102 protein-coding genes, 3 tRNA genes and 1 pseudogene (2 of these 106 only partly in view) are annotated in these 115,027 nt (G+C 68.8%); 68 read left to right on the forward strand and 38 right to left on the reverse strand.

Annotation, left to right across the window (positions count from 1 at the left end):
- Window positions 1–631, forward strand: the 3' portion of a protein-coding gene (locus MO1_RS06060) for a hypothetical protein (RefSeq protein WP_060915516.1). The gene continues 158 nt to the left of window position 1, outside the view; the window shows 631 of its 789 coding nt (coding positions 159–789); its start codon lies off the left edge, out of view; its stop codon occupies window positions 629–631.
- Window positions 632–774: 143 nt separating this feature from the next.
- Here the strand turns inward: MO1_RS06060 and MO1_RS14460 are convergent, their stop codons facing one another.
- Window positions 775–1,335 carry an RNA polymerase sigma factor gene (locus tag MO1_RS14460; protein WP_167542025.1) on the reverse strand — a complete coding sequence of 187 codons (561 nt, stop codon included), beginning with the start codon at window positions 1,333–1,335 and terminating at the stop codon, window positions 775–777.
- Window positions 1,332–1,775 carry a hypothetical protein gene (locus MO1_RS14735; protein WP_060915517.1) on the reverse strand — a complete coding sequence of 148 codons (444 nt, stop codon included), beginning with the start codon at window positions 1,773–1,775 and terminating at the stop codon, window positions 1,332–1,334. Before MO1_RS14735 ends, MO1_RS14460 begins: the two co-directional genes overlap by 4 nt.
- Before the next feature lie 522 nt (window positions 1,776–2,297).
- Here MO1_RS14735 and MO1_RS06070 point away from each other — a divergent pair.
- The 3 genes from MO1_RS06070 (at window position 2,298) to MO1_RS06080 (ending at window position 6,812) form a co-directional block, all read left to right on the forward strand.
- Window positions 2,298–4,484: a hypothetical protein gene (locus tag MO1_RS06070; RefSeq protein WP_157526374.1), complete on the forward strand. Its 2,187-nt coding sequence runs from the start codon at window positions 2,298–2,300 to the stop codon at window positions 4,482–4,484.
- Between the two features lie 343 nt (window positions 4,485–4,827).
- Window positions 4,828–5,691 (forward strand): sunset domain-containing protein, encoded by an 864-nt coding sequence (locus tag MO1_RS06075; RefSeq protein WP_157526376.1) that lies wholly within the window; start codon window positions 4,828–4,830, stop codon window positions 5,689–5,691.
- A 152-nt stretch (window positions 5,692–5,843) separates the two neighbouring features.
- Complete coding sequence (locus MO1_RS06080) at window positions 5,844–6,812, forward strand: hypothetical protein (RefSeq protein ID WP_174520553.1); 969 nt, start codon at window positions 5,844–5,846, stop codon at window positions 6,810–6,812.
- A gap of 12 nt (window positions 6,813–6,824) precedes the next feature.
- On the opposite strand, the gene MO1_RS06085 is transcribed toward MO1_RS06080, so the two are convergent.
- Entirely contained in the window at window positions 6,825–8,390 is a 1,566-nt protein-coding gene (locus MO1_RS06085) for a phytoene desaturase family protein (protein WP_060915520.1), read from the reverse strand.
- Between the two features lie 31 nt (window positions 8,391–8,421).
- On the opposite strand from MO1_RS06085, the gene MO1_RS06090 reads away from it, so the two are divergent.
- The 6 genes from MO1_RS06090 (at window position 8,422) to MO1_RS06115 (ending at window position 11,657) form a co-directional block, all read left to right on the forward strand.
- Window positions 8,422–9,210, forward strand: a complete 789-nt coding sequence (locus MO1_RS06090) for an inositol monophosphatase family protein (RefSeq protein WP_060915521.1) — start codon at window positions 8,422–8,424, stop codon at window positions 9,208–9,210.
- An 82-nt stretch (window positions 9,211–9,292) separates the two neighbouring features.
- Window positions 9,293–10,699 (forward strand): M23 family metallopeptidase, encoded by a 1,407-nt coding sequence (locus MO1_RS06095; protein WP_082724380.1) that lies wholly within the window; start codon window positions 9,293–9,295, stop codon window positions 10,697–10,699.
- A 64-nt stretch (window positions 10,700–10,763) separates the two neighbouring features.
- Window positions 10,764–10,835 (forward strand) — tRNA-Thr (locus MO1_RS06100).
- A gap of 24 nt (window positions 10,836–10,859) precedes the next feature.
- Window positions 10,860–10,933 (forward strand) — tRNA-Met (locus MO1_RS06105).
- 147 nt (window positions 10,934–11,080) lie between these two features.
- Entirely contained in the window at window positions 11,081–11,269 is a 189-nt protein-coding gene (locus tag MO1_RS06110; RefSeq protein ID WP_060915522.1) for a hypothetical protein, read from the forward strand.
- A 13-nt stretch (window positions 11,270–11,282) separates the two neighbouring features.
- Window positions 11,283–11,657: a hypothetical protein gene (locus MO1_RS06115; protein ID WP_060915523.1), complete on the forward strand. Its 375-nt coding sequence runs from the start codon at window positions 11,283–11,285 to the stop codon at window positions 11,655–11,657.
- 199 nt (window positions 11,658–11,856) lie between these two features.
- On the opposite strand, the gene MO1_RS06120 is transcribed toward MO1_RS06115, so the two are convergent.
- Window positions 11,857–12,369: a hypothetical protein gene (locus MO1_RS06120; protein WP_060915524.1), complete on the reverse strand. Its 513-nt coding sequence runs from the start codon at window positions 12,367–12,369 to the stop codon at window positions 11,857–11,859.
- Window positions 12,370–12,699: 330 nt separating this feature from the next.
- On the opposite strand from MO1_RS06120, the gene MO1_RS06125 reads away from it, so the two are divergent.
- Together MO1_RS06125 and MO1_RS14465 are read left to right on the forward strand one after the other, a co-directional pair.
- On the forward strand, window positions 12,700–14,145 hold the full coding sequence (locus MO1_RS06125) for an SPFH domain-containing protein (protein WP_036310095.1): 1,446 nt from the start codon (window positions 12,700–12,702) through the stop codon (window positions 14,143–14,145).
- Window positions 14,146–14,224: 79 nt separating this feature from the next.
- Window positions 14,225–15,119, forward strand: a pseudogene (locus tag MO1_RS14465) (IS5 family transposase).
- Here the strand turns inward: MO1_RS14465 and MO1_RS06140 are convergent.
- Window positions 15,091–15,780, reverse strand: coding sequence for a CatA-like O-acetyltransferase (locus tag MO1_RS06140; RefSeq protein WP_060915526.1), 690 nt, complete (start codon window positions 15,778–15,780; stop codon window positions 15,091–15,093). The pseudogene MO1_RS14465 and the gene MO1_RS06140 sit on opposite strands and share 29 nt — an antisense overlap.
- A 114-nt stretch (window positions 15,781–15,894) precedes the next feature.
- A complete protein-coding gene (locus tag MO1_RS06145) occupies window positions 15,895–16,146 on the reverse strand; it encodes a hypothetical protein (protein ID WP_036310094.1) in 252 nt (83 codons plus the stop codon).
- 115 nt (window positions 16,147–16,261) lie between these two features.
- On the opposite strand from MO1_RS06145, the gene MO1_RS06150 reads away from it, so the two are divergent.
- Complete coding sequence (locus MO1_RS06150) at window positions 16,262–16,756, forward strand: metallophosphoesterase family protein (RefSeq protein ID WP_036310092.1); 495 nt, start codon at window positions 16,262–16,264, stop codon at window positions 16,754–16,756.
- A gap of 67 nt (window positions 16,757–16,823) precedes the next feature.
- Window positions 16,824–18,440: a DHA2 family efflux MFS transporter permease subunit gene (locus MO1_RS06155; protein ID WP_060915527.1), complete on the forward strand. Its 1,617-nt coding sequence runs from the start codon at window positions 16,824–16,826 to the stop codon at window positions 18,438–18,440.
- Here the strand turns inward: MO1_RS06155 and ligD are convergent.
- A complete protein-coding gene (gene ligD, locus MO1_RS06160) occupies window positions 18,401–19,633 on the reverse strand; it encodes a non-homologous end-joining DNA ligase (RefSeq protein ID WP_060915528.1) in 1,233 nt (410 codons plus the stop codon). The genes MO1_RS06155 and ligD overlap by 40 nt on opposite strands.
- A gap of 106 nt (window positions 19,634–19,739) precedes the next feature.
- On the opposite strand from ligD, the gene MO1_RS06165 reads away from it, so the two are divergent.
- Window positions 19,740–21,035, forward strand: coding sequence for a M18 family aminopeptidase (locus MO1_RS06165; protein WP_060915529.1), 1,296 nt, complete (start codon window positions 19,740–19,742; stop codon window positions 21,033–21,035).
- An 88-nt stretch (window positions 21,036–21,123) separates the two neighbouring features.
- Here MO1_RS06165 and MO1_RS06170 read toward each other — a convergent pair whose 3' ends face one another.
- Window positions 21,124–22,161, reverse strand: coding sequence for an aggregation-promoting factor C-terminal-like domain-containing protein (locus tag MO1_RS06170; RefSeq protein ID WP_060915530.1), 1,038 nt, complete (start codon window positions 22,159–22,161; stop codon window positions 21,124–21,126).
- Window positions 22,162–22,405: 244 nt separating this feature from the next.
- Between MO1_RS06170 and MO1_RS06175 the strand changes: the two genes are divergently transcribed.
- From MO1_RS06175 to MO1_RS06185, 3 genes are all read left to right on the forward strand, one after another.
- Entirely contained in the window at window positions 22,406–23,014 is a 609-nt protein-coding gene (locus MO1_RS06175; RefSeq protein ID WP_036310083.1) for a PadR family transcriptional regulator, read from the forward strand.
- Between the two features lie 5 nt (window positions 23,015–23,019).
- A complete protein-coding gene (locus tag MO1_RS06180) occupies window positions 23,020–24,747 on the forward strand; it encodes an ABC1 kinase family protein (protein WP_060915531.1) in 1,728 nt (575 codons plus the stop codon).
- 81 nt (window positions 24,748–24,828) lie between these two features.
- Window positions 24,829–25,386, forward strand: coding sequence for an NYN domain-containing protein (locus tag MO1_RS06185; protein ID WP_060915532.1), 558 nt, complete (start codon window positions 24,829–24,831; stop codon window positions 25,384–25,386).
- A gap of 6 nt (window positions 25,387–25,392) precedes the next feature.
- Here the strand turns inward: MO1_RS06185 and MO1_RS06190 are convergent, their stop codons facing one another.
- Complete coding sequence (locus tag MO1_RS06190) at window positions 25,393–26,427, reverse strand: lactonase family protein (RefSeq protein WP_060915533.1); 1,035 nt, start codon at window positions 26,425–26,427, stop codon at window positions 25,393–25,395.
- 88 nt (window positions 26,428–26,515) lie between these two features.
- Between MO1_RS06190 and MO1_RS06195 the strand changes: the two genes are divergently transcribed.
- Genes MO1_RS06195 through MO1_RS06210 form a run of 4 tightly spaced genes read left to right on the forward strand, consistent with a single transcriptional unit; the run spans window position 26,516 to window position 29,337 of the window.
- A complete protein-coding gene (locus tag MO1_RS06195) occupies window positions 26,516–27,313 on the forward strand; it encodes a sulfite exporter TauE/SafE family protein (protein ID WP_060915534.1) in 798 nt (265 codons plus the stop codon).
- Between the two features lie 37 nt (window positions 27,314–27,350).
- Window positions 27,351–27,797: an FAS1-like dehydratase domain-containing protein gene (locus MO1_RS06200; protein ID WP_036310077.1), complete on the forward strand. Its 447-nt coding sequence runs from the start codon at window positions 27,351–27,353 to the stop codon at window positions 27,795–27,797.
- Window positions 27,794–28,201 (forward strand): MaoC/PaaZ C-terminal domain-containing protein, encoded by a 408-nt coding sequence (locus MO1_RS06205; RefSeq protein ID WP_060915535.1) that lies wholly within the window; start codon window positions 27,794–27,796, stop codon window positions 28,199–28,201. Before MO1_RS06200 ends, MO1_RS06205 begins: the two co-directional genes overlap by 4 nt.
- The gene (locus MO1_RS06210) at window positions 28,201–29,337 is read left to right on the forward strand and encodes a UDP-N-acetylmuramate dehydrogenase (protein WP_060915536.1); all 1,137 of its coding nucleotides are present in this window, start codon (window positions 28,201–28,203) and stop codon (window positions 29,335–29,337) included. Before MO1_RS06205 ends, MO1_RS06210 begins: the two co-directional genes overlap by 1 nt.
- A 98-nt stretch (window positions 29,338–29,435) precedes the next feature.
- Here MO1_RS06210 and MO1_RS06215 read toward each other — a convergent pair whose 3' ends face one another.
- The 5 genes from MO1_RS06215 to MO1_RS06235 are packed head-to-tail and all read right to left on the reverse strand — an operon-like array spanning window position 29,436 to window position 35,769.
- Window positions 29,436–30,635 (reverse strand): pyridoxal phosphate-dependent aminotransferase, encoded by a 1,200-nt coding sequence (locus tag MO1_RS06215; protein WP_060915537.1) that lies wholly within the window; start codon window positions 30,633–30,635, stop codon window positions 29,436–29,438.
- A gap of 50 nt (window positions 30,636–30,685) precedes the next feature.
- Window positions 30,686–32,602, reverse strand: coding sequence for a glycoside hydrolase family 127 protein (locus MO1_RS06220; RefSeq protein ID WP_370670637.1), 1,917 nt, complete (start codon window positions 32,600–32,602; stop codon window positions 30,686–30,688).
- A gap of 2 nt (window positions 32,603–32,604) precedes the next feature.
- Window positions 32,605–33,492, reverse strand: coding sequence for a carbohydrate ABC transporter permease (locus tag MO1_RS06225; RefSeq protein ID WP_026302866.1), 888 nt, complete (start codon window positions 33,490–33,492; stop codon window positions 32,605–32,607).
- 10 nt (window positions 33,493–33,502) lie between these two features.
- Entirely contained in the window at window positions 33,503–34,474 is a 972-nt protein-coding gene (locus MO1_RS06230) for a carbohydrate ABC transporter permease (protein ID WP_200870177.1), read from the reverse strand.
- The gene (locus MO1_RS06235) at window positions 34,471–35,769 is read right to left on the reverse strand and encodes an ABC transporter substrate-binding protein (RefSeq protein WP_060915539.1); all 1,299 of its coding nucleotides are present in this window, start codon (window positions 35,767–35,769) and stop codon (window positions 34,471–34,473) included. Before MO1_RS06235 ends, MO1_RS06230 begins: the two co-directional genes overlap by 4 nt.
- 164 nt (window positions 35,770–35,933) lie before the next feature.
- Here MO1_RS06235 and MO1_RS06240 point away from each other — a divergent pair, with 164 nt between their 5' ends.
- Complete coding sequence (locus tag MO1_RS06240; protein ID WP_018186928.1) at window positions 35,934–36,959, forward strand: LacI family DNA-binding transcriptional regulator; 1,026 nt, start codon at window positions 35,934–35,936, stop codon at window positions 36,957–36,959.
- A gap of 3 nt (window positions 36,960–36,962) precedes the next feature.
- Here the strand turns inward: MO1_RS06240 and map are convergent, their stop codons facing one another.
- Window positions 36,963–37,736, reverse strand: coding sequence for a type I methionyl aminopeptidase (map, locus tag MO1_RS06245; RefSeq protein ID WP_060915540.1), 774 nt, complete (start codon window positions 37,734–37,736; stop codon window positions 36,963–36,965).
- A 97-nt stretch (window positions 37,737–37,833) separates the two neighbouring features.
- Here map and pnuC point away from each other — a divergent pair, with 97 nt between their 5' ends.
- From pnuC to MO1_RS06285, 8 genes are read left to right on the forward strand one after another with little or no spacing between them, the layout of a single operon-like run.
- Window positions 37,834–38,439: a nicotinamide riboside transporter PnuC gene (gene pnuC, locus MO1_RS06250; RefSeq protein WP_060915541.1), complete on the forward strand. Its 606-nt coding sequence runs from the start codon at window positions 37,834–37,836 to the stop codon at window positions 38,437–38,439.
- On the forward strand, window positions 38,432–39,514 hold the full coding sequence (locus tag MO1_RS06255) for an AAA family ATPase (protein ID WP_060915542.1): 1,083 nt from the start codon (window positions 38,432–38,434) through the stop codon (window positions 39,512–39,514). Before pnuC ends, MO1_RS06255 begins: the two co-directional genes overlap by 8 nt.
- A 9-nt stretch (window positions 39,515–39,523) precedes the next feature.
- Window positions 39,524–41,095 carry an AAA family ATPase gene (locus MO1_RS06260; RefSeq protein WP_060915543.1) on the forward strand — a complete coding sequence of 524 codons (1,572 nt, stop codon included), beginning with the start codon at window positions 39,524–39,526 and terminating at the stop codon, window positions 41,093–41,095.
- Window positions 41,092–41,730, forward strand: a complete 639-nt coding sequence (locus MO1_RS06265) for a hypothetical protein (protein WP_060915623.1) — start codon at window positions 41,092–41,094, stop codon at window positions 41,728–41,730. The genes MO1_RS06260 and MO1_RS06265 overlap by 4 nt, the downstream gene beginning before the upstream one ends.
- Window positions 41,727–43,568, forward strand: coding sequence for a vWA domain-containing protein (locus tag MO1_RS06270; protein ID WP_060915544.1), 1,842 nt, complete (start codon window positions 41,727–41,729; stop codon window positions 43,566–43,568). The genes MO1_RS06265 and MO1_RS06270 overlap by 4 nt, the downstream gene beginning before the upstream one ends.
- On the forward strand, window positions 43,561–44,172 hold the full coding sequence (locus MO1_RS06275; protein WP_036310062.1) for a hypothetical protein: 612 nt from the start codon (window positions 43,561–43,563) through the stop codon (window positions 44,170–44,172). Before MO1_RS06270 ends, MO1_RS06275 begins: the two co-directional genes overlap by 8 nt.
- Window positions 44,165–45,514 (forward strand): phenylacetate--CoA ligase family protein, encoded by a 1,350-nt coding sequence (locus tag MO1_RS06280; RefSeq protein ID WP_060915545.1) that lies wholly within the window; start codon window positions 44,165–44,167, stop codon window positions 45,512–45,514. Before MO1_RS06275 ends, MO1_RS06280 begins: the two co-directional genes overlap by 8 nt.
- Before the next feature lie 42 nt (window positions 45,515–45,556).
- A complete protein-coding gene (locus MO1_RS06285) occupies window positions 45,557–47,356 on the forward strand; it encodes a DEAD/DEAH box helicase (RefSeq protein WP_036310058.1) in 1,800 nt (599 codons plus the stop codon).
- Window positions 47,357–47,625: 269 nt separating this feature from the next.
- On the opposite strand, the gene MO1_RS06290 is transcribed toward MO1_RS06285, so the two are convergent.
- Together MO1_RS06290 and MO1_RS06295 are read right to left on the reverse strand one after the other, a co-directional pair.
- Window positions 47,626–49,437: a glycoside hydrolase family 2 protein gene (locus MO1_RS06290; protein WP_174520554.1), complete on the reverse strand. Its 1,812-nt coding sequence runs from the start codon at window positions 49,435–49,437 to the stop codon at window positions 47,626–47,628.
- A 50-nt stretch (window positions 49,438–49,487) separates the two neighbouring features.
- On the reverse strand, window positions 49,488–50,507 hold the full coding sequence (locus MO1_RS06295) for a LacI family DNA-binding transcriptional regulator (RefSeq protein ID WP_076708962.1): 1,020 nt from the start codon (window positions 50,505–50,507) through the stop codon (window positions 49,488–49,490).
- 161 nt (window positions 50,508–50,668) lie between these two features.
- On the opposite strand from MO1_RS06295, the gene MO1_RS06300 reads away from it, so the two are divergent.
- Genes MO1_RS06300 through MO1_RS06315 form a run of 4 tightly spaced genes read left to right on the forward strand, consistent with a single transcriptional unit; the run spans window position 50,669 to window position 54,789 of the window.
- Window positions 50,669–51,970, forward strand: coding sequence for an ABC transporter substrate-binding protein (locus MO1_RS06300; protein WP_036310056.1), 1,302 nt, complete (start codon window positions 50,669–50,671; stop codon window positions 51,968–51,970).
- Complete coding sequence (locus MO1_RS06305) at window positions 51,960–52,937, forward strand: carbohydrate ABC transporter permease (RefSeq protein WP_036310055.1); 978 nt, start codon at window positions 51,960–51,962, stop codon at window positions 52,935–52,937. Before MO1_RS06300 ends, MO1_RS06305 begins: the two co-directional genes overlap by 11 nt.
- Entirely contained in the window at window positions 52,934–53,815 is an 882-nt protein-coding gene (locus MO1_RS06310; RefSeq protein ID WP_036310053.1) for a carbohydrate ABC transporter permease, read from the forward strand. Before MO1_RS06305 ends, MO1_RS06310 begins: the two co-directional genes overlap by 4 nt.
- 11 nt (window positions 53,816–53,826) lie before the next feature.
- Window positions 53,827–54,789 carry a glycoside hydrolase family 43 protein gene (locus tag MO1_RS06315; RefSeq protein WP_255209234.1) on the forward strand — a complete coding sequence of 321 codons (963 nt, stop codon included), beginning with the start codon at window positions 53,827–53,829 and terminating at the stop codon, window positions 54,787–54,789.
- 104 nt (window positions 54,790–54,893) lie between these two features.
- Here MO1_RS06315 and MO1_RS06320 read toward each other — a convergent pair whose 3' ends face one another.
- Window positions 54,894–56,423, reverse strand: a complete 1,530-nt coding sequence (locus tag MO1_RS06320; protein ID WP_060915547.1) for a PucR family transcriptional regulator — start codon at window positions 56,421–56,423, stop codon at window positions 54,894–54,896.
- Between the two features lie 96 nt (window positions 56,424–56,519).
- Here MO1_RS06320 and gabT point away from each other — a divergent pair, with 96 nt between their 5' ends.
- Genes gabT through MO1_RS06355 form a run of 7 tightly spaced genes read left to right on the forward strand, consistent with a single transcriptional unit; the run spans window position 56,520 to window position 66,020 of the window.
- On the forward strand, window positions 56,520–57,878 hold the full coding sequence (gene gabT, locus MO1_RS06325) for a 4-aminobutyrate--2-oxoglutarate transaminase (RefSeq protein WP_174520555.1): 1,359 nt from the start codon (window positions 56,520–56,522) through the stop codon (window positions 57,876–57,878).
- 2 nt (window positions 57,879–57,880) lie between these two features.
- The gene (locus MO1_RS06330; protein WP_036310048.1) at window positions 57,881–59,362 is read left to right on the forward strand and encodes an amino acid permease; all 1,482 of its coding nucleotides are present in this window, start codon (window positions 57,881–57,883) and stop codon (window positions 59,360–59,362) included.
- The gene (locus MO1_RS06335; RefSeq protein ID WP_036310046.1) at window positions 59,355–60,713 is read left to right on the forward strand and encodes a flavin monoamine oxidase family protein; all 1,359 of its coding nucleotides are present in this window, start codon (window positions 59,355–59,357) and stop codon (window positions 60,711–60,713) included. The genes MO1_RS06330 and MO1_RS06335 overlap by 8 nt, the downstream gene beginning before the upstream one ends.
- Window positions 60,710–61,594, forward strand: coding sequence for a universal stress protein (locus MO1_RS06340; protein WP_060915548.1), 885 nt, complete (start codon window positions 60,710–60,712; stop codon window positions 61,592–61,594). The genes MO1_RS06335 and MO1_RS06340 overlap by 4 nt, the downstream gene beginning before the upstream one ends.
- A 17-nt stretch (window positions 61,595–61,611) precedes the next feature.
- On the forward strand, window positions 61,612–63,177 hold the full coding sequence (locus MO1_RS06345) for an APC family permease (protein ID WP_036310042.1): 1,566 nt from the start codon (window positions 61,612–61,614) through the stop codon (window positions 63,175–63,177).
- Window positions 63,174–64,634, forward strand: a complete 1,461-nt coding sequence (locus tag MO1_RS06350; protein WP_060915549.1) for an NAD-dependent succinate-semialdehyde dehydrogenase — start codon at window positions 63,174–63,176, stop codon at window positions 64,632–64,634. The genes MO1_RS06345 and MO1_RS06350 overlap by 4 nt, the downstream gene beginning before the upstream one ends.
- 21 nt (window positions 64,635–64,655) lie before the next feature.
- Window positions 64,656–66,020, forward strand: a complete 1,365-nt coding sequence (locus tag MO1_RS06355; protein WP_036310039.1) for an NAD-dependent succinate-semialdehyde dehydrogenase — start codon at window positions 64,656–64,658, stop codon at window positions 66,018–66,020.
- A 52-nt stretch (window positions 66,021–66,072) separates the two neighbouring features.
- On the opposite strand, the gene MO1_RS06360 is transcribed toward MO1_RS06355, so the two are convergent.
- Entirely contained in the window at window positions 66,073–68,865 is a 2,793-nt protein-coding gene (locus tag MO1_RS06360) for a pentatricopeptide repeat-containing protein (RefSeq protein WP_060915550.1), read from the reverse strand.
- Window positions 68,862–70,679, reverse strand: coding sequence for an HSP90 family protein (locus tag MO1_RS06365; RefSeq protein ID WP_060915551.1), 1,818 nt, complete (start codon window positions 70,677–70,679; stop codon window positions 68,862–68,864). Before MO1_RS06365 ends, MO1_RS06360 begins: the two co-directional genes overlap by 4 nt.
- A 218-nt stretch (window positions 70,680–70,897) precedes the next feature.
- On the opposite strand from MO1_RS06365, the gene MO1_RS06370 reads away from it, so the two are divergent.
- From MO1_RS06370 to MO1_RS06410, 9 genes are all read left to right on the forward strand, one after another.
- Window positions 70,898–70,970 (forward strand) — tRNA-Trp (locus MO1_RS06370).
- A 44-nt stretch (window positions 70,971–71,014) separates the two neighbouring features.
- Window positions 71,015–71,281 carry a preprotein translocase subunit SecE gene (gene secE, locus MO1_RS06375; RefSeq protein ID WP_036310034.1) on the forward strand — a complete coding sequence of 89 codons (267 nt, stop codon included), beginning with the start codon at window positions 71,015–71,017 and terminating at the stop codon, window positions 71,279–71,281.
- A gap of 108 nt (window positions 71,282–71,389) precedes the next feature.
- The gene (nusG, locus tag MO1_RS06380; RefSeq protein ID WP_174520556.1) at window positions 71,390–72,397 is read left to right on the forward strand and encodes a transcription termination/antitermination protein NusG; all 1,008 of its coding nucleotides are present in this window, start codon (window positions 71,390–71,392) and stop codon (window positions 72,395–72,397) included.
- Window positions 72,398–72,581: 184 nt separating this feature from the next.
- Window positions 72,582–73,013 carry a 50S ribosomal protein L11 gene (gene rplK / locus MO1_RS06385; RefSeq protein ID WP_036310030.1) on the forward strand — a complete coding sequence of 144 codons (432 nt, stop codon included), beginning with the start codon at window positions 72,582–72,584 and terminating at the stop codon, window positions 73,011–73,013.
- A 13-nt stretch (window positions 73,014–73,026) separates the two neighbouring features.
- The gene (rplA, locus tag MO1_RS06390) at window positions 73,027–73,716 is read left to right on the forward strand and encodes a 50S ribosomal protein L1 (RefSeq protein WP_036310028.1); all 690 of its coding nucleotides are present in this window, start codon (window positions 73,027–73,029) and stop codon (window positions 73,714–73,716) included.
- Window positions 73,717–73,789: 73 nt separating this feature from the next.
- The gene (locus MO1_RS06395) at window positions 73,790–74,842 is read left to right on the forward strand and encodes an NAD(P)H-dependent flavin oxidoreductase (protein ID WP_036310026.1); all 1,053 of its coding nucleotides are present in this window, start codon (window positions 73,790–73,792) and stop codon (window positions 74,840–74,842) included.
- A 108-nt stretch (window positions 74,843–74,950) separates the two neighbouring features.
- Window positions 74,951–75,745 (forward strand): transporter substrate-binding domain-containing protein, encoded by a 795-nt coding sequence (locus tag MO1_RS06400; RefSeq protein ID WP_036310024.1) that lies wholly within the window; start codon window positions 74,951–74,953, stop codon window positions 75,743–75,745.
- Window positions 75,746–75,815: 70 nt separating this feature from the next.
- Window positions 75,816–76,490, forward strand: a complete 675-nt coding sequence (locus MO1_RS06405; RefSeq protein WP_174520557.1) for an amino acid ABC transporter permease — start codon at window positions 75,816–75,818, stop codon at window positions 76,488–76,490.
- On the forward strand, window positions 76,477–77,262 hold the full coding sequence (locus MO1_RS06410; RefSeq protein WP_060915553.1) for an amino acid ABC transporter ATP-binding protein: 786 nt from the start codon (window positions 76,477–76,479) through the stop codon (window positions 77,260–77,262). Before MO1_RS06405 ends, MO1_RS06410 begins: the two co-directional genes overlap by 14 nt.
- Window positions 77,263–77,266: 4 nt before the next feature.
- Here MO1_RS06410 and MO1_RS06415 read toward each other — a convergent pair whose 3' ends face one another.
- The 8 genes from MO1_RS06415 to MO1_RS06450 all read right to left on the reverse strand — a co-directional run bounded on the left by MO1_RS06415 (window position 77,267) and on the right by MO1_RS06450 (window position 85,593).
- Window positions 77,267–77,545, reverse strand: coding sequence for an acylphosphatase (locus tag MO1_RS06415; protein WP_060915554.1), 279 nt, complete (start codon window positions 77,543–77,545; stop codon window positions 77,267–77,269).
- Window positions 77,545–78,576, reverse strand: a complete 1,032-nt coding sequence (locus MO1_RS06420) for an NADP-dependent oxidoreductase (protein ID WP_060915555.1) — start codon at window positions 78,574–78,576, stop codon at window positions 77,545–77,547. The genes MO1_RS06415 and MO1_RS06420 overlap by 1 nt, the downstream gene beginning before the upstream one ends.
- 139 nt (window positions 78,577–78,715) lie before the next feature.
- Entirely contained in the window at window positions 78,716–79,201 is a 486-nt protein-coding gene (locus MO1_RS06425; protein ID WP_036310015.1) for a MarR family winged helix-turn-helix transcriptional regulator, read from the reverse strand.
- Window position 79,202: 1 nt separating this feature from the next.
- On the reverse strand, window positions 79,203–80,879 hold the full coding sequence (locus MO1_RS06430) for an MDR family MFS transporter (protein ID WP_036310013.1): 1,677 nt from the start codon (window positions 80,877–80,879) through the stop codon (window positions 79,203–79,205).
- Window positions 80,880–81,011: 132 nt separating this feature from the next.
- Window positions 81,012–81,689, reverse strand: a complete 678-nt coding sequence (locus tag MO1_RS06435; RefSeq protein ID WP_060915556.1) for a YqaJ viral recombinase family protein — start codon at window positions 81,687–81,689, stop codon at window positions 81,012–81,014.
- Between the two features lie 64 nt (window positions 81,690–81,753).
- Window positions 81,754–82,932, reverse strand: coding sequence for an ROK family transcriptional regulator (locus MO1_RS06440; protein WP_036310010.1), 1,179 nt, complete (start codon window positions 82,930–82,932; stop codon window positions 81,754–81,756).
- A gap of 121 nt (window positions 82,933–83,053) precedes the next feature.
- Window positions 83,054–84,121, reverse strand: coding sequence for an ABC transporter permease (locus tag MO1_RS06445; RefSeq protein WP_036310008.1), 1,068 nt, complete (start codon window positions 84,119–84,121; stop codon window positions 83,054–83,056).
- The gene (locus tag MO1_RS06450) at window positions 84,118–85,593 is read right to left on the reverse strand and encodes a sugar ABC transporter ATP-binding protein (RefSeq protein ID WP_036310689.1); all 1,476 of its coding nucleotides are present in this window, start codon (window positions 85,591–85,593) and stop codon (window positions 84,118–84,120) included. The genes MO1_RS06445 and MO1_RS06450 overlap by 4 nt, the downstream gene beginning before the upstream one ends.
- Before the next feature lie 315 nt (window positions 85,594–85,908).
- Between MO1_RS06450 and MO1_RS06455 the strand changes: the two genes are divergently transcribed.
- From MO1_RS06455 to rplL, 5 genes are all read left to right on the forward strand, one after another.
- Window positions 85,909–86,955 carry a substrate-binding domain-containing protein gene (locus MO1_RS06455; RefSeq protein ID WP_036310006.1) on the forward strand — a complete coding sequence of 349 codons (1,047 nt, stop codon included), beginning with the start codon at window positions 85,909–85,911 and terminating at the stop codon, window positions 86,953–86,955.
- A gap of 82 nt (window positions 86,956–87,037) precedes the next feature.
- Window positions 87,038–88,183: a Gfo/Idh/MocA family protein gene (locus tag MO1_RS06460; protein ID WP_036310688.1), complete on the forward strand. Its 1,146-nt coding sequence runs from the start codon at window positions 87,038–87,040 to the stop codon at window positions 88,181–88,183.
- 35 nt (window positions 88,184–88,218) lie between these two features.
- On the forward strand, window positions 88,219–89,223 hold the full coding sequence (locus MO1_RS06465; protein WP_060915557.1) for a sugar phosphate isomerase/epimerase family protein: 1,005 nt from the start codon (window positions 88,219–88,221) through the stop codon (window positions 89,221–89,223).
- Between the two features lie 342 nt (window positions 89,224–89,565).
- Window positions 89,566–90,054, forward strand: coding sequence for a 50S ribosomal protein L10 (gene rplJ / locus MO1_RS06470; RefSeq protein WP_036310001.1), 489 nt, complete (start codon window positions 89,566–89,568; stop codon window positions 90,052–90,054).
- A 51-nt stretch (window positions 90,055–90,105) separates the two neighbouring features.
- Window positions 90,106–90,486 (forward strand): 50S ribosomal protein L7/L12, encoded by a 381-nt coding sequence (gene rplL, locus MO1_RS06475; RefSeq protein WP_018186979.1) that lies wholly within the window; start codon window positions 90,106–90,108, stop codon window positions 90,484–90,486.
- A 79-nt stretch (window positions 90,487–90,565) separates the two neighbouring features.
- Here the strand turns inward: rplL and MO1_RS06480 are convergent, their stop codons facing one another.
- The gene (locus MO1_RS06480) at window positions 90,566–91,624 is read right to left on the reverse strand and encodes a LacI family DNA-binding transcriptional regulator (RefSeq protein WP_060915558.1); all 1,059 of its coding nucleotides are present in this window, start codon (window positions 91,622–91,624) and stop codon (window positions 90,566–90,568) included.
- 266 nt (window positions 91,625–91,890) lie between these two features.
- Between MO1_RS06480 and MO1_RS06485 the strand changes: the two genes are divergently transcribed.
- From MO1_RS06485 to MO1_RS06495, 3 genes are all read left to right on the forward strand, one after another.
- On the forward strand, window positions 91,891–93,219 hold the full coding sequence (locus tag MO1_RS06485; RefSeq protein WP_174520558.1) for an ABC transporter substrate-binding protein: 1,329 nt from the start codon (window positions 91,891–91,893) through the stop codon (window positions 93,217–93,219).
- Between the two features lie 110 nt (window positions 93,220–93,329).
- Window positions 93,330–94,667, forward strand: coding sequence for a carbohydrate ABC transporter permease (locus tag MO1_RS06490; RefSeq protein WP_081416942.1), 1,338 nt, complete (start codon window positions 93,330–93,332; stop codon window positions 94,665–94,667).
- A complete protein-coding gene (locus MO1_RS06495; RefSeq protein WP_036309995.1) occupies window positions 94,667–95,638 on the forward strand; it encodes a carbohydrate ABC transporter permease in 972 nt (323 codons plus the stop codon). Before MO1_RS06490 ends, MO1_RS06495 begins: the two co-directional genes overlap by 1 nt.
- A 67-nt stretch (window positions 95,639–95,705) precedes the next feature.
- Here MO1_RS06495 and MO1_RS06500 read toward each other — a convergent pair whose 3' ends face one another.
- Both MO1_RS06500 and MO1_RS06505 read right to left on the reverse strand, forming a co-directional pair.
- Window positions 95,706–96,389 carry a DUF305 domain-containing protein gene (locus MO1_RS06500; protein ID WP_060915559.1) on the reverse strand — a complete coding sequence of 228 codons (684 nt, stop codon included), beginning with the start codon at window positions 96,387–96,389 and terminating at the stop codon, window positions 95,706–95,708.
- On the reverse strand, window positions 96,386–97,096 hold the full coding sequence (locus MO1_RS06505; RefSeq protein ID WP_060915560.1) for a thioredoxin-like domain-containing protein: 711 nt from the start codon (window positions 97,094–97,096) through the stop codon (window positions 96,386–96,388). The genes MO1_RS06500 and MO1_RS06505 overlap by 4 nt, the downstream gene beginning before the upstream one ends.
- A gap of 184 nt (window positions 97,097–97,280) precedes the next feature.
- Here MO1_RS06505 and MO1_RS06510 point away from each other — a divergent pair, with 184 nt between their 5' ends.
- Genes MO1_RS06510 through MO1_RS06520 form a run of 3 tightly spaced genes read left to right on the forward strand, consistent with a single transcriptional unit; the run spans window position 97,281 to window position 100,415 of the window.
- Window positions 97,281–97,934, forward strand: coding sequence for a phosphatase PAP2 family protein (locus MO1_RS06510; RefSeq protein WP_036309991.1), 654 nt, complete (start codon window positions 97,281–97,283; stop codon window positions 97,932–97,934).
- Window positions 97,935–97,938: 4 nt separating this feature from the next.
- Window positions 97,939–99,816, forward strand: coding sequence for a helicase HerA-like domain-containing protein (locus MO1_RS06515; RefSeq protein WP_060915561.1), 1,878 nt, complete (start codon window positions 97,939–97,941; stop codon window positions 99,814–99,816).
- The gene (locus MO1_RS06520) at window positions 99,813–100,415 is read left to right on the forward strand and encodes a GNAT family N-acetyltransferase (RefSeq protein WP_036309988.1); all 603 of its coding nucleotides are present in this window, start codon (window positions 99,813–99,815) and stop codon (window positions 100,413–100,415) included. The genes MO1_RS06515 and MO1_RS06520 overlap by 4 nt, the downstream gene beginning before the upstream one ends.
- Here MO1_RS06520 and MO1_RS06525 read toward each other — a convergent pair.
- Complete coding sequence (locus tag MO1_RS06525) at window positions 100,410–101,918, reverse strand: MFS transporter (protein ID WP_255209235.1); 1,509 nt, start codon at window positions 101,916–101,918, stop codon at window positions 100,410–100,412. The two genes, MO1_RS06520 and MO1_RS06525, sit on opposite strands and share 6 nt — an antisense overlap.
- Before the next feature lie 113 nt (window positions 101,919–102,031).
- On the opposite strand from MO1_RS06525, the gene MO1_RS06530 reads away from it, so the two are divergent.
- Complete coding sequence (locus MO1_RS06530) at window positions 102,032–103,570, forward strand: SDR family oxidoreductase (RefSeq protein ID WP_060915562.1); 1,539 nt, start codon at window positions 102,032–102,034, stop codon at window positions 103,568–103,570.
- A gap of 9 nt (window positions 103,571–103,579) precedes the next feature.
- On the opposite strand, the gene cydC is transcribed toward MO1_RS06530, so the two are convergent.
- From cydC to MO1_RS06555, 5 genes are all read right to left on the reverse strand, one after another.
- Window positions 103,580–105,247, reverse strand: a complete 1,668-nt coding sequence (gene cydC, locus MO1_RS06535; protein WP_060915563.1) for a thiol reductant ABC exporter subunit CydC — start codon at window positions 105,245–105,247, stop codon at window positions 103,580–103,582.
- On the reverse strand, window positions 105,244–106,884 hold the full coding sequence (gene cydD / locus MO1_RS06540; RefSeq protein WP_060915564.1) for a thiol reductant ABC exporter subunit CydD: 1,641 nt from the start codon (window positions 106,882–106,884) through the stop codon (window positions 105,244–105,246). Before cydD ends, cydC begins: the two co-directional genes overlap by 4 nt.
- Before the next feature lie 22 nt (window positions 106,885–106,906).
- On the reverse strand, window positions 106,907–107,941 hold the full coding sequence (gene cydB / locus MO1_RS06545) for a cytochrome d ubiquinol oxidase subunit II (RefSeq protein WP_060915565.1): 1,035 nt from the start codon (window positions 107,939–107,941) through the stop codon (window positions 106,907–106,909).
- 9 nt (window positions 107,942–107,950) lie between these two features.
- Window positions 107,951–109,378 (reverse strand): cytochrome ubiquinol oxidase subunit I, encoded by a 1,428-nt coding sequence (locus MO1_RS06550; protein ID WP_060915566.1) that lies wholly within the window; start codon window positions 109,376–109,378, stop codon window positions 107,951–107,953.
- A gap of 137 nt (window positions 109,379–109,515) precedes the next feature.
- Entirely contained in the window at window positions 109,516–110,139 is a 624-nt protein-coding gene (locus MO1_RS06555; protein ID WP_036309977.1) for a helix-turn-helix transcriptional regulator, read from the reverse strand.
- Between the two features lie 73 nt (window positions 110,140–110,212).
- Between MO1_RS06555 and MO1_RS06560 the strand changes: the two genes are divergently transcribed.
- Window positions 110,213–110,710: a DUF427 domain-containing protein gene (locus MO1_RS06560; protein WP_036309975.1), complete on the forward strand. Its 498-nt coding sequence runs from the start codon at window positions 110,213–110,215 to the stop codon at window positions 110,708–110,710.
- A gap of 39 nt (window positions 110,711–110,749) precedes the next feature.
- Here MO1_RS06560 and MO1_RS06565 read toward each other — a convergent pair whose 3' ends face one another.
- Window positions 110,750–111,574: an HAD-IIA family hydrolase gene (locus tag MO1_RS06565; RefSeq protein WP_036309973.1), complete on the reverse strand. Its 825-nt coding sequence runs from the start codon at window positions 111,572–111,574 to the stop codon at window positions 110,750–110,752.
- A 108-nt stretch (window positions 111,575–111,682) separates the two neighbouring features.
- Here MO1_RS06565 and MO1_RS06570 point away from each other — a divergent pair, with 108 nt between their 5' ends.
- The 4 genes in view from MO1_RS06570 to MO1_RS06585 are tightly spaced (at most 5 nt apart) and all read left to right on the forward strand, a layout consistent with a single transcriptional unit that may run on beyond the window.
- Complete coding sequence (locus tag MO1_RS06570; protein WP_060915567.1) at window positions 111,683–112,600, forward strand: ABC transporter substrate-binding protein; 918 nt, start codon at window positions 111,683–111,685, stop codon at window positions 112,598–112,600.
- Window positions 112,597–113,601 (forward strand): FecCD family ABC transporter permease, encoded by a 1,005-nt coding sequence (locus MO1_RS06575; protein WP_081416941.1) that lies wholly within the window; start codon window positions 112,597–112,599, stop codon window positions 113,599–113,601. Before MO1_RS06570 ends, MO1_RS06575 begins: the two co-directional genes overlap by 4 nt.
- Before the next feature lie 5 nt (window positions 113,602–113,606).
- Window positions 113,607–114,650 carry a FecCD family ABC transporter permease gene (locus tag MO1_RS06580; RefSeq protein ID WP_174520559.1) on the forward strand — a complete coding sequence of 348 codons (1,044 nt, stop codon included), beginning with the start codon at window positions 113,607–113,609 and terminating at the stop codon, window positions 114,648–114,650.
- Window positions 114,643–115,027, forward strand: partial view of an ABC transporter ATP-binding protein gene (locus tag MO1_RS06585; RefSeq protein WP_060915569.1) — the start only. 431 nt of this gene lie beyond the right edge of the window; only the first 385 of its 816 coding nucleotides appear in the window; its start codon is at window positions 114,643–114,645; its stop codon lies beyond the right edge, outside the window. The genes MO1_RS06580 and MO1_RS06585 overlap by 8 nt, the downstream gene beginning before the upstream one ends.

Below are 115,027 nucleotides of genomic sequence, written 5' to 3' on the forward strand. Positions count from 1 at the left end.
CCGCCGCAGCGTCGAGGTGGTGTGGGCCACGACGTGGCAAGACCACGCCAACACCTACTTCAGTCCCATCCTCGGGTTCCCAAAACTGCCCGTCGCGATCGTCGACAACGGTTCTTCCTTCCGCGACCCGTCGGAATGGAAAATCGCGCAACTCGGCGAGGATCCGCGCTGGGCAGGACGCCCGCTGGCATGGGTGGACGACGATATCCCGCCCGGCTGGGACCTAGAACGCACCCGCTGCCCCAGGGACAAGGCCATCACGCTGTCGCACCGCGTCGCGTCATCCTGGCGCGGACTCGTACAGCGGGACGTCGACCACCTCGACGCTTGGCTCGCCCTTGCGTCTACGCCCGACGGGCAGGCGGAGCTCCGCCGCCGTCGCAGGGCAGAGCTACAGCTCGCTGCCACTCGCCGGAGACGCCAACGTCAACGTGCCGACAGAGCGGAACGCTGCGAAGCCGCACTCAACCTCCTCCTCCCGGAGCACCCCGAGCTCGCGAGGGTGCTCGCGAGGTTCGCCGGCAGACCATCGGCAGAGACGATCACGAGGATCACTGCCAAACACGACCTCGACGAGTTAGCCGTCCGCAGCATCATGGTGATCCTGACTTCCTTCGAGACGATCGAATGACTGGCAAACCAAAAGGCGGGCCGCACGAGGCCGAGCCTCTTGGCGATACGGGTGGGCCCCTGCTGAAGGGAGCGTGATCTGGTCGGGCAGGTCACGCGGTCGGCGGCTCCGCAGGGAGAACGTCAGGGCACCTTCTTGTCAGACTACGTTTCGACATCGGCCCGGGCTTTCGGAGCGTTTGGCGGTTTGAGAGCGCCATACTCGGCGAGCTGAGAGGCAAGGAGTTGTTTTGCTCGGCTGTAGCGGGTTCGGGCGGTCGAGGGGTTCAATTTCAAAAGCGTGGCGGCATCGCTAACGGTAAATCCGTCCCAGTGCACCAAGACCACCAGCTCGCGATCGGCAGGGCGCAGAGCGCGCAGAGCCTGATGGACTCGCCTTACTCGTTCACTCAGTTCCACCGAGTGCTCAGGATCGGCCGAAGCGGTGTCCGTGCCGTCAATCTCGAGACGGATCGCCTCAAGAAGGCGCTTTTGCTGGGTCAGGCGCCGCCGATGCTGCCGCAGGACATTTCGGGCCACTCCGAACGACCACATCCTTGCCTCCACCGGATTCGCCGGAACCGCGCTGCGACGCTCCCAGATGATCGAGAGTGTTTCGTTCAGCAACTCTGCCCGCTCGGTCGCGGAGCGCCTTGAGATGTAACGCAAGAGATCAGCGCCGTTGCTCTCGACGACGGTGGTGGCCCAATCTTCAGGATTGCTCACCGAAAAGGTCCTGAGCACGTGTCGGTGCTGCGCCACTGCTCAGCGACTCCTTGGAGATCAGCGGGCAGCCGGCGCTCGACTATTGGAACGATCGCTAGTTGGAATGACATGATGTCGCGGGCGCGTTGAGAACGGTCTTCCCAAGTCTCGCCCGCGCGAGGCTCGCGAGGGTTCGCCATGGCGTAATCGTAGATCTCTTGGCCGATACCGTCCCATATGGTCGAGGCGAGTGCGTCCGCAACCCGCACTACCGATCCGGAGCGCTCGGCTGGCCCAACGTAGAGGCTGTACGTGCATTCCACGAGTTCCCCTGACAACGTTTCGTAGACGATCGGGATCTGTGCGTCGGGTTGGACGGAGGTTCGTTCCTCTCCGAGGCCCAGGAAGAACGGGGTCGCGGCCGCTGCGCCGGTGGTGGCGATCGCGACGGCAATGCCCACCGGCAAGAGGATCCGGCGCCGAGCTCGTCGAGGACGCCGAACACCAGAATTGGATCGTTCCTGCGCTCTCTCCCACATAGCTCGGGCCACTGGAGTGAGTGTCGTAGTGTCGAGGCCGCGCGCCGGGTCGGCTGCTTTCAGCGTTTCGTCAAAGTTCTCCACGATACGGTCCTCTCAAAATGCCGCGTTCGCACGCTCCTACCCCTTACATGCCGTCTGGCTACGAAGTGTCCCAAATTCGTTGGTTCAAGGCGGACATCCCGCACCCGTCGATGCGACGCTCGCGCATGAGTTGGCAGTGGATTGGAGGCTGGAGTGTCAGACGAACTCGAGATCAGCGGCTGAACTCGAGACGGCATTTCGGCTACCAGCGCATTCTTCTACCTCGGGCAGGACCGTTTCAGCTTCGCGCTGGGGAACGCAGAAGCACGCGAGCTCCGTTCCGCTCTCGCGAACAACCAGTCTGCTGTCCTTGCCGATCTCGCCGACGCGGCCCACTCAGCCGGCGCCGAGGCAGTCGCGTTGTTCCGAGAGCTTTTGATATCGGTCCTACGTGAACTCGAAGACCCCGAGATCGCAAACGCCGCATCGGCCGTTATCCAGGCCGCACCATCCACTAAGGCACTTCAGGACCAGGATGTCGCCCGCGCGGTGGCTGCCGCCGCTAACCGACGGCCCGAGGCTGTTGCTGATGTCGCTGGTGCCCTCGTGCTTGCCGAGTCCGCTGTTGCGGAGGATTCGAGGATCCTGGCCCGACTCGTCTTGGAAGTCTCCGAGCGCGACGACGAGGCAATTCTGTGGGCCGCTCGTGCGCAGATCCGCGCCGTGCTCGGCGACGAGGCATTCTCATCCTGGGCGCAAGGGCGAATCGCGCAGGTGGAATCTTGGAGCGACATCGACCGCTGGACCCGGGCTGATCTAGGTGATGCCTTTGCCGTAGGCCTTCTCGGACGCGCCGTTGAGCTGGCTGCAAACCCAGGTGAGACCGCTGTGGCGAACGAAGACGACTTCGCGAATGTGTTTGCGATCACTTCCCAGGTGTCGGAACCGGTCCCGGTGCCCGACATGAAGGCACTCCGCGCTGCGATTGAAGTAGGGGCGGACACTCTCGAATCGGCGATCGCGCTTGAATGTGCTCGCGCATACACGTTCACGGATGAGCAGCTCGCTGACCTCCTGCAATCGGCAACCACTGCTCAGAAGTCACTCGATGACGATGCGGAGCCCGCACGCGAGATGCAGGACGGCCTCGCGGCGGTCACGATCCGGATGGCCTCCCAGAATCCGAAGTTCGGATATTGGAAGGGTACCTCCACCCCTCATTCTGCTGCCAGCGTCGGATCGTCTTTGATTGCTGGGTGGGTGGATTCCGACGCGTATCCAGCATCTCTAGCTCTTCCGGTCCTCACCGCAATGGTCACCCGAGGGGCGAAGGCCCATAGCTCCCTCGCCAAAGCCCTCATCGACGATTGGATTCGGCACCCTGGCGGCAACGATACGGAGGACGTCCCCCGCGGGGAGACGGTTCGCAGTATGTCCGCGCTTCTTCCACAGATGGAAGACTCTGCGTCCATCGCTGTTGTATCGTCCTGGGTTGCTGCGCTTGGAGACCAGGACACGCGAGCGTTCGTCGCAGGTCTCGCCCCGCATATCTTGACGGCGGGGGCGCCAACTGACTGGGGCGACAAGGCGATGGCGGAGCTTGTACCGCTGTTCCAACGCTCCATCGATTACAGCGCCGACGCTACAGAAGCGGCAGCCCTCCTTATGGCGACCGGGCGCGTCTCCCTCGACTGCGAGCGTGAGTTGCTTAACGCGCTCGGAGCGATCCTTCCTTACGGCGGGGCGCACCGGGTGCGAGCACTGACCTCACTTTCCCAGCTGCCGTGGTCGAAAGAATTGTCACCCGCGGTAGTCACGACGGTCACGCCATACGTTGAGGAGGCGCCCGAAGCGGTCTACTGGGCGTTGTTCGACCTCTTCGACAGCCGCGGACTCGTGGATTCAAACCTCACCGCGCACGTTGACGTCCTCCTTGAGGATGCTGAGCCGACGGAAGCAATGAAGACACGCGCCAACCCGTTGTCCCGCGTGCTTTCGCTCGAAAATGCGATGGAGCTCGCGCTATCCGCCGAATCGGAAGACGCGATGACCGCTGTCGCTACCCGTACGCTCGACCTAAGCGAAGCGGACCCGGCTGTCGCTGGATTGCTGCACAAGATTGCTGTCTTGCAACCGCCAGTTCCGGCGCGATCGTCGTTCGCCTATGCGCTCGCGGCGGCCGACTACGACGTCTACGCGAGCGCCGTTCGTCTCCTGCTTGCCGACACTCTCGACGTCGGAGGGGCGGGCGATCAGCATTTGTGGGCGTTCATCACGATTCCGCTCCGGGCGGCCGAACGTGCGGAGGTTTGGGCGGAGGTCGAGTCGAGGCTGACTTCCTCCGCACAGGAAGCGTCAGCCGCAGCCATCGTTCTTGCAGCGACGGGTGCCGATGACGAGCTCGACCAAATCGTGGCGAAGAACATCGGGAAGGTGATGCTCTACTGGATCTCCGATGAGCCCGCTGCAGAAGTCGCTGCGGCCTTGGCGGCTTCTGTGCGCGGAGGAAAGAGGTCGCGCTCTGCGGCGCGCAGCCCGGCTGCCCGAAACTGGCGGGTTAGTGAGAAGAAGGCCGCGGCAGCGGCCGCCCTGAAAGCTTTGCGCTGAGCAGAGCCGCGGTAGGAACCGCTATGCCAGAGGATTATCTCCTCGGCCTCGGAGGATTGAGATCCGCTGCACGCGAAACTCCCGCGGAAACCGTGGTCCTCTGGAGAAGTTCGAACAACCCACCACGGACGAAAAAAGGCCCGGACGTTGACAAGATCAACATCCGGGCCTTTCGCTGTCTGCTGACATTGTTCGTAGCCCGCCAGCGCGGTCGCCGCAATTATGAGAACGCTCTCATATTTGATCGGAACGACGCTATGTTCTTCCTATGCGCGGCTTCCTCTCGATGCGCCAGACCGTTCTGGCGGCCCTCCTCATCTCGGTCCTCACAGTGTCAGGAGGCATGTCTGACGCAAGCCCGGCGGAGGCGGCGAACAACCGCGTCACGATCGGGAAGATCGCTACGAAGACGGCGCCCTATGGCGGCAAGGTCAAGATCGTCCCCCACGTGACACAGCTGGGGCAGACCGAGGTGTCGAAGAAGACGCTCACCGTGCGCCAGGGCAAGCGAACGCTCGTGAGTGGGAAGAGCTCAGCATCGCTGAACCCGGGCAAGTACCAGGTCACCCAGTCGGTCACGTATCGGACCTACACGGTCAAGAAGACCACCGCCGACGTTCGGAAGGTCGTCGTCGGGGCCCCGGCATTTCGGGACGTGAATGTCCGTTGCAAGGCGGCGCGGGTCACTCCCGACGATCAAGGCGACGTAAAGCTGTCCTTCGGTCTGAGCATCATTGCTACGTGTAAGTCATCGGCGTTTGATGGATCTCACTCCTTCGCCGGGTGGCTCATGAACGATAACGGTGACGGCTCGCTGTGGTCAGGGTTCAATGATTCGAACCTCGATGAACTCACGGTGCGGGGCACGCCGGTCGTCGGGCGGGAGTTCGCTGCTGTCCTGGTTCCCGAGGGCGATCTGCCGAAGACGACCTATGTGAAGAAGACGACGTCGAAAAAGGTCTACTCGGCCCACAAGACCGTCACGTCGAAGGCGCAGACCCTCACGATCAAACAGGGGAAGAAGCCTGCTTGGGTCTGGGGAAACGGCGGTTACGACTGCCCTAAGGGATTCCCGATCAAGGGGAACGCCGACAGCGGCATCTATCACGTTCGCGGTGGCGCGTACTACAGCCGGACGATCCCCGAGCAGTGCTTCGCGACGGATTCCGCCGCGCGCGCCCAGGGCTATCGCAAGTCAAAGCGTTAGGAGCGTGGGGAACCGGCGGCGCACTGACCGTCGGTTCCGTTCACTTCGCCGCTCCTCCCGCAACCCCTGTGGACTTTCCCGCCCAGGGCGGGGCGGTCTGACAGGATGGGTGCCGAGGGCGGGGGGAAGCCCCCGCCGAAGGGATGCCGAAAATGAGCGAACCGACCACCGCCCCGAGTACGAACAAGATCTTCCGAGCCGCCATCTGGGTCGCGATCGGCGCGCTGATCGCCGCCGCGATCGTCTGCGTCGTGTGGGTGCTGATCGGCGACTCGAACGGCATCGTGGGTCGTGCGTTCCTGACGATCCTGCTCCTCGCCGCTTTCGCCGGGGTCTCGATCCTCGAGGCATCCCTCGCTGATCGCCGCCCGGCGTGGTTCGCACTGGCGAGCATCGTCTCGTGGGTCATCGCCCTCATCGTGGGCGTCTTCATGGTGTGGATGCCCGAAGAAGCAGGTCAGTACGGAGTCGGCGCCGAGCGCTTCTTCAAATACATCGTCATCCTGCTCGTCCTGCAGGGGGCGCTCCTCCACATCCGTCTGTACGCGAAGTCGTTCTCGCGTCACCAGACGACGTTCACGAGCATCGTCGCCTACGTCACGATGGGTCTCGTCGTCATCCTCGCGTTCATGCTGATCATCCCGCTCATGCTGAGCGAGTTCATCGAGTTCCGCGACATCTACTGGAAGGTCGTCGTGTCGGTGACGATCCTCGCGGCCGTCGGTACCGCCCTCGTCCCCCTCTTCAACGCGCTGTTCGCGCCGAAGAAGGAACGTCCGCAGGTCTCCTCGTACGGTGCGCAGTCGTACGGCGCCTATCCGCAGGTGGATGCCGCACCCGCGGCCCCCGTCCAGGCCTGGCCGACCTTCGTCGACGGCCGGACGCCCCTGCCCGTCATGCCCGACGGCAGCCCGGACTGGAACGCGTACTACACGGGCCAGCCGAGCTACCCGCAGCAGCCGTTCGGAGCCACCGCACCTGAGGCCCCGTCGGCCCCGGGTGACGCCCCCGTGCCGTCGGCACCGCCGGTCCCGGGTGACGCCGTGCAGCCCGATCAGCCTGTGCCGCCGGTTCCGCCCCTCCCGGGCACCCCCGACGTCCCGCCGCCGCCGCGCTACTGACGCTCGGGCGGGTCAGGCGGAGAGGATCTCCAGCGCCGCCATCGCGGCGTTGTGACCACCGATCCCGCTGACCGCTCCGCCGCGTCGGGCGCTCGATCCGCACAGCAGCACACCCTCGACACCGCTCGAGACTCCCCACCGTTCGGCGGGGGTCTCGAGCGGTTCGTCGTTCGTCGCCCAAGGCCACGACAGGTCGCCGTGGAAGATGTCGCCGCCGACCATACCCAGATCGCGCTCGAGGTCGCCCGTCGTGCGGGCCTCGATGCACGGCGACCCATCCGGTGCGCGGAGGACGACGTCTGCGATCGGCTCGGCCAGCACCGAGTTCACCGACCGTTCCGCCGCGTCCCACAGCGCCGCCCGGTCGGCGGTTCCGTTCGCCACCAGTCGATGCGGCACGTGCAGTCCGAACAGCGTCAGCGTCTGCGCTCCCGAATCGCGCAGCTCGGGTCCGAGGATCGACGGGTCCGTGAGCGAGTGGCAGTAGATCTCAGCCGGCAACGGATCCGGGATGGCGCCGCCCGCCGCGCGGTCGTAGGCGGCATCCAACTGGGACAGCGTTTCGTTGATGTGGAACGTGCCCGCGAAGGCCGCCCAAGGGTCGACCTCCGTGTCGCGGAGGCGCGGCAGTCGGGAGAGCAGCATGTTGACCTTGATCTGCGCTCCCTCCGGCTGCGGCACGTCCGCGCCCACCGCGCCGCCGGCACGCAGGAGTCGGTTGAGCACGGCCGCACCGACGCCGCTCATCACGACGCGGGCGCCGAGCCGCTCGCCGCCAGCGATCTCGACCTCGCCGTCGGGAGTCATCGCGACCACCTCCGCATCGGTACGGATCTCGGCGCCGGCGGCGCGCGCCGCACGCTCGAGTTCGCCGCTGACCGCACCCATCCCCCCGACGGGGACATCCCAGTCCCCGGTCCCGCCACCGATCACGTGATACAGGAAACAGCGGTTCTGGCGGAGGGAGGTGTCGTCCGACCGTGCGAAGGTGCCGATCAGCCCATCGGTGAAGGCAATGCCGCGGGCGACATCGGTGTCGAAGGAGTCGCGCATGAGCGATCCGAGCGGCTGCCGCGTCACGGCATCCCACAGGGCGTCGTCACCGGTCGCTGAGCGGACCTCGGCCTCGCGCCGCAGTGGCGCCGTCACCGTCGGGAACAGGGTCGCGCCGAGCGGAGCCAGCCGCTCGTAGAACTCCGCGAACCGCGCCGCCTCGCGGTCGTCGCCGGTCGCTCGGGCGAAGCTCGCGGCGGTGGCGGCGGCATCCGCGTTGTCGATCAGGATGCCGCGGTCCGGGGCATCCGGCAGGGGCGTGTACGACGAGTAACGGCGGCGCTCGAGGCGGATCCGCAGGCCGAGGTCGTCGATCACGGTGCGCGGCAGAAGGCTCACGAGATAGGAGTACCGCGACAGCCGCGCGTCGACTCCTGGCCACGGCCGTTCTGACACCGCGGCGCCGCCGACGTGTGCCCGGCGTTCGAGCACCGTGACGGTGCGCCCCGCGCGAGCGAGGTAGGCGGCGGCGACGAGGGCGTTATGCCCTCCGCCCACGATGACGACGTCGCGGATGGCGCTCATGGTGCTCAACCTAGCGGCGTACCGTGGAGGGATGGATGCCGCTGCGCTCGCCGACCTCGCCCTCGACATCGCCCGTGAAGCCGGTGAGCTCGCGCTTCGACGCAGGCAGGAGGGTGTCTCGATCGCCGCTACGAAGTCCGTGATCGCCGACATCGTCACCGAAGCCGACCGTGAGGTCGAGGAACTCATCCGTGGGCGGCTGAGTTCCGAGCGACCCGATGACGGCTTCCTCGGCGAGGAGTCCGGCGCCGAGCGGGGCACCTCCGAGATCACATGGGTCGTCGATCCCATCGACGGCACGGTGAACTACTCGTACGGGATGCCGCACTACGCCGTCAGCATCGCGGCCGTCACCGGCGAGCCCACCCCGCCGACGTGGACCGCGCTCGCCGGTGTCGTCCACAACCCGGCTGTCGGTGAGACCTTCCACGCGATCCGCGACGGCGGGGCGTGGATGGGGGAGCACCGGCTCACGGTCTCGAGCGTCGGCGAGGCCGGAGGGCTCGTGGCGACCGGGTTCGGCTACGACCCGAAGCACCACGAGGAGGACCTTGCACGCGTCGCCGCCGTCATGCCGCTGCTCCGCGACCTGCGCCGTGCGGGAGCAGCCTCGCTCGACCTCGCGTACGTCGCGGCGGGCAGGCTCGACGGCTACTTCGAACGCGGTCTGCACCCGTGGGATCACGCCGCGGGAGCGCTGCTCGTGACCGAAGCGGGCGGTCTCATCACAGGCTCACCCGACGGGTTCCCGGGGCGGGACATGACGATCGCCGCCGGTCCGGACCTGTTCGCCCGGCTGACCGCGACGATCGGATTGTGAACGGACATCCCATTCCCAGCCCCGTTCGTGTAGCGTGGTTATCTGATCGTTACCTTCGCTGCCCGAGCGGAGGATTTTCCTGATGAGTCCGCGGCCCCGCCGCTCTACCCGAGAGCCCGCACGTTTGACTTTCGAGATCCCCCCGACTGACGCGCCCGCAGCGCGCCGCGATCGGCGACCCGCCACGTCCGGCACCACGCCGTTGACCCGTGCGGAGCTCCGACGCCGAGCCGCTCACACCGCGGCCACGAGCGACGTCGAGACCGCCGCTGTGCAGGCCGTCGCCGCCATGGGTGAGGTCATCGCACTGGTCCAGGCCGCCGAAACCCCGTCGCCGCGCCGACGCCGCACCCGTGATGCGGCGGCCACCGAGACGATCGCGACCGAGACCCTGGTCGCCGAGGTCGCACCCGCATCCATCGCCGAGTCCGTTGTCGCAGAGGCAACAGCCGGCACCCTTCCGCTTCGCCGTCGGTCCCGCGCGGCGGCTGCCGCCGCGCCGGTTGCCGATGCCGCACCCGTCCGCGAGTTCCTCGACGAGACGATCGTTCTCCCTTCCGCCGGGTCCACCCACGCGACGGCGCACGAGGCCGGGCCGAGCGTCGACGAGTTCGAGCTCGCGGCCAAGGCCTTCTCTTTCACCGGCGAGACTCCGATCCAGGTGGCCCGCGCTGCTGTCGAGGCAGAAGAACGCGCGACGCCGACCACGCGCGTCCGCATGGCCGATCAGGCGCCTCGTCCTCGGCGTGGCCGGATCGTGTTCAAGCGGCTGGCCGCGGCATCCTTCTCCGTCAGCGTCGTCGGTGTCGTCGGGCTACTCGCCATCGGGACGACCACCCCCGTCGCGGCGGTCGGTGCGTTCGGACAGGAAGTGCGCGGCGACATGATGCTCGCCAGCGACACCACCGACGCCGCCTCTCCCGAGATCCAGGCGTACGTCGCCGGGTCGACCGTCGCCGCCAGCGACCTCGCGCGCTCCGACGAGTACGACATCGAGTCGATGTCCGACGTCGCGGCGGACTCCGGCGTGACGAAGTTCGCCGGCACCTGGGTGAACGACGCGACCGCCGACGTCCAGTGGCCGTTCCCCGTCGGCGTGCCGATCTCGGCTCAGTTCGGCTCGGTGTCGTACATGTCGAAATTCTCACGGCCGCACCACGGCACCGACTTCACCCCGGGCCGCGGCGCTGAGGTTCACGCCGTCGCCGGAGGAACCGTTCGCATCGCGACCGAAGCCGGCGGCGACTACGGCGTCACCGTCGTGCTCGACCACATCATCGACGGCAAGCTCGTTTCGACTCGCTACGGCCACATGGAGTACGGCTCGCTCCGCGTCTCGCCCGGCGAGACGGTCAAGGCCGGCGAGGTCATCGGTCTCGTCGGGAGCACGGGCAAGTCGACGGGCCCTCACCTGCACCTCGAGGTGCTCCTCGGTGGCACGACGCGTATCGACCCGCTCCCGTGGTTGAAGGAGCACACCCGGGGCTGACCCGGTTACAGAGGGATGCCGCGACTCTGGTATCCTCGTCTAGTTGCCCGGTTGCGGGTGGCACGCCCCGATAGCTCAGTGGTAGAGCACTTCCATGGTAAGGAAGGGGTCGTCAGTTCAATCCTGACTCGGGGCTCGCAGCATCCTTCAGATGCGCCACGGCGGGGTAGCTCAGCTGGTCAGAGCGCACGACTCATAATCGTGAGGTCGCGGGTTCAAGCCCCGCTCCCGCTACGCAAAACCCCTGGGCTCCACCCCGGGGGTTTTGTCTTTTCCGGTCCCGGATCAACCCATCACAGGCCGAGTGCAGCCAATGGTGTAGCCGATGACGGCCGCCGAGGTCTCGTGCGCTGGCGCGCGCGGGCAGATTGGCTCGCGGGCATGGACGCCGCAGAACTCATCTTGGCTCTCGTGCTCGCGGTGCTCGTCAACGTCGTGATCCTCTGCTTCGTGATCGAGGCAGCCGTGAAGAACGCCCTCGCGGACGACCGCGTCTTCCAGTCGAAGGTCCGCGCCCCGCGCGACGCGTCCCCGATACAGAGCAGGCGCGTAGGGGGTCGCCCGACGTGAAAGGATCTTGACCATGCTCGATGGTGTCATCACGATCGCAGGTGAACTGCTGAACATGGCGGTCACCGGCATCCTGTCCCGCGACCGGGAGCGCACCGTCCACTCCACCCTCCGCCTCACAGACGGGGAGGCTAACGGTCTCGTCCTCGACGAACCGGTCGAGGGTGACGCTGTCGTCTCCTGCCAGCGCATCCGGCTCGACGCCGTGGACCTGACAAATGTCGAGGTGGTCTGGAACTCGCAGAACGTGCGCGACCCGGCGCTCACCGCTTACATCGCAGAGGGCGCCGCGGTCCTGATCATCCGCATCGACGGTGGCGTCGCCGAATGGACCGTCCCCGCCGGTCGGGTGGGCGCCGTCGGGAAGTGGCTCACTGCTCGGGAGTGACCCTCGCGCGCACGCGGGCGGGGTGCCACGATGACTCATGAGTTACGACGACAGCCTCCGCGCGATGGTCGAACGAACGAAAGAGAACACGATCGCGCAGGCGATGATCGACGTCGAGCGAGAACATCAGATCAAGGTTGCCCCTTGGCGCCGGAGCAAGGCTGCCTCCTACTCTTCACCGCTCCGCCCCGTGAGTGCGTCAGATGTCGCCACTCGGCGGCCGCGCTACAGTACGCGGTCGGGATTGCCGACGCTTGTTGTGCCCTCGGCGAGAGCCGAAAGCAACTAGGCGCCCGATTGCCGTACAGATCCCGCACACGGCCGCGCCGAGGAGGATGACAGGTTCGAAGAAGGGGCTCCTGGCGGGGGAGAGGGCAACGAAGATCAGCCACAGCACGCCCACGGACGCCACCGCGCCGAGGACCCAGAACGTTGCCACATGCGCGAGCATGCCGGGCACGCGGCGCATCCGCCGTCCCACCAAATAGGACACGGGTGCTCCCAGGCAGACGAGCACGAAGGTGGCGGCAATCATCGCGATCGCGATGAACACGGCGAGCTGCTCTCCGCCCTCGGAAACTCCAAAAGCAGTGGTCTGAACGACCCAGAACGCCGTGATGAAGACAGCGGCGGACGCCCATGTCGCGAGGGTGTAGACGACGTTGTCACGCCCGTCGAACGGAGTGACCACCGGGCGAAGTTCGTCTTTCATGGGCGTCCTACGGTCGGTATCTGCGGTGAATGCGTGGGGCGGGGTCGGGGCCGCAGTCGCGTGTTCCACCCTGTGGCGAATCGAGTGACCCGCGGGCTGCACGCAAGCTCGCCTTCCCCCAGGGCTCATCCTGGCAGACGGGTCGGCTTGCGGGCATAGCCGGACGTGGCCGCCTCGTGGGGGCGTCATCATCGTTGGCTGCATAACTCGCCCATGGTGTACGTTTCGATCACCGTTCCCGATCCGTGATCGCATCGACCGCCACCGACGTCGCCATCGTCCACAGCTCTTGTGCACGCCCGCCGGCGGGGCCTCAAAGAAAGCCCGCTCTTGGACTTCACCATCATCATCGTCGTCGCGGTCGCTGTCGTCGTTCTGCTGTTCATCCTCGGCATCGGCCTCCTCCTCTTCCGCGCCTGGTACCAAGTGCCGCAGAGCGACGAGGCCATCGTCGTCGTCGGAAAGAAGCAGCGGGGCTCCGACGGGACGACCTCGAACATGACCGTCATCACGGGCGGCGGCGCCTTCGTCAACAAGCTGACTCAGCGGTCCGACAAGATCTCGCTCCGCTCCCGCCAGATCAAGATGGAGCCGACAGCACAGACGACCCACGGCGTGACGCTGCACGTGGCCGGCGTCGCGCTCGTCAAGATCGGTTCCCAGCCCGACCAGGTGCGTGCCGCCGCCGAGCGGTTCGCGTCGCAGGACCAGGCCATCGACACGTTCACGACCGAACAGCTCGAGGGTGCGCTCCGTGGCGTCGTCGCGATGCTCTCCGTCGAAGAGGTCATGAAGGACCGCCAGAAGCTGAGCGACCAGATCGCCGAAGGCGTCAAAGGCGACCTCCTGGCTCAGGGTCTCGTCTTGGACTCGTTCGCGATCCAGGGAATCAACGACACCAATGGGTACATCGAGGCGCTCGGTGCCGCCGAGGTCGAGCGCGTCCGCCGTGAAGCAGAGGTCGCCCGCATCAACGCGGCCCGCGAGGTGAAGGCGCGCCAGATCGCGACCGACGAGGCGAACCTCATCGAACAGACCGCCCTAGACAAGAACAAGGCCTCTGCGAAAAGCGAGGTCGGCCGTGCGAACGCGGAGGCCGAGCAGGCTGAGCACCTTGCCCGGGCGGAGCGTGAGCAGGCCGTCCTCGTGCAGAAGGCTGAGAACAAGCAGGCCACCCTCGACGCCGAGGTCAAGAAGGTCGCCGACGCCAACAAGTACAAGGCGCAGACCGAAGCTGACGCGAACGCCTACACGCGCCAGAAGCAGGCCGAGACCGACCGCGCCGTCGAGCAGCAGAAGGCAGACGCCGACGCCTACAAAGTGCAGCGTGAGGCTGACGCCCGCCAGGCATCCGCATCTGCTGAAGCTGCCGCCACTCTCGCCAAAGCCGAGGCCGAAGCGCAGGCTCGCCGCGCGACGGCCGAGGCTGAGGCCGACGCCATCCGTGCGACCGGTGAGGCCAAGGCTGCTGCCATCCAGGCAGAGGCCGAGGCTCTGCAGGAGAACCTGGAGGCGGTCCTCACCCGCGAGGTCGTCTCGAAGCTCCCCGACATGGTTGCGTCGTTCTCGTCCGGCTATGCCAGCGTCGGCAAGATCACCCTCATCGGTGGCGACACCGCCGCGACCCACATCGCGCGTGAGCAGTCGCAGAGCCTCGCGGCCACGTTCGACGCGGTCAAGAGTACGACCGGCCTGGACATCGCCGCGCTGGTCCAGGGTCAGGCGCTCGGCCGCGGTATCGCCGACGGCGCGAAGCCCGACGTCACGGTCGACTGACGCTCGCGCCCGAAGAATCGCCCACCGCTAGGCCGTGTTGATCAAGTGGTTCCGCCACTGGTTGGGTGAGTCTTGAACGGTGACGCGGCAGGAGATCTCTGACGAGGTGTGGTCGGTTACGGAAGCGTTGATGCCGACGGTGACAGGGCGGTCGCGGCCGTGGACAGATCATCGACTCGCTCTCGAGGGGATGGCGTGGAAGTACCGCACCGGGGCGCCGTGGCGGGACGTGCCAGAGCGATTCGGGAAGTGGAACTCGATCTACAAGCGGTTCAATCGGTGGGCTGAGGATGGCACCTGGACGAAGCTGCTTGCCGAGGTGCAGAAGCAGGCCGACGCTGCCGGGAAGATCGACTGGGTTGTCTCGATCGACTCGACCATCGCGCGCGTGCATCAGCACGGTGCGACCCTAAAGAGGGACACAGGGGGCTCTGTCGAATCACAAGACTCCGTGGTTCGAGCCGCCTGATCACGGCATCGGCCGCTCCCGTGGCGGGCTGACGACCAAGCTGCACCTGGTCTGTGACGGCCGCGGCAGACCGCTGGGGATGATGGTTACCGGCGGGAATGTCAACGACACGACGATGATGACCGCGGTACTCAAGGACATCTGCGTGCCCCGCGCCGGGAAGGGCAGACCCCGCACCCGTCCCGATCGGGTGCTCGCCGACAAGGGATACCCGTCGAAGGCGAATCGCGCATGGCTCCGCGATCGCGGGATCGCCGCGACGATTCCTGAGCGGGACGATCAGATCGCGCACCGTCGCAAGAAGCCGGGCCGGCCGATCGACTTCGGCGACCAGCAAAAGACCCGCTACCGCGGCCGGAACGTCGTCGAGCGCTGCTTCAATCGGCTCAAGCAGTGGCGCGGCATCGCGCTGCGCTCAGACAAGACCGCACGCAGTTACCGCGCCGCGATCACCCTCGCCGCCACGCTGATCTGGATCAAGACTGACTTGATCGGTACGGCCTAAGGGCTGAGCGCTCCACCCATTCCGGTATCGCCATCAGTTCCCGGATGTCGTTGACGAGCCGCGCCGTGTGGAACCCGTCGGCCGAGGCGTGGTGCACCTGGACGGCCAGCGGCATGAACGTGCGCCCGCCGCGTTCGACGTGCCGGCCGATCGTAAAAATGGGCAGCAGATGCCGGGTGCCACCGTCGATCTGGAGCGAGAACCCGGTGAAGTGCGTCCACGGCACGCTCGAGACGTCGAATACGTCGGGCGGTAGCTCGCCCCGCGGGAACATTGTGGTCGCGGATGCAGCATCCGCGACCACCTCGGCAGTGCGCTCGTGGAAAGTGACGAAGTCCATGTCGTACTGCGACCAAACCACGGCGAACGTTTCGCGCTCCGCGTTGAACACGGTGAACGCTGGATGCACTACGGGCCACGTGGCGGGCGCGCCATCCTCGGTGAGCGCCATCCGGAACTCACGGCGACGATTCACAACGTTCGCGATCGCCCAGATCTGCGCGAGGTATGTCTTGCGCCCTGTGCGTCGCAGCGCAGCGAGGAGCTGAGTCACGTCGATCTCGACGGTGATGGCGTAGGTGCACGGCACCCGCTCGCGGTAGTACTCGAACGTCTCGCGGCGCGTCCACGTTTCGAGGTCGATCGGTTCGGGCAGGATCATTCACCCATCCTCGCAGCACCTCGCGACGCGCCACCGTTCAACATCCGCCAAGAAGTCCCCGAACCTCTTGATCAACACGACCTAGGCGCCCGCGTCGGCGCGGGTAACGCCCAGTCAGACGTCGATGGGGGAGAGGTCGCCCTCGCCCTCCTCGCCGAGCTCGACGATCACCGGGTCCTCGCCCTGCGACTCCGGCTGGATGTCGGTCGCGGCATATGTCTCTTCGACCTCGTCCGCCTCGCTGGGCGCGAAGCCCTCGAACTCGGCGTCCGCCTCGGCGGTATCTCCCACCGTGGTGTCTTCGGTGGGTGCGTCACTCGGGTCGAGCCGGATGCCGTCATCGATCGGGTTCTCGGGGGTGCTCATGAGGTTCCTTCCATCGGGTTCTCGCCGCCCGTGGGGGCGTGGTCTCAAGCTTCACCCACGTGGGCGCCCCGCGCAGGGGCTGTTCCCGCTTGGCCCGCTGGGCTACCCTTCCGCGGTGACCACGCGACTGCTCCTGATCTCCGACACGCACATCCCCGGTCGGGCGAGACGACTTCCCGATGCGGTGCTGCGAGAGGCGGATGCCGCCGACCTCATCGTCCATGCGGGGGACTGGGTCGCGGCATCCGTTCTCGACGACCTTCGTGAGCACGGGGACGTGCTCGGTGTGTACGGCAACAACGACGGCGACGATCTGCGTGGGCTGCTGCCCGAGATCGCCCGGCGCGAGATCGACGGAGTCCGCGTCGCGGTCGTGCACGAGACCGGGCAGAAGCTGCGGCGCGAGGAACGCATGGATGCCGCGTTCCCCGACACGGATCTCCTCGTCTTCGGCCACAGCCACATCCCGTGGGACACGATGACCCCGCGCGGGATGCGGCTACTCAACCCTGGCTCCCCGACGGATCGGCGGCGTCAGCCCGACCACACACTGATGACGGTCGACGTAGCGGACGGCGGCATCCGTTCCGTGAAACTCCACAGCCTCTGACGGGTTGCACCACGTCGCCGGAGGAGTACTATCGCTGTCGGATTGCTAGAAAAGCGAGGTAAATCTCATGGCGAAGGACTCCCGGCGGTGGCTCGGCCTCGTCTTCATTAGCATCGCGGTGTCGCTCATCATCGTCGACTCGACGATCGTGAACGTCGCGGTGCCCTCGATCGTCGAAGAGCTGAAGATCAGCTCGACCCAGGTCCAGTGGGTGCAGGAGGTCTACACGCTCGTCTTCGCATCGCTCCTGCTCCTGTTCGGCGCCTTGGCCGACCGCTTCGGTCGACGCCGGGTGATGCTCCTCGGAGTCTCGATCTTCGCGGCATCCTCTGTGCTCGCGAGCTTCGCGTCGACCGGCGAGCTGCTGATCCTTGCCCGGTTCGCCCAGGGTGTAGGCGGCGCCATGATCCTGCCGACGACGCTCTCCCTCATCAACTCGACCTTCCGCGGGCGTGAGCGCGGCATCGCCTTCGCTGTCTGGGGCTCGACCATCGGCGGCATGGCGGCGGTCGGCCCGCTTCTGGGCGGCTGGCTGACGACGGCCTTCTCGTGGCGTTGGGCGTTCGGCATCAACATCCCGCTCGGCATCATCATCGTGATCGGCGTGCTGCTGACGGTTTCCGAATCGCGCGAAGCGCGTCGCCGCTCGATCGACGTCGTCGGCGCGCTGCTGTCGATCGTCCTGTTCGGTTCGCTCGTGTTCGGCCTGATCGAAGGCCGCACGTTCGGCTGGTGGACGGCGGAGGACGGTCTCACGATCGGCGGCTGGACCTGGCCCCTCTCGATCTCCCCGATCCCCTTCGCCTTCGGCGTCACGCTGATCGCGCTCATCCTCTTCATCTGGTGGGGGCTCCGCCGGGCGCAGCGGGGCAAGGATCCGCTCATTGAGTTCTCGCTCCTGAGCATCTCCTCGTTCCGCAACGGCAACGTCGCCGCCCTCGTGGTCTCGCTCGGCGAGTTCGGCCTCATCCTCGCCCTGCCGCTCTGGCTGCAGTTCGTCCTCGGATTCGACGCCCTGCAGGTCGGCTTCCTCCTCCTCGCCCTCGCCGCAGGATCCTTCGTCGCGAGCGGCGCCGCGGGTGCCTTCAGCGGCAGGATCTCGCCGGTTGTCGTCGTCCGTGCCGGCATCCTCGCGGAGATCATCGGCATCGCGTGGGCCGGCTTCATCATCGGACCGGATGCCGCCTGGGGATGGCTCGTCCCGGCGCTCGCCATCTACGGCTTCGGCGTCGGACTCGCGACCGCTCAGCTCACAGGCGTCATCTTGCAGGACGTCCCCGTCGAAAAGTCCGGTCAGGGCTCCGGCATCCAGTCGACTGCGCGGCAGGTCGGGTCGGCGCTCGGCGTCGCGATCCTCGGCACCGTGCTGTTCACGACGACGGGAAGCGTCCTCTCATCGTCCCTCGACGACGCCGGCCTTCCCGCGCCCGCGGCCGACAAGGTGGTGACGGCCGTCGTGGACTCCGCGGGTGCCGCAATCGCCGGCTTCGACGCGAATCCGGCTGACGCGCAGATTGCGGATGCCGCGCGCACCGCCTTCTCCGACGGCACCCGGGCCTCGGCCCTGACCGCGGCGGGCTTCTTGGTCATCGGTCTGGGCGCGAGCTTCGCGCTCGGCTCCGGCAAGCGCCGAGACGAGGACGCTCAGGAGTCGCGTGCCGAGGAGCGCGTCCACGGGTCGTAATCGACCTCGAGCGGCTCTTGCGGCGGCCGATCGGGCTCGGGGACGTGCTGAAGGTTCACACGCACGCGGTACCAGAGCGAGCTCGAGCCGCGCATGCCATCGACGAGCACGTCGGCGGGGGAGAGGAGGCTGACGACCTCGGGATGCCGCTTCTTCCACGTATCGAGCCCCGCGAGTGCCTCGCCCTTCGTCGCGGCTCGGGAGATCTCGATGAGCGGCATCGTCGACTGACGGCGACCGGACGCGTCACCGCCACGCGGAGCGCGGTCAGCCGGCCCCAGACGTCCGGCCAGCGCGAGCAGACGATCGAGTGAACCCGGAGCATCGTCGATGCCGGCGTGCGGGTCGCCGCGCTCGGCGAAGCGAGTGGGGACGGTGAGCACCGTGAAAGCCTCCGGCCGGATCTCCCGCAGCTCTTCCCATTCGACGGGAGTCGAGACCCGCGCATCCGGGAGCGGCCTCACAGAGTAGGCCGATGCGACCGTGCGGTCTTTCGCGTTCTGGTTGAAGTCGACGAAGACGCTCTCGCCGCGCTCCTCCTTCCACCAGTGCGCCGTCGCGAGGCCCGGCGCGCGGTTCTCCACCTCGCGGGCGAGCGCCTGCGCGGCCAGCCGGATCTGCGGGTAGTCGTGAGCCCGATCGGTGCGGACGAGAATGTGGATGCCGCGTGATCCGGAGGTCTTCGGCCATCCGACCAGCCCCACATCGGCGAGCACGTCGCGGGCGACGAAGGCGACGTCCACGATCTGCGACCACTCCACGCCGGGCATCGGGTCGAGGTCGATGCGGAGCTCATCGGGGTGGTCGAGGTCGTCCGCGCGAACGGGATGCGGGTTGAGGTCGAGGCATCCGAGCCCCACCGCCCAGACGAGACCTGCGGCATCCCGAATCACCGCTTCTTCGGCACTCGTCCCGGAGGCGTACTGCAGGGTTGCCGACGAGACGAAGGCGGGTCGATTCTCGGGCACGCGCTTTTGGAAGAAGGCTTCCTGGTCGATCCCCTTCACGAACCGTTTGAGCACCATCGGACGATCGGCGACGCCGCGGACGGCGCCTTCGGCGACCGCGAGGTAGTACTCGGCGAGGTCGCGCTTCGTGAGTCCCGGTTGGGGGAAGACCACCTTGTCGGGGCTCGACAGGCGCACCTCGTGCTCGCCGACCTCGAGGATCGCCGCATCGTCCTTCTTCGCCATGGGCCCGGTCTACCGCGGCGGGTCGCGCGGCGCCACGGGGTTGCGCCGCCGCGGGGAAACTACGATCGGAGGGTCCCGCCCGGCATCCTTCTCTGGAGGCACACCCATGTCCACGCCCGTGACCGGCTCCGCAGCGCTCGACCACGCTGCTGATCTCGCCGACTTCGTCGCCGCCTCACCGTCGAGCTACCACGCCGCCGCCGAGGTCGCGCGTCGCCTGCGGGAGGCCGGGTTCCACGAGCTCGACGAGCGCGAGGCGTGGCCGGCCCAGCCCGGCGGGCGGTTCCTCGTCGTCCGCGACGGTGCCGTGCTCGCCTGGGTCGTGCCCTCGGCAGCGGATGCCGCGACCGGCGTCCACGTCTTCGGTGCGCACAGCGACTCCCCGGCCCTGAAGCTCAAGCCCCGCCCGACGACGGGAAGCCTCGGCTGGCTGCAGGCGGGCGTCGAGGTCTATGGCGGCCCGTTGCTGAACTCCTGGCTCGACCGCGAGCTCCGTCTCGCGGGGCGGCTCGTCCTCGACGACGGCACGAGGGTCCTCGCCGCCACGGGCCCACTCCTGCGACTCCCGCAGCTGGCGATCCACCTCGACCGCGAGGTCAACGACGGTCTCGCCCTCGACAAGCAGCGCCAGACCCAGCCCGTGTGGGGTCTCGGCGATGCGGATTCCGCCGATCTCCTCGGCGAGCTCGCGGCTGAAGCAGGCGTCGATGCCTCGCGCATCCGTGGTTACGACATCGTGACGGCCGACGCCGCACGCGGTGCCGTCTTCGGCAAGGACGACGTGTTCTTCGCCTCGGGGCGCCTCGACGACCTCGCCTCCGTCCACGCAGGCGTCGTCGCGATCGAGCGCGCGGCCGAGGGGTTCGACGCCGACCGTATCGCCATGCTCGCCGTCTTCGATCACGAGGAGGTCGGGTCCGCCACCCGGTCAGGTGCCGCCGGCCCGTTCCTCGCCGACGTCCTCGAGCGCATCCAGCTGTCGCTCGGCGCCGACCGCGAGCAGCAGTTGCGGGCGCTCGCCGACTCGTGGTGCGTCTCGAGCGACGTGGGCCACGCGGTCCACCCGAACTACGCCGAGAAGCACGACCCCGTCGTCCAGCCCCGTCTCGGGTCCGGCCCGATCCTCAAGATCAACGCCAACCAGCGCTACGCGACCGACGGCTCGGGTGCCGCCGCCTGGCACGGCTGGTGCGACGCGGCGGGCGTCGGCTCGCAGGAGTTCGTGTCGAACAACGCCGTGCCGTGCGGATCGACGATCGGTCCGATCACCGCAACCCGGCTCGGAATCGCGACGGTGGACGTCGGCATCCCGATTCTGTCGATGCACTCGGCACGCGAACTCGCCGGCGTCAGCGACCTGCACGACCTGTCCCGCGTGGCGGAGGCGTTCTTCACCGCCTGAGGCTGACCGCGGAAACGACGGATGCCGCGGCCCCACCGACGTGTCGGGGGTCCGCGGCATCCGTTGTGTCAGCCGGGTCGGACGGAGATCAGTACCAGCCGTTGTTCTGCGAGTGGCTCCACGCGCCGCACGGGCTGCCGTAGCGGCCGTCGATGTAGCCGAAGCCCCAGGCGATCTGCGTGGCGGGGTTGGTGCGCCAGTCGGATCCGACGCTGCCCATCTTGCTGCCCGGGAGGGCCTGTGGGATGCCGTAGGCGCCGCTCGAGGGGTTGGATGCCCGGTAGTTCCAGCCGGACTCCTTGTTCCAGAGCGAGACGAGGCACGAGTACTGGTCGTCGCCCCAGCCGTAGTCGCCGAGCATGGCACGCGCGGTCGCCTTGGCGGCGGACGGAGACGTGCCGCCGCTGGAACCGCCGGACGACGGCGCGGGGGAGGAGTCCGACGAGCTCGAGCTGGTGCTCGAGGAGCGGGACGAGGACGCCTCTGCCTCGGCGGCAGCAGCCTCTTCGGCGGCCTTCTTCTCTGCAGCAGCCTTCGCCGCGGCCTCGGCCTTACGCTTCTCCTCGGCGACCCGCTCCTTCTCCTTCTCGACGGCGGCATCGAGTCGACCGCGCAACGCGCTGGTCTTCTCGTTCACCGTGGCGATCTCAGCCTCGACGGCCGTCGTGGCGTCGCGCGTGTCGAGGAGGAGGGGCATCGCGGAGACGGTCTCGAGCTCGTCGACGGCCGCCGTGAGGTCATCGGTCGGCACGGTGGTCGCCTTCGTTCCCACGTTGAGCTTCGAGGCCTTGATGTCGGCGGTGACGTCGGTCGAGGCGGCCACGGCCTTCTCGGCCTTGTCGATCGTCGACTGGATCTTCGACTCGGGAGCCGAGGTCGCGACGCCCTCGGTCAGCGATTCGGGGAGTGTCCGGGTGAAGGAAGCCAGTGCGATGGCCGGAGTGCTCATCTCCGCCTGTGCCGCCTGCGGCGCGGGGGCCATGGCGGTGGCGCTGGCGGCGATGACGAACGCGGTGGTGAGCGTGGAGAGGACGAGGATCGGACGGCGCCTGAGGCGGCGTTCTTCGAGTCGTTCTCCGGCTCGGATGGATCGGCGGGTGGGCGTGGATGTCGAGTCAGTAGGCATGCAGAAGTAAGGGTTCCGTGTAGGGGACACGCCCTTGACGGGCGAGCGTGACCGTTCGGGCGGGCACGAGTCGCCTACTCTGTCCGACCGACCTGAGCGTTACCCGAATGTTACCTGGGCGTCGTCATTTCTTCGCCTCGCCGTAAAAGTCCTGATCAGTGAGCCTGGGAAGTTGCCGACGCCCGCCCGTGCAGGTTGTGAGCGATATATCGTTGTATATCGGTCACGACGTGGAGGAGACACCATGAACAGTCCATTCGGTTCGCAGGGCTTTGGCTCGAACGGCTTCGGCGGCAACGGTCGCGGGTTCGGATCGGGTCCGCAGGGCCTCGATCTCGGCAATCTCGGCGCGGGCCTCATGGAAGCGTTCGAGCAGTTCCGCACGTCGTTCGATCAGCGTCCCGGTCCCTCCCGGATGAGCCGTGGCGATGTCCGCACCGCGGTCCTCGCGCTCCTCGCCGAGCGTCCTATGCACGGCTACCAGATCATTCAGGAGATCGATTCGCGCAGCGGCGGCTCGTGGAAGCCGAGCGCGGGATCCGTCTACCCCACCCTTCAGCTCCTCGCCGACGAGGGCCTGATCGTCGCGGAAGAAGCGGGCGGCCGCAAGACCTATTCGCTCACCGACGCCGGCCGTATGGTCGCGGAAGAAGCCGCCGGCTCCGCCCCGTGGGAGACCGCCGCACCCACGAAGGAGCACCACCGCGCGACCGCACTGCCCAAGGCGGGCGTTGAGCTGGCCCAGGCCGCCGCGCAGGTGGCGCGGACGGGCACGCCGGCGCAGGTGGCGGAGGCCGTGGAGATCCTCGACGAGGCTCGCCGCCGGCTCTACGCCCTCCTCGCGCAGGGCTGACCCGCGTGGCAGCACGGCGTCGGGAAGGCGAAGACCTTCCCGACGACCGCGACGCGCGAGCGCGCTACCGCCGCATCCTTCGATTCGCGGCGAGGGCGCTCGCCGTCACATGGTGGTTCGAGCTCTTCCTGCCGCGCATCGGTCTCGGCTGGATCGGCGTGCGGGGTCGGTCGGCGCGGATGCAGCGCATCGCGCGTCGCTTCCACGGCCTGGCGATCGATCTCGGCGGCCTGATGATCAAGGTCGGCCAGTTCATGTCGTCGCGCCTCGACGTCCTGCCCCCGGAGATCACGAAGGAGCTCGAAGGGCTGCAGGACGAAGTCCCCGCCGTCCCGTTCCCCGACATCCGGGCAGAAGCCGAAGGGCAACTGGGGGTGAGCCTCGACCGCGCGTTCATCGGCGTCGAGACTGAGCCGGTCGCGGCGGCATCCCTCGGACAGGCGCACCGCGCACGGCTCGCAGAAGAGGACGCAGCTCTCACCGGGCTGGATGCCGTCATCCTCAAGGTGCAGCGCCCCGGCATCCAGGGAATCGTCGACACCGACCTCGCCGCCCTCCGTCGTGTCGGGCGCTGGCTCAGCCACGTCCGGATCGTGTCGGATCGCGTCGATGCCCCGCAGCTCGTCGAGGAGTTCGCCGAGACCAGCCTCGAGGAGATCGACTACCTCCAGGAGGCGGCGAACGGCGAGCGGTTCGCCACGAACTTCGCCGGCGACCCTCGCGTCGGCGTCCCCGCGGTCGTGTGGGAGCGGACGTCCCGGCGCACCCTCACCCTCGAAGACGTCACAGCGATCAAGATCACCGACCACGAGGCGCTGCGTGCGGCGGGGATCGACCCCGACGAGGTCGCTCAGGTGTTCGCATCGGTGATGTTCGACCAGGTGTTCACGCACGGCTTCTTCCACGCCGACCCGCATCCGGGCAACATCTTCGTCACGCCGCTTCCGGGGACGGATGCCGACGGTGCCGCGACCCGCCCCTGGCGGCTCACCTTCATCGACTTCGGGATGATGGGCGAAGTCCCGCCGAACCTTCGCAACGGGCTCCGCCGGCTCATGATCGCCGTCGCCGCGCGAGACGGTGTCGCCCTCGTGCAGAGCATCCGCGACGTGGGCGTCCTTCTGCCGAGCGCCGACACGACCGAGCTCGAACGCGCCATGACCCAGCTGTTCGCGCGTTTCGGCGGCATGGGCTTCGCGGAGCTCCGCGAAGTCGACCCGCGGGAGTTCCGGGCGTTCGCGATCGAGTTCCAGGATGTCGTCCGCTCGCTGCCGTTCCAATTGCCGGAGAACTTCCTCCTCATCGTCCGTGCGATGTCGCTGACGTCGGGCGTCTGCAGTGCGCTCAACCCGGCTTTCAACCTGTGGGATGCCGTCGAGCCGTACGCCTCGCGCCTCGTGCGGGAAGAAGGACGGAACGCCGTCACCGACGTCCTCCGCCGTGCCGTGTCGGGGATCGCCACGGCGTCCCGTCTGCCCGCGCGCGTCGACGATTTCATCACCCGCGTCGAGGATCACCGGATCTCACTTCCCGACCCGGCGCTCGAGCGCCGCGTCGCGCGCCTCGAGCAGCTCGGCCGTCGCACCCTCTCGGGGCTGCTGTTCGCCGCGCTCCTGGTCGGTGGGGCCACGCTTCGCCCTGAGGACCCTGTGCTCGGCGGGGTCCTCATGACGGGGTCGCTCCTGCCGCTCGCGCACACGTTGCTGGCAGGCGTGTTCGGTCGCCGCTGGTGACACCGGGATGCGGCGCGGCCGCCGCCTAGGATGAGTCCGGCGCGCCGGCACAGCTCTGACGGGGCGCGTAGAGGAGGCGGCATGGCCGACAATCGCAGGACCTGGATTCTCGTCGACGGTGAGAACATCGACGCGACGCTCGGCGGATCGATCCTCGGGCGGCGTCCGCAGCCCGACGAGCGTCCGCGCTGGGACCGGATCCTGTCTTTCGTCGCCGACCAGTGGAACCAGGAAGCGCGCGGCCTCTTCTTCCTGAACGCCTCGATCAACCTGCCGATGTCGTTCGTCCAGGCCCTCCTGGCTCTCGGCTACCAGCCCGTGCCGCTCTCGGGCGATCCCGACGAGAAGGTCGTCGACCTCGCCATCCAGCGGACGCTGAAGGCGCTGCAGGCCCACGGCGACGACGTCGTGCTCGTCAGCCACGACGGCGACTTCGTCGACGACCTCGGCGTGCTGGCCGACGGCTCGCGCCGCGTCGGAGTGCTCGCCTTCGAGGAGTTCCGCAACGGCGGGTTCGCGCAGATCCCCGGCATTCGCTTCTTCGACCTCGAATACGACGCGAGCGCCTTCGACGCGCAGCTGCCGCGCGTGCGCATCATCCCGATCGAGGAGTTCGACCCGGAGCAGTTCCTGCGCTGAGCGGGGTCAGGCGAAGCGCACCCAGTTCGCGCCGCGCCCCGTCTCGTATCGGCCCTGCAGGTGCAGGTCGGTGCCGTCGATCCGGTAGAGCGACACCGCCGTCGACTGCTCGCCGGCCGCGACGAGCAGCGTGCGGTCGCCGTTGACTGCGAAGCCGCGGGGCTGCGTCTCGGTCACGACGAATCCGGCGGGCGCGGCGAGGGAGCCGTCGGCGTCGATTGGGAGTGCCGCGAGCGTGCTCGCCGTGCGCTCAGACGCCCACACGACGCCGTCGGTGAGATGGATGTCGGCGCCCCACACGTAGCGATTCTTCCGAGGGTCTTCGTCGATGACGCTGTGGCGCAGCTTCTCGGACGGGTCGTGCGCGGGAGTCGAATCGACCAGAGCGAGCGCGCCCGACGACGGGTCGCGGTGGTAGCGCAACACCTCGCCGGTGAACTCGGTCAGGACGTAGACCGTTTGCTGGTCGTCACTGAACGCCAGGTGGCGCGGACCGCTGCCGGCAGGCGCGTCGGCAGTCGGCGGGTCGAGCGGCGTCAGGGAGAGGTCGCTTTCGAGCGAGAACTGCGCGACGAGGTCGGTCTCGAGCGAGACGAAGTAGGAGTGACGCCCGTCTGCGCTGGCCATCACGGAGTGGAGCCGCGGGAAGCGCACCTCGGCCGCGGGTGCCGAGACCTCGCCTCCGGCACCGACCACGCACACGATGCCGTAGCCGCCGGAGTAGGCCGCCCCCAGGAGGACCGAACCGTCCCGCGTCAGCGACAGGTAGTTCATCGCGCCGCCGGGCAGCGACACCCGGGACTGCGGCGTCAGCACGCCGGTCTCACGATCGAGCGAGAGGGTCAGGATGCCGGCATCCGCGTTGTCATCGTCGGCTTTGACCGAGGCGTAGACGAAGCCGCGCTCGGCGTCGACGGCGAAGTTCGAGCACCCGGTGGTCCCCTCGGTGACGGAGAGGCGATCGAGTCCGGCATCCGTCACGCGGAACGTGCTGATCGAGGAGTCACCGGCATTGGCTACGAGGACGAGCGAAGAGGACATGATCCGATCGTATGCCGCACCCCGCAGGCGGTGTCGCGTCAGCCCGGGAGTAGGGTCGACGCATGCGTTTCGTGTCGGACCCTCTCTCGTGACCACGCTTCCGACCACCGACCGCACCGTCCGCTACTACCTCGGCGCGCTGTCGATCGGGCTGCTCGCGGGGCTCATGTCGGGCATGTTCGGCGTCGGCGGCGGCACGGTCATCGTCCCGCTGCTGCTGACGCTCCTCGTCTTCGACCAGCGCCGCGCGGCGGGCACGTCCCTCGCCGCGATCGTGCCGACCGCCGCAGTCGGCGTCATCTCTTACGCCGCCGTGGGCGCGGTCGCCTGGATCCCGGCGATCATCCTCGCGGCGGGCGCCGTCATCGGCGCGCAGGTCGGCACGTGGCTGCTGGCGCGGCTGCCGCAGAACGCGGTCCGGTGGGGATTCATCGCCTTCCTCGTGCTCGTCATCGTGACGCTGTTCATCGTCATCCCTTCGCGCGACGCCGAGGTGGCGCTCACCTGGGGAACCGGCGTCGGTTTCGCGGTGCTCGGCGTCTTCACGGGCACCATGGCGGGGCTCCTGGGCGTCGGCGGCGGCGTCATCGTGGTGCCGGCGCTCATGTTCCTCTTCGGCACGAGCGATCTCATCGCCAAGGGCACATCGCTGCTGATGATGATTCCGACCGCGATCTCGGGCACGATCGGCAACCTCCGTCGTCACAACGTCGACCTCGTCGCCGCGGGCGTCATCGGCATTGCCGCGTGCACGACGACGGCACTCGGCGCGTGGCTCGCGACCCTCGTCGACCCGTTCACCGCGAACGTCCTGTTCGCCGTCTACCTCACCTTCATCGCCGTGCAGCTTGCGATCAAAGCTGTTCGCGCTCATCGCTCGCGCTGACCGGGCCCACCGGAGGCCCGGACGGTAGGATCGTCCGGTGCCTGTGAATCCCGAGTTGCTCGGTCGAGCTTTCCCGCCGACCGCCCCGTACCTCGTCGGCCGAGAGAAGGTCCGCGAGTTCGCGCGCGCCGTCTTCGCGACCGACCCGCAGCACGACGACCCCGCCGCAGCGGTGGCCCTCGGCTACGCCGACGTCGTCGCGCCGCCGACATTCGCGATGGTCATCCAGGACTTCACCCTGCAGCAGTTGCTGAGCGAACCGGACTCGGGCATCGTCCTCGAGCGGGTCGTCCACGCTGAGCAGCGCTTCCGATACACGCGGCCGATCGTCGCCGGCGACGAGCTGTCGGCCGTTCTGACGGTCACCGCCATCCGCGCCTTCGGCAAGGGCGCGATGGTGACGAGTGAGGCCGAGATCACGGATGCCGGTGGCGACCACGTCGTCACGGCGACGTCCGTCCTGCTGGTGGGAGGCGACGAATGACCACTCTCGAGGTCGGCACCGTCGTCGCCGAACGCACTGTGCACCTGACGCGCGCCTCGCTCGTCCGATACGCGGGAGCGTCGGGCGACTTCAACCCCATCCACTTCAATGATGCTGTTGCGGAGCGTGTGGGCCTTCCCGGCGTCCTCGCGCACGGCATGCTCACCATGGGTCTCTCCGTCGAGACGATCGTCGAGTGGCTCGGCGACTCGGGCCGCATCCTCGAATACGGTGTGCGTTTCACGCGCCCCGTCGTGGTCGACAACGAGTCCGGCGCGAACGTCACCGTCGTCGCGAAGGTCGGTGCGATCGACGACGACACCGTCCGCATCGACCTGACCGTCAGTCACGAGGGCACGACGGTCCTCGGCAAGGCGCAGGTGCGCGTACGCGCGGCATCCTGATGCCCGAGATCACTCCCGTCCCGCTCTCGCAACTCACGACGCTCCGCGTCGGGGGAACGCCGCAGCGCACCGTCGACGCGCGGACGACCGGCGAGCTCGTCGACGCGCTCCGCGACGTCTGGTCGACGGGGGAGCGGTGGCTCGTCCTCGGCGGCGGCTCGAACCTGCTCTTCAGCGACGACGAGTTCGACGGCACGGTGATCCTCGTCCGGACGACCGGCATCGAGCGGCTCCCGTCGCCGAACCCGGGACACGTCCGACTCAAGGTGCAGGCCGGTCACTCCTGGGACGACCTCGTCGCTCAGACCGTCGCCGCGGGACTCAGCGGCATCGAGGCGATGGCGGGCATCCCCGGCACCACCGGCGCCGCTCCCATCCAGAACATCGGCGCGTACGGGCAGGAGATCGTCGAGACGCTCGTCGAGGTCGAGCTGATCGACGAGTCGACCGGTGACGTGTCGGTGGTGCCGGCATCCGATCTCGGCCTCGGTCTTCGCACCTCGGTGTTGAAGAAGCACTACGGTTCGGTGCCCGAGCGCTCCGCGGTGATCCTGTCGGTCACGCTCGAGCTCGCTCAAGTCGGCCACGGTGCGGTACCCGTGCGCGGCACGCAGTTGCGTTCGGCGCTGGGGCTCGACGCGGATGCCGCGGTCCCGCTCGCGTGGATCCGCGAGACCGTCCTCGAGATCCGCGCCCGCAAGGGCATGGTCCTCGATGAGGGCGATCAGGACACATGGAGTGCCGGGTCGTTCTTCCAGAACCCCGTCGTCTCGGCGCAGTTCGCGGCCACGCTTCCCGCGGAGGCGCCGCGCTGGTCGATGGCGCCGGAACCCGAAGCAGACCGCGTCATTCCGCTCGACCAGTTCACCGGGTTCGTCCCGCCTCGCGTCGGCGGACCTGCGCCCGTGAAGATCAGCGCCGCCTGGCTCATCGAGCAGGCGGGCATGCGCAAGGGGTTCCGCCTCCCCGGCTCGCAGGCGTCGCTCTCGACGAAGCACGCGCTCGCGCTCACCAACCGGGGCCGCGCGACGGCCGAAGAGGTCGCCGCACTCGCCCGGCTCATCCAGCAGCGCGTGCAGTCGGAGTTCGGCGTGCTGCTGCAGCCCGAGCCGGTGCTCTTCGACGTCGAGCTCTGAGGCGCGCGTTCGGCGCCGAGGTCCCGATCCGGCCGGAAACAGCGCGCCCATTCCCGGCCCGAGTGGGACTTCGGCGCTCGTCACCGAAGCCCGGGGCCTCAGGCGAACAGGCGCTGCAGGCGCTGGACGCCTTCGAGCAGCTGGTCCTCACCGAGCGCGTATGACAGACGCAGGTAGCCCGACGGACCGAACGCCTCACCCGGGACGACCGCGACCTCGGCGCGCTCGAGGATGAAGTCCGCGAGTTCGAGCGATGTGTCGATGCGGACACCGTCCCAGTCGCGGCCGAGCAAGCCCGTCACATCGGGGTAGACGTAGAACGCGCCGAGCGGGTTCGGCACCGTCACGCCGGGGATCTTGGCGAGCTCGGCGACGATGAGGCCGCGGCGGCGGTCGAACGCCTGCCGCATGCTCTCCGCCTCGTCCTGCGGACCGGTGAGCGCCGCGAGGGCGGCACGCTGGGCGATGTTGTTCACGTTCGAGCTGAGGTGCGACTGCAGGTTGGCGGCGACTTTGATGGCGTCGGCAGGCCCCACCATCCAGCCCACGCGCCATCCGGTCATCGCATAGGTCTTCGCGACGCCGTTGACGAGGATCGTCTGCCCGGCGAGGTCGGGCACCGCTTCGACGATCGACTGCGACCGGGCGCCTTCATAAACGAGGTTCTGGTAGATCTCATCGCTGATCACCCAGATGCCGTGGGCGAGGGCCCACTCGCCGATGGCCTTCGTCTCGTCGGGCGTGTAGACCGCGCCGGTCGGGTTGGACGGCGAGACGAAGACGAGCACCGTGGTCTTGTCGGTGCGAGCGGCCTCGAGCTGGTCGACGGTGACCTTGTACTCCTGGTCGGCCCCGGCGAACACCTCGACGGGCACACCGTCGGCGAGGGCGATCGCCTCCGGGTACGTGGTCCAGTACGGCGCGGGAAGCAGGACCTCGTCGCCCGGGTTCACGACCGCCTGGAACGCCTGGTAGACGGACTGCTTGCCGCCGTTGGTGACGATGACCTGCGACGGCGCGACCTCGAGCCCCGAGTCGCGGAGGGTCTTGCCGGCGATCGCTTCACGCAGCACCGGCAGACCGGCAGCGGGCGTGTAGCGGAAGTTCGCGGGGTCGCGGAGGGCCTCGGCAGCGGCATCCACGACGAACTGCGGCGTCGCGAAGTCGGGCTCTCCGGCGGCGTAGGAGATGACCGGTCGGCCGGCGGCCTGCAGGCCCTTGGCCTTGGCATCGACCTTGAGGGTCGCGGACTCGGCGATGGCGGTCAATTTGCGGGAGAGCGGGGCGCGTTCGGTCACCCTCCGAGCGTAGCGTCGCGGGGTGGGCACGCACAGCGCGGCGGCCCCTGTTACAGCGTCGTCGGGAGCCACACGCGCATCGTCGACGGTCCCCGGTCTCCCCAGTCGCGATATGGCACGAGCCTGACCTCGCGCGCCGCTGCGGCGGAGAGATCGGCCGGGCCGTACGGCCACGTACGGGCGTCGTCGTCACGAATCCCGATGGGCAGCCAGACCTCGCCGTCGCGTTCGACCGGACGCGCCCCTCGATCGACGACGGCCCGGTCGACGGAAGCGCCGAGGTCGGTCGATTCGAGCGCGTAGACGACCGGACCGCGCTCTATCGCGACACTCCCGCGCACCGCGTCGATGAGCGGATGCGGATGCGTCACCCGGGCCTCCAAGGGCAGACGCAGCTCGATCACATCACCGGCACGGAAGACACGATGCACCGTCGCCATGCCCGGGGCGAGCGTCTGCACGTCTCGTCCGTCGGTCAGGGTTGCGGAGTCGGCCCAGGACGGCACCCGGAGACTCAAGGTCCACGGGTCCTCCGGCGACTCGGTGATGCGCACCCGGATGAGTCCGTCGTCCGGGTACGCCGTCTCGACGTGGAAGGCGATGACGTCTCCGAACGGCGCGGTGGTGCGGATCTCGGCATCGGCGTATTGGTGAACCTGGATGCCGCGATCGTCCGCCGTGGCGACGTAGGCGCCCAGCGCGGCGATCGTGCGTGCCAGATTCGGCGGACAGCACGAGACCTCGAACCACGGCGCACGCACCGATGACGAGGCGCGCGGCGACGTCGTCTCGGGATCGACGGGTTCGCCGGGGGTGCGCTGGTGGAGCGTGTTGGCATAGAAGAACGAGCGCCCGTCCGACCCGACCGCGGTGGCGACGACGTTGAAGAGCGTGCGCTCGATGAGGTCGGCGTGCGCAGGGTCGCCGTCGGCGAGCAGCAGCCGCCACGACAGCATCACGGAGGAGACGCCCGCACACGTTTCGGAGTACGCGCGGTCTGCCGGCAGTTCCCAGTCCTCGCCGAAAGCTTCGTCCTGATGATGCGAGCCCTGGCCACCGGTCAGGTAGGTGCGCCGCGCGACGGCGTGCGAGGTCTGGCGACGGACGGCATCCAGCAGCTCGTCGTCGCCCTGCTCGACGGCGACGTCGACGGCACCGGCGGCGAGGTAGTTCGCGCGAACCGCGTGGCCGCGCAGCGAGTGCGCCTCGCGGACCGGCACATCGTCCTGGAAGTACGCGCGCCCCCACTCGATGTCGGCGAGCGTGCCGTGCCCGCGTCGCTCGATGAACAGCGCCGATTGCGCGAGGTAACGCGGCTCGCGAAGGGCGCGCCCGAGTTCGGCGAGCCCCGTCTCGACCTCGGCGTGGCCGCAGACCCGCTCAATCCCGCCGGGGCCGAAGACTCGGCAGACGAGGTCGGCCGCCCGCCGCGCGATCGCCACCAGCCCGTCGTCGGCGTCCGGTCGGGTGCGGTGCCGGGCGACGGCGGCCTGGAAGAGGTGACCCAGGCAGTACAGTTCGTGTCCCCACTCGAGTTCGGACCACCGGGGTGCCTGGCCCGCGCGCCCGAACATGGTGTTCAGGTACCCGTCCGGCTCTTGCGCCGCCGCGACCCTCGCGACGACGTCGCGGAAGGTCTGTTCGGCGGCCGCGTCGGGGCGTCGTCCCACCTCCCAGGCGAGGGCCTCGAGGTACTTGTAGACCTCGGAATCCGAGAACTCCCGCCCTCGACGACCCTCGGGGAGCGCGCCGCGCGCGGCACGGTCGAAGTTGCTTAGCCAGCCCTCGGACTCCAGTCGCGCATGGATGTGGGGGAGGGTCTCGGTGGCGTTGAGCTGCTGCCGTTCGGCCCACAGCCCCCCCGTCACGGTGACCTCGGACAGACCCAGGGGGCGCACCCGCCCGCGACTGGGGCTGGCAGGCGCGACGGGCGGAGTGATCGCAGTGTGCGGGAACAGAGGAGTCATGGTCATCCCTTGAAGGCGCCGGACATGAAGCCGCGGACGTAGTGGCGTTGCAGGATCAGGAAGAGCAGGATGCAGGGCAGTGCCAGCACGACGACCCCGGCCTCGGTGGCGCCGTAGTCGACGACTCCCTGGGCCTGACCGCGGAGGTTCGCGACGGCCAGGGGGAGGGTCATCCGGGCGGAGTCGTTGATGAGGATGAGCGGGGCGAAGAAGTCGTTCCACGCCGTCAGGAACGCGAACAGGCCGACCGTGATGAGACCCGGCTTGACCGCGGGGATGAGGACCCGCCACAGGGCACTCAGCGGTGTGCATCCGTCGACCATGGCGGCCTCGTCGAACTCGCGGGGGACCGACTCGAAGGAGACCCGCATCATGAACATCGAGAACGGCAACTGGAACATGGTGATGACCAGCGCCACGCCGACGAGCGAGTTCTGCAGCCCGACGGCGTTCAGCAGAACGTAGAGCGGGATCAGGAGGGTCGCGTAGGGCACCATCAGGATCGCCAGGACGAGCAGGAACAGGACGTTCTTCCCGGGGAAGTCGAAACGCGCGAACGCGTAGCCGCCCGTCAGCGAGAGCAGCAGTGTCAGGGTCACGGTCAGCAGTGAGACGAAGAGCGAGTTGCCGAGGTACACCCAGACGCCGGCTTGATAGTCGGCGAGAGCGAGGTAGTTGCCGAAGCCCCATCCGTCGGTCTGGCTGGTGCCGGCCCGCGGGCCGACGGACGAGATCGCCGTCCAGATGAGCGGGTACAGGAAGATGATCGCGAGGGCCGTCGTGAAGACGGCGGACGGGATGCCGAGCACCGCCCGTCGCGCACGGGACCGGCGGCGTCGGGGCGGCGTCGGGGCGGAGCCGGGGGCGATCAGGGTGCGGGTGGCGGTCATGGCCATCGCTTCAGCTTTCGTCGGGGCGGCGGAACGCGCGCAACTGGAAGATGTTGATGACGACGAGGGTGAGCAGCACGATCACCGAGAGGGCTCCGGCGACACCGAGGCTGTTCTGCCCTTGGAACGCGACGCTGTAGATGAGCTGCACGATGGTGACGGTGCTGTTGTCCGGGCCACCCTTGGTGAGGATGTAGAACTGCTCGAACGCCAGCAACGAGCCGGTGACGCACATCACGGTGGTGAGTGCGAAGGTGGGGCGCAGCAGCGGAACGGTGACGTCGCGGAACGTCTGCCATCGTGACGCGCCGTCGATGCGCGCCGCCTCGTACACCTCGTCCGGGATGCCCTGCAGCCCCACGAGCATCAGCAGCATGTAGAAGCCGGCGTAGCGCCACACGATGAGGAACACCGTCGACCACAGTGCGCCCTCGGGGGTGCCGAGGAAGGTGATGCCCCAGGCATCCATCAGGTCGGCGAAGGGGCCCGCGATCGGCGAGTAGAGCACGTAGAAGAGCAGCGACGCGGAGGCGAGACCGAGGGCGCTCGGTACCAGGAACGCCGTCCGCAGGAACCCTTTCCAGCGTGTGCTCTCTTGCACGATGAGGGCGAGTCCGAGGCCGAGGCCGAGGAGGAGGACCGTCGTGATCACGGTGTAGATCAGGGTGAACCGGATCGAGTCCCAGAACAAGCGGTGATCGACCGCATCGATGTAGTTCTCGGGGAAGTTCACTCCCCGGTTTCCCCCGAGCAGGGGCCAGTCGGAGACCGACATCTGGAGCACGAGCAGCAGGGGGATGACGAACAGGAAGATGACGAACAGCGCCGTCGGGGCGGCGAAGCCCCAGCCCTGAGCGGGTCCGCCGAGGGGGCGGGACCGCCGTCGGGTGCGCGGAGGGGGAGCGGTGACGACCATGTCGACCTTTCGTGCCGGGGTGGAAGCGGGGGTCGCATCGGTCGAGGCGACCCCCGCTCGGATCACTGCTGGAGGATCGCGGTGATCTCGTCGTTGTCGGCGTCGACCGAGTCGCCGTCGCCGAGAACAGCGTTTCGGACGAGGGTCAGCCACGGGCTTCCGGGTGCGTTGAACGCCTGCTGGAAGTTGAGCGCGACCGGGGTGTCGCCCTTGCCGGCGACCTCGTTGATGGTGACGAGTCGGGGGTCGGCGTCGGAGAACGTGTTCGACGCGAGGTCAGCCCTCGAGACGACGTCCTTGTTCTTCGCGAGGACACCCACCTGCGCGTCCTCGGACATCAGCCAGTTGAGGAAGTTCCATGCCTGCGGGGACTTCTTGGAATCCTTCGAGATGCCGATACCGTCACCGCCGACGAAGGTCGAGGCGCCGCCGTTCGATCCCGCGATGCCGGCGACTCCGGCGTCGAAGGGCGTCGAGGACAGCAGGGTGGCGGGGTAGTACATGAGCCCGACCTTGCCCTCGGTGAATCCGGCCGTCCAGGTGGGACCCGTCTCGTCCTGCGAACTCGGAAGGACCGCGCCCGAGTCCCAGAGGTCTTTCCACGTGGAGTAGATCTCCTTCGCGGTGTCGCCGGCGAGCAGCGATTCGGTACCGTCCTCGCCGAGCACCTTCTCGCCGTCGGCCCAGATCGCGGGGAACCAGGTGAAGAGCAGGCAGCCGCCGCAGTTCAGGCCGGTCGCGGTTCCGTAGACGCCGGGCTTGTCGAGGGCCTGGATCGCCTTGGCCGCCGCGGCGAACTCCTCGAGGTCGGCGGGGGCCTTGTCAGGGTCGAGGCCCGCCTCGGTGAAGAGCTCCTTGTTCCAGAAGAGCATCGACAGGTCGAGCACGAACGGGAGCACGTGCTCCTTGCCGTCGGAGGTTCCGGCGCTCAGATGGCCCTGGTTGATCTGGTCCTTGAAGTCGAGCCCGTCGATCTGCGCGGAGATGTCCTGGAAGAGACCCTGCTCCACCCAGTTCGGGACATAGACGATGTCGGCGGCGAACAGGTCGGGAAGGCCGTTCGATCCGGCGGCCGCGCCCACTTTGGCGACGTAGTCGTCGTTCGGGACGACCGTCAATTCGACCTGGTTCTCGTGCGAGTCGTTGTACGCCTCGACGAGGAGCTTGGCCTGCTTCTCGAGCGGTGCGCGGGTCCACAGGGTCAGGGTCGATCCATCGTCGACGCCCTCCGCGGGGATGTCTGCGGGAGGTGTGGTGCCGGGCGAGCCGCCGGCGCAGGCCGCGAGCGAGCCGATGAGTGCTCCGGCTGCGAGCAGGGCCGTGAGTGTCCGCCGTCGGGAGCGGCGGGGGAAGGTGTTCATCGCGATGTCCTCTTACTCTCCGTCGAGTGAGTGTCGCGGCGGTCGCCGCAGGCACCAGGTGCTTCGGTCGGGCCTCGAAAATATCGAAACCCATTTCGGGACGATACTGCCGGTAGGGAGTAGGGTCAAGAGCGTCCACCGAAATGATTTCGAAAAGGGATCGCATGGCCAGTAACGACACGGGCGTCCGCACCACGACGCTCAGCGACGTCGCCCGACTCGCCGGAGTGTCGCTCGCGACCGCGTCGAAGGCGATGAACGGTCGCACCGACGTCGCGCCCGCGACTCGTCGACGGGTGCTGGAGGCCGCCGAGGACCTCGCCTTCACCCCGAACGCCATGGCCAGAGGGCTGCTCGCCGGTCGGACGGGGACCGTCGGCCTGCTCACGAGCGACCTCGACGGTCGTTTCATGCTGCCGATCCTCATGGGCGCCGAAGACGCTTTCGGGGCCGGTCAGGTCAACGTCTTCCTCTGCGATGCGCGCGGCGACGCGATCCGCGAGCAGCACCACCTGCGCGCGCTGCTGAGTCGCCGGGTCGACGGCATCATCGTCGTGGGGCGCCAGACCGACCCGCGCCCGTCACTCGGGCAGGACATCCCGGTGCCCGTCGTCTACGCGTACGCTCCGTCGGACGACGACCGGGACCTCTCCCTCACCCCGGACAATCGCGCAGGCGGTCGCCTCGCCGTCGAGCACCTCCTCGCGTGCGGGCGGACCCGTATCGCCCACATCTCGGGGGACCCGACCTACGCCGCCGCACGCGAACGGCTCGACGGCGCCCGCTCAGCGCTCGCCGACGCCGGGCTCGAATTCGTCGGCGAGCCGCTCTCGGGAGATTGGTCCGAGCACTGGGGACGGGATGCCGCGGCCACCCTTCTCGGGCGCCACCCTGAGATCGACGCGGTGTTCGCGGCATCCGATCAGATCGCGCGGGGCGTCATCGATACGGCGCGCGATCTCGGGCGCTCCGTTCCCGACGACCTCGCCGTGATCGGATACGACAACTGGGAGCTCCTCGCGACGAACTCGCGCCCCGAGCTCACGAGTATCGACGCCAACCTGCAGCAACTCGGTCGTCGCGCGGCCCAGCGCGTGTTCGAGGCGATCGATGGAGCGGAGATGGGTGAGGGTGTCCGGCATCTGCCGGTCCGCCTGGTCATCCGCGGGTCGACGGTTCCCCGTCGCTGAGGCTCAGCGCGTGGGTCGCGTGAGGATCTCGTTGCCGGACTCGAGGATCGCCACGGTGTGCTCGGTGTGCGCCGTGCGGCATCCCGTCGCGCTCCGGAGCGTCCAGCCGTCGTCGTCGACCTTGAGCTCGTCGGTGTCGACCATGACCCAGGGCTCGATGGCGAGCATGAGTCCGGGGCGCAGGCGGTAGCCGCGGCCGCCGCGGCCGATGTTCGACACATGGGGGTCCTGGTGCATCGTCGTGCCGATGCCGTGCCCGCCGAACTCGGTGTTGACGGGGTAGCCCGCCCCCGTGAGGACGTCGCCGATGGCAGCGGAGATGTCGCCGATACGGGCACCGGGCTGGGCGGCCTCGATGCCGGCGGCGAGGGCTTCCTGGGTCGCCGTGATGAGCGGGTCGTTCTCGGCGTGCGCGCCACCGCCCACCGTGAAGCTGATCGCGGCGTCGGCGGCGACGCCGCTCGTCTTGATCGCGAGGTCGAGGGTCAGGAGGTCGCCCGCCACGACACGCTGGTCGCGGGGTCGGCCGTGCAGCACGGCGTCGTTGACGGCGGTGCAGATGTAGTGACCGAACGGTCCGCGGCCGAAGGACGGCGCGTAGTCGACGTAGCAGGATTCGGCGCCCGCGCCGAGGATCATGTCCTTCGCCCACGCGTCGATCTCGAGGAGGTTCGTCCCCGGCTTCACCCGCTCCTTGATGCCGTGCAGGATGTCGCCCACGAGGCCGCCCGTCACGCGGGCGCGGTCGATCTGGTCAGGGGTGAGGATCTCGATCACGAGGCAGTCCGTTCGGTCGGCAGGCGCAACGGACAATCATACGTCCGCAGGCGATCGCGTGGTCGGGGCCGCCCCGTGACGCACCTAGGCTCGTCGTGTGCTCGAGTGGATCCTGGCTGAGTGGATGCAGATCGTCGGATTCGCGACGGGAGCCGCCTGCGTGCTCCTCGCCGCTCGCCGGAACATCTGGACGTATCCGCTCGGCATCGCCAACAACATCGTCTTCCTCGTCGTCTTCGTGCCAGCGGGGCTGTACGCCGCGGCGGCGCTGCAGGTCGTCTACCTCGTGCTGGGCGTCCACGGCTGGGTCCGCTGGGCCCGCGGCGTCGAGCAGGACAAGGGCTACATCGCCCGGACGCCGCGCCGCGTCATCCCGTGGCTCGTGCTCACCGGGATCGGCGGCACGGCCGTGCTCGCGTGGTTCCTCGCGACGTTCACCGACTCGCAGGTGGCGTTGGCGGATGCCGCGACCACCGCGGCGAGCCTCGTCGCCCAGTACATGCTCAACCGCAAGTGGATCGAGAACTGGTTCGTCTGGATCGGGGTCGACATCGCGTTCGTGGCGCTCTCGATCGTGACGGGCCTGTGGATCGTCGCGGCGCTCTACGTCCTGTTCATCGGGCTCTGCGTCGGCGGGTACATCGGCTGGCGGCGCGTCGAGCGGACGTCGGCTCCTGACGAGGTTGCGGCCACGCGTGTCTGACACGCGGTTCCGGCACGGCGTCGTGGTGGGAAAGTTCTACCCCCTCCACGCCGGTCACGCCCACCTCATCCGCTCCGCCGTCCGGCAGTGCGAGCGGGTGACCGTCGAGGTGATCGCCGCCTCGGTCGAATCGATCCCGCTCGCGGAGAGGGCCGCGTGGATCCGTGAGGAGCACCCGACGGCGCGGGTCGTCGACCTGCTCGACGACACCCCCGTGGACTTCGCATCCGAGACCGCGTGGGACGCGCACACCGCGACCATCGCCGGGCTCCTCGACGCACCCGCGGACGCGGTCTTCACCTCGGACCCCTACGGCCAGGAACTCGCTCGTCGCCTCGGTGCGACGTGGGTGCAGGTCGACCCGGGTCGGCGGCACAACCCCGTCTCCGGGACGGCGATCCGCGCCGACGTCGCCGCGCACTGGCACGAGCTCGCCCCCGCCGCGCGCGCCTCGCTCGCGGCGCGCGTCGTCGTGCTCGGCGCCGAGTCCACGGGGTCCACGACCCTGGCTGCGGCGCTCGCCGCCGAGCTGGGCACGATGTGGGTGCCGGAGTACGGGCGCGAGTACTCCGAGATCCGCGTCGGCGGCCTCGACGCCCCGTGGCGCAGCGACGAGTTCGATCTGGTCGTCGACCGGCAGATCGCGATGGAGGATGCCGCCCTCCGCCGCGTCCCGACGCCGGTGCTCGTCTGCGACACCGACGTGCTCGCCACCGCGCTGTGGCACGAGCGATACGTGGGGTCTCCGGCCCCCGGCATCCGTCGTCGGGCGGACGGCCACCGGCCGGCGCTGTACGTGCTGACCGGCGACGAGATCCCGTTCGTACAGGACGGCATGCGCGACGGCGAGCACATCCGCCACGCGATGCAGCGCCGCTTCCGCGAGGTGCTCGCCGAGCAGCCGGTGCCGTGGCTGGAAGTGCGCGGCTCGGTCGCCGAGCGGGTCGCCGCGGCGCTTCCCGCCGTCCGCGACGCGACGGCGCGCGCGACGTCGTTCGCGGCTCCGCTCGAAGGGCGTCCGCTCGCCGAGCAGGAGGCCCTGCGCGGTGGCCGGGGCGGCGACGCACCCCGTTAGGCTGGCGCGATGGCGGACCGCTGGCACAAGCTCTCGGAATCACCCACGACGAGCGCAGCGGATGCCGGTGTCGCACCGCTCACCGCGGATGACCTCTTCCGCGCCCCCGGTCGTGCCGAGGCTCCCGCGCTGGACGAGAAGGCCCGTCGGGCGTACTACTGGATCGTCAACCGCGCGGTCATCTCGCCGTACTACGACATCGAGTTCTCCGACGGCGACCCGCTGACCTTCGGGGTGGGGGATGCCGGGGCGGAGATCACCCTCCCCACGCAGCCGTCGTTCTCCTCGAACATCCTGCTTCCGCTCCTGACGTTCGTCGTCGGCGGCAAGTGCCTGCTCATCGGCGGTCCTGGTCGCGGCAAGACGACCGTCGCGGTCCTCATGGGGGTGCTCGCCGGTTCCCCCGCGCACGACGTCCGCCGCGGCGTGCAGCAGGGTCAGCCGCAGCTCACGATCAGCGACCTCGTCGGCATCCCGCTGCCCCGTGACCTCGTGCAGGCGGAGTCGCTGGCCGAGATCGGGATCGCATGGCGGGACTGGCTCACCCGGCCGGTGAAGATCGTCGACGAGTACAACCGCATCCCCACGAAGACGCAGTCCGCGCTCCTGACGATGGTCGCCGAGGGGTACGTCGAAAGCCACGACCAGATGCGTCGGACCGCCCCCGCGTCAGGCGTGGAGAGCTGGTTCTTCACTGCGAACGACGACGCGGGCGGCGGCACGTTCCCCGTCATCCAGGCGCTTCGCGATCGCATGGACGTGACCGTTCCTGCCGCGGGGTTCAACAGCCGGTTCTTCGATGAGCTCGTCGCCCGCGTCGAGGCAGGGGACAAGCCCGAGGAGCACGTTCCGGAGGAACTCATCTTCGACGGCGACGAGCAGACGCGGATGCGGGCTGCGGTCAGAGCCGTGCCTGTTCCGGATGCCGTGCGTCGCCGCCTCGAGTTCTTCTTCAGTCACTTCGAGTTCGTCCAGGGCGGCGGGCGCCGGTTCGAGTACCGGACGAAGGACACCGTGACGACGGCGGGCGGACGCGTACCCGAGGTCATCGAGTCCAACTCCGGAGCCGACCTCACCGCCGACCTCGGCGCCCAGACGACGAACGGTCTGTCGGTGCGGGCGCTGCAGACGCTCATCCTCTACGCCAAGGCGATGGCGTGGTTCCGTGGCCGGGCGGCGGTCGAGATCGCCGACGTCGCCGCGATCCTGCCGTTCGTCCTCCGCGGCAAGCTGCTGCCCAATCCGACGCATCCGCGGTTCGACGTGGGAGCCGAGCGGGAGCTCGCGACCGACGTGTCCAGCTGGCTCAGCGACATGTTCGCCGAATCCTGCCGCCAGTTCGAGGCCCTCGGCCGGGGCCAGGAGGACCCGGTCCACGCGATGCTCGCCGACCTCGACCGCGGTCTCGACGGTGTCAGTGCCGTCGACGCCTCACGCCGCCTCACCGAGGTCGAGGCGCGGATCCGCGCGATCGCGGCGACGGGCAAGCTCTACGGGCGCGACTTCGATGACCTCGTGACGCTCAAATACCTCCACCAGCGCTACACCGCCTACGTGCGGTGGGCGGAGCGACGCGCGTGATCACACGACCCGGGCACCTCGCCGCTGCGCCGGCCGCGCCCGCGTCGCCGCCGCGCGTCGAGGGAATGGATCTCGACCTCGCCGGCCGCAACGTCGCCGCGGCGGGCGGCGACCCACGCGTGTTCGCGGCGTCGTTCGCCGCGGGAGTCGCGGAGGCTCCCGAGGCGGACGCCGTCGCCCTCGCCGGCATCGCCGCGTGGCGGGCGGGTGCCCTCGCCTTCCGCGACGACGCCCTCCGTCGCCTCGACGGCCTGTCGCAGACGCATCCGGATGCCGCTGCCGCCGCGCTCGGGCTGGATCGAGCGGACCTCGACGCGTTCCTCGAGGCGCAGCGCGGGGATCGGTTCTGGTGGCCGGGGCGGGCGGCATCCCGCGGGTACGTCTGCGCCGTCGGCGGATTCGTCGGCCTCGGCGGCGTGTGGGTGGCGCCACCGGCGGAGTCGGTCGCGCTCGCCGATCCGGGGGCCTTCGGCATCCGGACGGGTGACGAGTGGTGGCGGCTCGACGCCGACGTGTGGGGGGCGCGGATCCGCCCGCTCGACGAGCCTCCCGAGGCGGGACCCGGGGGAGCGGCATCCGTCATCTGCTTCCCGGACTCCTACCTGGCGTGGGTCCACGTGAGGGATGCCGCGTGAGCGCTGTGGCGACGACGCCGCTCGAGGGTGAGACGCGGCACGCGTGGGAGAGCGCGCTCGAACTCTGGGGCGTGCACCTGCGCGACGTGCGCCTCGCTCCCGGCGAAGGGGCGGCGAAGGGCACCGCCGCCTGGTTCTCGTTCCCGCCATCGGTGACCGTCGACCCGCAGATGCTCCGCACCTGGGGCGTGGAGCGCGAGGCCGAGAGCATGTTCGCGCACGAGATCGGTCATCACGTCCTGGCACCGGCGACCCGGATCGATGCGCTGAAGATCCGGCATCAGCTCGCTCGCACGCTCGCCGCGGCCGGCGCGGACCCGGTTTCGAGCGACGACCTCGGTCTGCTGTCGAACCTCTGGACCGATCTGCTCGTCAACGCCCGCGTCGCTCTGCTGCAGCGGCGCCGGGGTGACGCGGAGCCGGTCGGGATCGTGCGTCTCGTGCAGGCGACGCTGCCTGCGCCCGAGAGCGCGGATCGCCTCTGGTGGGTGTACCTGCGCACCTTCGAACTGATCTGGGGTCTTCCCGCCGGACGCCTCTGCCCGACCAGTCCGCCCCCGCCTGCTCCGCCGGCGGCCCGCGGGGCCGAGTCGGAGCCACCGCTCGACAGCATCCCCGAGAAGCACCGCGAGAAGGAGCGGGCCTTGCGCGATGCGCGCCGGGAGCGCGAACGCATCGCCGCGGAACTCGCGGGCGTCATCACGACCCGACCAGAAGTGGATGCCGACCAGATCGCCGCGGTCGTGCGCGCGTTCGCGGGCGACCCGGTGCTCGGGGCACTGCGGTTCGGCGTGCTGACGGCCCCGTACCTCGTCGAGCGGCAACGATCCGCTCGCCCGCAGAGCGGCAACGGAGCGGGCTGCGCCGCCGACGACGCGCCCGCGAGCGCGGAGGAGCTCGGCCGCATCCTCTCTGACCGAAGGCTCCACGAAGTGGTCCCCGCGCATCCCAGCTCGAGCGGGCCCGGGGCGGCCGCACCCGCGACCGGCAGCGGCGAGGGTCGCGGCCAGGCTCTGGGGCTCGCCCACACGCTCGCTCTCTACGGCGCGAGCGACCCCGACGAGGTCATCGCCGCGTGGTACCGCGCCGAGGCGGCGCCCTGGGTGCGTCCGTTGACGCAGCTGATGCCCGCGGTCCCCGCGCCCGACCTGCCCGGCCCGCTGGAGCTGTGGGAGGCGGGCGACGACCTCGCCGACCTCGATTGGCCGGCGACCCTGCAGGCCGGTGCAACGGTTCTCCCCGGGGTCACGACGCGTCGACGCTCTTTTTTGCCTGACGAACCGATACCCCGCGAGGCCAGCATCACGCTCGACGTCTTCATCGACTCGTCCGGGTCGATGCCGCGCCCGGAGCGAGGGTCGTCCGCCGTGCTCGCCGGAATGATCGTGGCGCTGTCGGTGCTGCGAGGCGGTGGTCGAGTGCGGGTCACGAGCTTCTCGGGAGCGGGCCAGGTCGCCGGCTCCGAGGACTTCCAGCGCACCGTCCCCGGTGTCGTGCGCGATCTCGCCTGCTACTTCGGCGGCGGGACGACGTTCCCGCTCGACCTTCTCGAGCGGCGCTACGCCGACCTCCGCCCGCCGCTCCCCGACGAGCGACGGCACCTCCTCGTCCTGTCGGACGACGGCCTGGTGTCGATGTTCGGAGACGGCAACGATGCGTTCGCCGGTGTGGCGGCGCGGGTCCGTCCGCTGCTGACGACCGCGACGCTCCTGCTCTCGGTGCGCTCCGACCATGTCGACGCCCAGGCTGCCGCCGCGGGATACGACGTCCTGCACGTGAAGACGATGGATGAGGCGCCCGCCGCGTGCGCTCGACTGGCGGAGGTCCTGCATGGCTGAATCCGAAGCACTGCTGTCGGCGTGGTCGGCATCCGCTCCCCCCGAGGGTCACGCCTGGCAGGCGACCGTCCCCGGCCCGGCGCTCGCCGCCGTTGCGGCGCGGATGGCGAGCGTGCCGCGCTCGTTCCTCGATCCGCGCGTCTCCGTCGCCGCGCTCGCCGGCGACGTCGTCCGCCAGCGCCTCCTCTCTCTCGACCACGAGTCCGATGACAGGGTCCGGCGCGGTGCCGCCGTCGGCCTGTGGCTCGTGGCGAGCGAAGACCTCGTCGAGCCGTTCACCCCGTCGATCGCCGCAGCAGCGGGTGTCGGGCGCGCGATCGACGCCCTCGCGCTCCGGCTCGCGCCCGTCGTCGACCCGTGGGAGTGGCTGTCCGACGACGAGCGTCGGGAGGAGGCCGTCCGCACGTTCCTCCTCTGGGCGGGGATGCGGCCCGCCGAAGAGGACGTCGACACCGCCCGCAGCCTGCTCGACGCCCGTGACTCGCTCCGCCGAAACGCCGCGCTCGCGCAGGCCTACGCCGCGCACCGGCATCGCGACGAGATCGCCCGCCGCCTCGCCGAGGCCCGTGCGAAGGAGGCCGCGGCGAGGTATTCGAGTGAGTGACCCCGACGACGGCCTCACCCTCGCCGAGTACGCCCCGGGTTCGGCGGCGGTCCTGACGGACGCCGAGCGCTGGCCGACGATGGATGCCGCCGGTGCCGCGCGGCTCGACCGGTGGAGACGGCATCCTTTCGCTCCCGACTGGGTGCACGCGACCGGCGACCGGCTCACGGCTGAGATGGTCGAGCGCACGCGGATGCCGCTGTCGACGAACGGCTGGCTCGAGGAGCACCTCACGACCGCCCGGAACCTGCTCGCCTACCGGGGACGTGACGGCCTGGTGTCGCTCGCCGACTTCCCGCCGATCACGCGCCAGCACCTCGTCGACGATCTCGCGTCGTTCGTCCCGCTCGACGCGGACCTCGATCGGATGCTGCACGGCACGAGCTCCGGGTCGACGGGAGCGGCGCTCCTCATCCCCGACGATGTCGAAGAGGTCGCCCGCGGCTTCCACCTGATGGTGTCGCTCGTCCGGGCGCAGGGGATCGATTGGGTTCCCGACGGGGAGCGGTTCGCCGTGGCATCCGTCGTCTTCCAGCGTCAGGCGTTCACGTACGTCTCGCTCGTCAGCGGCTTCGCGCACCGCGCCATGGCACGGCTCAACCTCGACACGGGGGTGTGGCGGACGCCGTCGGACCGCACCGACTTTCTGCGGGATGCCGACCCCCAGGTCATCTCGGGGCACCCGACCAGCCTCGCCGAACTGCTGAGCCCCGACCTCCGCGGGGCGGTCCGTCCGCTCGCCCTCTTCTCCAGCGCGATGTCGCTGTCAGGGCCCCTCCGTGCCGACCTCGAGGACGCGTTCGGATGCCCCGTCTTCGACGTCTACGGTCTGCACGAAACGCGTCAGATCGCCGTCCGCACCGACGACGGCCCGTTCCGCGTGCTCGATCGGCGGGTGCACGTCGAGATCCTCGACTCTGCCGGGGAAGTGCTGCCGGAGGGCGAACGGGGCGAGATCACCGTGACGGCGGGAGAGAACCCGCTCCTCCCGCTCGTTCGATACCGAACGGGCGACGTCGGTCGTCTCGTGCGGCTCGCCGACGGCGGTATCGGGATCGCCGACCTCGAAGGCCGTGAGAACACGGTCTTCCTCGGCTCAGACGGGCGCCGAGTGCCGTGCGTCGATCTGACGCAGCAGTTGCAGACGCACGGCGCACGGGGGTGGAGCATCGTCCAGGCCGTGGACGGCAGCGTCGCCGCCGAGATCGTCGGTGGGGATGCCGGGGCAGTCGACCGCACCCTCCGCGCCCTCCTGAATCAGCCCGTCGCGGTGACGCGGCACGAGCGGCTCATCGACCTCGGCGAGGGCAAACCACGCCGCTATCGCAGCGCCGCCGGGTGAGCGGACCGGGTGCTTCCCAGCCCACTCCACTACGGTGGATAGGTGAGTGACCCCCAGACCCCTACTGAAACCGCAGAGACCCCCGCCCTTCCCGGCTTCGACGAGCTGGGCCTCACCGGTCCCGTGCTCGCCGCCATCAAGGACCTCGGCTACGAGACGCCCTCCGCGATCCAGGCCGCGACGATCCCCGTCCTCCTCGGCGGCCGCGATGTCGTCGGCATGGCGCAGACCGGTACCGGCAAGACCGCCGCCTTCGCCCTTCCCATCATGGAGAACCTGGACCTGAGCCAGAAGACTCCGCAGGCCCTCGTGCTCGCCCCCACCCGTGAGCTCGCGCTCCAGGTGTGCGAGGCGTTCGAGTCCTATGCCGCCCGCATGAAGGGCGTCCACGTCCTCCCCGTCTACGGAGGCCAGGGCTACGGCGTGCAGCTGTCGGCCCTTCGCCGCGGCGTGCACATCGTCGTCGGGACCCCCGGTCGCATCATGGACCACCTCGAGAAGGGCACCCTCGACCTCTCGCAGCTCAAGAACCTCGTCCTCGACGAGGCCGACGAGATGCTGAAGATGGGCTTCGCCGAGGACGTCGAGCAGATCCTCGCGAAGACGCCCGCCGAGAAGCAGGTCGCCCTGTTCTCCGCGACGATGCCGCCCTCGATCCGCCGCCTCGCGCAGCAGTACCTGCGCGACCCGGAGGAGATCACGGTCAAGACCAAGACCTCGACGAACACGAACATCACGCAGCGGTACCTGATCGTGTCGTACCAGCAGAAGGTCGACGCCCTCACCCGCATCCTCGAGGTCGAAGACTTCGACGGGATGATCATCTTCGTCCGCACGAAGAACGAGACAGAGACTCTCGCCGAGAAGCTCCGCGCCCGCGGGTTCAGCGCCGCGCCGATCAACGGCGATATCCCGCAGCCGCAGCGTGAGCGTTCGATCTCGCAGCTCAAGGACGGCAAGCTCGACATCCTCGTCGCGACTGACGTCGCCGCGCGCGGTCTCGACGTGGAGCGCATCAGCCACGTCGTGAACTTCGACATCCCGACCGACACCGAGTCGTACGTGCACCGCATCGGCCGCACCGGTCGTGCCGGCCGCAAGGGTGACGCGATCAGCTTCGTCACGCCGCGCGAGCGCTATCTGCTCGCGCACATCGAGCGCGCGACGCGTCAGGCTCCCACACAGATGCACCTGCCGACGACCGAGGACATCAACTCGACGCGCCTCGCTCGCTTCGACGACGCGATCACCGCGGCGCTCGCCGAAACCGACCGCATCTCGGGCTTCCGTGACGTGATCGCTCACTACGTGCGCAATCACGACGTGCCCGAGCAGGACGTCGCCGCAGCTCTCGCCGTCGTCGCGCAGGGCGAGACGCCGCTGCTTCTCGACCCGGCATCCGACCAGCTGGCCAAGACCCTGGCCGCCGACGCCGACCGTGGCAACCGCAGCAAGGACCGTCCGGCGCGCGAGCGCTCGGACGCTCCGCGCGAGCGTCGCGGCAAGGGTGACTTCACGACCTACCGCATCGCCGTGGGCCGTCGTCACCGGGTCGAGCCGCGTCAGATCGTCGGCGCGCTGGCGAACGAGGGCGGCCTCGGCCGCGATGACTTCGGTGCCATCACGATCCGGCCCGACTTCTCGCTCGTCGAGCTGCCGACGTCGATGGACTCCTCGGTCCTCGACCGTCTGAGCGGCACCCGCATCTCGGGTCAGCTGATCGAGATCCGTCCCGACCGTGGCCGTCCCGGTGGCGAGCGCCCGCAGCGCTCCTTCGACGACCGCCCGAAGCGTTCCTACGACGACCGTCCCGAGCGGAAGCCGCGCCACTCGCGCGACTGACCGCACGGCTCATATTGGGCCCTGAACGCGAGCCGGGCCGAGAGGCGGGATCCCCCGTTTCTCGGCCCGTTGCCGTTGGGGGCGGCGTGGTGTGCGGCCGAAGCCGCGGGCCGCGGCATCCGCTCGGCCGAAGCCGCGGGCCGCGGCACCCGCTCTGCTGTCGCGGCTCGCTGCTTGCGGATGCAAGGGATCGCGCGCGGCGCGCCGTGCGCCGGGCCGGGATCTCGGGGTGTCGGCCGAGATCCCTTGCATCCGCCACCGGCCCGTCGTCAGTTCGCGTGGTGTCCGACGATCGCCGCGCGGATGCGGTCGACCGGGATCTTCGGGGTCCGCTCGTCCGTGACGAGGCCGTTCGTCTCCTGCAGCGTGTCGGCCAGCTGCGTGTAGCAGAAGCCGGCGAGAGCCTCGCTAGCGTGGACGGCGGCCATCAGCCCCTCGAAGCGCTCCGCGAAGTCGTCGGGTGAGGTCGCGGAGGAATACCCCCACGCGCCGTCGGCCGCCGACGTGTCGAACGAGATGCCGCCGAACTCCGTGAGCATGACGGGCGCCTGCGAGACGTCGCCGCTGAGGATCAGTGCCCGACCGGCGGGGCCGACCGAGTCGATGAGACGGCGGATGTCGGCATCCGTCGCGTACCGCTGCCGGACGACGTCCGGACGCCACTCGTAGTCATGGATCGCGACGATGTCGGTGTCGACCTGCTCCCACCCGTCGTTCGAGACGACGGGTCGTGTGGGATCGAGGGCCTTCGTGAGCGAGACGAGCGAGCGGGCGAAGTGCTGCATGCGCGGGTCGGCAGCGATGTGCTGCACGCCCCAGCTCTCGTTGAGCGGTACCCACGTCACGATCGAGGGGTGCGACATGTCGCGGCGGACCACCTCGAGCCATTCCCGCGTCGTCCGCTCGATGGCGGTCGGGGTGAAGGTGTAGGTGCCGGGCGCCTCGCCCCAGACGAGCAGGCCGAGCTGATCGGCGGCCAGGAGGAAGCGCGGGTCCTCGAACTTCTGGTGAACGCGTGTCGCGTTGAAGCCGAGTGATCTGATCAGCTCGGCCTCGTCGCGGAGCGCTTCCGCGGACGGAGCCGCGAGGTGAGATTCGGGCCAGTAGCCCTGATTGAGGACGGACCGTACGTAGTACGGCCGGTCATTCAGCCAGAACCGTCCTCGGGCGACATGGGCGGTGCGGATGCCGAGGTACGAGTACACGACGTCGTCACCCACCCGCACCTCTGCGTCGAGCAGCCGCGGATTCTCCGGCGACCAGAGGAGTTCCTCGTAGGACTGACCGTTGCGGAGTTCGGCGATCGGGATGACGACGGTCGTCTCGCGGTCGGTGGCGACGGCGCTGACCGCCGCGAGCTCGCGACCGTCGAAGGACACGGAGATCGTCGCCTCCGTGCCGGTAGTCGGACGCACCGACAACTCGATGTCAGCGGTCACGATGCCGGCGCGGGGATCCGCGGTCCACCTGAGCGCGGTGATGTGGACGGCGGGGACGCTCTCGAGCCAGACCGGCTGCCAGATCCCCGTCGTGCGGTGGTACCAGATGGCGTGCGGGTGCTCCCGCCAGTCCTGTTTTCCGCGGGGCTGCGAGATGTCGAGCGGGTCGTCCTCCGCACGCACGACGATCCGAGCACCTTCGCGCGCCGAGCCGGTGATGTCCAACGCGAACGGTGTGTGGCCGCCCTCGTGCGATCCGGCGAGCTGCCCGTCGACCCACACGTCGCAGCGGTAGTCGACAGCGCCGAAGTTCAGCAGGAGGCGACGGCCCGCAGCGTGGCCGGCACCGGCGAGGTCCGCGGTGGTGAGGTCTCGCGAGTACCAGACGACGCGGTGCATCCCGGTGTCGCCGACGCCGGAGGCCGACGACTCAGGAGGGAAGGGGACGACGATGTCGCGTTCCGAGACACCGGCTGACGACCACCCTGAGGCGATGCCCTCGTCCGCATCGTCGTACGCGAACGACCAGGTGCCGCAGAGGTCCGTCCAGGCCGACCGGAGGAGTTGGGGCCGGGGGTAGGTGCCGTCTTGCGTGCTGGCGCGCACGGCGGTGTGGTCGTCGTCGATCATGGCGTCCAGCATGCCTCATGCCCTGCAGCGCTGTAAACCGGGAAAACCCGATCGAGCTGATCTCAGTCGTCCGTGGCGGCGGGGGCGCTTTCGCGAACGACGATCCGGTGCGGTGCGATCTCGTGTCGCCCGACCCCGTCGTACCCCGCGATCCGCTCGAGAAGCAGGCCCATGGCGCGCGTGAAGAGTGCGTCGACGTCGGGGCTGACGCTGGTCAGGCTGGGGAAGGTCACCGCGCTGAGCCTCGTGTCGTCCCATCCCGTGACGGCCACGTCCTCCGGGACCCGGATGCCTCGTTCGTGGAGTGCGCGCAGAGTGCCCATCGCCGCGAGGTCGTCGCGGCAGACGACGGCATCGACCTCCCACCCGTCCGCCAGGGCCTCGCGCACCGACGCTGCCGTGTCAGTGGCGTCGATCGAACTGGTCGCGACCAGCATCCTCGGGTCGGCGCGCAGACCCGCTGCAGCAAGTGCCTCCTGATAACCCAGGATGCGCTGACGCGAGGTCTCGCTCAGCGCCGTCGTCTCGTGCCCGACGAAACCGATCCTGCGCCGGCCGGAATCCAGCAGATGCGTGGTGATCTCGCGGGCCGCGGCCACGTTGTCGATCATGACGTGGTCCATCGTCAGCGGCGCAGGCATCTCGCCGAGCAGGACGATCGGGATCTGTGATCGATGCTGCGCGATCTCGGACGAGCTCATCTTGGAGGGCTGGAACAGCATCCCGTCGACCAGTCCCGCCTCGGAGCTGGCGATCAGCGCGCGCTCGCCCTCGAGTGTGTCGTCGGTCTCCTCGAGGAGTACTCGGTAATCGAAGTCCTGCGCACGACGCGACGCGACGTGCGCGAGCTCGCCGAAGTAGGGGATCGCCACGTCCGCGAACGCGACCGCGATGAAGCCGGTGCGGCCGGTCGCGAGGCGTCGTGCGACGACGTTGGGTCGGTAGCCGAGTTCGTCGATCGCGCGCTGGACGCGTTCACGCATTGCCGCGGAGACGTGCGGGTAGTCGCGGACGACGTTCGAGACGGTCTTCATCGACACGCCGGCCCGTTCGGCCACGTCCTGCAAGCGCGGTCCTCGCATGGGGCTCCCTTCGACGGCTCGCGGGCAACAGTACAGCGCCCGACCTCTGCATTCCGGCGCCTCGCTACGTACCCCGTTGACAGCAAATTTCTAGCGCTGTAAGTTCGCACCCACACAGCGCGCTCGGTGACGGGCGGAAGTACTCAAAGGAGAGCAATCACATGACTACGCGACTATCGCGCGGCATCGGTATCGGCGCGGCGGCAGCATTGGCTGTCACCCTGAGCGCCTGCGGCGCGTCAGGTTCCACCAGTGAAGGCGTATCGGGCGAGGACTACGACGGCCCCGCCGTCGAGGTGACGTTCTGGCACGGCTGGACCGGCGGCGCGGCGCCGACGATCGTTCCGAAACTCATCGACCAGTTCAACGCCGAGCACGACAACATCAAGGTCAAGAACGTCCCCCAGGAGTGGGCTGACATCGCCTCGAAGATGCCGCTCGCGGTCAAGGCCGGCAAGGGGCCCGACGTCGCAGTGCTCCACGGTGACGACCTCGCCACCTACGCCGCGCAGAACCTGCTCCAGCCCGCAGACGAGATCATCGACGGCCTCGGTTACGGCGAGGGCGACTTCCCGCCCGATGTCTTCGAGATGGGCGACTTCCGCGACGCGCAGTACGCGGTGCCGTGGAGCGTCACGCCGCTCGGCCTCTTCGCGAACAAGGGCGTCATGGCGAAGGCCGGACTCACCGAGATCCCCACCGACCGCGAGGGCTACCTCGCCGCACTCGAGGCGCTCAAGGGCGCCGGTGTGCAGGGGGAGTGGGTCGACGGATACGTCTTCACGGGGACGTTCGAGTTCCAAAGCCTGCTCTGGCAGTTCGGTGGCGACTTGTACAACGACGACGTCACCGAGGCGACGTTCAACTCGGATGCCGGGGTCGAGGCGCTCACCTGGATGACCGACATGGTGGACAAGGGCTACAGCCCGAAGAACGTCGCGCAGGACGGCAACATCAAGGCGCTCCTCGCCGGCGACACAGCGTTCAACTGGAACGGCGTCTGGCAGACGACCAACACCGCCTTCGGCGATCTCGACTGGGCCGCAGCTCCCGTGCCCCAGATCGGCGACGAGAAGGCCGTCTGGTCGAGCTCGACGCACTGGGTCTTCCCCGCGAACAAGGGACAGAACGCGGATGAGACGTCCGCCGCTGCCACCTTCGTCAAGTGGATGAACGACAACTCCGCCGGCTGGGCCGAGACGGGCGAGCTCCCCGCGGCGAACACCGTCCGCGAGGACCCGGCGATCCTGGAGAAGTACCCCAACCTCGAGCCGTTCATGGAGCAGCTGGACTACGCGCACTACGAGACCGTTTCGCCCGGCATCAACGAAGCGAACGCCCTCATCACGACGGCGATCAACGAGGCGCTGACCGGCAAGAAGACGCCGCAGGCAGCCCTCGACGACGCCAAGGCGAAGGCAGACGCGATCATCACGCAGAACCAGCAGAAGTATGGCGATTGATCTCGCCGCCACGACGGCCGTCCCGGCCGACCGCATCGTCGGTCGGCCGGGCGGCCGTGCCCGGCGTCCCGCGCGCCGGCAGCGGACCCTCATCGCCTACCTGTTCCTCGCGCCGTTCCTGGCCCTGTTCGTCACGTTCGTCATCGTGCCGGCCGTGTTCGGCGTGTGGATCAGCCTCACCAACTGGTCGCCGTTCCGTGACAGCCAGGACTTCGTCGGTCTGAAGAACTACCTCGACCTGTTCACGGCGGGATCGACGACGTCGGCCGACTTCTGGAATGCGATGCGGGCGACGGGGCTGTTCGTGCTCCTCAGTGTCCCGTTCCTGGTGGTCGTGCCCCTCTTGATCGCCGTCCTGCTGAACCGCAAGCTCCGCGGCGCGACGTTCTTCCGCACCGTCTTCTTCGCTCCCTACGTCCTCGGCGTCGCGATCGTCGGGGTCATCTGGAGCTACGTCTTCGACACGCAGTCCGGCATCCTGAATCATCTGCTCGGGCTCTTCGGACTTCCGAGCGATACTCCCTGGGTCGTCGACACCCCGTGGGTGTGGGTCTCGCTCGTCGGCGTCACCGTCTGGTGGACCGCCGGGCTCAACACGGTGATCTTCCTGGCCGGCCTCAAGGGCATCAACACCGACCTGTACGAGGCGGCCGCCCTCGACGGCGCGGGAGCGGCACGGACGTTCTTCAGCGTCACGCTGCCGGGACTGCGTCCGGTGATGATCTTCATCACGACGACGACCATCCTCGCGTCGGCGAACATGTTCGGGCAGTCGTTCCTGCTCACCAACGGGGGCCCGGGCAACGAGACGCGCACCGCCATCATGTACATCGCCGATCAGGGCCTGTCGCAGAACAACATGGCGCCCGCCTCCGCGATGAGTTACGTCCTCTTCGCCTTCCTCGCGATCATCAGCGTCGTCAACTTCCGGCTGCAGCGCGAGCGCAGCGAGAAAGCCGTCTCATGACCGACACCGCCGTCCGCCCCGACCACACGGCCACCCCTCCGGCACGCCGTCGTTCTCCGCGCCGAGCGGGAGACATCACCGCCTATGCCGTCCTCGGTGCGCTCACCCTCGTCGTGATCTTCCCACTCATCTGGATGCTCCTCACGTCGGTGAAGACCGACGCGGATGCCGTGCGGAACCCTTACGGGCTTCCCGATCCGCCGTCGCTGGAGGCCTACGGCACGCTGCTGCTCAGCGGCCAGCAGCCGATCTTCCTCTGGCTGTGGAACAGCTTCGCGGCGGCGACGCTGCAGACGGTGCTGATCCTGGTCACCGCATCGATGGCCGCCTATGCGCTCGCTCGTCTGGAGTTCGCGGGCAGGAACATCGTCTTCGGCTTGATCATCGCGACACTGCTCGTGCCGCCGGTGGTGTTCTTGATCCCGAATTACCTGCTTGTCGAGAACTTCGGTTGGCTGGACACGATTCTCGCGATCACCGTGCCCGGGGCGGCCAGCGCGTTCGGGGTCTTCTTCCTGCGGCAGTTCTTCCTCGGCATCCCGCCGGAGATCGAAGAAGCGGCCCGGATCGACGGCGCAGGCGACTTCCGCATTTTCTTCCAGGTCGCCCTTCCGTTGGCACGGCCCGCGCTCGCGACCCTCGCCGTGCTGTCCTTCCTCGGGAACTGGAACGATTTCCTCTGGCCCGTGTACGTCCTCCTCTCCCCGGAGAACATGACGCTGCAGCCGGGTCTCGCGATGCTCCAGGGGGCCTTCCGCACCCACTTCGGCATCGTCATGGCGGGAGCCGCGATCGCCTCCATCCCCGTCCTCATCCTCTTCGCGTTCGCGCAACGGCAGATCGTGGACTCGGTGGCCGGAGCGGCGGTCAAGGGATGAGGCGCGCGCCGGTGACCGTCGTCACCGCCCTTGTCGCTGCACTCGCGTTGAGCGGATGCGGCGGGGGAGAGGTCGCGCCGTCGCCGTCCTCGGAGGGCCCGGCATCCGCGTCGGGTTTCGTCCTCGACGAGGACTTTCCCGACCCCGACATCGTGTCGACGGATGCCGGCTACACGGCCTTCGCGACCGGTAGCCACGGCCTGAACATCCGTGTCGCCACCTCGCCGGACCTCGCGAACTGGACGGTAGACAGGCGTGACGCCCTCCCTACCCTGCCCGCGTGGGCGTCACCGGGTCGCACGTGGGCGCCGGAGGTGGCGCCCCTGGGCGAAGGGTTCGTGATGTATGTGACGGCGGAACACACGGCATCCGGCCGACAGTGCATCGGAGTCGCGACGTCGGCGTCGCTCGACGATCCGTTCACCCCCGCATCGGACGAACCGCTCGTCTGTCCCGTCGACGCGGGCGGTGCCATCGATGCGGCGACCTTCGACGACGAGGACGGCGGGCGCTACCTGCTGTGGAAGACCGATGGAAACTGCTGCGCCCTGGACACCCGTCTCATGATCGCGCCACTGTCGGGGGACGGGCTGTCACTGCAGAGTGAGCCCGTCGAGTTGCTCACGCAGGACCAACCCTGGGAGGGCGCACTCGTCGAAGCGCCGACCCTCGTCGCCCGGGATGGCGGGTACGCACTCCTCTATTCAGCGAACGACTACGGCGGGGACTCCTACGCCGTCGGCGTGGCGTGGGCTCGGACGCTCACGGGTCCGTACACGAAGCAGAGCGAGCCGGTCCTCTCGACCACGGGGAGCGATGGGGCCTTCCGCGGTCCCGGTGGTCAGGATGTCGTCGCGACACCGAACGGCGACGTACTCGTGTTCCACGGGTGGGACGAGCAGTACATCTACCGCGGACTCCACACGGCGCCGATCGACCTCGAGCCGGGCCGCGCGACGGTGGACCTGGGCTGACCGCGCCGCGCGCGGATGCAAGGGATCCTGCGCAACGCACCCGGGATGCCGCGGCCGGAGCGGCGTGTCCGCCCGGATCCCTTGCATCCGTGAACTCGCCCGGCTCACTCGAGGTGGAACGCGGCCCACAGCTCGGCGCGCGCGGAGAACGAGCCGAGGTCCGTGCCGAGCGCTTTCTCCGCCGCGGCGAGGCGCGTCCGCACGGTGTGGCGGTGCACGCCGAGCGCGGCGGCGGCGCGCTCGTTCGAGCCGTCGGACTCGAGCCATGCGCGGAGCGTCTCCTCGAGGCGCCCGCCCGTCTCCCGGTCGTGCGCGCGAAGCGGGGCGAGGTGTGCGGCGGCGACCATCGCGGCCTCCCCGGAGGACAAGGCCGACAGGATGCCGCCGGTCTGCACCTCCGCGAAGCGCGAGAGCCCCGGGGCCGTCGCGCGGTCGCGTGCCGCGCGGGCCTGTCCGAGCGCGCGGGCGACGTCGGCGTAGCCGGCCGGCTCCGAGACTCCGAGCCGGAGCGAGAAACGGACGGGGATCTCGTCCAGCGTCGACGCAGCGGATGCCGGGACCACGATCACGACATCGTTGTCGAGCGTGCCGTACACGAGGGCGCCGTGGCGCTCGTCGGCGCGGAGCTCGAGAACGTCGAGAAGCGCGCCCGTACGCGGGCCGCGGGCATCCGCCACCGCGACGACGATCGGCGCGGGCGGCAACGGACCCCACACGTCGCGCGAGATCTGCCGGGCCAGCGACGGGTCGCCGGTGAGGAGCGAGCGGACCATGCCCGAGCGGAGCGCCGTGCGGGCGCGCGAGAGTCGCTGGTGCTGCTCCAGCGCAAGACCCGCCATTGCGATGACGGCGGTCACGACGTCGCGGCCGGCCTGGTCGAGCTCGCCGGCAGCGATGGCGACGACACCCCGGAGGTCGCCGCCGCGGCCGAGGGTCTGCAATGTGAAGGCGTCGGTGTCGGAGCGGAGCGACGATCCCGCGCGGGCGCCCCTGCGGAGCACAGCCTCGACCTCGGCGCGGAGGACGACGGTGGCGCCCGCCGACAGGGTGCCGGCGGGATGCTCGCGGACGAGCTCTCCCGCCGCGTCGTACATCCCCACCCAGGTGTCGAGCTGGCGGGCGAGCTCGGCGATCGTGGCATCCAGCCCGTCGGGGCGGAGGGCCGCGAGCGCGATCGCGCGCTGGGCCGACAGCGCCCAGCTGCGTCGCGCATAGGCCTGTGCGGCGACGGCCTCTGCGTTGGCGCGGGCGACGGCGATGAACGGGGTGCTGTACGGCACCTCGAACAGCGGCAGATGCGCGCGGCGGCAGGCGGCGACGAGCTCTGGCGGGATGCCGTCGCGCACCACCTCGGTACCGAAGCCCAGCGCGGCGACCCCGCGGTCGACGAGCCGCTTCACGTAGGCGTCGAAGGGGTACCGCGTTCCCGCCGGGAACTGCGTCCCGGTCGTGAGGAGCACGAGGTCGTCGGCGAGGAACGGCGTCGGATCGTCGAGCTCGGAGCTGTGCACCCAGCGAGTGGCGCGGTCGAGTGCGCCCGGCGGCAGCTCGGCTTCGTCGCCGGCGAGGCGCAGCTGCAGTTCGCGTCGGCTGAGCAGAGCCCGCAGGGTGGGGTCGGCATCCCGTGCGACCACGTCGCTCCCTCCCGAATGTACACGCCGTACAGTCCTCCGCTGAGAATAGACGTCTTGGCGAGTGACCGCACGCCCCCGCGCCTCTACGCTCGCGGCATGAGCACCTCGATCGCACCCGTGACCACGCCCCTCGGTGGACCGTCCCTTCCGCAGGAACGCCGCCTCGAGACTGCGATCCCCGGACCGCGCTCGCAGGAACTGCTCGCTCGCAAGGCGGAGGCCGTCGCGGCAGGCGTCGGTCACACCGTGCCGATCGCCGCGGTCGCAGCCGGGGGCGGAGTCGTGGTGGATGCCGACGGCAACTCGCTCATCGACCTCGGGTCCGGCATCGCCGTCACGACGGTGGGCAACGCTCACCCGAAGGTCGTCGAGGCGATCGCCGCGCAGGCCGCTCAGCTCACCCACACCTGCTTCATGATCTCGCCGTACGAGTCGTACGTCGAGGTGGCCGAGACGCTCAACCGGCTCACCCCCGGCGACCACGCCAAGAAGAGCGCCCTGTTCAACTCGGGCGCCGAAGCCGTCGAGAACGCCGTCAAGATCGCCCGCAAGTTCACGGGCAAGCAGGCCGTCGTCGCCTTCGACCACGCCTACCACGGCCGCACCAACCTCACGATGGCCCTCACGGCCAAGTCGATGCCCTATAAGAGTGGTTTCGGACCCTTCGCGGCCGAGGTCTACCGCGTGCCCGCGTCGTACCCGTTCCGCGATGGCCTCTCCGGTCAGGATGCCGCGGCCCGCGCCATCTCGATGATCGAGAAGCAGGTCGGTGCCGACAACCTGGCCGCCGTCATCATCGAACCCATCCAGGGCGAGGGCGGCTTCGTCGTCCCCGCCGACGGCTTCCTCCCGGCAGTCGTCGAGTGGTGCCGCGCCAACGACGTCGTCTTCATCGCCGACGAGGTGCAGTCCGGGTTCGCCCGCACCGGCGCGATGTTCGCGAGCGAGCACTTCGGGATCGTCCCCGACCTGATCACCACGGCCAAGGGCATCGCGGGGGGCATGCCCTTGGCCGCGGTCACGGGACGCGCCGACATCATGGACGCGACCCACACCGGTGGCCTCGGCGGCACGTACGGCGGCAACCCCGTCGCCTGCGCTGCAGCGCTCGCGGCGATGGACGCGTTCGAGAACGACGGCCTCATCGAGCGGGCTCAGGAGATCGAGACCCTACTGACGGGGCGACTGCGGGAAATCGCGGCATCCGACCCCCGCATCGGCGAGGTGCGCGGTCGCGGCGCCATGATCGCCGCCGAATTCGTCGATCCGGAGACGGGAGCTCCCGATGCGGCGCTCACCGGTGCGGTCGCGAAGGCGTGCATCGCGGCGGGCGTCATCGTCCTCACGTGCGGCACCTACGGCAACGTCATCCGCTTCCTGCCCCCGCTGTCGATCGGAGACGACCTGCTGGCGGAAGGCCTCGACGTGCTCGCAGAGGCACTGGGGACGGTCTGAGCATGGCGGGTGCGGACAACTGGTCGAATCCCGTCTCGCCCGAAACCTCGGCGGGGCTCGGGGCGGTCACGAAGGCGCGCTCGAACAAGCTCCGTTCACGCCATGTGACGATGATCACGCTCGGCGGGATCATCGGCGCCAGTCTGTTCGTCGGCTCCGGCAACGTCATCCGGACGGTCGGCCCGGCCGCAGTCCTGTCCTACCTCGTCGGCGGTCTCCTCGTCTTCTTCGCCATGCGCATGCTCGGCGAGATGGCGGCCTCCCGTCCCGCGATCGGCTCCTTCATGGAGTACGCCCGGGTCGGGCTCGGCGACTGGGCGGCCTACCTCGTGGGCTGGCTGTACTGGTACTTCTGGGTCGGCGTGCTCGCCTACGAGGCGGTCCTCGGCGGCGAGACCATGCAGACCTGGTTCCCCGCCGTGCCGTCGTGGGCATGGTCCCTCATCCTCATCGCGATCTTCGTCGGCACGAATCTGATCTCGGTCCGTACCTTCGGTGAGGTCGAGTTCTGGCTCGCGAGCATCAAGGTGCTCGCCATCGTCGTGTTCCTCGGTGCCGGCGTCCTCTTCGCCCTCGGCCTCTGGCCGAACGCGACGTTCGCCGTCCCCAACCTCTGGGAGCACGGCGGCTTCGCCCCCAACGGGATCGGTGTCGCCTTCACGGGCGTCGCGCTCGTGATCTTCTCCTACTTCGGAACAGAGATCGCCGTCATGGCAGCGGCCGAGTCGGTCGATCCGGCGAAAGGCATCCGCCAGGCCACCAGCACGATCATCTGGCGCATCCTGCTCTTCTTCGTCGGCTCGGTCCTCGTCATCGTGACAGTCGTTCCCTGGGACGAGCTGCCGGTGCCGACCGACGTCGCGAATGCGCCGTTCACGATCGCTCTGGCAAAGTTCGGCATCCCCGGAGCCGATGTCATCATGCAGCTGGTGATCTTCACCGCCGTGCTCTCCGTGCTCAACTCCGGCCTGTATTCGGCATCGCGAATGTTCGCGGCACTGGCAGACAAGGGCTTCGCGCCGAAGGCCGTGACCGCGCGGTCGAAGACCGGGGTTCCCGTGGTCGCGCTTCTCGCCTCGACGATCGGCGGGCTCGTCGCGACGCTCGTCAACTTCCTCGCGCCGGCGTCGGGCATCTTCGACTTCATCATGAATTCGGCCGGCCTCGTCGCCCTCTTCGTCTACGTCTTCATCGCCCTCACGCAGATGCGACTGCGGCAGAAGATGACGCCCGAGGAGGTGTCGAGGCTGAAGCTCAAGGTGTGGTTCCACCCGTGGCTCAACATCCTCCTCATCGCGGCGATCGCCGCCGTGGTGGTCGTGATGCTGACCTCGGAGTCGGGACGCTCGCAGGTGTGGACGAGCCTCATCGCCACCGCCGTCCTCCTCGTGTTCTGGCCGCTTGTGCGGCGCAACCTCCGCCGTCGGCCCGACCACGCGTCCGCCGACCGGCATCCCTCCAATGAAGGAGCAGTAAATGACTGAGATCACCCGTGACGTCGTCATCGTCGGAGCCGGCGCGGCCGGACTCACCGCCGCGAACGAATTGCGCAAGGCCGGTCTCTCCGTCGCCGTCCTCGAAGCCCGCGAGCGCGTCGGCGGAAGGCTCTGGACCGACGTGATCGACGGCGCGATGCTCGAACTGGGCGGGCAGTGGGTCTCGCCCGACCAGGACGCGCTCATCGACACCGTCGCCGAACTCGGCCTCGAGACCTTCAGCCGGTACCGCGAGGGCGACAGCGTCTACGTCGGACCCGACGGCGCCGTCTCGCGCTTCACGGGCGAGATGTTCCCCGTCCGCCCCGAGACCGAGCGGGTGATCGACGAGATCACCCACCGCCTCGATGCGATGGTCGCCGAGATCGACCCCGATCGTCCCTACGCTCACCCGAAGGCCGAGGAGTGGGACACCGTCACGTGGGACGCGTGGCTCCGCCAGCAGACCGAGGACGACGAGGCTGTCCGCAACCTCGCCTTCGCAACCGGTTCCGCGATGCTCACGAAGCCGACCCACGCGTTCTCGCTGCTGCAGTCGCTGCTGATGGCCGCGAGCGCCGGAAGCTACTCGAACCTCGTCGACGCCGACTTCATCCTCGACAAGCGCGTCGTCGGCGGACTCCAGCAGGTGCCCGTCCTCCTCGCCGAGCGCCTCGGCGACGACGTCTTCCTGAACCGTCCGGTGCAGACCCTCGAATGGTCGGATGCCGGTGTCACGGCGCACGCGGAGGGGTTGACCGTCCGCGCCCGGAGCGCCATCCTCGCCGTCGCCCCTGTGCTGTACAACCGGATCTCGTTCGTCCCACCGATGCCCCGCCTGCAGCATCAGATGCACCAGCACATCTCGATGGGCTTCGTCATCAAGGTGCACGCGGTCTACGAGACGCCGTTCTGGCGCGACAACGGACTCTCGGGCACCGCATTCAGCCCCTATGAGATCTGCCATGAGGCGTACGACAACACGAACCACGACGACCCGCGCGGCACGCTCGTCGGCTTCGTCGCGGGGCAGAACGCCGACGACATGTTCCGACTCAGCGAAGCGGAGCGCAAGGACGCCATCCTCGAGTCGCTGTCGCACTACTACGGCCCCGAGGCGAAGGACACGGTCGTCTACTACGAGAGCGACTGGGGCACCGAGGAGTGGACGCGCGGCGCCTACGCCGCGAGCTTCGACATGGGCGGCCTCCACCGTTACGGGGCGGACCTCCGCACCCCCGTCGGTCCGATCCACTTCGCGTGCAGCGACATCGCCGGCGCCGGCTACCAGCACGTCGACGGTGCGATCCGGATGGGTCGCCTCGCGGCACGCAACATCCTGGAAGACGGTCGGGTATGAGCGGGCGCATCGTCGTCGGCTACACGGCGACGAAGTCGGGCCGCGACGCGGTGGCGGTCGCCGCCGGGCTGGCCGCGGCATCCGGAGCCGAACTCGACATCGTCCTCGTGCTCCCGGCCGAGGGGCGGAGCGTCATCACCCCGCCCGACGCGTCGTACGACCGGTACTTGCTCGGCCAGGCGGAGACCTGGCTCGCCGAGGCCGCTGCCGATGTGCAGGCGGGCGTCGTCCACCGTGAGCACGCCCGGTACGCCGAGTCGTTCGCCGAGGGCCTCGTCGACGCCGCCGACGAGTTCGCTGCCTCGCACCTCGTCGTGGGCGCCGCCGACGGGGGCGCCCGCGGACGGCACCGCCTCGGATCGACGACGAGCCAGCTGCTGCACTCGTCCGACGTCCCCGTGATCCTCGTTCCGCGTGGTGCCCGCAAGCGGGTGACGGATGCCGGGGTCCCGCGCCTCACGGTTGCCGTCGGGACGCGTGCCGGAGCTGACGTGCTCCTCGACGAGGCCGCCGCGCTCGCCGCGGCGACCGGCGCCTCGCTGCGCCTGGTCTCGCTCGTGACGGTGGACCTTCCCGCCTCCGTCGACACGGGGGTCATCCGCCTGGCCGGAGCCGCCCACGCCGACAAGGTGCTCACCGACGTTCTCGCGGCCATCCCCGACGGGGTCCGCGCCGAGATCGTGACCGCGAAGGGCGACAGCATCGAGGATGCCGTCGCGAACCTCGACTGGCTGCCGGGCGAGCTGATCCTCGTCGGGTCGAGCCGCCTCGCGCAGCCGCGACGCCTCTTCCTCGGTTCCGTCGCTGCGAAGCTCCTCAGCGAGATCCCGGTGCCGATGGTCGTCGTGCCCCGCACCCGCACCCCCGAACAGTCCCGCTGACCCGAAGGAGCTCGACGATGAGCCAGCACGCACCCGCGCAGATTCCCGGCGCGAAAGACGCGGGGATCTCCGCCAAGGGCCTCAGCGCCGGAACGGTCGGCCTCGTCGGCGCGGTCGTCATCGGCGTCTCGACGATCGCGCCCGCCTACACCCTGACCGCGTCGCTCGGGCCCACGGTGTCCGCCGTGGGCGTCCAGGTGCCCGCCATCATCCTCGTCGGCTTCATTCCGATGCTGCTGGTCGCCTTCGGGTACCGCGAGCTGAATCGCGCGATGCCCGACTCGGGGACGAGCTTCACGTGGGGTGTCCGAGCGTTCGGGCCGTGGATCGGCTGGATGACGGGGTGGGGTCTCATCGCCGCGACCGTCATCGTGCTGTCCAACCTCGCCGGCATCGCCGTCGAGTTCCTCTTCCTGCTGATCGCTCAGATCACCGGCAACGAGGGGATCGCTGACCTCGCGTTCAATCCGTTCATCAACGTCGCGGTGTGTCTGCTCTTTCTTCTCGGAGCGACGCTCGTCTCCTACCGCGACATGCAGACGACGCAGAAGTTCCAGTACATCCTCGTGGGGTTCCAGGTCATCGTGCTGGTGCTCTTCGCCGTGGTGGCCATCGTGAAGAGCTTCAGCGGCGACGGCGTCGATCACCTCGCCTTCGACTGGTCGTGGGTGAACCCGTTCGAGGTGTCGAGCTTCAGCGCCTTCGCCGCCGGCGTCTCGCTGTCGATCTTCATCTTCTGGGGCTGGGACGTCGTCCTGACGATGAACGAGGAGACGAAGGACCCCGACCGGACCCCAGGACGTGCCGCCATGGTGACCGTCGTCATCGTCATGGCGCTCTACCTCGCGCTGTCGATCAGCCTCATGATGTTCGCGGGAGTCGGGACCGGCGCGCTCGGGCTCGGCAACGAGGACATCTCGGCGAACGTCTTCTTCGCGCTGTCGGGACCCGTTCTCGGGCCCCTCGCGTTCCTGGTCTCCCTCGCGGTGCTGTCGAGCTCGGCGGCATCCCTGCAATCCACTGCGGTCGGGCCGGCACGAACCCTCCTCGCGATGGGCCACTACGGCGCACTTCCGCGCCAGTTCGCGGCCGTCAGCCCGAGGTTCTTCACGCCCGGCTTCGCCACGATCGTGTCGGCCATCGTCGCCGCTGTGTTCTACGCCGTCATGAGGCTGCTGAGCGAGAACGTCCTGACCGACACGATCCTGTCGCTCGGCATGATGATCTGCTTCTACTACGGGCTCACGGCGTTCGCCTGCGTCTGGTATTTCCGCAAGCAGTGGTTCGACTCGGTCCGGTCGTTCCTGTTCACGCTGCTGTGCCCCCTCGTCGGCGGCGTGATCCTCGCGGTCATCTTCGTCGCGACGCTCGTCGACTCGATGGACCCCGACTACGGGTCCGGTTCGGAGATCTTCGGCCTGGGACTCGTCTTCGTGCTCGGTGTCCTGATCATCGTCGTCGGCATCCTGGTCATGATCTGGCAGGCCGTCGTCCGGCCCGCCTTCTTCCGCGGGCAGACACTGTCCGCCGACGCACCCCCGAGCGCGCGAAAGCTGCGCGCAGAAAGCGAGAACATCCGATGACATCTCACGAATCAGACCTCCTCGCCCAGATCCCGAACCAGCTCTTCATCGGCGGGGAGTGGGTGGATGCCGAGGAGGGGAAGACCCTCGACGTGATCGACCCGTCCACGGGCGAGGTCATCCGCCGCATCGCGGACGCCTCGCCGGCCGACGGCATCCGTGCTCTCGACGCCGCCGTCGCCGCGCAGGAGGCGTGGGCGGCGACCGCGCCACGCGAGCGGAGCGAGATCCTCCGCCGCGCCTTCGATCTCGTGCAGGCCCGCAAGGAAGACCTCGCGCTGCTCATGACGCTCGAGATGGGCAAGCCGCTCTCCGAATCGCGCGGAGAGGTCGCGTACGGCGGCGAGTTCCTCCGCTGGTTCAGCGAGGAGGCGGTGCGGATCTCCGGCCGCTACGGCATGAACCCCGAGGGCACGGGACGCATGATCGTCTCGCAGCGGCCCGTTGGCCCGTCCTTCTTCATCACGCCCTGGAACTTCCCCCTGGCGATGGCGACGCGCAAGATCGCCCCTGCGCTCGCCGCCGGCTGCACGGTCGTGGTCAAGCCCGCCGAGCTGACGCCGCTGACGACCCTCTTCTTCGTCGAGCTGCTCGCCGAGGCGGGCGTTCCCGCCGGCGTCGTCAACGTCATCACGACGGCGTCGTCGGCAGCCGTGTCGGGCCCGATCATCTCCGACCCGCGGCTCCGGAAGCTCTCCTTCACGGGCTCGACCCCCGTCGGGCAGAAGCTCATCGCGCAGGCTGCCGAAGGCGTCCTCCGCGTCTCGATGGAACTCGGCGGCAACGCCCCCTTCGTCGTCTTCGACGATGCCGACCTCGACAAGGCGGTCGACGGCGCGATGCTCGCGAAGTTCCGCAACATCGGCCAGGCCTGCACGGCGGCGAACCGCTTCATCGTGCACGAGTCGGTGGCGGCCGAGTTCTCCCGCCGTGTCGCTGACCGCGTCCGCGCCATGAACGTCGGTCGCGGCACCGAGGACGGCGTGCAGATCGGTCCTCTCATCGATGATCGTGCCGTCGCGAAGGCCCAGCAGCTCGTCGGCGATGCCGTCGAGCGCGGCGCACGCGTCCTCGTGGGCGGCAACGCGCTCGAGGGACCCGGCACGTTCTACGAGCCGACGGTCGTCGAGGGCGTCGTTCCCGGGAGTGCAATCCTCCGTGAGGAGATCTTCGGTCCGGTCCTCGCGATCAGCACCTTCGCCGATGAGGATGAGGCGGTTCGCCTCGCCAACGACACCGAGTACGGCCTCGTGTCGTACGTGTTCACGCAGGACCTGGCCCGCGGGCACCGCATGATCGACCGTCTCGACACGGGGATGATGGGGCTCAACGTCGGCGTCGTCTCCAACGCGGCAGCGCCCTTCGGCGGCGTGAAGCAGTCGGGGATGGGGCGCGAGGGCGGCCTCGAAGGCATCCACGAGTACCTGAACGTGAAGTACACCCTGATCCCGGCCTGACCGGAACCGCTGAGGAGCATCATGAGCGATTACGCCGTCATCGACCCCGCCACGGGCGAGACCCACGCGACCTACCCGACCGCCACCGCCGACGACGTCGAGCGCGCCCTCGCCACCGCCGACGAGGCGGCACGCGGGTGGGGTCGGGCATCCACCCCCGCCGAGCGCGCCGACCTGCTGCGCCGCGTCGCAGCGCTGCACCGTGAACGTCGCGAGGATCTCGCGAAGATCATCGTGCGGGAGATGGGCAAGCAGATCGACGGAGCCCTCGGAGAGGTCGACTTCGCCGCCGACATCACCGAGTACTACGCCGATCACATCGACGAGATCACCGCCGACGCGCCGATCCCGATCGAGGGGGAGGGGACCGCCGTCATCCGCAAGGCCCCGCTGGGTGTTCTCCTCGGCGTCATGCCCTGGAATTTCCCGTACTACCAGGTCGCCCGGTTCGCAGCCCCCAACGTCGCGGTCGGCAACACGATCCTTTTGAAGCACGCGCCGCAGTGCCCCGAGTCGGCCGCCGCCATCGAGGCGATCTACCGTGACGCCGGCTTCCCTGCAGGTGTCTACACGAACGTCTACCTGACCAACGAGCAGGCCGCCGACGTGATCGCCGACCCGCGCGTCCACGGCGCGTCGGTCACCGGGTCGGAGCGCGCCGGCGCGGCCGTCGCCGAAGTGGCCGGTCGCAACCTCAAGAAGGTCGCGCTCGAGCTCGGCGGGTCCGACCCGTTCATCGTGCTGTCGGCGGACGACCTCGACGCCGTGGCGCAGGCCGCGGTCGACGCTCGTCTCGACAACACGGGGCAGTCCTGCAACGGCGCCAAGCGCTTCATCGTCGTCGACGGTCTCTACGACGCGTTCGTCGAGGCGTTCACGGCGAAGATGGCGGCCGCGTCGGTCGGCGACCCGTGGAGCTCCGACACCGTCCTCGGCCCGCTGTCGTCCGTCGCGGCGGCCGAGCGTCTCGAGAAGCAGATCCAGGATGCCGCCGCCCAGGGCGCGACGATCGTCACCGGCGGCACGCGTGACGGGGCCTTCTTCACGCCGACCGTCCTCACGGACGTCACGCCTGAGATGGACGTGTACCGCGAGGAGCTCTTCGGGCCCGCCGGCGTCGTGTACCGCGTCGCGGACGAGGATGAGGCGATCCGGATCGCCAACGACACGCCGTTCGGGCTCGGATCGTACGTCTACACGACCGACCCCGAGCAGGCATCGCGCGTCGCCGACCGGATCGAGGCCGGCATGGTCTACGTGAACCTCGTCCTCGCCGACGAGCCGGGCCTGCCTTTCGGCGGCATCAAGCGAAGCGGAACCGGCCGGGAACTCGGCCTCCTGGCCGCCGACGAGTTCGTCAACAAGAAGCTCGTCCGCATCGGCTGAACGGACGACGAGGGGCGGCATCCGATCGGATGCCGCCCCTCGTCGTTCCGGCTCAGGCCGGGAGCGTCGAGCGCACCTCCGCGGCCTCGGCGTGGCGCCCGAGGCTTTCGTAGACGTCACCGAGTTCCAGCGCCGCCTGCTGGCGGAGCTGTTCGTTCTCCGCCGCGTGGTCGAGGGTCGAGCGGTAGAGCGCGACAGCGTCGGCCGAGCGCTCGGCGCCCACCAGCAGGCGCGCCGCGAGGAGCTCCGAGCCCGCGCCTGATCCGGCGTCGCCGGCGGCGGCGAATCCGTCCGCAGCCTGCAGCGCTGTCGCCACCGCCTCGTCCGTCCGGCCGCGGGCGGCGAGCAGGCGCGCGCGCGTGTCGGTCACGTCGGCGACGTACCAGTGCGCCTCGTTCGCCCGGCCGAGGGCGAGGGCCTCGTCGATGACGTCGAACGCGTCCTCGTCGCCCCGCTGCATCTTCGCCTGCGCGAGCAGGTGAAGCGCCTCGGCCTGGAGTCCGACCTGCTCCTCCTGTCCGCGGATGAGGCCGATCGCCGTGTTGACGGCGGTCACGGCATCGTCGAATTCGCCGAAGTTCCCGAGGTGGCGGCCCTGCTGCACGAGGGCATGCGCCTGACCGTCGACCTCGCCCGCCTCCTCGTGGAGGTCGGCCGCGAAGCCCCACGCGCCCACGGCGTTCCCGTAGTCGTCCGCGCCTTCGTAGGCTCGTGCGAGCAGTCCGACGGTGATGGCGCGCGAGCCTGCCGGCACCTCTGCGGCGGTCTCCTCCTGCAGCACCTCGTGCAGGGCGTCCACTGCTTCCTGCGGCATCCCCGACGTGATCATCGCGCGCCCGAGTCGGTAGCGCGCGTCGGCCGTCGGCGCCCCCGCGGACTCGAACCGTTCGACGGCGGAGCGATAGCGTCCCGCCGCGAGCGCGCCCGAGCCGGCGTCCTCGTGGAGTGCTCCCGCGAGGACGAACGCCTCTCCGACCCGCAGGTCATCCGCGCCGAGCGTCAGCAGCAACCGCACCGTCTCGTCGGCGTCGGCCGCACCCTCCGCGAACTCCTCGGCAGCGCCGTGGAGGCGCGCGCGTGCGGCCAACGCGCGCGCGCGACGTCCGTCGCTGATCGGCTCGGCGAGGAGGTCCGCCACCAGAGCGCGCGCCTCATCGGTCTGCGAAGCGGATGCCGCTGCCTCCACCTCGAGCAGCCGCACACCCTGCGAGCGGGTCGCGTCTCCCGCCTCGGCGAACAGGCGCGCTCCTTCGCGGGCGTCCTCGCGAGCCTCCGCGAAGGCCCCCTCGTACATCCGCGCGACGGCGAGTGTCGCGATCAGGTCCGCACGCACCTCGGCGGGCGCGGACTCGGCGGCGGCGACCTCTGCGCGGAGGGCGTCGCCGGCGGTGGCGAGGTCCTTGCCGAAGAGGACGAGGCCGAGCCTCTCCTCGAGGTCCGCCTGTTCGACATGCCCCGCCGAGCGGAGCGCAGCAAAGCGTTCGGGGAGGAACGCCTCGGCCTCGTCGGTGCGCTCCACCGCGACCAGACCGCCCAGCAGGTGTGCCGACAGGGTCACACGCTCGTCGGGGGAGGCATCCGTCAGCAGTTCTCGGATCGGCTCGATAGCGGCGATCGATCCCGCCTGCGCAAGAGCGACGGCGCGATCGAGTCGCTCCTCCCGCGTCACGGCGGGAGCCGCCGGCACAGCGGTCGAGAAATCGTGCGAGCGGATCGGCACATCGTAACGCTCGGCGCCGGTGTCGCGGAGGCGCTCGAGGTTGCGCGTGTGGGCATCGGTCCCGTTTCGACGGTCGAACGCGGCGGCGATCGATCCTGCCGCCGCCCATGCCGCGGCGGCGAGGTCGTCGACGCGCCATGCGCCTTCGTGCTCGCCGAAGACGGGGACGAGAGCCTCCGCATCGGAGCCGCGGACCGTGAGCTCGGGGTGGCCGGCGGCGGCCACCGCGTCGAGGGCGAGCGCGAAAGCGCCGAGCGCGGTCGCGTGCGCATCGGCGTTGAGGCCATCGTGGACGATCCACGGCAGGTGGCGTTCCACGAGCGCGAGGGCGCGAGCCTCATTGCCGGTGACGACGCAGAACACGATGTTCTTCGCGACGATCGCGAGGTTGTCGGGGTTGTCCTTGGCGAGGCGGTAGCTCCGCAGGTGCGCGGTACGGGCCTCGTCGAGCATCCCGGCGCGGAGGTAGGGCAGCAGGATCCGCGACAGCGCGTGCTCGGGTTCCTCGCCGCACGAGAACCCGTTCTCGATCATCTCGTCGACGAGGCGGATGGCCTCGTCCTCGCGCCCCGTCTCGATGAAGAAGCCGGCGAACTGACTGCGCACGCAAGCGTCGCAGTGGCTGTAGTCGTCTCGCGGCGTGGCTTCGAGTGTGCGCTGCAGGTCGGTCGCCTCGTCCATGCGGCCTGCAGCCCAGGCATCCTCGAACCGTGCCATCAGCACCCCGCTGGGACCGACGCCCGCTCGCCGGTAGTGCGCCTCCATGTCGTCGAGCACCGCGGCGATCTGCTCCGAGGGGAACTCCGGCGACCCGCCGAGGGCGCTGGCCATCCACTTGTACTGCCAAAGGACGTCGCCGGCACGGTCGATCTCGGCCGGGAAGCGTTGCGGGTCGGCGTCGTGGTGCGCGAGGCACCACGCGAACGAGGTCAGCATGAGGTCGGTGTCGCCGCCCATGTTCGCGCTCGAGGTCTGGCGGAGGCGCGCCTCGTACTCGAGCCGCTCATCGCCGCTCTCCTGCGCGAGCGCGACCGCCTGCGCGACGAGGGCCTGCTCCTGCGGGCCCCACGGCGTGTTGTCGATCTCGTCGAAGAGGGATCGGATGCGGGTCGCAAAACCGGTCATGATGCTCCTTCAGCAGCGGACGGGGTGTCGGTGTCGATCGCGCGGTCGACGAGTTCGGACAGCGCCGTCGACATGAGGGCGCGGTCGTTCGGGCCGAGGGGATGGTGACCAGCGAGCAGCGACTGCACGTAGAGCAGCTGCACGCTCAGGTCGAAGACGCGGCCGGGTGGGGTGGAGGCCAGCTTGCGGATGACCGGGTTGGTCCAGTTCAGACACAGGCGGGCAGCGGGCTCCTCGGCTCCGCGACCCGAGACGGCGCTCGCGGCGCGGTCGAGGACACCGCCCCACAGGGCTCCGCCGGCGCTCCGCGCGCGACCCCGATCGAGGGCGCGCAGCACCTCGGGGTCGGCGACGAACAGGCCCGGCAGCTCCGGCCGTTCGAACGTGCGGACGGCGACGTCGATGTCCTCGAGTGCCGCCCGGGCCCGTTCCTCCAGCGACGTCGCCGCTGCCCGATCGTCGAGAGGTGCGAGGTCGAGGCGGTCGATCTCGCTCACCACGTCGGCGCGCTCGACCTCGACCCCGGGGAACAGCTCCGGCATGCGGCGGACGAGGTCGGCGTCGTAGAGGTAGCCGCCGTTGACGAGGATGCCGCCGGCAGAGGTCATGCTCGCGACCTGACGGAACTCGTCCACGGTCTCGGCGTAGCGCACGCGCGGGAACCGTCGCGCGACCTCTTCGATGCGCAGCCGCCCCGCCGTCGTGTCCACGGAGAGCCACCGCACGATGAAGCGCGCGAGCTCGTCGTCGTGGCGGACGAGGGATTTGAGGGCGACCTCGTGGATGGAGACGAACTGCGACAGCCGCAGCGGGTCCTGGAGTGCGACTTCGAGGATCCAGCGGCGGATGGCGTCGCCGATCTCCTGCCGTGTCTGCTCCAACGCGTCGTCGTCGACGAGCGACTCGCGGCTCGCCGTCGGGTGCAGCGAGCCCGAGTCGACGACGGCGCGGGCGAAGAACGCCCAGGCGGGCAGCAGGTCGTCGGCACGCTCGGTCAGCAGCATCCGTCGCAGGTACACCCGGGTGCTCTGGCGCGCGCCCGGGGGCGGGGCGAACGGGAGCACGAACGCCACACCGCGCGTCTGAGTGCCGGGCACGTTCAGCGGGATGACGTCGAGCGGCTCCGCGCCGATGAGTTCGTGACCGTAGACGAGCTGTCGTTCGAGGTCGCCGTCGAGGAAGGGAGCGGGCTCCGTCACCGTCGTCTCGCCACCGCCCGGAAGGTCGACGACGACGGTATGCGGCAGGTAGCGGCCGAACGTCTCGGCCAGTTCCATGATCGTGCTCGTGGAGAGGAGGGCCCGGGTGTCGGAGCGCGGCGTGAGGTGCACGCTCGTGCCGACCGGGATGTCGTGCGGGTACGGCGCGACCGTGAACGTCCCGTCCGAGTGCCCGACCCACTCCACCGGCGCGGAGCCGTCGACGCTTCGCGACCGGATCACGATCGTGTCGCACACCATGAAGCACGACAGCATCCCGATGCCGAACTGCCCGAGGAAGTCTTCCCGCGGCAGGTCGAAGATGTCGCGCTTCGAGCTGCGTCCCACCGTCGCCAACAGATCGGCGACCTCGGTCTCGGTGAGTCCGATCCCGTCATCGCGCATCACGAACTCGGGGGAGCCGTCGCTGACCGGGGTGATGCGGATGCGGCCGCCGTCGCCGTCGGCCGCGCGACGGGCGGCGATCGCATCGACGGCGTTCTGCAGAAGCTCTCGCAAGAAGACGCGCGGGCTCGAGTAGATGTGACGGCTCAGCAGGTCGATCACCCCGCGGAGGTCGACCTGGAACTGTTGGGCGGCAGTACTGTCGGTCACCGCGCTCCTCGTGATCGTCGTTCGTCCGGCGCCGCGCCCCCGACGCACTCGCGGCGGCACGTCCGGTCAAGCCTAGCGAGCACGATCACTGACGGGCAGGGACGCCCCGCGTTCGCCACCCTCCAAGGCATGCCGTATGCTTGTCCACGCAGTTGTCTGCATTCTTTTGCCGTGCCCATGGGTCGGACGGGATGTGGATTCCCGGGTCGAAAGACCTTAGGGCGGTAGCTCAATTGGCAGAGCAGCGGTCTCCAAAACCGCAGGTTGCAGGTTCGATTCCTGTCCGCCCTGCGCGTCAGCGTCAGCTGACTCGAACCGAGCAACAGGTGGGTTGAATGGTCCAGGATGAGCCGAACGGCGAGGTTGTCGCTGCGAACAGCGGCGCCACCCGGGAGAAGAAGCTCAACTTCTTCCAGCGAATCGCCCTCTTCATCCGCCAGGTAATCGCCGAGCTCCGCAAGGTCGTCACGCCGACCCGGCAGGAGCTGGTCAAGTTCACGCTCGTGGTCCTGGGATTCGTCGTGGTCGTGATGGCCATCGTCTACGGCCTCGACCTGTTCTTCACCTGGATCGTGGACATCGTCTTCGGTGTGCCCAGCTGACCCACGGACGCCCATCCGTCGCGGTGACGGACGGCATCCCGGTTCACCGGAACCGCTCGCCACGTCGCCGCTGAACATCGAAGCCGAACCTGCAGGGAAGTGAATCACGTGACCGAAAGATATGTGGACGACGCCGACTGGTCGACCGCCGCTGAGCAGTCCAGCGAGGACGACGAGGCCCAGGAGGGCAACATCCTGGCCGACCAGGAGCGTTCCGCAGAGTCCGCCGAGCACGCTGCACTGCACATCGAAGAGGACGCGCCCGTCGACGACGAGCCGACCGGAGAGGATGCCGTCGTGATCGAGGACCCTGAGGCCGACCGCATCGTCAACGACGCGCTCGAGATCGACCAGGCCGATGAGGCCGAGGCCGCCGCCGAGGTGCTCACCGAGTCGCTCGCCGACGAAGAGGCCGAGCGCGCCGCTGCCGCTGCCGACGAGGTCGCCCCCTACGACGGCCCCGAGCTCGGTGACGGCGAGGACGAGACCCCTGAGGACCCTTACGAGGCATTCCGCCAGGAGCTTCGGTCGCTCGAAGGCAAGTGGTACGTCATCCACTCCTACGCCGGTTTCGAGCGCAAGGTGAAGGCCAACATCGAGCAGCGCAAGTCGACGCTCGAGGTCGAGGACGACATCTACCAGGTCGAGGTCCCCATGGAGGACGTCGTCGAGATCAAGAACGGCCAGCGCAAGATGGTCAACCGCGTGCGGATCCCCGGCTACGTGCTGGTCCGCATGGAGCTCAACGAGGACACCTGGTCGGTCGTCCGCCACACGCCCGGTGTCACCGGCTTCGTCGGCAACGCGCACAACCCGACCCCGCTGCGCTTCGAAGAGGCCTTCAACATGCTGAAGCCCCTCGTCGAGGCCAAGGAGGTCGCACCCGCAAAGGGTGGCGCCGCCACGAAGGGCTCGGCCACGCAGGCTCGCTCGGTCATCACCGAGGTCGACTTCGAGATCGGCGAGACGATCACGATCAAGGAGGGCTCGTTCGCCGGGCTCCCCGGATCGATCTCCGAGATCAAGCCCGAGAGCGGCAAGCTCACGGTCCTCGTCTCGCTCTTCGAGCGTGAGACCCCGGTCGAGCTCAGCTTCGACCAGGTCACGAAGCAGTAAGACTCCGCAGGATTCACGAAGGCCCCGCTCCGGCGGGGCCTTCGTCATGCCGTGGGATGCCGAATGCGGTAGACTCATGTGGTTTGTGCGCCGTTTCGTCGTGCGCGCGAACACCACCACGACTCGGAACCGCCGGGACCGTGGGAGAACGGGGCATCCGCCTCGCTCGTGAGAGGAAGAGGAAATGGCACCGAAGAAGAAGGTGACCGGCCTGATCAAGCTTCAGATCAACGCCGGTGCAGCCAACCCGGCGCCGCCGATCGGGCCCGCGCTCGGTCAGCATGGCGTCAACATCATGGAGTTCTGCAAGGCGTACAACGCCGCGACCGAGTCGCAGCGCGGCAACGTCATCCCCGTGGAGATCACCGTCTACGAGGACCGCAGCTTCACCTTCGTCCTGAAGACCCCGCCCGCCGCGGAGCTCATCAAGAAGGCCGCCGGCGTCGCCAAGGGTTCTGCGACCCCGCACACCACGAAGGTCGCGAAGCTCACCAAGGATCAGGTTCGCCAGATCGCCGAGACGAAGATGCCCGACCTGAACGCCAATGACATCGAGGCCGCCTCGCTGATCATCGCCGGCACCGCCCGCTCCATGGGCATCACGGTCGAGAGCTGAGGGGAACAGAACAATGGCTAAGTCCAAGGCTTACGAAGCAGCAGCGGCCAAGATCGACCGCTCCACGTTCTACTCCTCCGAGCAGGCTGTCGCCCTCGCCAAGGAGACCGGTTCGGCGAAGTTCGACTCTACCGTCGAGGTCGCGCTGAAGCTCGCTGTCGACCCGCGCAAGGCGGACCAGATGGTTCGCGGCACGGTCATCCTGCCCCACGGCACAGGCAAGACCGCCCGCGTCATCGTGTTCGCGACCGGTCCCGCGGCTGAAGCCGCTCTCGCCGCTGGTGCGGACGAGGTCGGTGGCGCCGAGCTCATCGAGAAGGTCGCCGGTGGCTACACCGCGTTCGACTCGGCAGTCTCGACCCCCGAGCTCATGGGCCAGGTCGGTCGCCTCGGTAAGGTCCTCGGACCCCGCGGCCTCATGCCGAACCCGAAGACCGGCACCGTGACCCCCAACCCGGCCAAGGCCGTCGAGGAGATCAAGGGCGGAAAGATCGAGTTCCGCGTCGACAAGCACGCCAACGTCCACTTCGTCGTCGGCAAGGCGTCCTTCTCGGAGGACCAGCTGAACGAGAACTTCAACGCCGCTCTCGAAGAGATCGTGCGTCTGAAGCCCTCGAGCGCGAAGGGCCGCTACATCCAGAAGGGCGCCATCTCGACCACGTTCGGTCCTGGCATCCCGCTGGACGTCAACGCTCTCGTCTGAGTCGTCTAGACAGCAAGGGGCTCCACCTTCGGGTGGGGCCCCTTCGTCGTTCCCGGCTTGGTAGCGTCTTCGCGTGACCCGCGACCTCCAGACACTGTTCGGTATCGATACCCCCATCGTGCTGGGCCCGTTCGGCGGGATGTCCTCCGTCGCCCTGACTGCGAGCGTCAGTCAGGCCGGTGGTCTCGGTTCGTTCGGGCTGTACGGGTATTCGGGAGAGCGCATCCGCGAGACCGCCGCCGCCCTCCAGGCGGCGACGACTCGTCCTTTCGCGCTCAACCTCTGGCTGCCGACCGGCGATGAGGTCTCGCCCGGCGATGTGGACCTCGCCGCAGCTCGCGAGGCGGTCGCGCCACTCCTCGAGGCCGCGCGGGTCGAGGCTCAGCCCCCGCTGCCGGCCGCGTTCCTGCCGTCGCTCGAGGAACAGCTCGATGCGGTGTGGGATGCCGCTCCCGCCGTCCTCAGCGTCGTGTTCGGGGTGCCCGATGCCACGGTCGTCGACGAGGCGAAGCGGCGCGGCATCCGGGTCGTGGGAACGGCCACTTCGGTCGCGGAGGCCGTCGCGCTGGCGGACGGGGGAGTGGACGCGATCGTCGCGAGCGGCGCGGAGGCCGCCGGCCATCGGGTGAGTTTCCTGAGCCGTGCGGAGGACTCCCTGGTGGGGACGATCGCGCTCGTGCCGCAGGTGGTCGACGCCGTCGATGTGCCGGTCATCGCCGCGGGCGGCATCGCCGATCGACGCGGTGTGGCAGCGGCGTTCGCACTCGGCGCTGCGGGAGCCCAGGTGGGGAGCGCCTTCCTCCGCACACGGCAGTCGGCCGCGTCCGAGGCGCACCGCGAAGCCCTGCGCTCCGCCGCCGACACCGACACGGTGCTCACTCGGGCGATGAGCGGGCGGCTGGCCCGCGGCATCCCGAATCGCGCGGTGCGGACCATCGAGGCGATGGGTGCCATCGCGCCGTTCCCGGCCCAGAACTGGCTCACAGCGAGCTTCCGTTCGGCAGCCCCGGGGGACGGCGATCTCGTGTCCCTCTGGGCGGGTCAGGCCGCAGGGCTGTCGCGCTCCGACGACGCGGGCGAGGTCTTCGCGGAGCTGGCGGCCGGCCTCCCTGCGGCATCCCGCTGAAACAGACCGTCACCCGCGGGAATCATCCACGCGTATGCGTGTTGTATGGAGGGGCCCGCGTGACCACAGCCTTCGCGCGCTCCCGTCGCCCCCTCACCAAGGAGATCCATGTCCCGTCGTACCGTCGCCCTCGGAGCCCTCGCCCTCAGCGCCCTTCTGGCGTTGACCGCCTGCTCCTCGAGCTCGAACGGGGCGGCCGCCGGTGGCGACGACCTCGGCCTCGCGAAGGGTGGCACGCTCACGGTCGCGACCGAGGGCACCTACCGGCCGTTCACGTACCACGACGAGAGCGGCAAGCTGGTCGGCTACGACGTCGAGATCATCGAAGCCGTCGCCAAGAAGCTCGACCTCAAGGTCGAGTTCCAGGAGACCCAGTGGGACGGCATCTTCGCCGGCCTCGACGCGGGACGTGTCGACGTCATCGCGAACCAGGTGTCCATCAACCCCGAGCGCGAGGCGAAGTACCTCTTCACCGAGCCGTACACGGTGTCCCCGAGCGTCGTCGTCGTCAAGGACGATGACGACTCCGTCAAGACCTTCGCCGATCTCAAGGGCAAGAAGACCGCTCAGTCGCTCACGAGCAACTTCTTCAAGCTCGCCGAAGAGGCCGGCGCCGACGTCACCCCGATCGAAGGCTGGGCGCAGGCCGTCGAGTTGCTGCGTCAGGGGCGCGTCGACGCGACCGTCAACGACAAGCTGACCTTCCTCGACTACGAGAAGACCGACGGTCCCACCGGCCTGAAGATCGCGGCCGAGACCGATCCGGCCAAGAGCGCGATCGTCACGACCAAGAACAAGAAGGCGCTCGTCGAGAAGATGGATGACGCGCTGGACGCACTCCGCGAAGATGGAACCCTCGCCACGATCAGCGAGAAGTACTTCGGAGCCGACGTCACCCAGTGATGACCGTTCGAACGGGCTCGGCGCGGCGCGGTGACGCGACCGTCGGGCCCGTTCCCCGTTTTGCGAAAGGATGCCGGTGGACGCCGATACCTGGCAGTTGATCCTGACCTCGTTCTGGCCGATGTTCAGCGCCGGGGTCGCGGTCACGATCCCGCTCGCGCTGATCTCGTTCGTGATCGGGCTGGTACTGGCCGTCACGGCCGCACTGATGCGGATCTCCGGCAACCGACTCCTGTCCGGCATCGCGCGGTTCTACATCTCCGCCATCCGCGGCACACCGCTGCTCGTCCAGATCTTCGTGGTCTTCTACGGGTTGCCGCAGATCGGCCTCCTGATCGACGCGCCCGTTGCGGCGGTGATCGCGCTGTCGCTGAATGTGGGTGGATACGCCGCTGAGGTCATCCGCGCGGCGATCCTCTCCGTGCCGAAGGGGCAGTGGGAAGCCGCTTTCACCGTGGGTCTCTCGCGGGCGACGGCCCTCCGGCGCATCATCCTCCCGCAGGCGGCCCGCGTCTCGGTGCCGCCGCTGTCGAACACGTTCATTTCCCTCGTGAAGGACACCTCCCTCGTCGCGTCGATCACGGTGGCGGAGCTCTTCCGTGTCGCGCAGAACATCGCGGCGTTCAGCCTCGACTTCCTGGTGATCTACATCGAGGCCGCCTTCATCTACTGGCTTTTCTGCCTCGTCCTCTCCTTCGGGCAGGACCGCATCGAACGGAGGCTCGATCGCCGTGTCGCACACTGACGCACCGCTGCTCACCGTCACCGGACTCCGGAAGTCCTTCGGCGACACTCTCGTCCTGGAAGGAGTGGACTTCTCCGTCCAGCCCGGGCAGGTCGTCTGCCTCATCGGGCCGAGCGGGTCGGGCAAGACCACCGTCCTTCGCTGCCTGAACGGACTCGAGACCCCCGACGCCGGCCTCGTCGCCTTCTCCGACGGGCAGAGTCAAGACTTCGCCGTACCCGTGAAGGGGCGCGTCGCGAAGGAGCGGCGCGCCGCGCTCCGCGATCGCTCAGCGATGGTGTTCCAGCAGAACAACCTCTTCCCGCACCTGACGGTCCTCGAGAACGTGATCGAGGGACCCGTCCACGCGCACGGGATGGCGAAGGATGCCGCGATCGCCGAGGCGGAGCGGCTCCTCGACCGGGTGGGTCTCGCCGAGAAGCGCGACGCCTACCCGCACGAGCTCTCGGGTGGCCAGCAGCAGCGCGTGGGCATCGTCCGCGCCCTCGCCCTGACACCGGACCTCCTGCTGTTCGACGAGCCGACGAGCGCCCTCGACCCCGAACTGGTCGGTGAGGTGCTCCTCGTCCTGAAGGAGCTCGCCGATGAGGGATGGACGATGGTCATCGTCACGCACGAACTCGGGTTCGCGCGTCAGGTGGCCGATGAGGTCGTCTTCTTCGACGGCGGCGTCATCGTCGAACGCGGGCATCCACGCGAACTCTTCACCGCTCCGAAGAACCAGCGAACCCGCCGGTTCCTCGATCGGATCCTGCGGCCGCTCGAGGACTGACCGCTCAGGCGTCGCGTCGAATCTCGAATCCGGTCTCGTCTGCGACGGTCGGCACCTCGGTCACGGCGAGGTTGTCCACCACTCCGCCACGCGGGCCGGTCGCGGCCCAGGCCTGCACAGCGTCAACGGCTGCGGCATCCCCCTGCGCCTCAGCCTCGACCGTGCCGTTGGCGAGGTTCCGCACCCAGCCTGTGGCGCCCGCGCCCCGCGCGACGTGTTGCATCGAGTAGCGGAATCCGACGCCCTGCACGATGCCGCGGACGACGAGACGAATGCGGCGCATCACGCCTCCGCAACCTGGAGGACGACCTTGCCGCGAACGTGGCCGCGCTCCACTTCTCGGTGGGCGTCGGCGGCGTGGGCGAGATCGAACACACGGTCGATGTAGACCTGGATCGCGCCCGAGTCGAGCAGCCGGCCGAGCGTCGCGAGGACGGAACCGTCGGGAACCACCTTGTACGTCGTCGCGCGGACGCCCGCGGAGGCCGCGGCATTCGCGTACCCGTCCCAGCCGCCCGTGGGGACCATGATGTACAGGCCGCCCGGGCGCAGGACGCTGAGGGAGCGCGACCCGGTGTCGTCGTGGACGTTGCCCACGAGGTCGATGACGACGTCCATCTCGCCGACGACGTCCTCGAAACGGGTCGTGGCGTAGTCGACAGCGACGGAGGCACCGAGTTCACGAAGCCATCCGAGGTTGGTCTCCGACCCCGTGGCGGTGACGTGCGCGCCGAAGTACGCGGCCAACTGGACGGCGAAGTGACCGACCCCGCCGGATCCGGCATGGATGAGGACGCGCTGACCCTCGTGTGCGTGCGCCGTCTCGACGACGAGACCCCAGGCGGTGAGCGCGGCCAGCGGAACGCCGGCCGCTTCGACGTGCGAGAGTGCCGCGGGCTTGCGAGCGACGGACAGGCTCGGCACCACGACGTACTCGGCGTACGTGCCGCCGGAGCGGGGAAACGGGACCATGCCGAAGACCTGATCACCGGGCTGAAGGGGGTGAGCCTCGAACGGACTCTTGACGACGACCCCGCTGAAGTCGAAGCCGAGGGTTGAGGGGTATTCCGGGATCTGTCCCGTGACGCCGCGGCCGGAACGGGTCTTCGTGTCGATGGGGTTCGTGCCGGCGGCGACGACGCGGATCAGCAACTCGCTGAGCGCGGGCGCCGGAACCGGCAGCTCCGTCTCTCGCAGCACGTCCGCCGCACCGGGGGCGTCGTAGACGACAGCCCGCATGACCGGGGGAGGAGCCGTCACCTCGACGACCTCGGTTGCGCTGGGGGCTGCGGAACGCAGCGGCCGGAATCGCATCGGCTGCTCCTTCTCACCTGCGCTCGGCGGCGGGCGCGGGGGGTGCTCGGTGGATGACCAGTCAAGCGCGTCATTGTCTCGACGGTGTTACGCCGGCATCACCGGAGCGAGAAGCCCGACGTGCGGCATCCGCGAGCGCTCAGGCGGTCAGGTCGCCGTCCGGCCGGGATCCCGCGACGAGGGCGTGGAGCAGGTGAGCGAGGTTCTCGATGTCTTCGACGCGCCAGTCGCTGAGCGCTTCGAGGAGTGCGCCCTCCTGAGGTCCGCGGGCATCGGCCAGGCGCTCCCGGCCGTGCTCGGTCGCCGACAGCAGACTCGATCGCCCGTCCTTGGGATCGGGTGTCCGCTCGATGAGACCCATGTCGGTGAGCTCGCGCACCGTTCGACTCATCTGGCCCTTGTCGAGGATGAGCATCTCCGCCAGCGCGGACTGCGTGACCGGCTCATGCCGCACGATCGTCGTGAAGACCTTGTAGGCACCGGGCAGCATGCCCGGGCTCACGCGGTTGGCGTTCTCGGTGATGCGCCGGCGGAACAGGGCGATCAGGTCGCTGAACTCGCCCTCGAGGGCGCGCACCGCGAGGGTGCGCGCCTCTCGATCGGACTGCGTGGACATCTCCGCCATCTTATCGACGAGCGGACGTGTCAGCCTCGGCGTCGGGTGCGTCCGAGGCAGCCACCGGAACCGTTCCCGTTGCTGTCAGAGACTCCATCCCGGCGGGAACCGACACGGTTGCGAAGTCGGCTTCCGAAGCGTTCCGACGCTCGGCGGTGGTCATCGTGCTGAGCGACCGGTTCGGCAGGAAGATGACCGCGACGATGCTGAGGATGCCGAAGGGCACCGCGATGAGGAACGCGTGCGAGATGCCCTGCGCGTAGATGTCCTCGACGATCACTCGCAGCGCTTCGGGCATGGCCGAGACCTTCGGGAGCGTGCCCGAGGTCAGCTGCTTCGCCCAGGTGGCGCCTTCCGCCCCGAGCGATCCGAGCGCGGCGCCGATCCGAGCCTGCGAGTCGCCGAACAGGTCCGCGACCCGGGTGCCGAGGGCTGCGCCCATGAGCGAGACGCCGACGGTACCGCCGAGGCTCCGGAAGAACGTGACGCCTGAGCTGGCGACGCCGATCTCGCTCGGCTTCGCACTGTTCTGGACGGCCAGCACGAGGTTCTGCATCGTCATGCCGACACCTGCTCCGAGCAGGAACATGTAGACCGAGACGAGGAAGAAGTCGGTGTCGTAGTGGATGGTCGACAGGAGAGCGGCGCCGGTGGTGAGCAGGATGCTGCCAACGACGAGGTACGGCTTCCAGTGGCCGTAGCGCGTGATGAGAGCGCCGACGCCGACGGACGAGAGCAGCAGGCCGGCGATCATCGGGATCGTCATAAGGCCAGCTTCGGTCGGGGTCGCTCCCCGCGCCATCTGCATGTACTGACCGAGGAAGACAGACGCGCCGAACATCGCGATGCCGGTGGCGATCGAGGCGATCACCGCGAGGGTGAACGTACGGTCGCGGAAGAGGGTCAGCGGCACGAGGGGCTCCGCGGTGCGGAACTCGACGACGACGAACAGTGCGGCGGCGAGGATCGCGCCGCCCACCATGAGCATGGTCTCCATGCCCCACCATTCGAAGTTCCGACCGGCGTTCGTGACCCAGATCAGCAGGAGCGAGACCGCGGTCGAGAGAAGCACGATGCCCAGGTAGTCGATCTTCGCGCGACGCGTCGACGGGGCGGATGCCGGGATCGTCCGCTGCACCATGAGCAGTGCGAGCACCGCGATGGGCAGGGAGACGAAGAAGTTCCAACGCCATCCGAAGCCGTCGGTGATGACACCACCGAGGAGCGGGCCGCCGACGGTGGCCACGGCCATGACGGCGCCGAACAGGCCCATGTAGCGCCCGCGCTCGCGAGGACTGATGATGTCGGCCATGAGCACCTGGCTCAGCGCGGCGAGACCGCCGGCACCGATGCCCTGCACGGCACGGAAGGCGATGAGGGTGGTCGTGTCCTGCGCGAAGCCGGCGGCGGCCGTCGCGAGGACGAAGATCACGAGCGCGATCTGGTAGAGCGCCTTGCGCCCCATCAGGTCGGAGAGCTTGCCCCAGATCGGGGTCGAGATGGCGGTCGTGAGGAGTGTGGCGGTGACGACCCAGGTGTAGGCGCCCTGGTCACCCTGCAGATCGTGGATGATCACCGGGAGCGAGGTCGACACGACGGTCGAGGCGATCATCGACACGAACATGCCGAGGAGGAGGCCCGACAGGGGGGCCAGCACCCGATTTCGGGTCGGAGCGGTGGTGGTCATGTACTTCTCCAGATGGTTGACGCACGTCAAAGATTGAGCGAAGTCAACTATATGCCGATGCTTGATCCGTGTCAACTATCGGTGCGCGGGCGCGCGGACGAGTCCGGGCGCACCCGGGCCGGAAGGTACTGCTCAGTCAGCCAGAGCGAGGGCGCGGAAGATGTCGCGCTCGCGCAGCTGCTCGCGGCGACTGGCCGGTGCCGCTTCTTGGCGGCGGGGCGGCGTGTTGCCGGTCGTGCGGTGGTAGAGCTCGTCGATCAGCGAGGTCGCCAGGCGCACGAGGGAACCGATCTCGGCCTCGTCGCGGTCGATCCAGGCGCAGCGCGGTTCGTCTCGGAGGGGGACGAAGTCCTGGTGCTCCTCCCAGACGACGAGGGTGCGCTCGGCGCCGAGGACATGCTGTTGCCACCAGACCTGGCGCATGTAGGTGCGGGGGATCGACTTCCAGGTCTTGTTGGTCGTCTTGATCTCGGCGAGGACCACTCGGCCCGCGGCATCCACCATGATCCCGTCGGGAGTCGCGAGGTGCCGCTTCTCGACCTCGGCGTGGAAGAGGGCCGACGAGGGCAGGATGCCGTGGGTCGCCGCGACCCACGCGGCGATCTCAGGCTCGCGGCGCCGGCCGTGGTCGGTGTACGCGTTGCCGCTGAAGCCCGACCCGTTGAGTTTCGCTTCCGCAGCGCGGGGAATGGACCGCTCGCTCGTGAGCGATGCCACGTCCGTGGCGGTGATCCCGCGCGAGCGTGCCCGCAGCCACGCGACCCGGTCGCGGGAGTCCGCGACGATCCGGGCAGCGAGTTGAGGGGTCACCTGACGATCCTAAGTCGCCCCTCCCGCACGCCCGCCCCGACCCGCCGCGCGCTCGCGGGGTTGGTCAGACCCGTACCGGGGATGAAGCGAGGACGTCGTGTGAGAGCGCGTGCTCGACAGCCAGCATGCCCGCGCCGAGGACGCCGGCCTCCGCGCCGGTCGCGGACTGGACGATGGACAGATGCGCTGTCGCGAGGGGCGCGGATCGGGCGTAGACGACCTCTCGCACGCCCGCGATGAGGTGCTCTCCGACGCGAGCCATCGAGCCTCCGATGGCGATCATGGACGGGTTGACGAGGCTCACGCACGTGGTGAGCACCTCGCCGATGTCCCGACCCGCCTGACGGACCGCCTGAATGGCTTCCACGTTGCCGCGCTTGACGAGTTCGACGACGTCGCTCGCGGTGTGCGCCTCGACGCCGATTCCCCGCAGGTTGCGTGCGATCGCCGGGCCCGACGCGAGTGCCTCCAGGCATCCGCGGTTGCCGCAGGTGCAGGGCACGTCACCGCCGCGCGCGACGTGGACGTGCCCGATGTCACCGGCGACGCCCTGCGCCCCCCGCTGGAGATGGCCGTCGGAGACGAGTCCGGCGCCGATCCCGGTGGCGATCTTCACGAACAGCAGGTTGTCCACGGAGGGCCATGCCCCGGCGCGTTCACCGAGCGCCATCATGTTGACGTCGTTGTCGACGAGGACGGGCACGGCGATGTGTTCCTGCAGCCAGCCCGGGATGTCGAACCTGTCCCACCCCGGCATGATCGGCGGGTTGGACGGCCTGCCGCTGGAATGCTCGACGGGACCCGGGACGCCGATCCCGATCGCAGCGACGGAAGCGTCGTCGCGTCCGACGTCGGCGAGGAGGCGTCGCGCCCCGTCGAGGAGCCATCCGAGGACGGCGTCCGGCCCGTCGGCGATGTCGATTCGCTCTGACGATTCAGCAAGGACGGTTCCGGCGAGGTCGCTGATGGCGACGGTCGCGTGCGATGCGCCGAGATCCGCGGCGATCACGACCTTCGCCGCGGGGTTGAGCGCGAACTGCGACGGTGGCCGTCCGCCGGTCGACACCTTGTCGGCTACTGCGGTGACGAGACCCATGCGCATGAGCTCGTCCACTCTCGCGGCGATCGTCGACCGGGCCAGGCCCGTCGACTTCGCCAGTTCCGCCCGGGTGCGAGGCGATCCGTCACGCAGCAGTTGGAAGAGCTCACTGGCGCCGGGGGCCAAAAGGGGGGAATCGCTCATCGGTCACTTCTTCCAGGTCATGCGGTCGAGCACACGCGTCGACGTCGGTCGATTCTGCACCGCCGTCCTATGACCGCCGCCCGGACGACACCGTCCACGGTGGCGTCCGGGCGTCGGCTCATCAGGACGCGCGACCCGCCGGTCGGGAGAACCTCTGCTGCAGGAGCACCGCGATCACGATGATGACGCCCTTCGCGACCGCTTGCACCGAAGACGAGAGGTTGTTCTGGACGAACACGTTCGTGAGCGTCGCGAAGATCAGCACACCGAACACCGTGCCCGTCACGGTGCCTCGCCCGCCGATCAGCAGCGTTCCGCCGACGACGACCGCGGCGATCGCGTCGAGCTCGAGGAGCTGTCCGTTCACCGACGCCCCTGCAGTCGTGCGGCCGAGGATCATGACACCGGCGATGCCCGCGCACAGGCCGGAGAGCGCGTAGAGGTACATGACGTGGCGCTTCACGTTGATGCCGGCGAGCCGCGCCGCCTCCCGGTTGCCGCCGATCGCGACGGTGCGGCGCCCGAAGGTCGTGCGATTCAAGAGGATCCAGCCGAGGACGGAGACGATCAGGAAGATCCAGATCAGCATGTCTACGCCGAGGATGTCGAGGTTCATGAACGTGATGAACTCCCGCTGCCCACCCACCTGCAACGTCCGCCGGTTCGCGAGGATCTCAGCGAAGCCGCGTGCTCCCACGAGCATCGCGAGAGTCGCCATGAAGGCCACGACATTGCCGTAGGCGATCACGATCCCGTTCAGGAACCCCGCAAACACGCCCACAGCCAGAGCGACGAGGACCATCACGATCCAGTGGGTCTGGTCAGCGAGGTCCTGCACCGCCGCGAGTGCCCCGACCACCGACGCGAGACCCAGCACCGAGCCGACGGAGAGGTCGATTCCGCCGGCGATGATCACGAGGGTCATCCCGACGCTGATGACACCCACGATGGATGCCTGGCGCAGGATCACCATGATGTTCGAGAGCCCGAGGAAGGTGTCGGGGGCGGACGCGGCGCCGACGATCACCAGAACGAGGAGCGCGAGGACGAGGCCCATGTTGCGACCCACGGAACCTGAGAGGACACGTCGCCAGAGGGGTGTGTCCTCGGTGGTGATGGTCGAGGCCGTGAGGGGTGGGTCGGTAGGGCTCAGCGGGGTGTCCGCCCCGGCGGTGGTCTGCTCGCTCACGCGGCGGTTCCTTTCATGACGAGGTCGAGCACACCGTGCTCATCGATCTGGGAGGCGGGGAGGGTGGAGAGGATGCGGCCTTCGGCGATGACGAGGACTGTGTCCGCCAGGCCGATCACCTCCTCGATCTCGCTGGAGACGACGACGACCGCGTTTCCTTCGGCGGCCAGTCGACGAATGAGTGCGTAGATCTCGGCGCGGGCCCCGACATCCACCCCGCGAGTGGGCTCGTCGAGGAGGAGGACCCGCGTGCCGTGGATCAGCCAGCGCGCGAGCAGGATCTTCTGCTGGTTTCCGCCCGAGAGGGTCCGGGCGGCTCGGTCGGGATCAGCGGGGCGCAGCTCGAGGGCCTCGATCTGCTCACGAGCCGCAGCACGCTCACTGCGGAAGTCGAGGAAGCCGCCGCGGGCGAATCTCGTCATCGACGGCAGGGTCACGTTCATAGCGATGGGCTCGTCGAGGACGAGGCCCTGGCTTTTGCGTTCCTCGGGTGAGAGGCCCACTCCGGCCGAGACGGCGTCGACGACGGAACCTCGCCGGAGTGCACGGCCGGCGACGCGCACGCTCCCGGAGGTCGCACGTCGAGCGCCGTAGACCGTTTCGAGGATCTCCGACCGCCCGGACCCCACGAGACCGGCGAGACCGACCACCTCCCCGGCGCGCACTTCGAAGGAGACGCCCTCGAACACACCCCGGAGCGAGAGGTCTCGGACGTCGAGCACCACCTCCGCGCCAGAACGCACGGGAGAGGAGGGGGGAAAGACGTTGGCGACGTCGCGCCCCGTCATCAGTCGGATCAGTTCCGGTGTCGGAGTGTCCGCGACGGGCAGACCCGTCGCGGTGGTGCGTCCGTCCTTGAGGACGGTGATGCGGTCGCCGATCTGGCGGATCTCCTCGAGTCGGTGCGTGATGTAGACGACGGCGATGCCGGCGGCGGTCAGCTCGCGCACGACGCCGAAGAGGTTCTGCACTTCGTGGCTGTCGAGGACGGCCGACGGTTCGTCCATGATGATGAGTTTGACGTCGTGGGAGAGAGCCCTCGCCATCGCGACGATCTGCTTGTTGGCGGCGCTCAACTGACCGACCTCGGCGTGGGGCGACAGCGACGCATGGCCGAGCCGACGCAGCAGCTCGCGCGTGCGCCGGGCGGCCTCGCCGCGCCGCGTGAAGCCGCCGCGGGAGAGTTCATGCCCGAGGAAGATGTTCTCTGCGACGGTCAGGCCGTCGACGACATCGAGTTCCTGGTACATCGTCGCGATGCCGAGGGCCAGGCCCGCGTCGGGGTCTGGAATGTCGACCAGCTCGCCGTTCCACCTGATCTCGCCGGCGTCAGGGCGGTGCACACCGGCGATCGTCTTGATCAGCGTCGACTTGCCCGCGCCGTTTTGGCCGAGGACGCAGTGGACCTCGGCGGGGCGCACCTCGAGGTCGACGCCACGCAGAGCGCGCACGCCCGCAAATGCCTTCGTCACGCCGCGCATGTCAAGTAATGACGATTCATGGTCGACTTTGATCACGCGGTGAACATAACATGCGCCCTGCTCGGACCGCGAGCGGCATTTGCGGGGATGAACGTCGCTCTCGTCGCGCTCGAGCCGCCTCACCGCCCGCATTCCGCTTGTCTCAAGCCCCTGGAACTTATGACGGGCCGAAAACAAAAGGTGACCACTACAGCATCCCTTCTGTTATGTTCATCCCGTCAGCGCTGACCCTCCTCGTGTGCGTACCGACGCAGAGGGTGTGCTGGCCCTTCACACCAGAGCTGCATCACATTCAAGGAGGAAGACATGCGCTCACGCATGACGGCGCGGACGCGCCTCGTTCTGACCGGCGTCGCCGCCCTCTCCGCGATCGGCCTGCTGGCCGGCTGCACGGGGACCGGGGCAGGCGAGAACGGCGCCGAGAAGCAGGGCACCACCAGCGAGGAGAACGCGCAGAGCGGGGACACGGTCACGATCGGGTTCTCCGGGCCCGCCGCCGACCACGGCTGGCTCGGCGCGATCAACTCGGGCGCGGCCGACGCCGCCGCGAGCTTCGATGACGTAGAGCTCAAGACGGCAGAGGGCACGAACGACCCCATCGCCCAGATCGCCGCTGTCGAGACGTTCGTCAACGACAAGGTCGACGCCATCGTCCTGCTGCCGACCGACGGCGCCGCACTCACCGAAGCCGCGATCGCGGCGATGGATGCCGGTATCCCCGTCATCAACGTCGACCGCGAGTTCTCGAGCCCCTTCGCCGCGCGTGCGACGATCCTCGGGGACAACTACGGAATGGGCGTCTCAGCCGGCACCTATGTCTGCGAGCAGCTCGACGGGAAGTCCGATGCAGTGGTCGCCGAGATCGCCGGCATCGACTCGCTCCCGCTGACGCAGGATCGCTCGCAGGGCTTCGCCGACGCGCTCAAGGACTGCGGACTCGAGGTCAACGCGCGTGTCGCGGCCGACTTCACTGTCGCCGGAGGTGAGTCGGCGGCATCTCAGCTGCTCTCGGCCAACCCGAAGATCGACGCCATCTGGAATCACGACGACGACCAGGGCATCGGTGTCCTCGCCGCCGTCGCGTCCGCCGGCCGCGACGAGTTCTTCATGATGGGCGGTGCGGGTAGCAAGGCCGCGATGGAGGCCATCGAGGCCGACGACAGCGTGCTGAAGGCGACGGTCATCTACCCGTCCACGCAGGCCGCGGACGGCGTCGCCCTCGCTCGCCTCATCGCCCAGAGCAAGACTCTGGGAGACATCGTGACCCCCGGCATCCCCAACCGGATCGTCCTCGACGCGCCGGTCGTGACGAAGGACAACGTGAAGCAGTACATCGATCTCGCGTTCGAGTGATCATCAACGGGGGCGCCCGGTGCGTGGGCGCCCCCATCTTCTTCGAGAGGACTCCGACATGACGGGAACACTCCGGGTCGCGATGATCGGTCATGGCTTCATGGGAGCCGCACATTCACAGGGCTGGCGGGTCGCGCCCCGATTCTTCGACCTCCCCCTCGACCCCGTCATGCAGGTCGTGACCGGCCGGGACGACGCGACCACCGCGGCTGCGGCGGCGAAGTGGGGGTGGGCGGAGTCGTCCACAGACTGGCGGGAGACGATCGCCCGCGATGATGTGGATGTCGTCGACATCGTCACCCCGGGTGACACCCACGCGGAGATCGCGATCGCCGCGCTCGAGGCGGGCAAGCACGTCCTGTGCGAGAAGCCCCTGGCGAACTCGGTCGCCGAGGCCGAGGCGATGACGGATGCGGCGGCCCGCGCCGAAGCCCGCGGCATCCGGGCCATGGTCGGCTTCACTTACCGTCGGGTGCCCGCCGCCACTTTCGCCCGCAGTCTCGTGGCGGACGGCCGCATCGGCGAGGTCCGTCAGGTGCGCGCGGAGTATCTGCAGGATTGGCTGATGGATCCGGAGGCCCCGATGACGTGGCGCCTCGACAGGGCCAAAGCAGGGTCGGGATCGCTCGGCGACATCGGGGCGCACGCCGTCGACCTGGCTGAGTTCATCACCGGCCAGACGATCGACAGCGTCTCGGGAATCGTCGAGACCCTGGTCGACGAGCGTCCGCTCCTCGGAGAGAGCGTCGGACTCTCGGGCACCGCGAGCGCCGAGCGCGGGAGGGTCACCGTCGACGACGTGGCGTTCTTCACCGGCCGACTCAACTCCGGAGCCCTGGCGTCGTTCGAGGCGAGCCGTTATCGGACGGGGCGGAAGAACGCGCTGCGTGTCGAGGTCTCGGGTACGCGCGGAGCGCTGGCCTTCGACCTCGAGCGGCTCAACGAGCTCGAGTTCTACGACGCGACCGCACCCGAGACCGAGTTGGGCTTCCGTCGCATCCTCGTCACCGAGCACGACCACCCGTACCTCGCGCCGTGGTGGCCGACCGGGCACATGCTCGGATACGAGCACGGCTTCTCGCATCAAGTCCTCGACTTCACGACGGCGATCGCCGGGGCATCATCTCCCCGCCCGTCATTCGCGGACGGTCTCCACGTGCAGCGCGTCTTGGACGCGGTGGAACGCAGCTCCGCGGCCGATAGCCGCTGGGTGCAGACGAACGATTGACACGCGGGCGTGCCCGCACCGAGAAAGGATTCGCAATGTCGCGACCGATTACTCTCTTCACTGGTCAGTGGGCAGACCTCCCCTTCGACGAGGTGGCGCGCCTGGCGGGGGAATGGGGCTACGACGGCCTGGAGATCGCCTGTTGGGGCGACCACCTCGACGTGTCCCGGTGGGACGATGCCGCCTATGTTCGCAGTCGGCGAGAGATCCTCGACCGCAACGGACTACAGGTGCACGCGATCGCGAACCATCTGGGCGGGCAGGCTGTGTGCGACGATCCGATCGACCAGCGTCACCGCGACATCCTGTCCGACCGGGTGTGGGGCGACGGTGATGCCGAGGGCGTCCGACGCCGTGCCGCCGAGGGGATGAAGGACACCGCGCGGATGGCGGCGAAGCTCGGCGTGGAGATCGTGACCGGGTTCACCGGCTCGTCCATTTGGAAGTACGTGGCGATGTTCCCGCCCGCCTCTCAGGGCATGGTGGATGCCGGCTACGAGGATTTCGCCGCCCGATGGAATCCGATCCTCGACGTCTTCGATGAGGTGGGTGTGCGCTTCGCTCACGAGGTGCACCCCTCCGAGATCGCCTACGACTACTGGACGACACATCGTGCGCTGGAAGCGATCGGGCATCGCGAGGCATTCGGGCTGAACTGGGATCCCAGTCATATGGTCTGGCAGGATCTGGACCCGGTGTCGTTCCTGTGGGACTTCCAGGACCGCATCATCCACGTGCACTGCAAGGACACGAAGAAGCGCCTGGGCAATGGCAGGAACGGGCGGCTGTCGTCGCACCTGGCCTGGGCTGATCCGCGACGAGGTTGGGACTTCATCTCAACCGGACATGGCGATGTCCCGTGGGAGAACGCATTTCGCATGCTGAACGCGATCGGCTACACGGGACCGCTCTCTGTCGAGTGGGAGGACGCCGGGATGGATCGTCTCGTCGGTGCCCCCGAAGCCCTTGCATTCGTCCGCCGGTTGTCGACCTACGAGCCGGCCGCCGCCGCGTTCGACGCCGCCTTCAGCGCCCGCTGACGCCTCGCCGCAATCGTCCGGCGCCGGGGCGTGAGAGCGCCCGTCGATGTCAGCGCCCTCGCGCCCGGCGCCGGGGGCGCTGAACCTGCGGATGCCGGGATTTGGCGCGCGGCGCGGGGGAACGTACACTGGGGACAAGCCAAAGACCGTCGGTCATCGCCGTGCGCATGCGCACACGATCGAAGCTCTGCATCGCAGAGGCCCACGCAGGTGTACGACAGACTTCCGGGAAACCGGGCTCAAAGCTCCGTGCGCTTGCGCCGGAGCTTTTCTCATGCAGCCCGACCGTCGAGGTCGATGTCCCGCTGCCGCGGGACGTCTCGTACACATCAAGGAGTGACCATGGCGCAGAAGGATGCATCGGTCGCCGAGCTCACGAAGAACTTCGAGGACTCGAACGCCGTCTTGCTGACCGAGTACCGCGGTCTGACGGTTGCCCAGCTCAAGCAGCTGCGCAACGACATCCGTCAGGACGCGCAGTACGCCGTGGTGAAGAACACGCTGACCAAGATCGCCGCGAACAACGCGGGGATCACTGCACTGGACGAGGACCTCAAGGGTCCCTCGGCCGTTGCTTTCGTGCACGGTGACTTCGTCGCCACTGCCAAGGCTCTTCGTGACTTCGCCAAGGCCAACCCGCTTCTCGTGATCAAGGGCGGCATCTTCGAGGGCAACGCCCTCACTGCCGACGAGGTCAACAAGTACGCCTCGCTCGAGAGCCGTGAGGTTCTGCTGGCGAAGGCTGCGGGCATGATGAAGGCGACGATGGGCAAGGCTGCCGCCACCATCGACGCGCTTCGCGAAAAGCTGGAGACCGCTGACGCCGCGTAAGCGACGAGCGAGCTCTTTTACACAAACCCCCATTTATCTAGGAGATACATCATGGCGAAGCTTTCCACCGAGGAGCTGCTCGAGCAGTTCGCCGGCCTGACCCTCGTCGAGCTCAGCGAGTTCGTGAAGGCGTTCGAGGAGAAGTTCGACGTCACCGCTGCTGCCCCCGTCGCCGTCGCCGGTGCCGGCGGTGGCGCTGCTGCTGAAGAGGTTGAGGAGAAGGACTCCTTCGACGTCATCCTCGAGGCTGCCGGCGACAAGAAGATCCAGGTCATCAAGGTCGTCCGCGAGCTCACCTCGCTCGGCCTCGGCGAGGCCAAGGCCGTCGTCGACGGTGCTCCCAAGGCCGTGCTCGAAGGCGCGAACAAGGAAGCTGCCGACAAGGCCAAGGAGGCCCTCGAGGCCGCCGGCGCGACGGTTTCCGTCAAGTAAGGCGAATCCCTTCACTGGAAGGCTCCGGATGCCACGGCATCCGGAGCCTTCCGGCGTTAACGGCGTCGGCGCGGGATGGTCAGGCGTCGTTCGGGACGCGCGAGAGCCCGAAGTCCCGTACCGCTGCGGGCGTCGCTCCCGACGGGGCAGCGGTCGAGTTCCGGACGACGAGGCGCGGCCGGATCGAGACGGTGACCGGTGCGAGCGTCGGGTCGTCCAAGTGGCGAGTCAGCAGTTCGACCGCCGTCGCGCCCTGTTCCCGAGGGACCTGTCGGAGGGTCGTGAGGGCGAACATCTCGGCGTTCACGTGATCGTCGATGCCGACGACACTGAGATCTGACGGAACGAGGATGCCGAGGCGGCGCGCGGCGATGATGGCGCCGATCGCGACCTCGTCGCATGCGCCGACGATCGCGGTGGGGCGATTCGACGGGTCGCTGAGCAGGTCGACGGCTGCCTCGTACCCGGCGGGCATCGACAACTCGGCGGGGGTGCGCGTCGTATGCTCGGCGAGGCCCGACTCGCGCATCTCGCGCTCGTACCCCTCGTAGCGAGCCGACTCGACATGGGGCCAGTGGGACGCGGATGTGCCGCCGAGGAACGCGATGCGCCGGTGTCCGAGGGAGACGAGATGGGATGTCGCCAGCGCCGCCGCGTGCGCGTCGTCGAGCGCGACGAGGCTCGTCCTGTCTTCCGTACCGATGACACTGACGACGGGGCGGTCGAGGGAGAGCAGCGCCTCGAGCTCGCTGGCGGCGGGTTCGAGACCCACGGCGATGACCCCGTCGAAACGTTTGCGCGCGAGGAACTCGGTGAAGACCCGCTCGCGGCCCGCGCTCCCGGGCGTCGCGTCGTAGAGCGTGAGGTCGAGGCCGCGTTCGAGGAGGGCTGCCTGAATGCCCTCCAGGACTTCTGCGAAGAACCAGCGGTTGACGTGCGGCAGCACGACGCCCACATTGCGCGTGCGGCCGGTGGCCAGGCTCACGGCGCTCGTCGACGGAACGTAGCCGAGGCGCTGCGCTGCCTCGCTCACACGCTCACGGGTGGCGGGGGAGACCTGAGGGCTGCCGGTCAGGGCGCGGCTCGCCGTGGCCTTGGAGACGCCGGCTTCGCGCGCGACGTCGGCGATGGTGCTCATCGGTCCTCCTCGACCTGGTCTCGGCCGTCCCCATCGGTCGAGGACTAAGGGTAGTCGCTCGAACGGCCGAAGGGAACCGGTTCCATGACCGCTGAATGGTACCGCTCCCACGCTGATCCTAACCGAAACGACAATGGTTGCAGAACCTTGATATTTCGCAGTTGTGCAGAGGGCGTTCCGGACAGTAGGTTGTCCTGGAATCGGTTCCCCAAGGATGCGGCCAAGGCTCCTCTGGGCGGACGATGATCCCGAAAGAGGAGAAGTACATGGCATTGTCACAGCGATACCGTCTTCTTGCACCCGTCGCCCTTCTCGGCGCAGCCGCATTGATGCTGGCAGGGTGTGCAGAAGGTGGCACCGGAAACGGCGGCGGCGGAGAGGCCAAGAAGACCGTCCGCATCTCCGGCGGCATCACGGGCGGCGAGGCAGACGCCCTCAACAAGTCCTTCGATCAGTTCACCAAGGACACCGGCATCAAGGTCGAGTACGTCGGCGACAAGTCGTTCGAGGGCAACATCGTCACCAAGGTGACCGGCGGCGACGCCCCCGACATCGCGGTCGTCCCGCAGCCCGGTCTCCTGAAGACCCTTGTCGACACTGGCAAGGTCCTCAAGGCTCCGGAGGACGTGGAGACTGCGGTCGACGCCAACTGGTCGCCGGACTGGAAGAAGTACGGCACGTTCGACGACACCTTCTACGCGGCTCCCATGCTCGCGAACCTGAAGGGGTACGTCTGGTACTCGCCGAAGCAGTTCGCTGAGTGGGGCGTCGAAGCGCCCAAGACGTGGGACGAGATGATCGCCCTTACGGACAAGATCGTCGAGACCACCGGCAAGCCTGCCTGGTGCGCGGGCTTCTCGTCCGAGGCGGCCTCCGGTTGGCCGGGCACGGACTGGGTCGAGGACCTCGTCCTCCGCCAGTCCGGTGCAGACGTCTACGACAAGTGGGTCGCGGGCGATGTGAAGTTCACCGACCCCGAGATCAAGAAGGCGTTCGACGCGGTCGGCGACATCCTGCTGAACCCGGACTACGTCAACGCGGGCTACGGCGACGTCAAGAGCATCAACTCGACGGCGTTCGGCGACGTGGCGGCGGCAGTGGCGAGCGGCGACTGCGCCCTCACCCACCAGGCTTCGTTCCTGTCGGCGAACTTCCTTGACGTGAAGACCAAGGACGGCAACACCCCCGAGGTCGCGCCCGACGGTGACGTCTACGCGTTCATCATGCCCGGCTACACCGAGGGTGAGCTTCAGATCGAGGGCGGCGGCGAGTTCGTCGCCGGCTTCTCGGACGACGAGTCGACCCAGAAGGTCCTGGCCTTCATGGCATCGCCCGAGTTCGCTGACGCCCGCGTCAAGCTCGGCGGCGTCATCTCGGCCAACAAGAAGGCCGACCCCAGCCTCGCCTCGAGCGAGTTCCTGAAGGAAGCGATGACGACGCTGCAGGACGACTCCACGGTCCTCCGCTTCGACGCATCCGACCTGATGCCCGCCACGGTGGGTCAGGGCTCGTTCTGGAAGGGCATGGTCGACTGGATCGACGGCAAGGACACCGACTCGGTGCTCTCCGACATCCAGGCCGGTTACGAGAACTGATCGTCGCCTGACGATCGGCTGAGCCGAGCGGGGTCGGGCTGAACAAGCCCGACCCCGCTTCTCCCGTCCGTACCGCTTGGGTACGCCGCTGTACCCAGAAGGGAACCCGCATGTCCCAGACGACCGTCGACAGGCCTGTCGACACCGAACTCGCCGTCACCACCCATGCCCAAGACCCCAAGGGGCGATCGATCACGAAGATCGTCGTCGCCGTGGGCTTCATTCTGATCGCCGTCGTCGCGTTGCTGCTCGTCTTCACCGCATCGAGCGAAGAGTCCTCCCGCGTCACCATCGGCTTCTCGCTGAACAGCTTCTTCCTGTGGCTGGGCGCGATGAACCCCCTCATCCAGATCCCCGTCATCCTCGTGGTGTTCGCCCTCGTGGTGGGGATCATCCTGGTGCTCATCGAGTTCGCTCCCCGCCCCGGGCGCGGCTACTTCATCATGCGGCTCGTCGCCTGCCTGGTGATCCCGGTGCTCGCCTTCATGCTGCTGCGTCCGTACGCCAACGCTGTCGTCTACGTCGTGGCCATCGCCCTCCTCGTCGGAGCCCTGCTCTTCTTCGCGGACTTCCGCTCCCGCCAGGGCGCGGGATACCTGTTCCAGCTCATCCTCTTCATGGCCCCCGCGAGCATCATGCTCATCCTCGGTCTCGTCTACCCGGCGATCGCGACCATCTTCAAGTCCTTCTTCAACAAGACCGGCGACGAGTTCGTCGGCATGGAGAACTACATCTGGGTGTTCACGAACCCGACCGGGACGGCCTCGATCGTCAACACGATCCTGTGGGCCCTTCTGGCGCCGACGATCTCGGTCGTGATCGGTCTCGCGTACGCGGTCTTCATCGATCGTGCCCGCGGTGAGAAGCTCCTGAAGGTGCTCGTCTTCATGCCCGTCGCGATCTCGTTCGTCGGTGCCGGCATCATCTGGAAGTTCATGTACGACGCGCGTCAGGGCGACCAGATCGGTCTCCTCAACGCGATCGTCACGGCGTTCGGCGGAGACCCGATCCAGTGGCTCGCGATCAAGCCGGTGTTGAACACCCTCATGCTCCTCGTCGTGTTCATCTGGACCCAGACCGGGTTCGCCATGGTCATCCTGTCTGCGGCGATCAAGGCGGTTCCGACCGAGCAGATGGAAGCGGCTGAACTCGACGGCACGAACGCCTGGCAGCGCTTCCGCAACGTCACGGTCCCCGGCATCCGCTCATCGCTGATCGTGGTGCTCACGACGGTGACGATCGCCTCGCTGAAGGTCTACGACATCGTCGCCGTCATGACCGGTGGTCGCGATGACACGACCGTCCTCGGTTTCGAGATGGTCAACCAGCAGCAGCGGTTCCAGAGCTTCGGACACTCGTCCGCGCTCGCCGTCGTGCTGTTCCTGTTCGTCTTGCCCCTGATCGTCTACAACGCCCGATCGATGGCCAAGCAGAAGGAAATCCGCTGATGACCGTTGCAGCTCCGGCACGGCCGGTCGACACCCGCACCGCGCGCCAGGTCGCGCGCGACACCCGTCGCAACGAAGCGATCGCCCACAAGAAGCTGACGTCGAAGGGCGCGACCATCGCGGCCGTCATCATCGCCATCTTCTGGACGATCCCGACCTTCGGGTTGTTCGTCACGTCACTGCGCCCCGGCGCCGAGACGCAGTCGAGCGGATGGTGGACGGCGTTCACCGACCCGAAGTTCACCCTCGACAATTACATGCAGGCGCTCAACGCCGGCGGTACGTCCACGACCCTCGCCTCGGCGTTCGTCAACTCGCTCGCGATCACGATCCCCGCGACGGTCTTCCCGATCGTCATGGCGGCCCTCGCGGCCTACGCCTTCGCATGGATCGACTTCAAGGGGCGCAGCGCACTGTTCGTGTTCGTCTTCGCCCTCCAGATCGTTCCGCTGCAGATGGCCCTCGTGCCGCTGCTCAGCCTGTTCTCGGATGGCCTGAGCATCAACGACGTGCCGATCTTCCCGGGCTTCGGTCTGAACGAAGTGGACTACAGCTTCGCCCGCGTGTGGATCGCGCACGCGATCTTCGCTCTCCCGTTGGCGACGTTCATGCTGCACAACTTCATCGCCGAGATCCCGGGCGAGATCATCGAAGCTGCGCGCGTGGACGGGGCCGGACACGGCCAGGTGTTCTTCCGGATCATCCTGCCGCTGGCCGCACCCGCGATCGCCTCGTTCGGCATCTTCCAGTTCCTCTGGGTCTGGAACGACCTGCTCGTGGCGACGATCTTCGCGTCGCCGGGTGCGCTGCCGATCACTCAGGCGCTGAACTCGCTGTCCGGTACGTGGGGCAACAAGTGGTTCCTGCAGTCCGCGGGAACGTTCATCTCGATCCTCGTCCCGCTGATCGTGTTCTTCGCGCTGCAGCGCTTCTTCGTCCGTGGCCTCCTGGCCGGGGCGACGAAGGGCTGATCGCCCGAACGACAGAAGAGGGGGATGCCGGTGGCCACCGGCATCCCCCTCTTCGCGTTCGTGCGTGTCAGCTGCAGCCGAGGCGCTGCTGCATCGAGGTCATGGCCTGGATCTCGAAGGTCTGACCCTTCTTCATCGTCTCCGCCACGGTCTTCACGCGCTCGTCGGAGCCGAGTTCGAGGACGGCTTCGGCCATGGGGATCGCCCCCTCGTGATGACGGATCATGAGCGAGAGGAACTGGCAGTCCGCCGAGGTGCCGGTCGCAGCGCGCAGCTCGGTCAGCTCCTCCTCGGAGGCCATGCCCATCGCCTCGCGGATCTGCTCGTCCGTCTGCGGCTCACCGGCAGCGCCCCCGTGGGCGTGTCCGGAGCCGGATGCCGCCATCCACGCCATCGGGCTGTCCGAGTACTGCGGCAGGCCCCACCTCACGAGCCAGTCCAGCATCTCGCCGCGCTGGGACGACTGCCCCGTCGCGATGTCGTAGGAGAGGGCGCGGAGCTCGTCGTCGTCCGTCTCCGCATAGATCGCCATCGCCATGTCGACGGCCTGCGCGTGGTGCATCTGCATGTCGCGCGCGAACCCGGCGTCGGCTGATCCCTCTGCCGGGGTCGACCCGGCGATCCCGAACGTCGAGAAGCGACCGATCGAGAAGGCGACCGCCGCGACGGCGAGCCCCACGAGCAGCACGACCCACCACGGGGGGAGGGTGCGCTCCGTGACCGGCTCGTCGCCGACGGTCTCGGTGGTCACTTCTTGCCGGGGGCGTCCAGGGCTCCCGTGCACGCGGCGCCCGGCTCGGGACCGTTCACGTTGCGCCAGTAGGCCTTGATGAACTCGCCGATGCGCGGGTCGTCCACGGAATCGACCTTGAGCTGCGCGTTCCAGGCCGTGACGGCGATCGGGGTGTCCATGTCCTCGTACGGGGAGAGGACCGTGTAATCGGAGGGCAGCTGACGGTCGAGCGCGTCGACTCCCGCCGAGTCGACCTGGGCGGGGTCGTAGGTGATCCAGATGGCCCCGTGCTCGAGCGCGTGGACGGCATTCTCGTTCGGGACGGGCTGCGTGTACACGCCGCAGTTGAGCCAGACAGCGTTGTGATCGCCACCGGCCGGCGGGGTCTGCTCGTAGTCGACGACGCCCTCGACGTGGTTCGCGGTGTGCTCGAAGGTCTGCACACCCGAGATGCCGGCGCCGTCACCGTCGCCGCGGGCGACGGTGACCGGACGCGGGGTCAGGAGAACAGACGCCACGACGAGACCGATGACGAGGACAGCGGCGGTGGCACCGACGATCCACCAGGTGGCCTTCGTGCGGCGACGCTTCGCGAGCTGGCGCTGATACTCGGCGAGCTTCTGCTGCTTCTGCTGTTCACGCTGCTGCTTGACGGTGAGGTTCAACTGAGCCTGCGTCGCGGGGTTACCGCTCGTCCGCTTTCCGGCATCATCTTTCGGGGTCATGGGTGGCCTCGTCGGTCGGGGTGGGGGCGCGGGCGCGCTGCCCTGATTCTATTCGGCCGCATCTGGAGGGGGTCTGGAAGCCCCATGGTCGGGGGCTGTTCATAGGCACTCGTGACAACGGACGGCCGGTGGTGCCCCGCGCAAGGGGGATGTTCCGGGTGGATGCGTCGGACAGGATGAGCGCATGACAGTGCCCACCCATGAACACGAGATCGGCATCGGGCTGCGGTTGGCGGTGATCGGCGCGATCCTCCTCATCGTCGCCGTCGCCACAGGCATCGCCGTGGAGTCGACGGACTCGGAGCTCATCGACCTCGACGCGTGGTGGAACACCTACGTGGCGACGTTCCTTCCTGGCATCCGTCCGGTTTCGCTGTTCATGAACGTGGCCGGTGCGGGTGTCGTCGGGACGTACATCGTGCCGCTCGTCGGCGCCGCGCTCCTCGCGCTCGCGCGGAGGCCCTGGGGTGCGGTCTTCTTCCTGGTCGCCTCCATCGCCGGTGCGCTCTTCGTGCAGCTGCTCAAGGGGCTGTTCGGGCGCGTGCGACCGGAGGACATCCTCGTCATCTCCGACCACGGATCATTCCCGTCGGGGCACACCGCCAACGCGGCGGTGATCGCGACGGTCGCCGTCATCCTCTTCCCTCGCGTGTGGGTCGCCGTCGTCGGGCTGGCGTGGACGCTTCTCATGGCGTTCAGTCGCACGCAGGTGCATGCCCACTGGCTCACCGACACGCTCGGCGCGCTCGTCCTCGGCGTTGCGACGACCCTGCTGGTCGCCGCCGCGATGATCGTCCCGATCGTCCGGGAACGCGAGCGACGGCTCTCGGTAGGCTGACCGCATGAGCGCCGCTGAAGCCGCTGCCGAACTCGCCCGCCTCGAAGCCGAAGCCGCCGCCGCTGCGGCCGAACTCAAACTCGCCCAGGCGCAGGCTGCGCTGGCCGCAGCCCGTGCCGAAGCCGCGAAGGCGCAGGGGGATGCCGCTGGTGGGACGCCGACCGCAGAGCCCGCCCCCGCAGAGCCCGTGACCGCAGAGCCCGCGCCCGCAGAGCCCGCGCCGGCCGCAGCATCCGCGCCCACCGACGCGGCAGGTCCGCTCGGCGCCACCGAGGTCGCCCGGATCGTCGCGGGCTACACGTTCGACGAGGCGACGCTCGACCTCGGCGCGCTCGTCAACGGCGATGCGGTCCGCGACGCGCAGATCCGCATCCCGCTCGCCATGACGAACCGGCACGGGCTCGTCGCCGGCGCCACCGGCACGGGCAAGACGCGCACGCTGCAGGGGCTCGCCGAGCAGCTCGCGGCGAAGGGCGTGCCGGTGTTCGCCGCCGACATCAAGGGCGACCTCACCGGCGTCGCGACGGCGGGGGAGTCCAGCCCGAAGCTCCTGGCCCGCACAGAGGCGATCGGGCAGGCGTGGGAGCCGGCGGCATCCGCCACGGAGTACTTCGCCCTCGGCGGGATCGGCACCGGGGTGCCGGTACGCGCCACGGTCACCGGGTTCGGCCCGCTGCTGCTGAGCCGCGTCCTCGGGCTCAACGAGACGCAGGAGTCCAGCCTCGGCCTCGTCTTTCATTACGCCGACGCGCACGGCCTGCCGCTCGTCGACCTCTCGGACCTCCGCGCCGTCCTCACGTATCTGACGAGCGACGGCGGCAAGGCCGAGCTGAAGAGCCTCGGCGGGCTCTCGTCCGCGACGGCCGGCGTCATCCTCCGGGAGCTCATCACCTTCGCCGACGGGGGCGCCGACGTCTTCTTCGGCGAGCCCGAGTTCGACGTGCGCGACTTCCTCCGCACGGCGCCGGACGGGCGCGGCATCATTTCGCTCCTCGAGGTTCCGGGCATCGCCGACAAACCCGAGTTGTTCTCGACGTTTCTCATGTACCTGCTCGCGGAGCTTTTCGAGATCCTCCCCGAGGTGGGGGATGCCGCCAAGCCGAAGCTCGTGTTCTTCTTCGACGAGGCGCATCTTCTCTTCCGCGACGCGTCCACAGCGTTCACGAGCGCGATCGTGCAGACCGTGCGCCTCATCCGCTCGAAGGGCGTCGGCGTCTTCTTCGTGACGCAGACGCCGAAGGACGTGCCGTCCGACGTACTGGGCCAGCTCGGCTCCCGCATCCAGCACGCGCTGCGGGCGTTCACCCCGGATGACGCGAAGGCGCTCCGCGCGACGGTGAGCACGTACCCCACGTCGGGTTACGACCTCGAGCGCGTCCTGCAGGAACTCGGCACGGGCGAGGCGATCGTGACCGTCATGAACGAGAAGGGCGCGCCGACCCCGGTCGCCTGGACGCGTCTGCGCGCTCCACAGGGGCTCATGTCGCCGACACCTGCGGCGGCTGTGCAGGCCGTGGTCGCCGCCTCGCCCCTGCTCGCCACCTACGGGACCCCGGTGGACCGGGAGTCCGCGCGCGAGATCCTCGGCGCGAAGATGGCCGCGGCCGATGCGGCCGTGGATGCGGCCAAGGCCGCCGCCGACAAGGCGAAAGCCGACGCGGAGTACGCGAAGCAGAAGGCGGCATCCGACAAGGCGCAGCAGAAAGCCGAGCGCGACGCGCAGCGCGAATACGAGCGGATCCTCCGGACGACGGGCGGACAGACTCGCACGCGCCGCCGACCCCAGGCATCCCCCCTCGAGGAGATCCTCGGCTCGAAGACCACGCAGACGATCATCGGGAGCGTCATCCGCGGCGTCTTCGGGAACGGACGCCGTCGATGACCGCCGCCCGCATCCGTCCGTTCCGTGCCGGGGACGAACCCGCCCTCGCCGAGATCTGCCTTCGAACAGCGGATGCCGGTGGTGACGCGACCGGCATCTTCGAGGACGACGCCATCTGGGCTCACATCTGGGTGCTGCCCTACGCCGAGCATCACCCCGATCTCGCCTTCGTGACGGAGGAAGAGGACGGGACGGTGTCGGGGTACATCGTCGCCACCCCCGACACGGACGCCTTCGAGCGGTGGTTCCGCGAGGAGTGGTGGCCTCGTCACGCCCACAAATGGCCCAAGCCCGAGAAGGAGATCACCCGGCAGGACGGCACGCTCCTCTACGCCTACGGGCGCGGCGAGAAGCCCGAGCCCTTCGCCGAGGAGTTTCCCGCTCACCTCCACATCGACCTGCTGCCGCAGGCTCAGGGCAGGGGGGCGGGGCGCCGCCTCATCGAGACGCTCGTCACCGCGCTCCGCGAGCAGGGCGTGAGTGGCCTCCACCTCGTCGCCTCGGCGGAGAACACCGGCGCGATGGCGTTCTACACACGCCTCGGCCTCGCGCCGCTGCCCTCCTCGCCGGGCTCTCGCGCCTACGGCCTGAAGCTATGACCGGTGGACGGGGATCGGCATCGTCGACGTGTCGATGAGTGGGTCCTCGTCCTGTCGGGCGACGACGTCGAGAGCTTCTTCACGCGTCTCGACCGTGGGCACGGACCCGAGGAGCGGTCGCTTCGCGGTCTCCTTCATCGACAGCAGCGCGATGCCGCCGAGTGCGGCGAAGAACATGATGTAGAACGCCGGCATGAAGGTGTTGCCGGTCAGGTCGATGAGGCCCTGGCTGAACAGCGGCGTCGTGCCACCGAAGAGGGACACGGACACGTTGTAGGCGATCGCCATGGCACCGAAGCGGGATGCCGTCGGGAAGAGCGCGGGCAGGGTAGACGCCGACACGGCGACGTAGAACGCGACGGGGATCGCGACCATCGCGAGCGCGACGAACACGGCCCACTCCTCGCCGATCTGCATGATGGCGAACGCGGGGACCATGAGAACGATCGTCGACCCGGCGGCGATCATGTACACGGGTCGGCGGCCGATCCGGTCGCTCAGTCGGCCGATGAACGGCAGACAGGCCGACATGACGAGGAGCACCGGGACCGTGGCGACGGCGGCACCGAGGTTCGAGACGCCGACCTCCTTCTCGAGATAGGTCGGCATGTAGCTCGTGAGTGCGTAGCCTGCGGTGTTCGTGGCGGCGACGATCGCGATGCCGATGAGCACCTCGCGCCAGTGGTGGCGGAGGATGCCGACGATGCCGTGGCGAGCGAGCGGGTCGTTGCGGTCGGGCTCGCCCTCAGTGTCTGCCGTGTTCTCGTAGGCGGGGGTCTCGGGGATCTTGAGGCGGAACCAGATCGCCACGATGCCGAGGGGGATGGCGACGAGGAACGGGATGCGCCAACCGAAGTCGACCATGGCGGTGTCGCCCCAGATCGATTCCGTGATGATCGTCGTGAGAGCGACGACCGAGGCGCCGGCGGCGAAGCCGACGTAGGAGCCGAGGTCGAGCCACGACGACCAGAAGCCGCGCCGCTTGTCGGGGGAAAACTCGGCGACGTAGGTGGTGGCACCGGCATACTCGCCGCCGGTCGAGAACCCCTGGATCATCTTCAGGACGTACAGCGGGATGATCGCCCACAGGCCGATCTGCTGGCTCGTGGGAAGGAGGCCGATGAGCGCCGTCGCGGCCGCCATCATCGCCATCGTGAAGAAGAGGACCTTCTGGCGACCGATGCGATCGCCGAGCGGGCCGAGGACCAGGCCGCCGATGGGACGGACGAGGAACGAGATCGCGAACCCGAAGAGAGTGGCGAGCAGCCCCCACGGTTCGGGCAGGTCCGCCGTGAACACGGCGGTGATGGTGACGGCGAGGTAGCCGTAGATGCCGAAGTCGAACCACTCCATGAAGTTTCCGACGACGGTGCCGCCGATCGCGGTGCGGACGCGCTTCGTGTCGACCACGATGACGTCGTCGACGTCGAGGCGCGGGGGAGGAACGGAACGGGTGAGCGCTTCGGAGGACGGGGGTACCGGGGGGCGGGATGACCTGGCCATCTCTCCACGTTACGAAGCGAACCGCAACATCGCACGCTGGCGGTGTGTCTCTTGACAAATGGCGGATACTGCGCGCGACCCGCCCCCTCCCGGGACCGGTCTATCGTGGCGGAATGAGCGAGCTCTCCGCCCCCACCGGCCGCGAACCGGCACTCGTCGCACGTCCCCGCCCCGACGGATCGGCGCCTCGCGCGCTCGTGCTCGGCGCGACAGGCTACCTGGGTGGACGCCTCGTTCCCCGACTGCTCTCGGCCGGGTACCGGGTGCGCGTGCTCGTGCGGACCCCCGCGCGCCTCGCCGCATTCGTCTGGGGAAGCGAGGTAGAGGTCGTCGAGGGCCCTGCCGAAGACGCGGATGCCGTGGCCCAGGCGGTCGAGGACGTCGACGTGCTCTACTACCTCGTCCACTCGATGGGCGGCGGCGGCGACTTCGAGGCGAAGGACCTGCGCGCGGCCGAAACCGTCGCCGATGGGGCAGCGGAGGCATCCGTCGGTCGCATCGTGTACCTCGGTGGGCTCCACCCGGCCGGCGTCACGCTGAGCCCTCACCTGCGCTCGCGCGTCGAGGTCGGCGAGGTGCTGCTGCAGAGCGGTGCACCGACTCTCGTGCTGCAGGCGGGCGTCGTGATCGGGTCGGGGTCGGCGTCGTTCGAGATGGTCCGCCACCTCACCGACGTGCTGCCGTACATGCCCGCGCCGAAGTGGGTGCGCAACCGCATCCAGCCGATCGCCGTCCGAGACGTGCTGCATTATCTGCTCGCCGCCGCGCACGTCGACCCGGACGTCAATCGGGCCGTCGACATCGGCGGACCCGACGTGCTGCGCTACGGCCAGATGATGAACGGCTACGCCGTGGAGGCGGGACTCCGGCAGCGGGCGATCGCCCCACTCCCCGTGCTGACTCCGGGGCTCGCGTCGCACTGGGTGAACCTCGTGACGCCCGTCCCGCGCTCGATCGCTCGGCCGCTCATCGCATCGCTGCAGAACGAGTGCATCATGGACGACCACGATGTCGACGACCTGCTGCCTCGGCCCGAGGGAGGGCTCACGCCTTACCGCGAGTCGGTGCGCTTGGCGCTTCGCAAGGTCGAAGCCGACGCGGTCGAGACGAGCTGGCAGGACGCCGAGGTCTCGTCGGTGCCGAGCGATCCGCTGCCCAGCGACCCGGAATGGGCGGGGCGCCTCGTCTTCACCGACAAGCAGTCCGCGACCACCTCGGCGACCCCCGAACAGCTCTGGCGCGTCATCGTCGGCATCGGCGGGGAGAACGGCTGGTACTCGTCACCGTTCCTCTGGGCCGTCCGCGGCTGGATGGACCGCCTCGTCGGCGGTGTCGGCCTGCAGCGCGGGCGCCGCAGTCGCGGCAAGGTCGCCGCGGGCGACGCCATCGACTTCTGGCGCGTCGAGGCGGTAGAAGAAGGTCGCCTTCTTCGGCTGCGCGCGGAGATGAAGGTCCCTGGCCTCGCGTGGCTGGAGCTGCGGGCGAGTCCCGAGGGCTCCGGATCGCGCTACGACCAGCGTGCCGTCTTCTTTCCGACCGGGCTCGCAGGTCGCCTCTACTGGTTCGCCGTGCTGCCGTTCCACGGATTCATCTTCCAGGGGATGGCCAACCGCATCGCCGCGGCAGCCGAGCGCGAGGCTCCCACCGGCTGACGCGTCTCGTCAGGCGGCATCCCCGATGCGGCCGTTGACGACGTGCACCGTGCGATCGACGAGGGCTGCCGGGACCTCCGCGTGCGAGATGAGGACGACCGCATGCGACCCGTCGACCGCGCCGAGCAGGTCGGTGAGCAGGGCGTCCGCCGCGGCGGGGTCGACCCCCGCGGTCGGCTCGTCCAGGATGAGCACGGGGAAGCCGCGAAGGAGCGCGCGGGCGAGCGAGATGCGCTGCGCCTGACCGCCTGACACGAGCGAACCGCGCTCGCCGACCCGTGCGTCGAGTCCGCCGCGGGCCCGCAGCCAGTCGCCCAGCCCGACCCGCTCGAGCACGCGTTCGAGGTCGTCGTCGGTCGCGGTGTCGCGTGCGAAGAGCAGATTCTGGCGGATGTCCTCGTCGAAGAGCATCGGATGCTGCTCGCACAGCCCGATGGTGAGGCGGAGATCGTCGGGGGCGATCGTCTCGACGGGGCGACCGCCGATCGTGTAGTCGCCGGTGACGGACAGGAACCGGACGAGCGCGTGCGCCAGGGTTGATTTGCCCGCTCCGCTCGCACCGACGACGTGCAGGCGCTCGCCGGGGTGGACGTCGAGATTCACGCCGGTGAGAGCGGGACGCGCGGCACCAGGCCAGCGCACGTCGACTCCGCGTAGTCGCAGGCCGTCGCCCAGGGCGGGCGCTTCCCCGGTCGGCGTGCCCGTCGGGGGGATCTCGGCCGGGACCGCCGCCGGTACGACGGAGGCGACGCGGGATGCGGCGGCGCCCACCTGCCGCCACGCGGATCCCGCGAGCGGCACGGCCGTGTAAACCTCGAAGACCGCCATCGGGACCAGGACGGCGACTCCGAGCGCGGGACCGGAGAGGGCTCCGCCGGCGGCGGCCGGTGCGGCGACGACGAGCGCGGCGACGGTGGCAGCGCCCGCCATGAGGGAGACAAACGCAGCGGTCCCCGCCTGGGCGCCGGCGCGGCGGAGGACGGCGCGGCGGAGGGCGGTGTCCGCGTCGCGGACAGCCGCGCGGGAGGCGGGTTCGGCACCCGACGCCACCAGTAGGTCGAGGCGGGACAGGTGGTCGACGACGGCGTCGCGGAGGCGTGCCCGCAGCGGAGCGATTGACCGCTCGGCGCGAGCTCCGGCCGCCCAGCCCCAGGCGAGTGCCGCGATCGCGGCGACGATGAGGCAGCCGAGCAGCGTGACGGCGGCGGGCCACCAGACGAGGCCCACGAGGACGACGGCTCCCACCGCGACCGTTGCGGAGGACGCGAGGGGGAGGATCACCCGGAGCGGCAGGTTCTGCAGCTCGTCGATGTCGTCGACGAGTGCCGCCGTCGCGTCGCCCTGCGACGATGCGGCCAACCCGGCAGGCGCGTGCGGGAGCAGCCGGCGCACCAGGTCGGTGCGGGTCCGGGCGAGCTGGCGGAGGACGGCGTCGTGGCTCGCGAGACGCTCGGTGTACCGGAAGGCGGCACGGGAGAGGGCGAAGGCGCGGACCCCGACGACCGCCATCGCGACGTACATCACGAGCGGCTGCTCCGACGCGCGGACGATGAGCCACGCGCTCACCGCGAGAAGCGCCACCGCCGAGGCCTCCGACAGGAACCCGGAGGCGAGCGCCGGCCAGAACCGCCGCCGCGGCGGGACGGAGGTGCGGAGGATCTCGGTCGTCGTCGTCATGCCGTCACCTCGGCGCTGTTCAGACGAACGACGCGGTCGGCGATCGTTCGGGCGCTCTCGCGGTGCGAGACCAGGAGGATGAGGGCCCCGGCATCCGCCACCGTCCGAAGCGACCGCCAGAGGTGCTGCTCGGCGGCGGCGTCGAGCGCGGCGGACGGTTCGTCGAGTGCGAGGACGGGCGCGTGCCCGCGGAGGTGGCGCGCGAGGGCGCGGGCGACGGCGACACGCTGCGCCTGCCCACCCGACAGGCCGGCGCCCTGCACACCCAGCATCCGATAGGGGTCGACGTCCGCGAGGCCCACGAGGGCGAGCGCCTGCTGAATGGTCTCGGCGGGCATGTCGTCGTCGCCGAGGGAGATGTTCGCAGCGATCGTGCCCGATGCGAGACCCGGACGTTGCCCCGCCCACGCCAACCAGGTGGACGGTGGGCGAGAGGCGGCATCCGCTCCGTCGAACTCGATGCGCCCCGTTGCCGACGCGAAGCCGAGGAGTGCCTGGAGGAGGCTCGACTTGCCGGCGCCGCTCGGCCCCTCGACGAGGACGATCTCGCCCGAGCGCGCCTCGAGGTCGACGGGCGGGAGATCGCGCACGCGGACACCCTCGAGCCGCAGTCGGTGGTCCGCTCCGTGCGCGGGCGCGGCTGCCTGCGCGGGGGGAACGGATGCCGCGGCGGCTGCGTCGAGCACGGCGAAGACGTCCCGCGTGGCCGCGACCCCTTCGCTCGACGCGTGGAACTGCACGCCGACCTGGCGGATGGGCAGGAACGCCTCGGGGGCGAGGAGCAGGACGAACAGCCCGACGCTCAGGGTGAGCGACCCGTCGATCAGGCGGAACCCGACCGCGACGGCGACGATGGCGACCGAGATCGACGCGAGGAACTCGAGTGCGAACCCGGAAAGGAACGAGACCCGCAGCACCGTCATCGTCTCGCGGCGGTAATCGTCGGTCACCCGCTCGATCGCGTCGGCGGCTCGCCGCTGCCGCCCGAAGACCGTGAGGGTCGACAGCCCTTGGACGGTCTCGGAGAAGCGGGTCGCAAGGCGGCTGAGGGTTTCCCACTGGCGGCGCTGCACCGACCGGGTCGCCAGGCCGATGAGGATCATGAAGATCGGAATGAGGGGCAGGGTGAGCAGCACCGTGAGCCCGGAGATCGCGTCGGCCTGCCACATCGCGGCGATGAGGAGGGGCGTCGCGATGACGGTCTGCACGAGCTGCGGCAGGTAGCGACCGACGTAGGGCTCGAGCGCGTCGAGCCCTCGGCCGGCGACGAGCGCGAGGTGGGACGTGCTGCGGGTCGCCGTCCAGCCGGGGCCGAGCCGCGCGATGCCGTCGAGCACGGCTCCGCGCAGTTGCGACTCGACGCGGGCCGAGGCACGTGCAGCGACCCGTTCTCGCACGAGCGACAGCAGCGCACGGGCGACGACGACGCCCGTCAGTGCCGCGAGGGTGCCGGTCAGGTCGTCGCCCGCGATCGCATCGACGATCGCGCGCGTCGTCAAGAAGGCGAAGCCCACGATCGCCGCCGTCTGGGCGAGCGAGAGGAGCGCGATGACGAGGAAGAACGATCGGGATGCCGCCGCGTACCGCCACAGGCGAGGGTCCACCGGCGGCTGCCGGGGTTCGGCCTCAGGAGCCATTCGACGTTCCTTTCCCGCACGCTCAGTGAGCGCGCGCGGCATCCGCTTTCTCGATCTGGACGCGGGTGATGCGCTTGCGGAAGACCCAGTAGGTCCACGCCTGGTAGGCCAGGATGCCGGGGAGGAAGATGACCGCCGCCCACGTCATGACGCCCAGCGTGTAGTCGGTGCTCGACGCGTTCTCGATCGTGAGCGAGAGCGCGAGGTCGGTGGACGACGGCATGACGTAGGGGAACAGGGCGAACCAGAGGGTGAGAATCGCCCCGACGATCGTGACCGCGCCGAGCGCGAAGGCCCAGCCGTCGCGGCGGCGGAGGTTGGCGACTGCGGATCCGAGGAGAGCCAGGGCGGCGATGGCACCGCATCCGATCACCGCCGCCAGCAGCGGGGCGTCACGGTCCATCGCGATGACCGTGGTCCAGACGACCGTTCCGGCCGCGAACGCGATGGTCGGAAGGGCGACCCGCTGCGCCAGGCGGTGGGCGTCGTCCTTCACGCGGCCGTCGGCCTTCAGCCCGACGAAGTACAGGCCGTGGAGGAAGAAGAGGAGGAGCGTCGTGACGCCGACGCAAAGGGCGTAGGGATTCAGGAGCGTCAGAAGCGAGCCCGTGAAATTCTTGTCGGCGTCGAGCGGAACGCCCTGCACGATGTTGCCGAACGCGACTCCCCAGAGGAGCGCGGGGATGACCGAGCCGATCACGATCATGCGATCGAAGCCGCGCTTCCACGCGAGGCCCTCGCGCTGGTGACGGTACTCGAACGAGACGCCGCGGAGAATCAGCGCCAGGAGGATCAGCAGCAACGGCAGGTAGAAGCCGCTGAAGAGGGTGGCGTACCACTCCGGGAAGGCGGCGAACAGGCACGCGCCGGCAACGATGACCCACGTCTCGTTGAGGTCCCACACGGGTCCGATGGTGTTGATGACCTGGCGGCGCGACACCTCGTCGCGGCCGAGGAACGGCAGGCTCATCCCGACGCCGAAGTCGAACCCGTCGAGCACGAAATAGCCGACGAAGAACACACCGACGATGAAGAACCAGAGGTAGGCGAGATCCATGGCGTGCTCCTAGTAGACCGTCGAGGGGGTCTGGTCGATCGGCAGATCCCGCGGATCGGGGTCGTCGGGACCGGGCAGGGGGTCGGGACCCTGCTGCGCGGCTTTCAGGATGAGGCGGAACTCGACGACGGCGAGCGACGCGTAGACGAGGGTGAACGCCACGAGGGAGATCAGCACCGTCCAGGCGGGGACGTTGGGGGAGACGCCGTCCGCGGTGTGCATGAGGCCGAACACGATCCAGGGCTGGCGACCCATCTCGGTGAAGATCCAGCCGACGAGGCTGCCGAAGAGGGGGAGCGGGGCGGACCAGATGGCGATGCGCCACATCCACCCGGCGACGGGGCGCGTGGCCTTCTTGCGGGTGAACCAGAGACCCGCGACCGAGATCAGCGTGGCGATGCCGCCGAAGCCCATCATCCAGCGGAACGACCAGTAGGTGACCCAGATCTCGGGCATGTAGTCGACGCCCGCGCCGAACTTCTGCGTGTAGAGCTCCTGCAGGTTGTTGAGGCCTTCGACGCAGCCGTCGAGCGAGTGCGTCGAGAGGAACGAGAGCAGGTAGGGCACGCGCAGCGACCAGACCTCGGCCGTCCCGTCGGGGGTGCCGATCGAGAAGATCGAGAAGGACGCGTCGGCGCCGCACGCCGTCTTCCAGAGAGCCTCCGCCGCGGCCATCTTCATGGGCTGGGTCTGCACCATGACGAGGCCGAGCTGATCGCCGCTGATGGCCGTGCCGACGAACGAGATGATCATGAACCACATCCCGTACCGGAGCACCGGACGCATCGTCTCGAGGTGCGGGCCGCGGCGCAGGTGGTAGGCGGCGACGGCGATGATGACGGCCGCGGTGAACATGAATGCCGCGAAGATCGTGTGCGGGAAGGCGGCGAGGGCGACCGGGTTGGTCAGCAGCTCGAAGAAGTTCGTGAGCTCCGCGCGGCCCGTCTCGGGGTTGAGTTCGAAACCCACCGGGTTCTGCATGAACGCGTTCGCGGTGAGGATGAAGTACGCCGACAGGATCGACCCGAAGGCTGTCGCCCAGATGGTGAGGAGGTGGATGCGGCGGGGCAGCTTGTCCCAGCCGAAGATCCACAGGCCGATGAAGGTCGCCTCGAAGAAGAACGCCATGAGGCCCTCGAACGCGAGGGGGGCGCCGAAGACATCGCCGACGAAGCGCGAGTAATCCGACCAGTTCATGCCGAACTGGAACTCCTGCACGATGCCGGTGACGACGCCCATCGCGAAGTTGATCAGGAAGATCTTGCCGAACAGGCGCGTGATGTGCAGCCACTTCACGTCGCCGGTGCGGTGCCAGATGGTCTGGAAGATCGCCACCGTGATCGCCATGCCGAGCGTCAACGGCACGAACAGGTAGTGGTAGAGCGTCGTCAGGCCGAACTGAAGGCGAGCCAGGATGAGTGGGTCCAGAAAGTCCACGGGTTTGGTCCTTCCACGGGTATGTTCCGACGGTACGACTCGCCGCTGATCGCGGGATCGGATCGGGCCGTGCAAAACATCTGCCGCGGAAACACGGGACATCCCGCCCGTCGGGGCGGTGCCGTCAGCTCATCGATTCAGGCGTCGGGGCGGCGGCGCAGCAGCTGGATGACGCACTGCTGCGGGTCGCAGGATGACCGCATCCCGTCGACCGCGAGCGGGCCACCCGCTTCGCTGAGCGCCCCCTGCATGAGGCCCAGGTGCACGTCGCAGAGCGTCGCGCGGTTGTCGGCCTGGTCGGTCGCGTGCGCGCAGGGCGTCAGGTCGATCGTGAGTCCGTCTTCGTCGATCTCGGGGTCGAAGCCGCCGTCGAGAAGCTGCTCGACGAGGGCGTCCAGCTGGTGCTGCTCCTCGCCCGTGAGGGAGCCGGCGGTCTCGGGCATGACGCGGCGCATGAGGTCGCCGCGTTCGACCGCCGCCTGAACCTTCCGCCGGTGCTCCGGGCTCGACACGCTGACACCGTCGACCGCACGATAGAAGACGCGGGGGCGGCCGCGCACGGTGCGCTTCTCGATCTCGGTCGCGACGAAGCCGCGCTCGATGAGGCGCTGCAGATGCTCGCGGACCGTGTTGGCGTGGAGCCCCGTCGCCGTCACGAGCTCGCCGACGGTCTGCTGCGGGGTCGTCTGCAGCAGGTGGAGGATCTCCACGCGTGAAGAGGTGGAGATCGCGTTGTAGGCCGTCGGGCGCCGGGCCGTCATGACTTCATTATCGCGGGATGCCTCCTGTCCGGGCGCGGCCCTCAGGTGGGATTACGCCCTTAATCTGGAGGGCATGCGGCATCCCACCCCCGACCCGGTCGGACCGGGACAGGAGAGTGTCTGGGACTATCCCCGGCCTCCCCGCGTCGAACCCGTCTCCGGCACCGTCACCATCACGCTCGGCGGCGAGCAGATCGTCGCCACGACCGGCGCTCTTCGCGTGCTCGAGACGAGTCATCCGCCCGTCTACTATCTGCCGATCTCGGACTTCGTCCCCGGGGCCCTGACCCGCGGCGAGGGTGCCTCCTTCTGCGAGTTCAAGGGCGGCGCGCGTTACCTCGACGTGCACGGCGGTGGGCAGACGCGACCGGCGGCCGCATGGAACTACCCGACGCCCGAACCCGGCTACGAGGAGCTTTCGGACCGGGTCGCCGTCTACGCGCAACAGATGGACGCGTGCACGGTCGCGGGTGAGACGGTGACACCTCAGCCGGGTCGGTTCTACGGCGGCTGGGTCACATCGCAGGTCGTCGGCCCGTTCAAAGGGATTGCCGGCTCGATGGGCTGGTGACTCGAGGGCTGAGGGCCGACGAGCGTCGACCCGCGCAGATCAGAGCCCGAGCGAGGGCTGCGTGTCGGGTGAGTCGCTCTCGCGGGGCTCCTCGCGGATGAGGTCGGCGACGGACCCCAGGATCTCGTCAGGTCGGAACGGATAACGCTCGATCTCGGCGGTGTCGCTGATGCCGGTGAGCACCAGTACCGTGTGAAGCCCTGCCTCGATGCCCGCGACGACGTCGGTGTCCATGCGGTCACCGATCATTCCGGTGTTCTCGGAGTGGGCACCGATGCGGTTGAGCGCCGAACGGAACATCATCGGATTGGGCTTACCGACCACGTAGGGTTCCTTGCCGGTCGCCTTCGTGATGAGCGCCGAGATCGCCCCCGTCGCGGGCAGGACCCCCTGGGTGGACGGCCCGGTGGCATCGGGATTGGTGGCGATGAAACGGGACCCGGCACCGATGAACCGGATCGCTTTCGTGATGGCCTCGAACGAATAGTTCCGCGTCTCGCCGACGACGACGTAGTCGGGGCTGGTCTCGGTCATGATGAAGCCCGCCTCGTGGAGCGCTGTCGTCAGACCGGCTTCGCCGATGACGAACGCCGTACCGCTCGGCTTCTGCGAGGCGAGGAAGTCCGCCGTAGCGAGCGCCGACGTCCAGATCGATTCCTCGGGCACGACGAGTCCTGAGGAGCGCAGCCGTGCGCTGAGGTCGCGCGGCGTGAAGATCGAGTTATTGGTGAGGACGAGGAACGGCGTGCCGTCGTCGCGCCACTGCTCCAGTAGCTCCGCGGCGCCGGGAATCGGCGTGTTCTCGTGGACGAGCACACCGTCCATATCGGTGAGCCAGCACTCGATGTCCGCGCGGGTCCGCATGCCTCCACACTACGCCCGCGTCCACTGCTCGTCCGGGCGCCGATCCAGCTCTGGGGGTTCAGTTGGTTAGGCTAACCTTACTTAGCCCACGGAAAGGTCCTTCCCGACATGTCCCCTCGTTCACGACTGGTCCTCACATCCGCCGCCGGCATGATCGCGCTCGCGCTGGCGGGCTGTACGGCCGCCACTGCACCCGAGCCTGTAGGCGCGTCTGCGGCCTCCGGTACGCGCGCTGTCGAGCACGCCCGCGGCTCGGCGGACGTGCCCGATGCACCGAACCGCGTCGTGACGCTCGAGCCCCTCGAGCTCGACACGGCCGTGGCGGTCGGCATCACCCCCGTCGGTGCCGCGGTGGCGGGGAACGTCACCTCGATCCCCGCCTATCTCGGTGCGAAGGACGTCACGCCCGTCGGAACCGTGCCGGAGCCTGACCTCGAGGCAATCGCGGCGCTGAAGCCGGACCTCATCCTCGGCACCGAATCCCGGCACTCCGAGCTCTACGAGCAGTTGAACGCCATCGCCCCGACGGTCTTCATCGCCTCGCAGGCCGACCCATGGCGCGAGAACGCGAAGCTCATCGGCGAGGCCCTCGGCCGCGAGGACGAGGTTGCCGGTCTCCTCACCGGCGTCGACGACGAGTGCGGTCGCATCCGCGACGAGTACGACGTCGATGGCCAGACGGTGCAGCTCATCCGCCCGCGCGATGAGACCACGCTGAGCCTTTACGGCCCGGTCTCGTTCGCCGGGAGCCTTCTCGAATGCGTCGGCTTCACCATCCCCGACCAGAAGTGGGAAGACGGCCTGCAGGCGGACCTGTCGCCCGAGAACATCGCGTCCGCGAAGGCCGAACACGTGCTCGTGACGGCGGTCGACGTTGACGACCGTTCCGCCCTCCCCCCTGCCGTCGAGACGGCCTTCCCCGATGCAACGCTGGTCGACACCAGCACGTGGGTGTCCGGCGTCGGCCCGAAGGGTGCCGCGGCCGTTCTCGGCGACATCGAGCGGTACCTGTCCGCGAACCGGTGACCGCTGCCGCACGCCCGGGTCGCGGCATCCTCGGTACCGGCGTCGTCGCGGTGATCCTCGTCGTCGCTGTCATCGCCTCGCTCGCGCTCGGCGCCAATCCGCTCGCCCCGCCGGCGGTGATCGACGCGCTCGCCGGTCGGGGAACAACCGAGACGGCGTTCGTCGTCTGGGATCTGCGCGTGCCGCGCACCCTCGTCGGCATCGTCGCGGGCGCGGCACTCGGCGCGGCAGGGGCGCTGATGCAGGCGTTCACCCGCAACCCGCTTGCCGACCCCGGGCTTCTCGGGGTCGGCGCGGGGGCTGCGTTCGCGGTCGCGCTCGCGGTTGCCCTGTTCGGTCTCTCCGGCGCCGGGGAGATCATCTGGCCGGCGTTCGCGGGCGCGCTGGTGGTGACGCTGGCCGTCTACGTGATCGGTGCGAGCGGGACCGGGGGAGCGGTCCGCCTCATCCTCGCCGGTGTCGCGTTGGGTGCCGTCCTCTCCGGCGTCACCACCGCGATCACCCTGACCGACCCTGAGGCCTTCGACCGGATGCGGGGATGGAACGCCGGCTCCCTGCTCGGCGCGGGGCTGGACGACCTCGCCGCGATCGGGCCCTTCGTCGCTGCTGGCGTTCTCGTCGCGTTCACGCTCGCCAACGGTCTCAACGCGATAGCGCTCGGTGACGACGTCGCACGCTCGCAGGGGGTGGACGTCGGGCGCATCCGGATCGGGGTCGTCGTGGCCGTGACGCTGCTCGCTGGAGCTGCCACCGCGATCGCCGGACCGATCTCTTTCGTCGGGCTCATGATCCCGCACGTCGTGAAGTGGATCGTCGGGCCCGACCAGCGGGTGGTCCTGCCGGTGTCGCTGCTGGCAGGCCCCGTCGTCGTGCTCGCCGCCGACGTCCTCGGACGCCTCCTGATCGCCCCCGCCGAGGTGCCGGTCGGGATCGTCGTCGCCTTCATCGGCGCCCCGCTTCTCATCGCTCTCGCGCGTCGACGAACGGCGAAGGCACGGTGATGGTCATGACGACGTCCATCGATCGGGCAGGCCGTGCAGTGCGGCCGGCCCGGCGCGTGGCCGCCGGCCACACTCGCGTGCTCGCGGCGGGGACCGGGGCATCCGTCGCGCTGGTCGTGCTGGCCGTGCTCGGATTGGTGCTCGGTGACTTCCCCGTTCCCGTCGAACGGATCCCGTCGATCCTGACGGGCGGCGGGGAGCAGATCGAGCGCACCGTCGTCGTCGACTGGCGATTGACCCGGGTGGTCGCCGCCGTCGCCGTGGGGGCGATGCTGGGGGTCGCGGGCGCGCTGTTCCAGACCGTGACGCGCAACCCGCTCGCGAGCCCCGACGTCCTCGGGCTGTCGAGCGGCGCCTTCAGCGGCATGCTGCTGACACTCGTCCTGGTCTCGGCGAGCTGGCAGGCCCTCGTGGCCGGCTCGCTCGTCGGCGGTCTCGTGACTGCGCTGGCGATCCAACTGCTCGCGTCGCGAGATGGACTGCAGGGGTTTCGCATCATCGTGGTCGGAATCGGGGTGTCGGCGATGCTCGCCTCGATGAACACGTGGCTCCTCCTGCAGGTCGAGCTCGAGACGGCGATGTTCGCCTCGGCATGGGGTGCGGGTTCACTCAACGGCGTCGCCGCAGCGCCACTCGCCGGCGCGCTCACCGCGGGCATTCCGATGGCAGTGGGGGCGTTCTTCCTGGTTCCACGGATGCGCCAGCTCGAGCTCGGCGACGATCTCGCCGCCGCGACCGGTGCCCGTCCGAACGTCGTCCGCGCCCTGGCCCTGCTTGCCGGGGTGGGGCTCGTGTCGGCCGCGACGACCGTCGCCGGGCCGGTCGCGTTCGTCGCGCTGGCAGCCCCGCAGGTCGCGCGACGCCTGACGCGCACACCGTCGCTGCCGCTCGGACTGTCGGCCCTGCTCGGAGGGGTGATCCTGCTCGCCTCCGACCTCGTCGCGCAGCACGTGCTGCCGACCCCTCTGCCCGTCGGGGTCGTCACCGTCTCGGTCGGCGGCGTCTACCTGTTGTCCGTCATCGTCCTGGAGGTCCGCCGTCGTGCCTGATCGTCCCCCCGCCTCCCTCGCCGTCGAGCGTGCATCGTTCGCCTACGCCGACACCCGCATCGTCGATCAGCTGTCACTGCAGATCGAACCCGGTTCGTTCACCGTCATCATCGGGCCGAACGCGTGCGGCAAGTCGACGCTGCTCCGCGGGCTTGCCCGTCTCCTACCGCCCGCAGAGGGTCGCGTCGTTCTCGACGGTCGGTCGATCGCCGACATCCCGGCGAAGGCTCTCGCGCGCAGGCTCGGCCTGCTCCCGCAGACCGCCGTCGCACCCGAGGGGATCACCGTGCGCGATCTCGTCTCGAGGGGCCGGTACCCGCATCGGGGGATGCTGCGGCCCTGGTCGCCGGCGGACGAATCCGCCGTCGTCGATGCGC

The organism is Microbacterium oleivorans NBRC 103075 (genome assembly GCF_001552475.1).
Lineage (GTDB): Bacteria > Actinomycetota > Actinomycetes > Actinomycetales > Microbacteriaceae > Microbacterium > Microbacterium oleivorans.

Bases quoted from the DNA above. Each gene is read 5' to 3' on its own strand.
- MO1_RS06075 (WP_157526376.1), top strand. From the start codon at position 4,828: ATGTCTGACGCAAGCCCGGCGGAGGCGGCGAACAACCGCGTCACGATC.
- MO1_RS06080 (WP_174520553.1), top strand. From the start codon at position 5,844: ATGAGCGAACCGACCACCGCCCCGAGTACGAACAAGATCTTCCGAGCC.
- MO1_RS06085 (WP_060915520.1), bottom strand. From the start codon at position 8,390: ATGAGCGCCATCCGCGACGTCGTCATCGTGGGCGGAGGGCATAACGCC.
- MO1_RS06090 (WP_060915521.1), top strand. From the start codon at position 8,422: ATGGATGCCGCTGCGCTCGCCGACCTCGCCCTCGACATCGCCCGTGAA.
- MO1_RS06095 (WP_082724380.1), top strand. From the start codon at position 9,293: ATGAGTCCGCGGCCCCGCCGCTCTACCCGAGAGCCCGCACGTTTGACT.
- MO1_RS06110 (WP_060915522.1), top strand. From the start codon at position 11,081: ATGGACGCCGCAGAACTCATCTTGGCTCTCGTGCTCGCGGTGCTCGTC.
- MO1_RS06115 (WP_060915523.1), top strand. From the start codon at position 11,283: ATGCTCGATGGTGTCATCACGATCGCAGGTGAACTGCTGAACATGGCG.
- MO1_RS06120 (WP_060915524.1), bottom strand. From the start codon at position 12,369: ATGAAAGACGAACTTCGCCCGGTGGTCACTCCGTTCGACGGGCGTGAC.
- MO1_RS06140 (WP_060915526.1), bottom strand. From the start codon at position 15,780: ATGATCCTGCCCGAACCGATCGACCTCGAAACGTGGACGCGCCGCGAG.
- MO1_RS06145 (WP_036310094.1), bottom strand. From the start codon at position 16,146: ATGAGCACCCCCGAGAACCCGATCGATGACGGCATCCGGCTCGACCCG.
- MO1_RS06155 (WP_060915527.1), top strand. From the start codon at position 16,824: ATGGCGAAGGACTCCCGGCGGTGGCTCGGCCTCGTCTTCATTAGCATC.
- ligD (WP_060915528.1), bottom strand. From the start codon at position 19,633: ATGGCGAAGAAGGACGATGCGGCGATCCTCGAGGTCGGCGAGCACGAG.
- MO1_RS06165 (WP_060915529.1), top strand. From the start codon at position 19,740: ATGTCCACGCCCGTGACCGGCTCCGCAGCGCTCGACCACGCTGCTGAT.
- MO1_RS06170 (WP_060915530.1), bottom strand. From the start codon at position 22,161: ATGCCTACTGACTCGACATCCACGCCCACCCGCCGATCCATCCGAGCC.
- MO1_RS06175 (WP_036310083.1), top strand. From the start codon at position 22,406: ATGAACAGTCCATTCGGTTCGCAGGGCTTTGGCTCGAACGGCTTCGGC.
- MO1_RS06185 (WP_060915532.1), top strand. From the start codon at position 24,829: ATGGCCGACAATCGCAGGACCTGGATTCTCGTCGACGGTGAGAACATC.
- MO1_RS06190 (WP_060915533.1), bottom strand. From the start codon at position 26,427: ATGTCCTCTTCGCTCGTCCTCGTAGCCAATGCCGGTGACTCCTCGATC.
- MO1_RS06205 (WP_060915535.1), top strand. From the start codon at position 27,794: ATGACCACTCTCGAGGTCGGCACCGTCGTCGCCGAACGCACTGTGCAC.
- MO1_RS06210 (WP_060915536.1), top strand. From the start codon at position 28,201: ATGCCCGAGATCACTCCCGTCCCGCTCTCGCAACTCACGACGCTCCGC.
- MO1_RS06220 (WP_370670637.1), bottom strand. From the start codon at position 32,602: ATGACTCCTCTGTTCCCGCACACTGCGATCACTCCGCCCGTCGCGCCT.
- MO1_RS06225 (WP_026302866.1), bottom strand. From the start codon at position 33,492: ATGACCGCCACCCGCACCCTGATCGCCCCCGGCTCCGCCCCGACGCCG.
- MO1_RS06235 (WP_060915539.1), bottom strand. From the start codon at position 35,769: ATGAACACCTTCCCCCGCCGCTCCCGACGGCGGACACTCACGGCCCTG.
- MO1_RS06240 (WP_018186928.1), top strand. From the start codon at position 35,934: ATGGCCAGTAACGACACGGGCGTCCGCACCACGACGCTCAGCGACGTC.
- MO1_RS06260 (WP_060915543.1), top strand. From the start codon at position 39,524: ATGGCGGACCGCTGGCACAAGCTCTCGGAATCACCCACGACGAGCGCA.
- MO1_RS06275 (WP_036310062.1), top strand. From the start codon at position 43,561: ATGGCTGAATCCGAAGCACTGCTGTCGGCGTGGTCGGCATCCGCTCCC.
- MO1_RS06290 (WP_174520554.1), bottom strand. From the start codon at position 49,437: ATGCTGGACGCCATGATCGACGACGACCACACCGCCGTGCGCGCCAGC.
- MO1_RS06295 (WP_076708962.1), bottom strand. From the start codon at position 50,507: ATGCGAGGACCGCGCTTGCAGGACGTGGCCGAACGGGCCGGCGTGTCG.
- MO1_RS06300 (WP_036310056.1), top strand. From the start codon at position 50,669: ATGACTACGCGACTATCGCGCGGCATCGGTATCGGCGCGGCGGCAGCA.
- MO1_RS06305 (WP_036310055.1), top strand. From the start codon at position 51,960: ATGGCGATTGATCTCGCCGCCACGACGGCCGTCCCGGCCGACCGCATC.
- MO1_RS06310 (WP_036310053.1), top strand. From the start codon at position 52,934: ATGACCGACACCGCCGTCCGCCCCGACCACACGGCCACCCCTCCGGCA.
- gabT (WP_174520555.1), top strand. From the start codon at position 56,520: ATGAGCACCTCGATCGCACCCGTGACCACGCCCCTCGGTGGACCGTCC.
- MO1_RS06330 (WP_036310048.1), top strand. From the start codon at position 57,881: ATGGCGGGTGCGGACAACTGGTCGAATCCCGTCTCGCCCGAAACCTCG.
- MO1_RS06335 (WP_036310046.1), top strand. From the start codon at position 59,355: ATGACTGAGATCACCCGTGACGTCGTCATCGTCGGAGCCGGCGCGGCC.
- MO1_RS06340 (WP_060915548.1), top strand. From the start codon at position 60,710: ATGAGCGGGCGCATCGTCGTCGGCTACACGGCGACGAAGTCGGGCCGC.
- MO1_RS06345 (WP_036310042.1), top strand. From the start codon at position 61,612: ATGAGCCAGCACGCACCCGCGCAGATTCCCGGCGCGAAAGACGCGGGG.
- MO1_RS06350 (WP_060915549.1), top strand. From the start codon at position 63,174: ATGACATCTCACGAATCAGACCTCCTCGCCCAGATCCCGAACCAGCTC.
- MO1_RS06355 (WP_036310039.1), top strand. From the start codon at position 64,656: ATGAGCGATTACGCCGTCATCGACCCCGCCACGGGCGAGACCCACGCG.
- MO1_RS06360 (WP_060915550.1), bottom strand. From the start codon at position 68,865: ATGACCGGTTTTGCGACCCGCATCCGATCCCTCTTCGACGAGATCGAC.
- secE (WP_036310034.1), top strand. From the start codon at position 71,015: ATGGTCCAGGATGAGCCGAACGGCGAGGTTGTCGCTGCGAACAGCGGC.
- rplK (WP_036310030.1), top strand. From the start codon at position 72,582: ATGGCACCGAAGAAGAAGGTGACCGGCCTGATCAAGCTTCAGATCAAC.
- rplA (WP_036310028.1), top strand. From the start codon at position 73,027: ATGGCTAAGTCCAAGGCTTACGAAGCAGCAGCGGCCAAGATCGACCGC.
- MO1_RS06400 (WP_036310024.1), top strand. From the start codon at position 74,951: ATGTCCCGTCGTACCGTCGCCCTCGGAGCCCTCGCCCTCAGCGCCCTT.
- MO1_RS06405 (WP_174520557.1), top strand. From the start codon at position 75,816: ATGCCGGTGGACGCCGATACCTGGCAGTTGATCCTGACCTCGTTCTGG.
- MO1_RS06415 (WP_060915554.1), bottom strand. From the start codon at position 77,545: ATGCGCCGCATTCGTCTCGTCGTCCGCGGCATCGTGCAGGGCGTCGGA.
- MO1_RS06420 (WP_060915555.1), bottom strand. From the start codon at position 78,576: ATGCGATTCCGGCCGCTGCGTTCCGCAGCCCCCAGCGCAACCGAGGTC.
- MO1_RS06425 (WP_036310015.1), bottom strand. From the start codon at position 79,201: ATGGCGGAGATGTCCACGCAGTCCGATCGAGAGGCGCGCACCCTCGCG.
- MO1_RS06430 (WP_036310013.1), bottom strand. From the start codon at position 80,879: ATGACCACCACCGCTCCGACCCGAAATCGGGTGCTGGCCCCCCTGTCG.
- MO1_RS06440 (WP_036310010.1), bottom strand. From the start codon at position 82,932: ATGAGCGATTCCCCCCTTTTGGCCCCCGGCGCCAGTGAGCTCTTCCAA.
- MO1_RS06455 (WP_036310006.1), top strand. From the start codon at position 85,909: ATGCGCTCACGCATGACGGCGCGGACGCGCCTCGTTCTGACCGGCGTC.
- MO1_RS06460 (WP_036310688.1), top strand. From the start codon at position 87,038: ATGATCGGTCATGGCTTCATGGGAGCCGCACATTCACAGGGCTGGCGG.
- MO1_RS06465 (WP_060915557.1), top strand. From the start codon at position 88,219: ATGTCGCGACCGATTACTCTCTTCACTGGTCAGTGGGCAGACCTCCCC.
- rplJ (WP_036310001.1), top strand. From the start codon at position 89,566: ATGGCGCAGAAGGATGCATCGGTCGCCGAGCTCACGAAGAACTTCGAG.
- rplL (WP_018186979.1), top strand. From the start codon at position 90,106: ATGGCGAAGCTTTCCACCGAGGAGCTGCTCGAGCAGTTCGCCGGCCTG.
- MO1_RS06480 (WP_060915558.1), bottom strand. From the start codon at position 91,624: ATGAGCACCATCGCCGACGTCGCGCGCGAAGCCGGCGTCTCCAAGGCC.
- MO1_RS06485 (WP_174520558.1), top strand. From the start codon at position 91,891: ATGGCATTGTCACAGCGATACCGTCTTCTTGCACCCGTCGCCCTTCTC.
- MO1_RS06490 (WP_081416942.1), top strand. From the start codon at position 93,330: ATGTCCCAGACGACCGTCGACAGGCCTGTCGACACCGAACTCGCCGTC.
- MO1_RS06495 (WP_036309995.1), top strand. From the start codon at position 94,667: ATGACCGTTGCAGCTCCGGCACGGCCGGTCGACACCCGCACCGCGCGC.
- MO1_RS06505 (WP_060915560.1), bottom strand. From the start codon at position 97,096: ATGACCCCGAAAGATGATGCCGGAAAGCGGACGAGCGGTAACCCCGCG.
- MO1_RS06510 (WP_036309991.1), top strand. From the start codon at position 97,281: ATGACAGTGCCCACCCATGAACACGAGATCGGCATCGGGCTGCGGTTG.
- MO1_RS06515 (WP_060915561.1), top strand. From the start codon at position 97,939: ATGAGCGCCGCTGAAGCCGCTGCCGAACTCGCCCGCCTCGAAGCCGAA.
- MO1_RS06520 (WP_036309988.1), top strand. From the start codon at position 99,813: ATGACCGCCGCCCGCATCCGTCCGTTCCGTGCCGGGGACGAACCCGCC.
- MO1_RS06525 (WP_255209235.1), bottom strand. From the start codon at position 101,918: ATGGCCAGGTCATCCCGCCCCCCGGTACCCCCGTCCTCCGAAGCGCTC.
- MO1_RS06530 (WP_060915562.1), top strand. From the start codon at position 102,032: ATGAGCGAGCTCTCCGCCCCCACCGGCCGCGAACCGGCACTCGTCGCA.
- cydC (WP_060915563.1), bottom strand. From the start codon at position 105,247: ATGACGACGACGACCGAGATCCTCCGCACCTCCGTCCCGCCGCGGCGG.
- cydD (WP_060915564.1), bottom strand. From the start codon at position 106,884: ATGGCTCCTGAGGCCGAACCCCGGCAGCCGCCGGTGGACCCTCGCCTG.
- cydB (WP_060915565.1), bottom strand. From the start codon at position 107,941: ATGGATCTCGCCTACCTCTGGTTCTTCATCGTCGGTGTGTTCTTCGTC.
- MO1_RS06555 (WP_036309977.1), bottom strand. From the start codon at position 110,139: ATGACGGCCCGGCGCCCGACGGCCTACAACGCGATCTCCACCTCTTCA.
- MO1_RS06560 (WP_036309975.1), top strand. From the start codon at position 110,213: ATGCGGCATCCCACCCCCGACCCGGTCGGACCGGGACAGGAGAGTGTC.
- MO1_RS06565 (WP_036309973.1), bottom strand. From the start codon at position 111,574: ATGCGGACCCGCGCGGACATCGAGTGCTGGCTCACCGATATGGACGGT.
- MO1_RS06570 (WP_060915567.1), top strand. From the start codon at position 111,683: ATGTCCCCTCGTTCACGACTGGTCCTCACATCCGCCGCCGGCATGATC.
- MO1_RS06580 (WP_174520559.1), top strand. From the start codon at position 113,607: ATGACGACGTCCATCGATCGGGCAGGCCGTGCAGTGCGGCCGGCCCGG.